The following is a 115,343-nucleotide window of genomic DNA, read 5'->3' as shown; positions in this document are numbered from 1 at the left end:
ATATTCACTTCCTACTTTTGTTAAATTACTTTTTAAACTAATCGCCAAAGCAATTGATATACAATTGATGAAAACACCACAAATAATTAATTTACGGTTATTAAAACCATGACGTCGTTTTGAAAAAAAGTACAAGCATAAACCAGCTATAATCGAAGAAATTATAAAAACGAATGGCACAATTTTTTGAAATAAATTCTGTGCTTCAAAACCACTTTCAAAACTTAATGATAATACTAAGATTATTAGACCAATTAAGCAAATATTACCAATTCCAATAGTAGATGTATCAACAAGACGATTATTAGTCATTCTTTGTAAGAAAAACGCAGAAATACCTATGGACATACCTGAAATTCAAATTTGCAAAATAGTTTCATAACTTAAAATAAAAGTATCTTTAGGATCTCTTAATTTAACAAAATGGCCGTTTTTATCAATATTAACAAAAATTATAATCAGTGAAAAAAAAGCAATAGCTAAAATGGTAAAAATTCATAATATGATATGATTTTTGTTAAAGTTTGAATATTTTTTAAATGACTTCTTTAAATTACCATTATCAATAATAGGATTTTTTAATTTATCTTTTAACTTAAATCTAAATATTTCTTTTTCAATCATATATTCACTATACTTTCGTGTTTGTATAAATGTTAGTTACCACAATTACTGGATTTGAAAACAAAAAACTATTTAGATTATTTGTTTTTAAAATCATCTTTAAAAGCACGAATATGTTGAACATTATCTTTATTAAATTTGGGAATATTTAATTCAATAGGTCTAGCATTTTCCCCGTTCATTCATTTATTAAATGTATTAAAATTGTGAATTGTTCCTAAAAAACCTAAAAATGCATCATAGAACGAACTTTTACGAATAATAAAGAAATTTTTACCAACAACCGGTTTTTCTTTTAACATTTTTGTAGGATTAAAATTATTTTTTGTGTTAATATCTAAACCATTAACATAATTTGTTAAATTCTTTTCAAATTGTTGTACTAAAGCTTCGCCTTCTTCAGTTCCGGGTTTGTAATTTAATAAACCGTATTCGTTATAACAGAAAACTACAACGTCACTTGTACCTTTAAAAGCATCACCTAAAGTTGGGCCAACTTGTTTTGATGCTTCTGGATTACCAGTACCATTTAATACTTTTCCACCAATTTGTCCATAATCATCAATATAATTTTGCACTTGTGAAATATGATTTACTGGAATAGGGAATTTTGCACCTAATCCAGGTAAATATTTATCATTTGGATCACTATATATTGTTGGACAATACATAGGTTCATTAATGCAAACATTACTCAAGAATTCTAAGTCTTCTGGTTTAAAATTAACATCTACCATTTTAGCTGTTGGAGTAAAGTTAGGCATAACCATTAAAACTGTTTTATCTTTTCATTTATCATTTTTTAAAGATCATTGTGAAATTCCACGACGCGTTTCATCAACCATTGCCTTTGCAAAATCTGTGAATGTCTCAAAATGTGTTTTGCCAGCTACATGTGCATTATAAACATTAGAAAACTTTTTAGCATCATAAATACGATCTAAAGTTTTTCCTGTTAAAATAATCCCATCTAGTGGGTCAGAGTAATAATTAGGTAACGCATAATTAGCAGAAGCATATTTTTTTAAATTTGGATTTAAATTAGGATCAAATAAAAATTTTGGTGTTAGAACAGCAGGATAGTGTGATGGCAAACCAGAAACTCGTGATTGCATAATTAATCCACCAACAGTTTTTTTGCTTAAAAAATTATCATTTCATTTACCATAATGGTGATCAGATATTAATAAAACACCGATTCCATTATCATCCAAAGTCTTTGGGTCTAATTTTGAAAAGTTTCTACCTTCAGTTAAATTTTTATTTCAATATGGTTTTAAATATGATGGAGAAACGTCGCCACCATCTTTTGAAACTCATTTATAATGAACATAATCGGGTGCAATTCCAAATGAATAAGCTGCATCATCTTGTACCAATGATCCAGAATCACGTGTTGCCGCTAATTTTTGATGATTCTTAAATCATTCCGTTGCATTTGATGATAATGTATTTATACGGTCAAAATTTTTGCCACTTTTACTTAACCCACCATTAAAATAAACATCTAAATCTTCACTTCATTGTTGTCTTTGTTTTTCCAAATTTTCTACATCTTGTTGAGTTAAATTAATATTTGGATTTGTTTTTAAATCAGACTTATTATTTACTGTATTAGCCTTTTGATTATTGCCATTTGTACAAGCTGTAGCTACTGTGGTAATAGTTGCTAAACTAACTACACCTAATAATCCTGTAATTAAAAATTTCTTAGCTTTCATCTTCATAAAATGATTAGTCCTTACTCTATTTATAATAATTAAATATACAACTACTTTAAACAAAAAATAAACCATGAAAGTTTATGTTTTTTTTATAATAGCCATTAAGATTTTACTACTATAAAAAATTATTTATTGGTTTATATACCTAATTTGTTTTATCAAGAACCAATTTAATATAATTTTTAATTGCAGTGATTAATTCATCTATATTATTAAATTTTAAATTAGGAGCTAAATATTTCAAAAAAACAATCTTAATTCTTTCGTCATAAATATTTTGATTAAAGTCTAAAATATGTGCTTCAATCATTGAAAAAGAGCGAGTATTAATTGTTTTAGGGATTCCTAAATAAACTACACTATCATACTTTTTATTATTAAAAATTACTTGTGCTTTGTAAACACCTTCAGCAATATCAATTAAATTATTATCACATAAAATATTAGCAGTATTAAAACCAATATTACGAGCTATTTGATCGCCACGTACAACATTTCCCACACGATAATATGGTTTAATTAATAATTTATTAGCTATTTCAACTTGTTTATTTATAATTAATTCTTTAATTTTAGTTGTACTAACATCATTAGTAATAATTTTAATTTCAACATTAAAATATTGTTTTAGACTAGATGCATTACAAAAATTATTGCCATAAGTAAAATTAGCACCAACAATAATTTTTTTTGGAGTTAGTGGCTTTAAAATTTGATCAATAAATTCTTCCCCACTTAAATTGTTTTGATCAATATCATAAATAAAAATCCTTTTAAATCCTAAATCTTCTAATTGTTGAATTCGCTCATTAAAATCATATAATTTTTTTATTTTACGTGGGATATTTTTAAAAGTTAAAATAGTTTGGTTATTAGGATCTGATAATAAATTCATATGACCTAAATGAATTCCATCAAAAAAACCAATAACTAACTCATTAATGAAATATTGATCTCTAATTTGTTGAATGTTTGTTGATGTTATTTCAATAATCATATACTTGTTCAATTTCAATTGCATCATTAATGCTAAATTGACCACTTTCTGTTCTTACTAAAGATAATAAATGAGCTAAATTATTAATTCGAGCAGCTAAATCAACAGCAAAAGAGCGTACATAAAAACCTTTAGAAACCTTAATAATAATCTTTAAAATTTGTTTTTCATAATTAAAATCCAAAATATTATATTCAAATATTTTAACCAAGCGTGGTTCAATTTCAAAACTAATATTATTACGTGCTAGTTCGTAAGCCTTTTTACCATTAATTTTCAAAGCACTAAATTTAGGAGGTTTTTGTCAATATTCATTTTTATATAAATTTTCAATAGCACTTTCAATTTCAGTTAATGTTATAAATTTATTTATTTTTGAAATAATTTCACCTGTTGAATCGTAAGTATTAGTGCTTATTCCAAATTGAATTTCAGCAACATAAGTTTTAGAATCTAATGTTAATTTTGTTAATAATTTTGTTCCTTCATTAATTCCTAGTACTAAAATACCAGAAGCGTTCGGATCTAAGGTTCCTGCATGCCCTACTTTTTTAGCTTTAATAATTCTTTTAACTTTTTGAACAACATCATTAGAAGTTCAATTAATTGGTTTATTAATTACAATAATATTTTTGTTAATAGTATACATAATATTAAAATTTTATCAATTATATATAAAAATTATCTATAATAATTTGTTATCATTTATAAATAAATTTTGAATAGATATTGCAAAGGATAATTATTTATTGAAGACAATTCTAATTGTAAATAAATCATTTCAAAAAAAACGCATTTTTGATACTCGTTTTTTACACGATAGTGGGCCAATTTATACTAATGATCGTTTTTTAAAAATTGTACGAGAAAGTTTTGACGCTCACATTAATAAAAAAAGTAAGTTTTTATTTTATTTTATGGAATGATGATTTCAAACTACAAACTATAAGTTAAACCCTGAAATTTCACATACTAAACGCTCATTACGTTCATGATTAATTGAAATATTTTTTTTATTTTGTATTATTGCCTTAATAGTATGTATTTTAGCCGGAGTAGCAAGGCCAATTATTGATTGTGTTATTAAATCAATTACATTAAGTCGTGGTCAATTTAAAGGTGATTTAATTATTGATGGTCAAGTAATTGCTAAAGGTTTAATTCCATCTAGTGCGAGTGGATTAGTAGGAGGATCATCAATTTTAAATGTTGAACAATGAGAATTAATCCCAAAAGTTTGAAAAACTTATTTTTCAAGCCCTAGTGTTGTTGTATTAATTTTACTGGTCTTATTTTTCTTATTCTTTAGTTGTTTATACATCTATATGCTTAAAAAAATTAGACCACGAACAAATAAAATGAGTTTAGAAGATTATTTAGTTTCTCGAATGAACTTAATTAATTCATTTAAATTCATCTTAAAGCGTAAAGTATTGTTTGTGGAAGGGATTAAAGAATATAATCATCGTTTCATTTTCAATATGAGTGCTGATTACAATTTAATGCGATTAATGAATTATATTTATTCAGGTTTAGTTGAATTAAATATCATTATGGTAGTTGATTTTGAAAGTGATGAAAAAATCTTTGAATTACAGAAAATAATCAAACAAGATTTTGATAACTTAGATTTAATTATTTTAGAAAAAGAAGTCGCTGATAAACTTAAATCAATTCATCAAAATGGATGCTTAAATAGTAAAAACCCTTCTTTAATTAATATTAGCAATAAAGAAATTGATCAAAATCAAGAAATTCAAAACATTGAAATATATTAAACATAAAAAGTGATTTTATTCTAAAAATAAGGTCACTTTTTTATTATTTATAAATATAAATGCAGTTTATATTTATCTTTATTTTCTAAAGAAAATTAGAAAAATTTCTACAAAAAAAGTAAATATTTTTTGTACATTTCTGATATTCTTAAACTGAAAAAATATATTTTAATTTAATTATACTTACTTTATTTTTGTTAAAAAGATGGAGGTTTTATGTGTATTAGTAAAGTGGATATGGCTAAAGTGAAAAAGTTTTTCAAACAATATTTATTTGCTAAATTTCAATGTAAAAATTGAGAATTATGTCGCGAACTAAAAGACTATGATCCAAAAGACGATCAAAAATATTTAAAATGGGAGCATTTTGTTGAATACGTTGAGCAGGTTTTAGATGCTTTAGATAAAACTAGTGCTCGAATTATTAAAGAAATTTACATTCAAAACAAACGAATTTGCGAGCTACCTTATAGTTACTCAACATATTATGCGTATCGTAAAAAAGCAATTATTGAATTACTTGCATACCTTGATTTAAAAATTTAAATAAAAAAAGAAAGCTAGGCGGGCCACTAGCTTTCTTTTCTATTAATTCTAATTAAATATAGTTAATTTTTATAATTGATAAAGATTTGTTTAAATTTTCATCATTGCCATAAAATTTAGTTAATTCATCATAAATTACATCTATAAAAATTGATTCAGATAAATGATTCATGTCAATAATGTTTTGATTTTTGGCTTGTGCATCTAATCAATTGTGATATTTTAAATCACTTGTAATTAACATATCTAATTCGTGACGTACAAAAGCATCATCAGCAAATTTATAACCACTTCCACCAATAATACCAATTTTTTTAAGATTTGTTTCTAATCTAAAAATGTTATTGTATTTAACAATAGGTGATAAAAATTTTTGTTTAATAATTCGACTAATATAATCAACACTAACACCTAATTTTAATTCGCCAACGACAAGATATGGATTTTGATCATCTTGTTTGATATTTAATAAACCTAAACGTTTAGCCATTTGCATACTCATCCCATATGGTGATGCGTCAAACGCTGTATGTAAATGGATTACACTAATTTTATTTTTTTTAATTTTTTCGATTAAATCATTATTAACAAAATAATCTAATTCATCATTTAAATCTTGATTTGTAAACAATGGGTGATGACTAATAATTAAATTAGCATTATTTAATATTGCATCATTAACAACATCATCTGTAATATCTAATGCGATTTGTATATTATTAATTATTTGTTGCTCATCAAAAAACAAACCATTTCTATCTCAAGACTCAGCTCTTGATAAATCATATTTTTTAGTTAAAAAATCTAAAATATCTTGTGCTTTAATATCTGTTTTTTTCATGAATAAATTCCTTTATATACTCATATTCTTTAACTATATTTTCACTTACTAGTGAAAGATCCAAAGTTTTTAAGTATTCATAACGTTTTTTTAAAAACTCTAAATATAATTTTAGTGAATCCTTATGTATTTGGCTACTTATATAATAATCTTTTTCTATTAATTTTGGTACATTAATAGTTTTAAAACAAATAATTATTTCATAAAAAATTTTATTTTCAACAAATATATGCTCAATTTTAATTTGATATGAGTGCTCATTTAAATATTTGCGCAATTTATATGATTGAGTGTTTGGTTGTAAAATAAAATTCTTAATTTGATTTTTATTTTGGTCCAAAATTTCTATTATACTTGTTGCTCCCATACCAGCAATAACACAATAATCATAAGTTTTTTCTAAAATTAAATCTTTAAAACCATTATTTAAAATATTAGTTGTTTGTTGTAAAAGATTATTTTTAGCTAGATTATTAATACCATTTTCCAATGGTCCTTGATTAACTTCAATATTAGTAACATGTTGTGCTTTATTATTGAGCAATAAAATCTTAGCTAAATAAGCATGATCGCTACCTACATCAACAATATTTTGAGCATGATTAATTAAATCAGCAATAAAAGCAATTCTAGTTTTCTGATTCACCAATAAATGAACGCAATTTAGCTGTTTTTGATGGATGTTTTAATTTACGAATTGCTTTTGATTCAATTTGTCGAGCACGTTCACGTGTAACACCTAAGTGTTCACCAACTTCTTCAAGTGTATAAGGACGTTCAAATGGTAGTAAGCCGTAACGCATTTTAATAACGCGTTGCTCATTATCATTTAAAACTTTTTCAAACATTTCATTAATTTGATCATTTAAAGCTTTTTTCTCTGTATATTTTTCTGGCGAAATAATTTCATCATCAGAAATAAAATCAGAAAATTGTGATTCTTCATCATGACCAATTTGTTTATCTAATGATACTGGATCAACGTTTAGTTTTTTAATTTCAACAACTTTTTGGGCTGTAATTAATTGTTCTTTTTGATTTTTTGCTTGTGAAGCTTTATTCATAGCTTGCGCAATTTCTTCAGCTGTTGGGTCACGACCTAATTCTTGAATTAAACTACGTTCAGCCTTAGTTAGTTTATTAATTGTTTCAACCATGTGAACAGGAATTCGAATTTGACGAGCTTGATCAGCAATCGCACGTGTAATTGATTGACGAATTCATCATGTTGCATACGTACTAAACTTATGTCCTTTTTCATGATCAAATTTATCAATTGCTTTTAGTAAACCAGATGATCCTTCTTGAATTAAATCTTCTAAATCCAAACCGCGATTTAGATATTTTTTTGCAATTGAAGTAACTAAACGCATATTTGATGTATAAAGTTGGTTTTTACCAATTTTAATTAATGCTGGATCATTACTAATAACCATTTTAGCATATTCAGTTTCTTCATCAGAACGTAACATTTTTGATTCACCAAGTACACCTAAATAAGCTTTAATTCCATCATCAACTTTTTCTGTTGTTGTTGATGAAAAACCAATTTTTGATGTACTAATTTCTAAAGTATCATCAATACCATACTCATCTTTTTTCTTAGCAGTAGATTTAGATTTTGATTGCATAACCAATTCATAATCTGGTACACGAATGCCAATGTTTTCTAATACATCAACAATTTCGCTAAAATGCTCATCACGTAAATTCATATGAATAAAATAATTTTGAAGTTTATTAAATTTGATTTCGTTTCGTGAACGTTTTCTCTTGCTAACATCTAAAACAACATTTAATAAAATTTCTTCAGGATTACTAGCATCTGCGCCTTTTAAATTACGACTTTCAAAAATTCCTGCTTCACGTTCAGATAATGCATATGAAAATGAAAATTCCTCAGTGAATGATAATTTAACTTTTTGTTTTAAATCTTCTAAATTTTCAAATAGTGGTTCATTTTGTTTTGTTGACATCTAAATATCCTCGTCGATTATATCTCAAATTTTAATTATAACATAATTAAAAAATAAACGCTTAAGCGCTTATTCTTTTTATTTATTATTAAGTTTATTTTGTACCAAATACAATGTTATAAACTTCATCATAATGTTTTACTAAATGAATTTTAATATCATCTAGAATGTATTTAGGAACATCTTCTAAATAACGTTCATCATCAATTGGTAAGATGATTTCACGAACACCAGCACGATATGCTGAGATTACTTTTTCTTTAACTCCACCAATAATTCCAACATTACCACGTAACATAATTTCTCCTGTCATTGATAATGTTGTACGTACTGGTCTTTGACTTAATGAACTAATAATTGCTGTTGTGATTGCAATCCCAGCTGATGGACCATCCTTTGGAATTCCCCCACTTGGAACATGGACATGAATATCAATTTCTTTAAAAGAAACTTTTTTAGTATCAATACCATATTTTTCTGCGTTTGCTTTCACAAAACCTAAAGCAACAGATACTGATTCATTCATTGTTTTTTCAAGGTTACCTGTAATTGTGATGTTACCACCTTTACCATTTGTTGAATGGTTAACTTCAATAGGTAATAAATCACCACCAGCAGCTGTATAAGCCATACCATTAACAATTCCAGGAATTGTTGTTTCTTCTTTTTTGTTAAAATCAAATTTAATTTTACCCAAGTATTTAATAATCACTGCTTCATCAACTTCAACACTTGGTTTTGATTTATTGTTTTTATTTTTATAAGTTTCAACAATGTATTTACGTACAATATGACCTAATTGGCGATCTAATTCACGTACGCCTGCTTCTTTAGTGTAATGATTAATAATAAAATCTAAAGCATCATCATTAAAAATAAGTTCATTTTCATTTAGTTTTGCATCAGTGAAAATTCGTTTTAATAAATGTGATTTGGCAATTTCACGTTTTTCAATTGCTGTATAACTTGATAATTCAATTACTTCTAAACGATCAATTAAAGCATAAGGAATTTGTTGATAATAATTAGCTGTAGCCATAAACATTACTTTGCTTAAATCATATTCTTCTTCAATATAGTTATCTGAGAAGTTTTTGTTTTGTTCTGGGTCTAATACTTCAAGCATTGCAGCAGCTGGATCACCGCGTTGATCAGATGTCATTTTATCAATTTCATCTAATAAGAATAATGGGTTAACAACTCCAGCTTTTTTCATTCCTTTAATAATACGTCCTGGCATTGCTCCAACATAAGTTTTACGATGTCCACGAATTTCAGATTCATCTCTTACTCCACCTAGACTTACTTTAACAAATTTCTTGTTTAAAGCTTGTGCAATTGAAGTAACAAGTGATGTTTTACCAACCCCTGGCGGACCAACTAAACAAATAATTGGGCCTTTAAGATTAGGGTTACGCATACGTAATGCTAAATATTCTAAAATTCTTTCTTTTACTTTTTCAATACCATAGTGATTATCATCTAAATGAGTTCGAACAGACATTAAATCAGTATTATCAACACCTTGCTGTGTTCATGGTAAATCCAATAATCAATCAAGATATGATTTAATTACTGATGATTCATTTGATGACATTGCACTTTCAAAACGATTTAATTCTGCTAAAGCACGTTCTCTAACATTTGGTGGTAATTCTAATTGTTCAATCTTAGCACGAATTTTATCAGCATCTTCTTCGCGACTACTTAATTCGCCCAATTGTTCTTTAACAACTTTTAGTTTTTCACGCAAGAAAAATTCACGTTGTTGCTTTTGCAGATTATTATTAATCTTATCTGCAATCATTTTTTCAACTTCTTCTTCAATAACTCGTTTATCCACTAATTGATCAAATAAGAAATGTAAAATTGTTTCATGAACTAGTAATAAATTAGGTTGTAATAAAATGTTAATTCGATCTTTAATAGTTTTTTCTTTAATTTCACCATCATAATCATTAATATAAGTCGCAGCTGCTAGATAAGCAAATTTTTCTTTTTCAAGTGAAATTAAAGCATGCATATTTTCAAAAGTAATATCTTTATGTTTTGTGCGCTTGTTGATTGTATTAAAAATTTCAGAGTTAATTTCATTAATTGCTACTTCATCCTTAGTTGATAAAATAGGATTTGTAATCACATCTTCATATTCATATTCGATAGCATCAATAACTTCGCTATCACTATTAATATAAACTGCTTTAATCCCCTCAACTTCGATTGAATAACCATCATCAAAATTATCTACAATAGATTTAATTTTAACTAATGTTCCTACTTTATATAATTCATCAAAATTAACAACTTCATCAGTATCAATATTTTTTTGTGAAATAACAATAATTTCTTTACTTGAAGATTGCTTTGCTAAATCAATTGCTTGAATTGATTTAGGACGCCCTACTTCAATTGTTGTTGTTTCATAAGGCAAAACAACAATTGCTCGTGATATTAGGATAGGTTTTTTCATTAACAACCTCTTTTCTAATGTTTATAGTATTAAGATATTATAACAAAAAATAAATAAAAATTAGCAAACTATTGTTAAGAGTGCTAATTTTTATCACTTAATTATTTTTTGCTAGCAACTTTTTTAGTATTTGACGTTTTTGCTTTTGCTACTTTTGGTTTATCTTCTTGTTTTGAAAGTGTAGAAGCAGTGTCTTTTGGCTGATTATTTTTATTTAAATCAATTAAGTAGTTAACAACTTTTTTGTGTAGTAAGAACTCTTTAACAGCATCAGGATTTTGTGATAATCGTTCAATAATAGCTTCTTCTTCACCTTGATATAGTTTAGCCATTTCAGCAATACGTTCTTTGACTTCATCATCAGAAACAACAATTTTTTGATTTTCAGCGATATCATCAACTAACAATGCTAAAGCAATTGTTTCTTTAGCTTGTTTTACTAAATCTTCTTGAAATTGTGATTCTGATTTTTTACTAAATTCTAAGTATTGTTTTAAATCAATTTTGTATTGTGATAGTTGTGATATAACTTGTTGTTTTAAAGTTGAAACTTCACGATCAATTAATGATTGAGGAATTGGTGTTACTTTTGCTTTAGCTAATAATTGTTGAGCAATTTCTAATCAAGCACGTTCGCTATTTCTTTCTTGTTTTGCTAAAACAATTTGATTATGGATATAATCTTTTAATTCTTGAACTGTATTAACATTTGGTAAATTAAATGATTTAGCAAATTCATCATTTAATTCTTGTGGCTTAACACTTGTAATTTCTTTGATTAATACTTCAAATACTGCTGATCTACCAGCTAAATCAGTTGCATGATAGTCATCTGGGAATTTAACTTCAAGATTTTTTTGTTCGCCTACCTTTAAACCAATCATTTGGTCTTCAAAACCTGGGATAAATTGATTAGAACCGATTGTTAACAAATGATCTTTAGCACTTCCGCCTTGGAAAGGTACATTATCAATCATTCCTTTAAAATCAAAACGAACTTCATCACCTTTTTCGATTAATTCGTTTTCATCTTTAACACGACGCTGTGATTTAGAACTTAATGCATGTTCAATCTCAGCATTAACTTCATGATCAAAAGCTTCGTTAACGATTGGTGTTAAAACTAAATCATTATAGCTATCAATTGTTGCTACAGGATATAAGTCATAAACAATTTTTAGTGTAAGTTCACCATCTTTAAAATCTAATATATCGATACTTGGAGTATCAACAGTTTCTGAATTATCACTTGTAAATGATTCATCTTGTTCTAAAAAAGTTAAAGCTTGAGGTACTAAATCGTTTGTTGTAGTTTCAAAAACTTCAATTTCATTAACATGTTTTTTTGCTTCTTCAACTGGAACTTTTCCTGGACGAAAGCCTGGAATTTTTAATTTTGAAGCTGTTTTTTTTGCGACTTTTTCAAATGCTTCATTATGCTTTTTTTCTCACTCTGATTTTTCAATTAAAACTTGAAATTCAATCGAATTTTCATTTTTAATCTTATTTAATAATTTCATATATTCCACCAAATAATGTTATTTTACTATTTTATATAGTAATAAAAATTTACGTAATATTTTTATATTTTAGCATTTATCAATAATTTTTTATTAGTTAGTTGTTTCATCAATCGGATTAAATTCTTTAATTTCTTTATTTAATCGTGGTAATTCAGTTAAATTTCTAATTCCAAATAAATCATAAAATTTTTGACTAACAGTGTATAAGATTGGATGCCCAGGTGTATCTTGACGCCCAGCTTCTACAATTAAATTTAATTTTAAAAGCGCATCAATTGATGGTTTGGGATCACGATCACGAATTGCTTGAATTTTAGCACGTGTTGTTGGTTGATTATAAGCAATAATGGCAAGTGTTTCTAAATTTCTTTGACTTAATGGTGTTTTAAAACTTGTAGTTACAAACTTTGATAAAGCATCTTTATTTTTAGATTGTGTTAATAATTTAAACTTATCGCCAAATTGCACCAAAATTAAACCCGAATCGTCAGCATCATAATCTTTTTGTAATTCATTTAAAATTAATTTAATTTGCGAACTTTCTCCCAAGCCTGTTGTTCTTTTTAAATCTTGTAAAGATACGCCTTCTTCACCTGCCAAAAATAATGTTGAATCAATAATAGATTTAATATTTACAATTTGTTTTTGATCTAAATCATTTAAGTTAAACGAATTACGAAATGAAACACTATTTTGTTTTATACTCTTAGGTTTTTTAGTTGAATTATTAAAGTCATTTTTAAATTCAACTTTTTGAGCTTCTGCTTGTTGTTCATCTATATAATCATCTAAACCCTTTGGTTTAAATATTTTATTAAAATCATTTTGTGGTTTTAATTTTTCACGCAATATTTTATTGTTATTTTTAACTAATCGATTTTCTAAAAATTCGTTATCAATTTCATCATAATTGCTTTTTTCTACTTTTTTTTGTATTAATTTAGAATTAACGAATTCTAAAAATTCTTTGCCAGATAATGCTTTGGGTTGATTTATAGTTTCTTTATATAAACCAACTTGTCCATGATTATTTATTTCATTATCTTTTTCTAAAAACAAACGTGTTTTATGATTATTTCGTTTTTTTTGATAGACTTGTTGATTGTTGTCAATGATTTCATCATCAATATCAGCTCAATCCAATTCTAAGTCGTTTTCATCTTCATCATTTTTTACAGATACATTATGTAATGTATATTTGGCTAAATCTAATTCATCATTTAATGAATTCTTTTTATTTTTTTTATCATTACTCATTGTGTTCACCTTTAAAATTAATAATTACATCTTATGTTAAATCGTTTGTTAAATTTTTAGCTTGTTCTATGCTACTAGAATTATAATCATCAATAATTTTTTCATTATTAATTTTTAGTAAATAATCGTTTTCTATTTCTTCAAATAAAATTTCATTACGATTAATTAAAATTAAAATGATTAAAAACATCATGACAAAAAAACGTTTGTTTTTATCAACACTTGCTTGTACATTAAAAAAACTAAACATACTTGCTTGTTGATTGGGAGATTGGTTTAAATAATTTAATAATAATCATTCTAATTGATTAATATCGTATTCTTGAACTTTAATTTCATCAATCTCATAATTTTTTAATTCATTTTCATAAATAATTTTATCCATAATATTTTTTAAAATTATGGGATCTAAACAATTTGGCAAAGGTTTATAAACGACATCTTCTGAATAAAATGGTTCATAATCTTGTTGTGGTAAATCAATCATAGTTGCTCTAAAATCAAGACGTTGTTTTAAATGTTCGGTCAAATTTTTATAACCATTATATTCAATTAAACGATCAATTAAATTTTGACGATCTTCTTCAATATTTAAAATTTGTTTTTCATCGATACTTGGCATTAACATTCTTGTTTTAAGTTCAATTAAATATGAAGCCATTGCTAAGTGATCGCCTAAAACATCAATATCAATTGTTTTGATTAGTTGATTAACAAAATTAAGATATTGTTTTGATAATTCTAAAATATCTAAATTATTAATGTCTAAACGTTTTTGTTTAATTAGAACACATAATGTATCTAATGGACCATTAAAATCAATAAATTTATATTCAAATAAACTATTTTGCATTTGGTTTTGACTCATTTTATTCACCAAAGATTATTATATTAAACTTATAAATAATTTTATAAGATTTACTTTAAAAATGTGCTTTTATATAAATAAAATAACAATAAATTCAATAAACATTTTAATTTGTTTAAAGTTCTTTATTGTTATTAATAAAAATTAATTTGTTTTAATTGTTGATTTTAATAATTCATCATAGTTTTTTTTAATGTTTGTTTGAATCCTACGCATTAAAATATCTTTGTTTACATTAATGTAATTAAATGAATGAATTGGTTCTAAAAAACTAACTTTGATATGTTGCGTTTTAAAGGGATTATTTCTTAATTTTTGTTTTTTATCATCTTTTGATTCAAATGATCCTTGTGAATTAAAAATAACAAAGGGTTGAATTGAAGATAATGTATTATAAGCAGCAGTTAAAGTACCTGATTTAAATTCATTAAACTCATGGCTAAAATTTCGTGTACCTTCTGGAAAAATAACTAATCCTCGATAAGTTTGTTTTAAAGCATTAACTTGTTCATCAATCGTTGAAATTGCTTGTCGTAAATTATTACGGTCAATATAAATTACATCAATTAAATTAAATAAAAACTTTAAAAAAGATTTTTGTAATTCGATTTTAGCAACAAAGCGCACATTATGTGGGCTAATTTGATAAAGCGCTTTTAGTAAAACTAGCGGGTCACCATTTGATTTATGATTACCAATATATAACATACTTTTGATGCTAACATTTTCTTTACCAATTAAATCAACTTTAATATTTTTTAAATATAAGACTGCATCAATAATTGCCATAATCTTTTTATAACGATCATTAACATTAACAGCTTCAGGATCGTTTTTATATTTTTTAGCCATTATTGCTGCTAAAATCATTTGAACAATTATGTATAATGCTACAAAAGGATATGCAACAAATCATAGTAAGTTTTTAAAAAAATTCATTTTATCACCATTAATTATTTTATAAATATATCAACAATTATTTTTTATAATCGTTAATTAATACTTAATTCTAGTTTATTAATATCTTTAAGCATTAATTGCTTACTATTATCATTAGTAATTAAACTTGCTTTTACAATAATTAAATCACCATCATTAAGATTTTTTAGATCAATATGATCATTATTATATAACGTTATGATTTTAGCTTCATCACTAACTGGATCATCACCTAAATAAGTTAATAATTCAATCACTTCTTCATTGTTTTTCTTTAAAACTATGTATCCACTAAAAACATAATCATTTTCATTAATTAAATTAATATCAAAATTCATAAATATATACACCTCATAAATAAATTATGAAATATATAAATAAATGAAAGTTTTAATTTTATTCATTCTTTTTTATTAAAAATTTAGCTTTTTTTGATTTTATTTAAATAAATTTCATACAAATGTGCAACACATTGATCTAAATTCATATTATCATTAAAAATTTCAATAGCATCAATTGCTTTTTTAAGTGGAGCAATGTCACGAGTCATATCACGATAATCACGTTCTTTAATATCGTTATATATTGATTCATAATCTAATTTTTCAATATCTTTATTTTGAGCTAAGCGTCGTTTAGCACGTGTTTGAATACTTGTATTTAAATAAAATTTAAGATCTGCATCAACTAAAACAATACTTCCAATATCCCGCCCATCCATAACAACATTGTTTTCGCTAGCAATTTTGCGTTGTTCATTAGTTGCTAAATCACGAATTTTTGCATTAGCAGCTACAACACTAGCAAGCATAGCAACATCATTACTTCTTAAAATATCACTAACATCTTGATCATCGATTTTAACATCATCACCATTAAAAATAAAACGAGCATTTTTAATAGCTTCAATACATGCTGTTTCATTAGTGTTAATATCTAAGTTATTTTCATTCAAAAAATAAGCATAAGCACGATACATTAAGCCGGTATTAATATATAAAAAACCTAATTTATTAGCCAATCCTTTTGCTGCTGTACTTTTTCCAGAACCTGATGGTCCATCAATAGCGACGTTAATATATTTTTTCATTAATTAAATAACTCCTGCAATTAATAGTGCACATACAATAACGATAATAAATAAACATAATAAACAAAAACCTAAAATAGTGAAAATAATAATTTTCGTATTAAATTTTGATTCAAATGGCATTTGATGATTTAAAGTTTGAATTTTAGGATCATCCATTGTAATTTTAAAATGTTCGTATGCATCATAATTTTTTAAGCTATATTTTTCAAATTCACTACTAATTAAATTTAGTTTATTATTATTTTTAATATAAAATTCACTATCTTTTGCTTGAACTTGAATGTTAACTTGATTTAATTCAAGGATAATTTCGCTAATTTGTTTTGTATTATAAGCACTAACTAAATCTTGAATTTGTGAAATCACATATGGTGTAATATTTTTATAATCAAATTTAGAATCATTAAATAACTTTTGGTCTTTAATTTCTTTAAAGTTAATTCAATCAAGTTTTTTGATTTTATTTTCAAGATCTTCTAAACTTTGCTTTTGGACTTTAATCAAAGCATAAAATTTATTTAATTCATTAATTGTTAATCTTGTTTTAGCATGAATTTGTTGACGATTCATTATTAAATTTCCCAATACTTAATTATTAAAATATTCTATAATAGTGCTTTTATAATTTAAAGAATTTAGCTTTATAAGAAATGACATTACCACTAATCATTTCAAATAAATCAATAATTGAATCTGTTGGATTCTCAACTTTATTTAATTGATTAATTTTTTTATTTAATCCAAAAACATGAATTGTAAACAAACCACTTTCAATATTAGCATCATTGTCTTTTAAAATTAATAACTCATTACCTAAATGTTCATATTTTGAAGGACTAATATCACTAAAAGCGTGGTTTAATTTATAAGAATTATTGAATTTAATTCGTTTATTACTCTTTTTTTCAACAATATGAGCATAGTTGATAATTGGACGACCATATTTTTTAAATGTATGGTTTGAGCTAATAATAACTGCGTATGATAAAGCATCACTAGAATCAATAATTTTAATTTTTGCTTGTTCTAAATCTTGAAAATTATTTAATTGTGTTTCATCATAAACATTTTTTTCAATATCATCAACAATTACATCTTCAATTACATGATATTCATTTTTAGCGTCAGTAAATAAATATGGGTGTTTGTGTTCTAATGAACCAACAACTAATTCATTATTTTCAAAACTAATTTGTGGAGCATAAACATAAGTAGAGCCCATTGCAATAATTTTTGCTTCATTTAGTTTTGCTTCAAAATCATCTAAATATAAAATTTTGTTTCGGTTCGTTGACATTTTGTGATGTACAGCATAAATTTTAATTTCATATTTATGTGCTTTGTTTGGTGGGCAAGGAGGGAAGTAATTATTTGCGACATCAGTTTGATAATTTGCATCCACTGTTGAGTGTGTGAAATGTTTTGAAGTTGAATTTTCACCTTGATATAAATTAGCATAACCTAAATTTGCGACATTTAACTCTAATTGTGGTTCAAAAATATTTAAAGCATATCAATGAACAAATGGTGCACCACCAACTGCTTCATAATCAATAATTGCAACTGCATAGCTTGCTGCTTCAAGTACTGGTGATCAACGCATTTGAGGTGAAATGTTATTTAAACCATAGCTTTGTTCATCAAAATTGTTAAACTCATCTAAACCTTTGATTTCGATTTTAATTTGTTCGCCTTCTTTAATTTGTTTTAAAAATTTATCTTCTACCATATACTTAAATTTTCCTTCATATTTCTTCTTTAAAAGTATAAGTTATACAAACTAACTTATACATTATTATATAACAATAACCAATGGTTAATACGCCATTGGTTATTAAAAATTAATTATTTTTTTGTTGAGTCATCAGTTACAGTTGCTTCTGTGACATCGTCTTTTTGATTATTTGGATCTTGCTGTTGAGTTTGTTGCGCAAATTTTGCTGCATTAGCCAATAAATCTTCAACTTTTTTAACTTCAGCTTCTAGTTTTGTATAATCTTGAGCATCACGAGCATTTGTTAATTCTTCAATTTGTTTATTAAATGCATCTTTTTGTTCTTGAGGTACATTTTCAGTTTTTACAACTTGTTCTAATTGATTAATTAAACTATCAGCACGATTTACTAATTCACGTTCATGTTTTACTTTAGCATCTTTTTCTTTGTTTTCTTCAGCTTCTTTAATCATTTTGTCAATTTCTTCTTGACTTAAACCTTGTGAGTCTTTAATTGTAATTGATGTTTCTTTTTGAGTTTTTAAATCTTTTGCATTAACACTCATGATTCCATTAGCATCAATATTGAATTTAATTTCTATTTGTGGAACACCACGTGGTGCAGGTTCAATTCCACTTAATTCAAAATTCCCTAATAATTTGTTATCTGCAGCTAATGAACGTTCACCTTGAACAATTCTTATATCAACACTTGGTTGATTATCAGCAGCTGTTGAGAAAACTTGTGATTTGCTTACTGGAATTTTTGTATTTCTTGGAATTAAAGGTGTTGCCACACCGCCCATTGTTTCGATTGATAAAGTAAGTGGAGTTACATCAAGTAATAAAATATCATCAATTTCTCCAGCTAATACCCCACCTTGAATAGCTGCACCGATCGCAACAACTTCATCAGGATTTAATGAATGATTTGGTTCTTTGCCCGTTAATTCTTTAACTAAATTTTGTACAGCTGGCATACGTGTTGAACCACCAACCATTAAAACTTGGTCAATATCAGCAAGTGATAGTTTAGATTCTTTCATTGCATCTAAAACAGGTTTTTTTAATCTTTCAATTAAATTTTTAGTTAAATTGTCGAATGTTGCACGATTTAATTCTTTTTCAAAATTAATTGGTTGACCAGAACTATCCATTGCAATAAAAGGTAATGAAATAGTTGTTGTGTTTACGCCCGATAATTCAATTTTAGCTTTTTCAGCAGCATCTTTTAAACGTTGCATAGCCATTTTGTTTTTACTTAAATCAATATTAAATTCATCAGCAATTGATTTTAATAATCAATTAATAATAACTTGATCTCAATCGTCCCCACCTAAATGGTTATCACCACTTGTTGATAATACTTCAAATGTGCCATCTGCCATATCTAAAACTGATACGTCAAATGTACCCCCACCTAAGTCGAATACTAAGATTTTTTGTTCTTTATCTAATTTATCAATACCATAAGCTAAAGCAGCAGCTGTTGGTTCGTTAATAATTCTTTCAACAGTCAATCCTGCAATGATCCCTGCATTTTTTGTAGCTTGACGTTGTGCATCATCAAAGTATGCTGGAACTGTAATAACAGCTTTATTAATTTTTGTTCCTAATTTCTTTTCTGCATAATCTTTAATATAGCTTAAAATTTTTGCTGAAATTTCTTCTGGAGTATATTCTTTATTTAAAATTGTTACTTTTTCTTTTGTCCCCATTAAACGTTTAATAGATGAAACAGTATTTGGATTAGTTATTTGTTTACGTTTTGCAGCATCTCCAACTAATACTTCATCACCATTAAATGAAACTACAGATGGAACTGTACGTTTTCCTTCTGGATTTTCTAAAACAATTGGCTTTTTATTTTCAATCACAGCCACACATGAATTTGTTGTACCTAAATCAATTCCTAAAATAATTTCTTTTGCCATAAATATCATTCTCCTTCTAAACATATACCATATTTGAAAGTATAAGATATTATATATCATTTTTTGGCACTTGTCAATATTGAGTGCTAATTTTATAAAAATAATTTGTTTTATTAAAAAATAAAAACAATCCAATTGAATTTAATTTTCAATATAGATTGCTTTTTTTTATTACATACTTACTTTTCGTAATCAAGTACACAATTCTTGTTCTGTTTGTTCATCTAATTCTATTTTGTTACTAATTGTAATAAAATAACCATCATTATCTACTAAAAAACTAAACTCACTTCGATTTAAATTTGCATTAGTTACAATTGTGTCTAATTCTTTTAAATAAATTTGAAGCATTTTATTTTCTTCTTTTTTTAAATCATCATCACTAAAATCAAGAATGTCATTAATTGATCAATCACTATGATCTTCAAAATTTGATAATAAAAGATTGTCGAATGTACGTAAAAAATACTTTAAACTAATGTCTTTTTCTAATTGTTTTCGTTTTAAAATATATAAACAAATAAAGGGATATTCGTATTCAATATACTCTTGATATGGAACAGGAATAACATGCGTACGTCCATGTGCATAAACTGGCACAGCATCGACACGATCATAAACATGATAGCTTTTAATATTAAATTGTGCTTTATTAATACCAAATCGTATTTGACTATTAACTAATTTTGCAAAAGGAATAACTTTACAATCATTAATAAAAGCAATTTGATTTTTTAAAAAAAGCTTTGTTGAAATTGATGAAGGTGTTAATTCGTTTTGATTGGCATAATAATAGTTTTCATAATCATAATTATCACCAATTTTATAACTATTATTATTTATATATCATTCCCGAGCAATCACGCTTGATAAACTTGTTGTTGTTAAATACAAAATATATTTTTCAAGAATTTTTGTTAATTGATATTTTAAAGTATTTAAGTTTGTTTGTAAATCAGCGTTTATATTTGTATCAATTAAAAAATCACAAGTTTTTGCATAACTTTCATTAGTTAATAAATTTATAAAATATGGTTTTATATTATTAGTTGATAATTCATCATTAATAACAAGTGATGTTGTTGTTTTTGTAAACATAGGTACCATTTTATCTTCTTGTTTTAAATACTTAGCAAAGTTTTCATAATTTTCTTGACTAAATGGTGTAAAAAACTCTAACATCTTTGTATCAAATTGTAAATTTTGTGTCGAAATTCCTAAACCATAGTATTTTGAAAATTCTAAATTAGCAAAAATACTTTTTGATCGTGAATTAACACTTTGGGAATAAGTTGAAAAATTAAATTCTGGAGCATAATTAGTTTTATGAATAAAATTGCTACGAAGATCAACAAATGGTGTTGGTTCTTTATGATGAGCCACAAGAGTTTCACTAATAATTTCATCACCTCTTCGATAAGAAATTTGAATTGTACCACTTGTAATAACATCTTTGATTGAAAATTCTTTATAGTAAACTAAAAAAGTGTCTGTACTTTTAAATTTAACTTCTATTCCTCCAAAAAATCCAACAAATTTTGCATCATGTGAAATAGTTAAATCTGTTGGTTTAATATTTTCATATTGGATTTCTGGCATTAAATATAAACCATTTTTAGCAAAAATTTGTTGTGAGATTTTATAAAGATTAACTTGCATTAAAACATTATAAACATATAGATTTTTATGCTTATTACATGTATTGATTTCATGAACTTTTTCGTTTTCAAAGTTTTTAAAATTTTTAATAATTTTGCGATTTTTTAAATAAAAATGTAAAAAGAACAAACCCACAATAATAACAAAACAAATACCAATCAAAATATTGCAAAAAATTCTTTGGTTAATTTTTTCACTTTTTTTACGTTGTTTAATATTGCCTTGTAATTCTTTAATTTTTTTAGTTAATTCATTAATTTCATTAATATTATCTTCTTGACCTTTTAATTGTTGATTTATTATCTTATCAAGATCATTATTTAAAGTTTTTTTGAATCCATCAAAAAATCCATTTATAGGATTTTGAATTAATTGTTTTGTTTTTTGTTTATCAATCATAATAAATACTATCTCTTATGTAATTACTTATATTTTAATAATACTACAAAAATATTCGCCAATCCTATACGTTATTTAAAATAATTTAAAAATAAAAACAAAGTTGTTAATTTGCCGATTCCACCAGGAACAGGAGTGTATTTAATGTTTCTATTAGATACATCATTTTGATCAATTAAAAAAGATCCACACAGCTTATTATTAACATATTCTGTCGTAACATCAATTAAATAAGAATTGTTACTTAAATCATTAGAACTAAAAATATGCGCTTTATTAACACAACTAATAATAAAGTTAGATTGTTTAATAATTGCTAATGGTTTTTTGGTTTGAGAGTGAATAACTTTAATACTATTGTTTTTAACATTTAATAATTTATATAAATAGTTTCCTAAATAAATAGAACGTCCAATAATACAAATTCTATAATTTACTAAATCAATATCTAATGCTTGAATTAATGCTAAAATGGCATTGATTGTTGCTGGATGATAAATAATTTGATTTCTTTGATGATCTAAAAATAAATGAGAATTAATTCCATCAAGATCATTTTCAAAAGTTAAATATTGAAAATAGTTTTGTTCTAAATGCTTATTTGATAAAGGAAATTCAAAAAATAAAAAATCGGTGTTATCTTGTTTTAGCTTTGCTAAAAATTGGTGATTGTCTTGAATTTTGTACGCATTTAAATCATAAATAATAACGTCAACACAAAATAATTTAGCATATTTTAGTTTTGATTGAATATATGCACTATTAAAATTAACTAAGTCTGAATCATAAAAAACATAAATTTTTTTGTGATTTTTATTTTTTTTATTTAATAATTCATTAAGTATTTTTTCGTATAAAAAATTGATTTTTAATTTCATTTTAAAATAAAAAGGCTTTCATTATTAAAAGCCTTTTTCCATTTCTTTATAAAATTTAGAATGATTATTTAGGAGTAATTTCTTGATCATTAACAAAAACTTTAACACCACTAAATTTATTATCTTTTGAATTAAGTTCTAATTCGTATTTTGGTTCAATAATTGTTTTAATAACTTTTGTTTTATTAACAACTTGATTTTCGTTTGTAGTATTTTCTTCTAAACCATCTAAGATAACATCAGCATTAAAATCATAATTATCATATTTTAAAGCTTCAACTTTAGCTAATAAGTATGTTTGTTTTTCAATTCGATTTAAAACATCAAAATAAACAGCATAACTTGAAAGTGGGTGTTTTAATTCTTGTAATTTTAAACGTAATTCACTTAATGTTTTATAATGTTCAATTAAGAATTTTAAAATTACAATTTCAGAACCTAAACCATACATAAATTTAACACGCAAATCATATAAAGCTTTGAAGTAATTTTTTTCATCTTTGAAATGTCCATTAATACGATAACGATTTAAAGTGGCACGTTTTGTATAATTTTCAGTTCGAATTAATTCTTGATGATTTAATAAATCTTCTAAATCATTAATAATGCCAATTTCACTTGAAATAAATAAAGCTATTTTTTTAAAGTTATCTCAATTACCATTTGAATCTAGTTCAAATAATTCATTGTTTTTTAGTAATGCATCACGTTCTTTTTGAAGAATATCATTACGTTTAGATAAATGATTTTGTGAAGCTTGTGTACGTTGTTTTTCGAATTCTTCAATAATTTTATTTTTAATTTTAACTTGTCGTCTTGTTAAAAAACTATCTTCATTTGTTAATGATTTAGCCTTTAATTTATTTTCTTGCATTTCATCAATTTGTACTAAATCTTGTTCAAATTTAAAATTGATTTCACCTAAAAGTTCGATTTTTCATTCATCAATGATTTGTTCACAAATTTTTTCTACTTCTTTTAAATGAGTATTTAATAATTCTTCATTTTTAGTAACAATTTCATTTGTATTTACATTTTGAATCTTTTGATAATCTTCAATTAATTGATTTGAAACATTAGTATATAAATCATCAACTTTGTTTTCTAATGCTTTAGTATATTCTTCAATTTTGTTAACTTTAATACTATTATTCAAAATAACTAATTGTTTTATCTTTTTTTGCTCGTAATCATTACTTAATAAAGGATTAAAAATATCATTTAAGCTAATATCTGATGCTAAAACTTCTTTAGCTTCTTGTTCGTTTTTAACAAAAACTACTTGGTCACGTCTTTGGATTGAATCATTTTTTTTATTAGTTAATAAATCGACTATTTGATTAGTTTTATTCATGATTAATAATTCCTTTTTCTCTATTTATCTTTTTTTGAACTAAATCATGTTCAAAACTTCTTCTTTTGTTTAGGTTTATTATTATTTAATTCATTCAATAAACGTTCAGTTTCATCGTTAATTTCTTGTGTTTTAATTTCAAAATCAGCCGGTGTTAATTCAATTTGTGATGATAAATCATTATTTTGTTCATAATCGTTAAAATTAACGTTTGATTCTAATGAAGGTGATGAAGAATTTTCATCAACATTTTCAATTTTAGAATCGTCAAGATCATTATTTTCTAAAACAACTTGATTAAATGAATCATCTTGTAATTCATTAACACTTGCTGGTTCAAAATCATTTAATGTATCATTTGTTTGAACTTGTGGTTCATAAGTTTGTTCAACACTTATAGCACCAGTATCTATTTTATTATTTAAATTTTTGTCATCAAGTTCTTCATCAACAATTGCATTTTGTTCATTCGCTACTTCTGCTTCTTGAACTTGTGATTGGTGTACTTGTTCGATATGATTTACATTATTTTCTAAATCATCTTCTAGATTTTTGTCATCAACAATTACGTCATTATCAACTACAACTGAATTTAATCGTGCTTGTAATTTATCATCTTCTTCATGTGAATTAACAATTTCATCTAAACGCATTTGAATTGCTGAAAGATCTTTTTTAGGTTTGTTTTCTTCTTCAACTAATTGTTCTTGATCAACTTTGTTAGTTTCAAGTACCTCTTGAGGTTCTACTACATCTTGAACTTCTTCTACTTCTACTTGTTGTTCTTGTTTTACTTCAATAGGTTGAGTTGGTTCATCAATTTCAATATCAACAACTGTATGATCTTCATTTTCTAGTTTTACATCATCAATTGGTGTTTCATTAATAAAATCATTGATTGATAATTCTTCGTTGATTTGTTCATCACTTTGCGTGCTTTCTACACTTTCTAAAGTATCATCAACTTGTTGTTCAACAACTTCAATTTCTTCTTCAGCTTTTTGTTGTTCTAAAATATTATTTTTTAATGCTTCTTGTTTAATTGCATATGGATCATCATTTTTAACAACTTCATATCCTGCCATTAAAAAATCTACACGATTTTCAACATCAACCATAAATGGAGTTTCGTGGTGACGTGGATAACTACGTGGTTTTAAATATCCTGATTTTTCATCGACTACTACTTGTTCTTCTTTATTGTTGATATTTGTTTGTTGTTCGTTTTCGCAAACTTCATCAAAACAATTAATTGCACCAGCACTATAAAATTCTTTTTCTAAATTAGCTTGTTGTTCATCACTTAATTGTGAACATTCAAATTTTTTAAGTTCAGCAATTTTAATTGGTTCATTAGTTTTTGAAGTTTGTTGACTTGTTTGTTTAGTATGTAAAACATCATATTCAACATCATCAAAATCAATTGACTCATCAACTAGTTGACGTGAATTTTTAATAAAATTACGTCTTGATTCATAATCATAACGTTGGAATGAAAATGGTAGATATTCTAAATCATCAACTAATAATTGACGAATACTTATTTTGTTTTGGTCATCTTTTAAAACATTGTCAAAATCTAATTCAAGTAATGATGATTTTAAATAAATTAAAATTTGAAGAATATCTAAATTTGATTCAAGGGTTGCTTTTTTGTCATAAAATTGGTCATAGTCTAATTCGTTTTGACCATGTTTACTTAAATTATGAATTTGTTTACTAATTCGTGCATTACTAAAATGTAATTCTTGTATTCACAAATCGTATTTAGTTTTTAAATTAACAATCTCTTCATTTGTTAATTGTTTTCTTTTAAAATCATCACCAACAAATGCATCTAGACCATCATTAGTTCAAAATTCTTTATTAATTAAATATTGACGAGTTTTTGTATAAACTAATTGTTCGTACTCATCTAAATTACTAACTGCTACTTTGGCAAATTGATAATGATCTAAAATATCAAGATCTATTGCTTTAAATTGTTGTAAATTATTAAAATAAGCATAACCCTTACTAATAGCTTTATCCAAATAAAACTCATCTCTTATATCATTAATTAAATCAACATTTAATTTTTGATCATCTAAAAAAATCTCTTGTGCTAAAGGGTTATTAATCCCTAGTTTTTGAGCTTGCTTTACATTCAAAAACAAAGTCTTATTGTTTTTTAATTTTTCTATCATTGTTTTCACCCTTAAATTAATATAAAACATTATTTAAAATTATACATTAATAGCATATGTCTAAGGTGAATTATATCTAAAAATAAAAAAAATAACAACCGATAAAGTTGTTATTAGCCTAACTTAATGCCAATCGCAATGGCAATTGTAATAATGATACCAATTACAATAAACATTGTTGTCGTTGTAATAATTAAATTAATTGAAAAGTTTTTACCACTTTTTTTAATTTTTGATTCAGTATATTTAACAACACTTGGAATATTTAAAACTTTTGTTAATTGGTTATTTTTATCATTAAAAAAGTCGTTTGTAGTTGGTTTTTGTTGATTTTCATCAAGATTGTTGGTTTGTTTATCACTATTGTTCATCATAAAAAATTACTTGATTGATAACTTAATACTTCTATAAGTTTTGCAATCACGACAAGCTCTATGAGGTAGTAATGCTTTACCACATTCATTACATGCTACTGTATTAGAAACTGTAAGGTGATCGTGACTACGACGCATTCCTTTTCTTGATTTACTTACTCTTCTTTGTTGTACAGCCATATTATCGCCTCATTTCTAGTTTGTGTATTTCATAAGCTATTGGATTTTATAACATTTATAAATTATATATGATTTTATTGTTTTTTAATATCTTTTTTTTATAAAATTGTTGGAATAATGAAACCAACTCCTACACATAATCTATAATAGTAATATGTTTAAATAATTTAAGGCTTTAAAATATGAATGCTAAATCCCCGATTCTTGTATTAATTGCAGGTGCTTCTGGCTCTGGAAAGACAACTTTTGCCAATGAAATTGTTGCAAGAATTCCTCAAAATACAACAAGCGTTATTATTTGTCAAGACTCTTATTATATTTCTAATTCACAATTAAATAAAAACGAGCGTCGTTTAATTAATTATGATCATCCAAGTAGTTTTGAATGAGATTTAATGCGAGAGCAATTAAGTGACATTAAAAAACGTAAAAAAATTAAAGTACCAATCTATGATTATAAAACTGAGATTCGCTTAGATAAAACAATTGATATTAGTGATGTTGATGTTATAGTTTTTGAAGGTATTTATGCGATTTATGATGATGTCATTAATCAAATAGCTGATTTAAAAATTTTTATTGAAACACCAAAAGATGAATGTTTAATTCGGCGAATCCTTCGAGATGTTAACGAACGTAATCGATCATTTGAATCTGTAATTACTCAATGACGTAGCACTGTTAGCCCTATGTATGATCAATTTGTTGAGCCAAGTAAAAAGAATGCTAATGTTAGTGTGCTATGAAATGAACACAATCGTGTTGCATTACATTTAATTCATAAATGAATCAATAATATACATTAAAATATAGCAATTAATTTAATTTTAAATTATGTCATATTATTATAAAAGTAAATTTAGAATTACAGATCATGCATTAGCTCGTTTTCGAGAACGTGCAGCATCCACTGATGTTAACATTAAAAATCTAAGTGACACATTCATCATCCCAATTATTAATGAGCGGATTTTAGGTATTCGTCCTTTAAATTCTTTAAATGATAATTTTCATATTTATATGGACCCTAAAAATAAAGGTTATTATTTTTTAGTCGACAAATATACAAATACAATTATTTCTTATACTAAACGCACTAATAAAAATGATTTTTATCACATCAAAAAAGTGAAATAAATTTTATTTTTTAATGCTTTCATTTGTGCATATTAATTTGTTTAATATTTAAAAAAACATAATCAAATGCACTAATAATTGAAGATAATAAAATGATATAAATTGGTGTTTTAATACTTTCTTTAATGATACGTGGTAATAAATAATAATTAACACCATATTTTAAATAATTCGTAATTGGAACTTTTATATATTTTAAATACGCTACACTTACATAAGGTCCTAGCGCAAATGAAAATAACATTGTAGAAAAAATCGCTAATAATGAACAATAAATAAAATTAACTAATTGTACTTTCGAACGATTTTTATTACGTAAATAATAAATGATAACAAAAGCTTCGACAAGTAAAACAAATGTAGCTAAAAAAGCAATTGCTAAATATTTAAAAATACTAATTCAATCTTCATTAATTTCTTTATCACGTTTTTTAAGAATGCTAAATAAAGAATTTTTTCCATCATTAACTAAAGTTAAAATCATAAATAATGTCAATATACTAAAAAACAGAATAAAGACTTGATTAACTATTAGATCAATTATTGGTCGTTTAGTTTTTTTTCTTAGTGTAACTACAGATCCTAAAAACCCAGCAATAAATCCAACCGCTGGTTCTTGAATAGCATACATTCAAAACCAAATTCCACCACTAATCAATCATGCTAAAGTATCAACTAAGAACCCAGCAAAAATTCCAATTAATGGTCCAAAATACCAACTTAAAACCATTAATGCCATTCATGTAAAAGAAATAACCATATTAAATCCTGGTATTTTAATATGTAAAAATCCCATTCCTAAACGAATAGCAACTAAAACAGCAAAAACAACAATTAAATTAATTGTTTTAAAAAGTTTTAAAGGGTAAAAGGGGAATAAAAAAAGCAAAAATCTTTTTTTAATTTTTTGCTTTTTGTTAGCAATTAATTCATTTGTAAATGATAACGCTAATTTATTGTCTATATTATAGTTAAATTTAAATTTTGAATTCATCTAAAAACCAAATAAGTCTCTAAAAGGATTTTTTGTTCTTAAATATGTATTAGGATCGATTTTACCAGTTAAGATATCATCATGAATTTCTTGTAGTAATAATTTTATTCTTTGAGTATCACGTTTTGGATTTAAAATGAAAGTAATAATAATTAAAATTGTTCCTAAAATAATAACCAAAAACACTAAAATTTGACTAATGCTAAAGCCATAGAAAACACTTTGTAAACGTGAGTAATCAAAACTAAAGTCATTGTTTCTTGATAAATTAGCTAAAACATCATTGATTTGTGCTTGACGAAACATTTCATCAAAAGAATTGCTTGAAAATCTTAAATTACCAGTAAAAATATTTGCTAGAGCAACAACTAATAAAGCACCAAATAAAATAATCCAAATAAAATTTTTGAAATGGAATTTCTCGTTTTCACTAATCTTTCTTTTAAAAGCATTCAATCCAGCATAAATCATAATAAATAACGATATGACTAATTGGGTTGGAAAGGTTGGTGAAGTTAAACGAACAATATGTGTAATTCCATTTACACTAACAACAGTTAACATATGTGTGCCAAAATCCATTAAGAAAGCATATGTTAGAGCTGTAAATAAAACTAAAGCTAAACTAATGGCAAAGAAAAGATATTTTAAAAAAGGAATAACTTTTGGTTTTGTCTCATATAAATAAATTTCACCATTTAAAACACGAGCACTAAATACCATATTTGTTAAATTGTCAATGTTTGCTGTTGTAAAATCAGAAGCTGATTGATAAGCGTTATTTGAATAATTTTCTTCACTAACAGGTTCTGCTCTAACATTTTCATATGTTGGATTCGAACTATTTTGTTGATCATCAGTTGTATAAAAACCCATTGATGCTTGTGTTTTTTCATCATATTTGAAGTCAATATCAGCAATTTTTTGAGATTCTTGTTCTAAATCTACTTGGAATGTATTTAAAACATAAATCTTTAAACCACTTACAATATCTTTTAAATCATCAAAATCATCAAAGTTATCAACTAATTTTTCATAATGAGCATATGATTTGAAAGCTTGTCAATAACTATGAAAGTTTTTGTTTGCAATTTCATAATTATCTTCATAATATTCAAAAATGTTCATTACTTTATTTAATTGACTTCGATAATCATCATCGTTTTTAATGGCATAATTTAGTTTTTGGTTCAAAAAAATTACATTTAAATATGACTTAATTGAATTATATAAATCTTTTTGTGCACTTGATAATTCTGCATTTAGCATCTAATAACCACCTCTTTAATCTAAAATAAAATACATTGAATTAACACATAACTCAATATCATTTTATTTAATTTGGTCTATTAATTTTAACAAATCTAAATATAGTTTTTTATCTTTATGTTAAATATATCTAAAATTATACTATGTTATTTAAACATTAAAAATTTAAAACTCAGTTCATTAATCCAAAATACTTATCAATTTTGTTTTCTTTAATTTTAATTTCTAAATTTAAAAGTTCGCAAAGCTTTTTATATAAAAATTTTGCAGAATAATTTTTAGTTAGTTTTAAATTTAAACTAACAACGAAAGGTTTTTGATTTAAAGAGTTAGTTATAAAGTTTTTATCATATTTTTTTTCATCTAAATATTTAGTTAAATAATACGTGCTCATCATTGTCGCCATCATATTGATTATTGTAACTTCATCAATTTTATCAATTAACATTTTATTAATTAAATTTATTAATTCTTTTGTTTTTTGTTGGTATAAAAGATTTAGTAAACTAAAAATTTGATAATCGCCATAATCACAAATAAAATTATCAATATCAACTAAATTTACATTTTTTAAAGAATCATTAATTAGCTCTAACTTATTTAATTCATTGTTTAAATAATTAATATTAAAATTTGTTTTTTGAATAATAGTTGCTACTATTAATTTATCTAAATGTAAGTGGCGTTCATTTAATTCATCTTTTAAAAAAGTAGCAGCGTTTTTGTTTGAATATGAAATAAAAGTAATTTGATGTCCAAATTTTGCAATTATTTCTTGGATTTTTTTAGCTGTTGAAATCTTTGTAAGTTCAGTTGTGATAATGATTGGAATATGATTAGAAAAAAAATAATCAATTAAATCTTGAACGTTTTTTAATTGTTCTAAACTTTCAAACCAATTAACATTTTTAAACAAATAAATTTTTTTAGCATTAAATAAATCGCTTTGTTCAACAATACTTTTAAAAGCAAACAATGAAATTTGTTGCTCATCAATTTTTACTAATTCATCAAAAGTGGTTGTAATTTCATCAATTTTTTGTTGAATTTTCAAACGATTATCGCTAATAATCAAAAAAAGGTCTTTATTTATTAAGTTCATATAAAAAAATTGCTGTTGCGACTGCGACGTTTAATGATTCTGTTTGATTCATTTTAATCATTGTTTTAATGCTAGCATAATCAATAAAATTTTGTGATAAACCATGCCCTTCATTCCCTACCATCAAACAATATTTTTGCTTAATTTTTAATTCATTTAAAGAAATTGCATTTTTGTCTAAAATAGTAGCAATTAAATAAAAATTGTTTTTTAATAAAAATTCTAAAGTTAGTTTAGAACTATTAAAACGTAAAAAATTAATTTTAAAAATGGCTCCCATACTAGCTTTGATGGTTTTAGCATTATATAAGTCAACACAATTATTGAAAATAACTTGTTTAACATTAAAAGCAAAGCAAGTTCGCAAAATAGTTCCTAAATTGCCTGGATCTTGGATATTATCTAATAACAAAACATTATCATTAACATCACATGTTTCTTCTTTCATTTTAACAATAGCTAAAATTGGACTTGGGTCAATATTAACAGAAAGTTTTTTAATAACATTTTCACTAACTTTATAAATTTGAACATTATCATATAAAGTATATTTGAAAATCGTTTCAAATTCTTTATCATAAACACGTTCATTAATGATAATTGCAACAATTGTTTGTTGATTTTGTAAGGCTTCATCTAATAATTTAAAGCCTTCAATTATGAATAATTGATTAGCTTCACGATATTTTTTATCATGAATTAAATTATAAAAATGAATAATGTCTTCATTTTTATTAGATGTAATAACTTTTAACATAAATTAAGATTTTTTAGTTGGTTTAATTGTTGATTTATTTTCTTTATCACTTTTTGTTGTTTGTTCTTGTTCATCATCTTTTTGTGATTTATTATATTTTTGGAATTCATTCATCATTGAACTAAAATCAAAACTTGAAGGATCGTTAGCCATATTTCCTATCAAATCTTTTAAATCATTCATTTGTTTAGCAATATTTTCAAATGATTGGTTTGAGAAATTTAAATAATCACGAGCTAAATCCTTAATTAAATCCTTTAAAAAAACATTTAACTCTAAATTGTTATTAGGATCCATTTTCTCTTTGATTTTTTTAATTGATGCTAATTCTTCTTCGTTAAATTCTAATTGAATTATTGTCTTTTCCATACTTGCTCCTTTTATCTATAAAATGCGTTGTGTTGGCGTAAATATTTTCTATATACTAAATATGTCAGAAAAGTTTTTACTATTGTTATATTATATAATTTTAATTAGTTCTTAAAGTTATTTAATTATAAGGAGTAAAAACAAAATTATGGATTTATGAAAAGAACAAGATCCAAGTGGAATTAGTCCAAACGTATCAAATGAACGAAAAATAGCAACTGCTTCAAGTGGTGAAAAAGCATTATATATTTTCATTGTAATTCTTTCAATTATTACAATTATTGGTTGAATTTTTTTATTAATTTGATGATTTAAAACAAAAAACCATTTAATCCAAACTAAAAATAGTGTTAATGAAGCATCATCAAGCATTCAAGTAGCACAAACAAAACGATTTGATTTATTAAATAAAATGATCGAACAAACTAAATCATATTATAAATTTGAACAAAAAGTATTGGATGAAATAACTAAAAATCGTAGCGTTCAAATGTCAAGTGATATTAACAAAAATGAAGAAGTGTTAAGTAAACTTCAAAATTTAGTTAATGTACAATTTGAACGTTATCCAGATTTAAAGTCATCAAATATTTTAATGGAATTAATGAGTACATCAAGTTATTTAGAAAATGAAATTGCTTCATCACGTCGTGCTTATAATTCAAGAGCGACCGATTGAAACATTATGATTTTCCAATTCATGACTGTTATTGTTGCTGCCAAACTAAAACTTGACACTTTCCCAATTTATGCTGCAAGCAAACAAGAACGTGCTGATGTTAGCATGAAATCATTATCTGATTTTTAATATGTAATAACTAAAAACTATGTAACAACTCTTTCTTGGAGTTGTTTTTTTATTTTTATTACTTTAAAATAATTTAAAATATAATAATGTTTTTAAAAAAGTAAAGAGTGGTTATTATATGGACAAAAAGTTCATCCGTAATTTTAGTATCATCGCCCATATTGATCATGGTAAATCAACATTATCAGATCGAATTATTGAATTTACAAATACTTTAAGTAAACGTGAAATGACAAACCAAATTTTAGATTCTATGGACATTGAACGTGAACGTGGAATTACTATCAAATTAAACGCTGTGCAAATTAAATATCATGCTAGAGATAATAACGAATATTTAATTCATTTAATCGATACTCCAGGACACGTTGATTTTACTTATGAAGTTTCGCGAAGTTTAGCTGCTTGTGAGGGTGCAATTTTAGTTGTAGATGCTGCACAAGGAATTGAAGCTCAAACGCTATCTAATGTTTATTTAGCATTAGAAAACAATTTAGAAATTGTGCCAACCATTAATAAAATTGATTTACCATCAGCAGATCCTGATCGTGTTAAAAAAGAAATTGAAGATGTTATTGGTTTAGATACATCAGATATTCCTTTAATTTCAGCAAAAACAGGTTTAAACATTCAAGATGTACTAGAAGCAATTATTAAACATGTACCACCACCATTAGATGCTAATGATGATGCTAAATTACAAGCCTTAATCTTTGATTCTTTCTACGATTCTTACAAAGGTGTTGTTTGTTTAGTTCGTATAAAACAAGGAACAATTAAAGTTGGTGATAAAATTCGTATGATGGCCAACAATAAAGACTATATTGTTAGCGAATTAGGAATTAGAACACCAAAAATTGTTAATAAAACTGAATTAGTAGCTGGAGAAGTTGGGTGAGTAGCTGCTGCTATTAAAACAGTTAAAGATATTAATGTCGGGGATACAATTACCCATGCTAATAACCCTGCTGATAAACCATTACCAGGTTATAAAAAAATCTTACCAATGGTTTATTGTGGTCTATATCCAATTGATACTAGTCAATACGATGATTTAAAAGAAGCAATGGCTAAAATTTCATTATCAGATGCTGCATTAACTTATGAATATGAAACATCACAGGCGCTAGGATTTGGAATTCGTTGTGGATTTTTAGGATTATTACATATGGATGTAATTCGTGAACGAATTGCGCGTGAATTTAATATTGAATTAATCTTAACTGCGCCTTCAGTAATTTATAAAATTGAGTTAACAAATAATCAAGAAATTAGTATTGATAGTCCTGCTAAAATGCCAGAACCAACTAATATTAAAGCAATTAAAGAACCATTTGTTAAATTAGCAATCATTACACCAGATAATTATGTTGGTGCTATTATGGAATTGTGTCAATCACGAAGAGGATCTTACCAAGATTTAGAAGTTATTGATGGTACAAGACGACGATTAATTTATAAAATGCCATTAGCTGAAATTATGTATAGTTTTTTTGATTCACTAAAATCAATTACTAAAGGATATGCAACCATGGATTACGAACTAATTGGCTATCAAGCTGAAAAATTAGTTAAAATTGATATTATGTTAAATGGTAATAAAGTTGATGCTTTAAGTATTATTGCACATCGTGATTTTGCTTATGGTAAATCAAAAATTATTTGCGAAAAATTAAAAGAAGTGATTCCAAAACACCAATTTGAAATTCCTATCCAAGCTTCAATTGGATCAAAAATTATTGCTCGTGAAACTATTAAAGCAGTACGTAAGGACGTAATTGCTAAATGTTATGGTGGAGATGTTTCAAGAAAGAAAAAACTTCTAGAACAACAAAAAGAAGGTAAAAAACGTCTAAAAGCAATTGGAAATGTTGATGTTCCACAAGATGCATTTGTTAAAGTTTTAAGTGAAAACTAATACCAATTATTTATGTTGAATTTTGTCAAAGATCTAAATTTTGAAATTAATCAAAAAAAGATTATTGTTAAAGTTTGTTTACAACCAAAAATTAAATACATTAAAATCAAGATTATTAATCATGAAATTGTTTGTTTGATTAATAATCTAACATTAGTTGATATTACTCAAGATTTTGTTATAAACAATAAACTAAAAATTTTAAAACTATATGAAAATGATTTAAAAAGAATTAAATATGATGAACAACATTTAAATTGAATCATTTTATTAGGAACAAAATTTTCAACTATTAAGTTAGTAAATAATGATTTTCATTGTGAATTTGATCTTCAAAAACAAATTATTTATATTTATGATCAAAACCAAAATTTAGCTAATTCAAAATTAATTTATCAAAAAATTCTAAAATACTTGGCTGAAATCATTTTTTCACAAATCATTAAAAATGCTGAAAATATAACTAATTTAGCTGCAAAAGAATATGAATTTGGTTTTTATAAAAGTCGATGAGGTGTTTATGATAAATTAAAGCATATCATTAAACTTTCATATTTTTTAGTGCATTATGATCAAGAAATTATTCAATATGTTGTTATTCATGAATTAGCACATATAAAATACCAACATCATCAAAACTCTTTTTGAGATTTTGTTTTAAAATATTGCAAAAATGCAAAGATCTATAATAAACAGCTTAAATCCTAATTTTGAAAAATTGAAATAAATTTATGATATATTTTATTGATTCTCATTTGAACTCTTAAAAAATGAAAGGAACTAAAATGTTTAAACAAAAAAATAAAAAAATATACGCCCTATTTGGTTTTGGAATAGTAGGTATATTATCAGTTAGCATTTTATCTTCTTGTCAAAAAACTAATAAAAACAATCACAATTCTAAACAAGAATTAGTACAATCAAATTATAAAAAACAACCTAATAATAAAAACGATGAAAATTTAATAACAAAACCAGAAGATAAAAAAGATAGTGGCAAAGAAAAAAACGATAATCCATCAAGTTCTAAAGTCGTACAAACATCAAAACCTGATTCAAAAAAATCTCCTGAAATTACTAATCACTTAAAAAATGATCAAATTAAAAACAATCACAAATTAACAACGCCTACTAGTACTAAACCTTTTTTATTTAAAATTAAAGATCAAGATGTTGGTGTACCTAAAAATAAACAATTAATTGAATTAGATATTTCTAAAGTAGATTTAAATCACTATGGTTTTGTTAGTTTTGCAAACAATTCTGAAATTAAATTAAAGCTAGAATTTGATGTTAAACTTAAAAATCAAGAAACAAAGCAAGAACCAACAATTTTTGAAATGCCACTTTATGAAGAAGAAGTAAGAGAGAAAAAAATAAATTTAAAACTAGAAGCACTTGAAAAAGATGCAACTTATAAACTTAAAAAAGCTAGTATTATTGATGCTAAAAACCAAGAGCATTTAATAAATGCAAACGAACTTAGCGATTTAGAATTTAGTACAAAAAACGATGAATTATCTTTAAAAAAGATTGAATATTTAATTCAAAGCTTTGGTTATAGCATTAAATTATTTTTTGATAAATTAGATTTATTTGATCGTGATAATAATCCATCAATTGTTATTAAATTAAGAAAAAAGAATGATGCTAAAACAATTATAACTATTTGCTCTAATCATCAAAAAGATAATTTAACAGTTATTCATGGTGAAAAAACAATCGTACTGACTGCAAAGCAATTAGCAAATGATGCTGAATATAAAATTGTATCAATTATGATTAATGACATTGATTTAACAAATCAATTAACTAATAAAAAAATATTAACAAAAGAAATGGGTCCACCAAATGAACCTATAATATAAAATAATTGGCATTAAAAAATGATAGGGTTTAAGCTCCTATCTTTTTTTAGTAATAAATATGTGTTGCAATACTTAAACAAATGGTAATAATTAATAAAATAACACTAATGAAATAAAACGCCCAAATAAATATATGATAATATAGCGATTCATGAACACCATTAATTCCAGTAATCCAACAACCTAATAAGAAGACAATTGGTAAATAAATTAAACCAAAACCTATATAAACTAGTATTTTAGTAACATCAACTAAGTATTTATTTACATTAACAATAAAACTTAGTTGAATACTTAAATTAGTTGAATCAAAAAAATGTAAAATCAAGCCAAAACCAATTGATAATAAAACTAGTATACTAAAAATAATTGATCAAGAAACAATCAAACCCTTTTTTTGACGTAAATGCTTTTCTAATCAGTATTGTTCTTTATTTTTATTTTGTTTTTTTAACATTAGTTATTAATTTTCTTGTTGTTTAATCTTTTTAAATAATTCATCAATATGGTTAGCATAATCAATTGTTTCATCAATTACAAAACGCAATTCTGGTACTTTATAACTAGTTCATTCAGCAGCTAATTTTGAACGTAATAAACCACTAACTTTATTAACATTTTCTAAAACCTTAGGCATACTTTCACGTTTGTGAGCATCTAAGAAAATTTTTGCTACTGATAAATCATTACTTAAACGCACTGCAGTTACACGTGCTAATTTCGCAATTTTATCGTTAATTTCATTTGCTAACGCATTGTTAATAACATCTTTAATTAAAGATTCCAACCTTGCAACTCGAACTTCGTTTGCCATATTTTATTTACTTAACCTCATCATGATTTTTTTCAACTTTAACATAAACTTCAATAATATCATTTTCTTTAACATCATTAAAGTTTGCAATTGTTAGTCCACATTCTTTATCAGCAATGACTTCATTAACACTATCTTTATTGTGTTGTAAAGTAGCGATTTTTGAGTTATAAATGACAATGCCATCTCGTAAAACACGAACTAATGCATTTCTTTTAATTTTACCATTAATTACTCGACATCCACAAATTGTTCCAACTTGACTATGTTTAAATAGTTTAAGAACTTTTGCTTCACCAATAACTTCTTCAACAATAATTGGATCTAAAGTTCCCTTCATTCATGCTTCTAAATCTTCTTTAAATTTATAAATGATGTCATAATTCATAATTTGTACGCCAACTGAATCAGCTAAATCCTTAATAATTCGATTAGCACGAACATTAAAACCAATAATAATCGCATCAGAAGTTTGGGCTAATCGTACATCACTTTCACTAATTGTTCCAATGGCACTACGTACTAGTGTTGTTGTTACACCTTCAATATTAATACTATTAAAAATACCCTTTAGTGCTTCAAGTGATCCTTGAACATCAGCTTTAATAATTAAATTAATATTTTTTAATTCACCATTAGCAATTTTGGCACGAATATCAGAACTTTGCAACATTGAACGTTCTAAACGAATTTTCTTTTGTTTTACATCATTAGCAATCGCTCGCGCTTGTTTTTCATCAGCCAATGCTAAAAATTTATCACCAGCTGTTGGTACTTCTTCAAAACCAGAAACTTTAACTGGTTTTGAAGGCAAGGCCATTTCAATTTCATTGTCATATTCATCGAACATATTACGAATTTTTCCATATGTTGATCCAACAACTAAATAATCACCTTTTCGTAAGGTACCATTTTGAACTAATAAAGTAGCAAGAGGACCATGACCTTTATCTAAATTTGCTTCAATTGTTGTTCCATAAGCTAAACGATTAGGGTTAGCTTTATAATCATTTAGTTCAGCAATTAATAAGATTGAATCTAATAGTTCAAAAATGCCTTCATTTTTTAATGCTGATCCTTTAACAAAAACAATATCTCCACCAAGTTCTTCAGCAACAATTTCTTTAGCGCTTAATTGGTTTAAAACTTTATCAGGGTTTGCTTCATATTTATCCATTTTATTAACAAATACAATAATAGGTACATTAGCAGCTTTAGCATGATCAATCGCTTCTTCAGTTTGCATTTTAATACCATCATCAGCTGCAACAACTAAAATTACAATATCTGTTAAATTTGCACCACGTGCACGCATTTCAGTAAAGGCCTCATGGCCAGGCGTATCAATAAAAGTAATTGGTTTATCGCCTTTTAGAATTTGGTAAGCACCAATGTGTTGAGTAATCCCTCCAGCTTCAGATGCTGTTACTGATGATTTACGAATTGTATCTAAAAGAGTTGTTTTACCATGATCAACGTGTCCCATAATTGTTACAATTGGTGCACGAGCAACTAAATCGGCTTCTAAATCATCAAAAGCAATATTTTCTAAAAGATTTTCTGTATTAACATTTTTTTCAATTTTAAAATCTAAATCATATTCTAAACATAATTCACCAATTTGTTCTTCATCTAAAATGGTGTTTAAATTATAAACAACACCTTTTTTGAAATAACGCATGATAATTTCGTTTGCACTTTTATTTAGTTTTGGTGCTAATTCTGCAATACTAAGAGGTGATGTGAAAACAAACGTACCACCAAAAACCCCAACATCAACTTTTTTAATGTGTTTTTTTACATCAATTGCTATCCGATTATCTTTTTTTTGTTTGATATTTTTTTTCGCCATATTTTTCCCTCTTACTTCTATTATTCTTAGTATATATTTTAAATTAATGATTGAATTAATTGTTTTAAAATCTGATAAACTTGTTCTTCGTTTTTAATCATAAAACGTTTTTTTAAAAATTGATACAATTTTTCAAGATTCATATTTTTTTGAATCTTTAAATAATATCCACGATAATGATTTAAATCGAAGATTAATTCATCATTAATAATGACAAAACGAACCAATTCATTTTTAGGATATTTTTTTTTACTAAAAATGCAAGTTCTTTGATTAACTTTCATTGCCATAATGAATTAAACTAGAATTTAAAATCCTCAAATCCTTCAAGATATTCTAATTGCTCATCATCGTTTTCACTATCATCATTATTTGAAACAATAGTTTGTTTTTCTTGTTGTTTTAATTGATCTTTAACTTGTTCAGTTTTCTCAACTTTTTCATCTTGCATATTATCAATTAAAGCTAGCATTTCATCGTTTGTAACATTCTTTTTATTAATTGATTCAATATTTCATGAACGATAAATTTTTTCATCAAATTTTTCATATACAACATTTTCTTCAAATGCTTGTTCAATTGTTTTAACATCAATATTTCATTCAGTAATTTTAGCAATTAGACGAATGTTAGCACCGCCACGACCAATAACACTTGGTAAATCTTCTTTACTTACAATCGCAATAGCAGAACGTTGACCACTTTCATTTTCTTGTACTAAAAGACCTTTTAGTTTATCTAAACCAATGGCATTAGCAATAAAAATACGTTTATCATCAGCATAACGAATAACATCAATTCGTTCATTATTTAATTGTTTAGAAATAGATGTAATTGTTAAACCTTTGTTTCCAACAACAACAGCTACTGGTTCAATATTTAATAAATTAGTGCTTACTGCTACTTTAGTTTTAAAACCAGCAATTCGAGCAATTTTTTTAATTTCAATATTACCATTTTTAATATCAACAACTTCACGTTTTAAAATTTCTTCAACTAATTCTGGTTCTGTTCTTGATAATAAAACTGGTCATAAACGACTTTGTTCTTTAACTTCTTTGATAATGAAATCATAAGTTTCACCAACTTTAAATTTTTCATCACCAATACGATCTTTACGACTTAAATAACCTAATGTTTTTCATTGGTCATCTAATTCAACTTTTACACCAGTAATTTCATTACGTTGTTTATTGTAATTGATTTCAGCAACTTTTGCACGAATCATTTTCATTAAAGATGGTTTTCAAAAATCAGCCACTCTTTTATTATGAATTTCTGTGATTTTTTGACGTAATAAACTCCCAATTTGACCAACTTCAATACTCTTAAAATCATCAATTAAAATATATTGTTTAATAGTATCACCAATTTGAGCATTAGCATTGATTTTACGAGCATCATCTAATAAAATTTCAACAGCGTCATCTAAGCATGTTTCTAAATCTTCATTATGAGCTTTTTCATTTTCAACAACAACTAAATTTCGAAAACAATTAATTGTTCCTTCTTTTAGATTAATATTTGTTTCAAAATTTTCACCTGGATGAGTACGTAAATAAGTCTTTTCAAAAGCTTCTTTAATAATAGATGATAAAACTTCAAGTTCAATTTCGTTTTGTTTAGCTGTATCTTTAAAATATTCAATGAATTCTTTTGATTTAAATGAATTAGACATTTTCATAACCTTTCGTATAAACAAGAAATGACAACCATTGAAGGTTGTCATTTCACTTACATTTCATTTATCAAAAATATTATAACACAAATATATTAGTATTATCTTTTAATTTTAACCACGCTTACTTGCATCAGCAATATTTGATGTCCTTAAAATGCGAATAGCAATTGCTCACATTATCAATAAAATAATCGCAACAATTAATAAGATAATTAAAAAATGTCATCAAATAAAACCGGTTGTTAATAAAACATTTAAACTATTGAAAATCATTTCACTAAATGCTTGCATTACTAAAACAACTAATGGAATTGAAATAATTGATCCAATAATTAATGGGGGTAAAAAGGCCATTAAGAATAATTGTGCATTTTTTAAATCATTATAACCCATGTTTTTTAATAATTTAGCAACTTTTAATATATCTGATAATGAATTAATTGACATTAAAACAAGAACTAAGATAATGATAAATAAGATTAAAAGGATTACAACAATTTCTACAGTTTGAATTGTTTTTGAAGCAGTTTCTAAAACTGCAAATAAAACATCTACTACTTCAACATTCTTTAAAGTTGATGAGTAAGTATCACGTCCATAAATACTAATTAATTTATCAATTACTCATTCAGCTTGAGCTTGTTCATTTCTTAATCCTAAATAGTTATGGTTTTCATCATAAATATTACGAGCGTCTAATTTAAGTGTGTTAAAATCTTTATAACCTAAAGCTTTTGTTAAAGATAAACGCGAACTTAAAACTAATGATTTAGGGTCTGATTTATTATTTAATTCATACATTGAATATTTATCACTTAAAATATTTTTAATTAAATCAATTGTTGCTGCGTCTTTTTTTCATATTTCTGAAACAGGATATAAACCAGATGGTGAATAAATAGAAATAATCCGTGTTAGCATCGCTGGATCGCTTTTGTTTGTAAAGATTCCATTAAAAGCACCATCATATCCTTCATACAATGATTTATCAGCGTATGGCGAACTATGCATTCCTAAAATTTGTGCCGCATTTTTAATTCCAGTATAAATTTCAATTTCTTGGTAAGTATCAATTATTCCAACAACTTTTAGAGTAATTTGTTTTTTAACATAATCTTTTGTATATCGATTTGTTTGATTATTAGCAACAAAACTAAAATGATCACCTATTTTTAAATTGTAATATTTTGCAGCGACTCGATTAATAATTGCTACTTGTTCATCATTTTCATTAAACAATAAATGATTAATTTGTTTTTTATTAGATAATAAATGGACTAATTTTGAATTTTTAATAATTCCAATGATTTTAGGATTTTTAGCTTCTTCATATTTTTGCTTGTTAATTTTATTAATTTGCGCATCAATTCAAATGTATGGTTCATCAAATTCATTTAATTGTGTCTTATTATTTTTTGTTAAATAATCAAAACCAATCATATTAAATGTAATACCTGATCAAACATCAGTGTAAGATGGATTAATTGATGGATGAGTTAATAATACTAAATTAATAAAATCATTATCTAATTTAACAGATAATCCAGTTTTAATTGCATTAGTAGCTTTGGCTGGATCAATTTTATAAGAACGCTTAATTTGTCTTGGATAATAAATATAAATTTGATTATTAACAACATTTTTAATCTCATAAGTTGCATCATTAATTTTAGTAATAACTAGATCATTATCATTTTTAAAACTAATTTTTTTAGTTATTTTATTTTGTTCATTTTTAAAAATGATTTCGTTATTAATTGCGTTTTGTAACAACTCTTTTCTAACAATTGTTGCATTAAAATATTTTAGTGGTAATAAATAATTGAAATTACCCTCTGGATCATATTTTAAAAAACGTGTTCTAAAATATGAACTAAATGTTTGATAAATTAATTTTTGATAATTTTGTTTTCGATTTCGTTCAAAATAAATTTCATCATAAATTAAATCTACATTTTTAAAAATATGATGATCTAAATCATAATCTTGTTCATTAGATTTTTTATAATAAATTCCACTAATAAAGTTTTGATCACCAATACTAAAATTACTATTTTCAAAATAAATGATTCATTCGTTTTTTCTAAAAACTAATTTGCCATAAATATTTTTATAATTAAATAAGTTGTTGTGTACACGCACTAAAATTTCATATGACACATGTTGATCTAAAAGTGATTTATCAAATTGTTTTAAATGTGTATTAATAATATCTTTAAATTCAAAAGGATTAAAATATTCGTTTGGGTCATAACTATTACGAATATTTAAGTTGTCATAAGCTAATTCATTAACACCTTTTTTAATAAGTTGTTTGGAAAAAATACTATGATCATTAATTAGTTTTGAACCTCATTTTTTATAAGTTTCATTTAAAATTTGTAAATTATTTTCAGGAATTAATGATTTAGTAATGCTTCATGGATTACTTGAACTACCACTATTAATATCTCCAAAACCAAAATTAAAATCTAAAAATTGTTTAACTTGGAAAGCATTGGCAATATAGTTGATGTCATAAGTTCGACGTTGATCATCTTTTGCACCAATTAATTTTAAGTTTTGTAAATTTTTAAATAATGGTGAATTAATAAAATCTTTATAATCACTACTTTCGTATTTTTGGGTTAATTCATGGTTGTTTTCATCACTTAATGTTGAACCAATCTGATTTGTGCTTAAAGAGATATATTGACCACCTTGATCTGTTGGTGTTATTAAATCGATTCCATAACGATATTTTTTTGTTTGCAATGTTGCATCTGTCGTTTGTTTAATTTTTCCTCTTGTTCCAGTTAAGAACATGATTGATCCAAATGATAAAGCAATCATTATTGAAAAAATAATAATTCTTGTGATCGATGAAAATGATAGGGTAATTAAATATTTATTAAAACCACTCATGTATTTAAATGGCAATTTAATAACATGAACAATTTTAGAAATCTTAAATGTTTCTGTACCACGCATTAAATTAATTGGCGGTTTTCTTACTGATCAATATCCTAAAATAGCTATTAAAGCAAAAAATAGTAAAAATGGGAAAACAATAACTGTTATTAAAGCACCAAAATCAAAACCTTCTAAAGCTGTAGGAATTAGTCAGTATTCACTAAAAATACTAACGGCTAAATTTTGCGTAAAATAAGCTACTAAATAACCACACAACCCGCCAACAACACATGGAATTAATCCAATAAAACCAAAACTTAAAATAATTTTTCAACGAGCAACACCATTGGCAATTGAAATTCCAATATTGATTTTGTTTTGAGCTAAGAAACGATTAATAATAATAACGATTACAAAAACAGCTAAAACTAAAATAAATAAAGTTATTAGAATACTAAATGTTTGGATTGTACTTGTAATTTTATCAATAAAAACTAATCTTAGTGGGCTTGGTGTAATATGATTGTTAGTATCATCTTTTAAATATGCTGCATCCAAGCTTGTTGGTCAATTCATAATACTTTCTCTTTTAATTCGATCATTTAAATCTTTAGTAATCTTTTTTAAAGTATTAATATCAACAGCTTCATGCTTTTGATTAGTAATCCGAATTTGCAAATTCTTTTCAGCTGGGTTCGATCTAAAAGCATCATGAATACGAGCATATCCATTTAAATTAGCATATACTAAACCTTCTTTTTTAGGGTTAGGAATAACAGATGTAAATGAAATAATTGGATACATGAAATCAGGTGTAATTCCACTATCTAAAATTAGATAAGGTGTATTATCAATATGAACAATATATTTTTCATCTAAACTATTAAATCATTTTTCAAAACTTTTTTGGTCTTGATGTTCAACTAAAGCTTTTTGTCATAAATCCATTGGATATTTTTGTTTGTTATGACTAGATAAAAACGCACCTAAACCAACTAGTGTATATGCTGATTTAACATCAAAATAAACTGGAATAGGAATACCAGCAGGTTCAAAACTAAAGGTTATTCGATGCCCTTTAACAACAGTATTAACATTACCATTTAAACTTATACCTTTTTTTGATGGATATAGCATTAAAATAAATTGGGTACTAATTTTTTTGGCTTCTAAAGCATCAAAATTAGTTTTATTATTTAGTTTTACATTACCAACTAAAGGATCATAGTTTTTATCTTCTAAGCTATATTCATAAGCTTTTTTAAAACTTGTATATAAACTATTTGTTTTTGATGGTCATGCACCATAAACAATATTTTTTAATAAATAAAGACGTGCTTGTTGGCTATTGCTAACATCATAATTATCAACTTTGTTTAATTTAACTAAATTAATTTTTGGATTATCTTCTAACTCTTTTAAATTATTAACAATAAGGTTAGTATTAAAATTTTTAGTTTTAATTAAATCAATAACGTCAGCTTTAGCATTATTTAAAATACTATATAAATCAACATCAAAAAAACTATTAGCAACTAAACGTTTAATTGTTTGTTCATCAAACGTGTTAATTTGCTTATTTGTTGAATATTCAACAATTTTATAAGTAATATCATCTTTTGTAGAATTAACAATTAATGAATTTGAACGAGTTCAATCAAAATTTAAACCTTGTAGTGCATAAAATAATTTCAATTCACCTAAAAGTTTATTAAATTGTGCTTGCTTAACACTTTTTTGATCTTCAATATAACTTTCATTAACAGTAATATCATGTAATTTTTGCTTATTAACTAAATTAGTGTATGATCGTGTTAGTGTTTTAGAAAGGTTTGTTAACATACTAAAACTAAAAATTGACACAAATAATAAAAGGCAAAGACCTATAAAAGAGGCTTTGCTTTTTAGTAAATAACGATAGACATTCTTAATTAAATTTTTAAACATAGTAATAATTTTAAACAAAAAAGTACTTTTAGCAAGTCTTTTTTTTAATTTTAGTTACGTTAAATTATACTTTTTTAACAAATTATTTTTGTTTATTTTCACACATGGTATTTGTAATGATTTCAACAATCTTTAAAGCACAGATGGAATCATTAGCAGTAATTAAACAACAATCTTGTACTATATTTTTATCACACAAACAATTTTTACCTAGTTTTTTATTAAGAGTATTGTTACATGTAAACTTAAAATCTTTAAGTAAATTTAACTCATTTAAATATAAAGGTGCATCATTAATTGCGATTAAATATTTATTATCTTCTTTCAAATTAAAAAAATCATTTAAAAATTTGTTAAGTTTAGGAATTTTTTGGCTTTGCGTTAAAATAAATGAAGTTTTAATAATTTTTTGTAGTGTTAGATTTTGTGATGAAATTAAAATTAAAAAATTAAATTTTGAAAGATTACATTTTTAAATTAATTCATTACAAACAATTTTATTCATCGATTGCATTTGAATAATCAACTGTTTAGTTAGTGAAATCAATGTCACATAAAATCCAGCCTTTTTTAAAAATAAATTAAAAGTTGCTAATTCATAATCATTAGCGTATTGAGGAACAATGATCCCAACCATCTTATTCATATGTAATCATCTCCTTTGAAATAATTTTTAGTTTATTTCGTGGTTATTGTGTTCTTTATCTTCATTTTCTAATAAATTAGTTAAAAAAATTCGTAAATTTCGATCGTGCGATAAAGTTGGATAAGAACGTCGCTTATTCTTAATTTCAATTGGATGAATAATTTTATAATTTAATCAATAAACACGACGAGTGGGATCAAATTTTGAAATCAAAAACAAGTGTTTGCTATTAATTAAAAAACGTGAAGAAATTGTGTTTCAATTATAATCTGTTAAATTAATAAACTTACAAATACCTTTTTTATAGCTATCAACAAAATCAATTTGAAGTTCATTATTTTTAATTTCACGAACAATCCCTTCAACTACACGTAAGGGACTTTTATGGTTTTTAAAATTATTGTACGTTTTATTTTTTGAAAATTCTTTCACTTTTTAAAACCTCACTCTTTTTATTTAAAGATAACTAACCTACTTTCAAAATATTTCATATTGCTAACGAATTACTTTTATCAAATATAAAATAAATTAAACATAATATAATTATAGAATATTAACAAAGATATTAAACGAATATAAAGAAGAGGTAGTATGAAATTAAATGTAACTATTGAAATTCCAAAAAACTCAAATATTAAATATGAATATGATCGTGCAACTAAAGAAATTACAGTGGATCGAATTTTATATGGTTCAATGGTTTATCCACATAATTATGGTTTTTTAAAAGAAGCATTAGATTATGATGGTGATGAATTAGATGTTTTGGTTTTTGCAGATCAAGCATTTCAACCAGGAATTAAAGTCCCAGCACGTATTTTAGGAGCAATGAAAATGATTGATGGTGGAGAAACTGATACAAAATTATTAGCAGTTATTGATGTTGATCCACGTTATAAACACATTAATACTTTTAAAGATATTCCACTACATTGATTAGCAGAAGTTCAAGATTTCTTTGAAAACTATAAAAACTTACAAAACAAAAAAGTTGAGATTTTAGGTTTTGAAGATGAAGTATGAGCTCAAAAAGAATATGAAGAATGTGTTGCTTTAATGCAAGAGCATGGTCATCTTAAAAAAGATGAATTTGTATCAAAAATGATGAAACAACGTCCAGAAAAGTATAGCCAATAATGTTTGAAAAAATTACAAATTCAAATTTTTATATCACAATTAAAAAATTTAATGAATCACTTAGAAAAATTAATTTTTTTAAAAAAATTATTTTAAAAATAGATAATAAAGGCGTTCGTGATTACTTTTTATCGATAACAACATTAGATGTTATTTTTTATAAAATAATTAATTTTATTATTATTGCTTTAATTGTGTTATTGTCTGGTTTTTTAGTTCGTGAATGAGCTATTAATCTAGTTATTAATACTAAAGAAATCTATCATGGTCCTATTTTTCATTTTACATTAAACAATGGGATTGCTCTTGGAAGAATTAATAACAATAGTGGAATTGTTTATGCTTTACAATCAATTCCTATTATATTAGGATTTTTATCATTTATTTTTTTAAAAAAATCTTATCATTACGCTCCATTGCTTTTCTTATTATTTGGCGGTTTAGGAAATATTATTGATCGTTCAATTCCAGAATTAGAATTATACAAAGCACTACCAGATATTTTTCATAATAGCCTTATTAATCCTAATAGTGTTGGTGGAGGCAATGACGTTATTAATGGTGTTGTTGATTATTGAAAATTTGTCAATAGTATAATTAATCTTTTTGATGTTTATATTGTAGTTGGTGTTTGTGTATTAGTTGTTATTTTAATTATTGGTTTTATTATCAAATGAAAAAGTGATAATGACACTAAAGATACTACAAAAAAAGCGGCTGATGAAAATGATTTAGAAATTAATGAAGTATCTAATAAACCATTTGGATATGATGATTTAGAAAAACCATAAAAATGAAAATATTATATTCTTTAACATCACCGAAACGAATTGATAAATTTTTAGTAGAAGTTACTGATTATTCGCGAACATCAATTAAAAAAATGTTAGAGCAAAATCTAGTATTAGTTAATGACAATATCATTACTAAACAAAGTTATTTATTACAAAAAAATGATAGTGTTGAAATTAAAAATGAACAATGTGTAATTGACTCTCAAAAAGAATTATTACCATTTGCATGTCCATTAGAAATTGTGTTTGAAGATCAAGATTTATTAGTGATTAACAAACCTTCTGGTATGTTAGTTCATCCAACTAGTTTTCAAGAGCAAAATACGTTAGCAAATGCTTTAAAACATTATTTAAAAACTGATGATTTTTATATTACACATCGTTTAGATAAAAATACATCTGGATTAATTGTTATCTGCAAGAACCAAAAAGCACTTTGTTGTTTACAACAACAATTCATGCAAAAAACAGTAAAAAAATCTTATTATGCTATTGTTCATAATCGTTTTGATATGCATCATTTACATTTTATGATTAATGAACCAATTGGTCATAGTTATCAAGATAAATTACGAATGAAAACAGGTGATGCTAAAAATGCTAAAGAAGCAATTAGTATTGTTAAAGTGATTGAACAATATCAAAATACTGCACTTGTTGAAGTAAGTATTATTACTGGTAGAACTCATCAAATTCGTGTCCATATGCGTCATATTAATCATCCTATTTATAATGATCCTTTATATGGAATCAGTAAGCATACAACTCCATATGAACAATATTTACATAGCTTTTATATTAGTTTTATTCATCCATCAACTAATGAAATAGTCGAATTTAAAACACTAATGCCAAATGAATTTATAAATTTAATTAAAGAGTGAAAAACAAATGAATAGTCTATATCAATTATTTATCGATGTTACATCAAAAAAATGCGTTTTAGCAATTTATAAAAATTTTAAAATTTTAGCTAATATTATTGTTGAGACAAATAACAATCTTACAGATATCATTGTCGAACACATTATTGCTTTATTAAAAGCTGTTCACTTAAAATACCAAGATTTAGATGCAATATATTTAGATATTGGTCCTGGTTCATTTACTGGTGTGCGTGTTGGCGCAATTGTTGCTAAAACAATTTGTACAACTCACAATCAAATCAAATTATTTATTAATGATAGTTTAAACATTATTGCTAATAATAAAAACAATGTTTTTGTTCATTTAGACGCAAAGGGTAATAAATCATATACAATAAGTATTATTAATAATATACAAAGCGATTATAGAATCATTACTAATGAACAGTTACAAATAGAATTAAAAAATACATCATTAACAATAATTGATGCTAATCAAGTCGATTATCATAATCTTATATATAACTTAAAATTTGATAATTTTAAATTAACTAATATTTTAGATTTTGATTTAAATTATGTTAAAAAACCTCTTAGTTAAATCTGCTAATCAAAATGATTTAAATGATATCGCTATTTTTGAAAATAAGTTTTTTTTAAATGATGCTTATTCAATAGCAAGTTTGTATCAAATGTTTAATGATGCAAATTATGAAATTGTAATTGTTGAATATGAACAAAAAAACATTGGTTATTTAATTTATATGAAAACCATTGATTTTAATGAAATTTTAAAAATAGGTGTTGATGAAAATTATCGTAATTTAAAAGTAGGTAGTGTTTTAATTGATTTATTAAAACAAAAAAAACAAAACATTTTATTAGAAGTAAGTAGTATTAATGAAAATGCTTTGAATTTTTATTTAAAACGGGGTTTTATAAAACAAAGTATTCGTAAAAAGTATTATGCCGATAACTCTGATGCTATTTTAATGATTTGAAAATATAATACGCAATAAATAAAAAACCACCCCTTGTTTAAGAGGTGGTTTTTGCATGTAAAAATAAGCCGTGTTCTGTTCTACAAAAATGTAGTGCTAATTATTTATCTATAGAATAAAGTTTATTCTATCCTAATTTAATTTCTTAATTTACTAAATTAGATTCCCTTACCAAAATTTAGGTTTCTCACTTGTGGGGTTTACCAACGTTTCATCTCATCAATTTCTTGATTAATCGTCTCTGTGGCACTTTGTGAATTTTTAAACATATAATAGAAAATTACTTAGCTTAAAAAATTCGCCGTCATACGCCTATGCTATGCTTTATTAATTATACATACACAAACACTACTAACATCACAGTTAGTGTGAGCACGGACTTTCCTCTACATTTATTTAAAAATGCAGCAATTAGCTTTTTACATCATTAAAGTATAAACCAAAAGAATTAAAAACTTTATAAAACTAATAAATTAGTATCTTCTACTAAAATAAATGAGAGTTGTTTTATTTTATAATAAAATATTTAAATATCTTTTCGTTTGTTTTTGGTATAATAAACAAGTTATATTCAAGCATAAAAATAAACTTTAGAGTTCAATTATTAGGTAGGAGGCGAGTATATGGCAAATATTGTTTCAAATGAAAAAACATATAGACATACGCAAAAAGTACGTAAAGAAAATCATGCTAAAATGTCTAAATTAAGAACAATTGTTAAAAAAACAAGAAGTTCAAATGAACAAGCTCAACTAAATGAAGCTTACAAAGTAATTGATACAACAGCTTCAAAAGGTGTTATTCACAAAAATAAAGCAAACCGTTTAAAATCAAGAACTGCAAAAGCTTTTAAGGCAAATTTACAAGTTGTTGCATAAAATTATAAATTTAATTAAAATAAAAATACTAGGAAGTGATCCATTGATCTTTTTCCTAGTATTTTTTATAACAAATTTTTTATATACTTCTTTAAAATGGATTTAAAATAATAAGTTTTTGTTGAATTAATTTTTAAAATTTTATTAATCTCATTTGTAGTGTATCCTTTAATAATTAAAATCGTAAAATGATATAGCAATAAATTTTCTTTATAAATTATTTCTAAAAGTTCGTGAATTAAAAATTTATTATTTAATTCAATGCTAACATCATCTAAATTTTCACTAATAGCCTCACGATTTTCAAAGTTATTACTATTTAGTTGATTGACTAAATTTTTATTAGATAAGGCTTTACGCAATAAATAAACTAAATAAAAATAAATTTGACGTTTAACAAAACCTATAAACTGATTTAAATTTTTAATTTTACTTACTTGAAATATTTTTAAAAATATTTCATAAATAACAGTTTTTAAATCATTTGCTTCAATATCCAAAGTATAAAATTTAAAATGTAATTGTTCATTAATGTATTTTAGAAAAATTTTGTGATAACGTTCATATAATCATCTAATGATTTTTTTATCATTAATTGATGCTAAAAAGAATATTTGTTCAAACATTTTATAACCTCTTTTAAAAAAATCATACTAGTTTTTAACTATTGCAATTTGATATTTTTTGTTTTAAATATGTTTATAATTTTTTGGATTTTTTTAGAAATTTTTTATCAGGGTTTATAAATTATAAACATTATTGTGCATAATTTTTTTAGTACTTAAAAACATTGATTTTTAATAATTAAAATCTTTTTAAAGGGTGTGCATAACTCTTATTATGTCAAGATTTTAGTAAATCAAATAAATAAATCATCAACTAAATTTGTTAAAAATATCTACAATAATTACTAAATGAAAAATGACAACAAAAAATTTGAATTTAATTGAAGTTAAAAAGGGATGTAAAGTTTATGGATATAGTAATTAAAAAAAATTGTAATTTTATTAAAAATGAAAATTATTTATATTCTTTTTATACACCTTTAATTGGTATACAAGCAACTGCTATGTATTCTTGATTTGTCAATAGAGAAAACATTTTTAATAAAAAAGGCATAATCAATTTAACGCGCGAATATTTGTTAAATGAGCTTAACATTTCAATTAATACATACAACAATTTAATTACTAAATTAGTTAATGTAGACTTAATTAAAATTTATTGTATTGAAAACAATCAACAACAAATAATTGAAGTTTTTCGCCCATTAAACTTTAATGAATTTTCAAATATTGAAAAATTTAACGAAGAGTTAAAAAATAATGTTTCAAATGATCATTATAAAATTTTAAATTTATTAAACAAAGAAAATAGTATTAACAATAATCGTTTAATCGATTTATCAACTCAATTCAAAACAAATTATTCAAATAGTTTTGAAAATAAATTAGATAAAATTAAAAAAATTATTTTAGATGAATATCAATTATCTCTTCAAATTAATGAATCAGTAAAATTAAGCATTTTAAATTTTTTTAAAAAATATAAATTTAGTGTTAATGAAATGGCCAATTTAATTAAAAATAATTTAATTAATAATATTGATTTTTTAACAATTGATTTAAACAAATTAGAATTATCAATTATTTCTAATCAACAAGTTGAAAATAATAAAACAAAATTACAATATCAAAATATTGAACGTGATTCTAGTATTTTTAATGAAAATGCTGATTTAAACTTATTTAAAAATGTAATTAACCATTATAATTATTTTGAGCCTTCTGATTTTTTAAAACACATCCGTAAGGAAAAATTGAGTGTTGAAGACAAAGAAGCTATTATTTTATTAACATATGATAAAACATTAAATAATGCAATCGTTAATGTCATTTTAGATTTTGTTTTGTTTAAAAATTTAGGCCGTTTAAATATAAAATATTTAAAATGCATTAAAGAAACTGTGCTTGGAATTAATATTAAAAACGAATATGAAATGATTAAATTTTTTCAAAATAAAAAAATGAATCAAAAACAATTAGTTTTTAATAATGATGATAACACTAACACATTTAAAAATACCGATTTTGTTGAGGTTAAATTTGGGGATTTATAAAGATGAATAATAATGAAATTGAAGACGAGTTAGATTTAGAAAATTTTAATTATCAAAAAGCATTAGAAGTTCCTAATCTTAAAGCAATTAACTTAACAGAAAATGAATTTAATTTACATTTTTGAGATATAGTTGGAGTTTATCGCTCTTATTTAAATAATCTAAAAGAACCAAATGATAGTGGTTATATTTATGAGTTAAATCGTAACGAATACAATCATTTGTGTTTAGTAGTGATTAAAAAAGAAAGTAAAGTTGATAAAGTTAAAAAAAATTATATTTTAAATACGATCAAAAATATGGATTATGATATTTCATTAACAGATGATAGTCAAATTTTTTCTAAAAAAAGCGAAATATTAGATAATGATTTGTTAGTAGAGAGAAATAAATTAATTAATTTTTTTTTAGAAGAAGCACGAAAAAATAAAAAACAATCAGCAAACAAAGAAGACAATATCACTACTAATGATCAACAATTAAAATCTGCTTTTATCTATGGCGATTTTGGTGTAGGCAAATCAATAATTACTCAAGCCTATACTAATACAATTTCATTAAAATATAATTTAAAAATTGCCTATATAACTTTGAATGAATTATTTAAAAATGTTATTCAATTTTTTAATTATAAAGATATCTCTGATTCAGTAGTCAACGAATTAATTAATGAACTTTCAAATATTGATGTTTTAGTAATTGATGATTTTTCTAGTGGCAATTTAAATTATTGATCAATTTCAACGATATTAATGCCTATTATTGAAAATAGATTAAAATCAATGAAGCAAACTATTTTTATTTCTAATTTTTCAATCGAACAATTAAATAATTCAACAAAAAATATAGCAAATATCGAAGAACAAAAAGCTAAATTACGTTTATTTAATCGAATTGAATGTCTTACATATGGTAATGTTTTTAAAATAAAAGGACCTAGTATTTTTAAAGTTACAAATAATTTATAAAAAAATATTGTTTTTTTATTAAAAATAGTGTATTATTATATTAATGGCTTGTATGGTTATTCGAGCACTTCTAGTTGTTAGATTCGTCTCCAACAATCTAGTTGTGGCAAAAGTCGTTATGTTACAGCTATTATAAATAACCAAAAAGATCATGAAAAATCGTGATCGCAAAAAGGAGGGCAACCTCCTTTTTGTTTTCTTAAAATTTAAAATAATAAAAAATATATCCATTTCTTTAACTTCTTATTTATTAATAAAAAGGAAAATGGATATATTTTAAATTGTAATTTAAGTAAATAAATTATTTATTGCCAACTAATAATTTGTATTTAATATCAAACCATTTACGATCACGAATCATTTTTATTTCATATTCATATAATGAAATTGATTGGTCGTGAAAATCAAATCAGGGTGTTTCTAGAATTTTGGGAATATTATTTAACAATGGATGATAAATAATATTAATTAAATTGTCAAAGCCAATTGTTCCATAACCTAAATTTTCATGACGGTCTTTATTTGCACCACGAGGATTTTTAGAATCATTAATATGTAATACTTTAATATAGTCAATCCCAATTTGAGCATCAAATTCTTTTAAATATTGATTAAAACTATCATGATCTAAAGCTATACCACTATCACTCATATGACAAGTATCTAAACAAACACCAATATTTTTTTTAGAATCGACATTGTCAATAATGGTTTTTAATTGTTTTAAATTAATTCCAATTTCAGAACCTTTACCAGACATAGTTTCTAAGCAAACAACTACATTAGTGTTAATAGTTGCAAAAATTTCATTTAACATTGTATAAACTTGTTTTAAAGCGATATCCTCATCTTGATCTAAACATGACCCAGGATGTAAAACGATTTTAGTAATTCCCATGAATTGAGTGCGTTCAATTTCTTGAATTAAAAATTCTTTAGCAAGCTCACGAACATATTTTTTAGAAGAACAAGGATTAATGATATATGGGGCATGAACAATTAAATTATTCAAATCTATATTATGTTCTTTTAATAAATTATGAGCTTCATTAATTTTAAATAATTCAATTGGTTGACGTCTTGTATTTTGTGGAGCGCCCGTATAAACCATTAATGTATTAGCGCCATAAGATAGTGCTTCTTTTACACTACCATAAAAAAAATCATTAGCTTTAAGGCTTACATGACTACCAATAATTAAATTATATTTATCCATATTATTTTGCTTCTCCCTCATTACTTTTCTTAAATTTAATTGGTTTATATCATTTTAAAACTTCTTTAGTATATTCATGATTTTGTTTATCTTCATAATGTAAATAAAGATTAGGTTCAAAATGTGTTCCTCAACCAGTTTTATAACGCGCTTCTACTAATACTAAATTTGATTGTTCATAAATCCGAGGATAAATCATTTTAATTCGTTTTGGCTCAAATTGATATTTTCGCATCATTTCCAAAAGATCAACCAAACGTGTTGTAGGAATAACCATTGCTAAATTAGCTTTTTGTTTAATGATTTTAGCACAACCTTGCATAATTTGTTCAAAGTTAAGCGCAATTTCATATAAAGCAAGTGTTTTTAATGGTTTTTTAGTTGATGGAATAATTTTATCTTGTTTATAAAAAGGAGGATTACAAATTATTGCATCATATTTATTGTTTTCAATTTTATCAAAAGTTTTTCAATATTCATTAAAATCTGCATGAATAATATTAATTTGTTTTTCAAGATGGTTTTCTTTAACATTTAATAATGCTAAATCAATTGCTTCTGATTGAATTTCAATGGCATCAATATTCATATCTTCTTTTCGTGACGCTAAAAAAATGCTTAATGCTGCATTGTTTGTTCCTATTTCTAAAACCTTTTTTGTTTTTGAAGATAAACTAATAAAATTAGCTAATAAAACAGTATCAACTGAATAATTAAACATTTGTTTATCTTGATATACAAATAAGTTTGTATCAAAACCCAAAGTATTTTTGATATATTTTTTTTGCATAAGTGTTTTTAAATTAAAGAAAAACTCCACGTTGAAGGTGGAGTTTAGTTAAATATTATTAATGGAGCGGGTGATGGGAATCGAACCCACACTAATAGCTTGGAAGGCTATAGTTCTACCATTGAACTACACCCGCATAAATGGTGCTGGAAGAGGGACTTGAACCCTCACGACCGTGAAGTCACTGGATTTTAAGTCCAGTGCGTCTACCATTCCGCCACTCCAGCAAAAATAAAAAGAGTAATACAACGTATAATTTTTTTAACCATGTATTACTCTATAATAATAAATGGTGCCCCATAAAGGTTTCGAACCTTTGACCCCTTCATTAAAAGTGAAATGCTCTACCACTGAGCTAATGAGGCATAAACACACAATAATTATTATAACATAATAATGAAGTTAATTGTGGTTGAATATAAATAATTTAATGGCTGGCCTGGTAGGGATCGAACCTACGCGTGGAAGAATCAAAATCTTCTGCCTTACCGCTTGGCTACAGGCCAATAAATGGTGGACAGAGTAGGATTCGAACCTACGAACCTCTCGGAGCCGGGTTACAGCCGGATGCGTTTGGCCACTTCGCTATCTGTCCAATTCTATAGTGTGCCTTAATAAAACACTATAAAATTATATAAAAATTGTTATCTAATGTCAAGTATTTTTTTAGCTAAATTAATCAATAATTTTAATAATCTTCACTTTATAAGGTGATGCTAAAGTATGTACAGTAACTTCACTACCTTCTTTTTGTTTTACAACAGCTTTTCCAAGTGGTGTGTCCATTGAAATTTTATTTGCAAAAGGGTCTGAATCCATTGATCCAACCAATGTAATCACTTCTTTATGATCTTTTTGATAATTATAAATTTCAATTGTAGAACCAATAGAAACTTCATCTGTTGAACGCATTACATCTTCAATTAATTCATAATTCTCTAAAATTTCTTCAATTTCATCCTTACGTTTTTTTAATGCTGCTTGTTCATTTTTAGCTGCGTCATAATCAGCATTTTCAGATAAATCACCTTGTTCACGAGCGTCTTGTAATTGTTTTGTAATTGCAGGTCATTTAACATCTAAAATCTCTCTTAATTCTAATTGCAATTCTTCAAGACGATGCTTTGAAATCGTATACTTTGCCATAATATTCCCTCGTATAAATAAAAAATCTATTCATTAATTATATCATTACATAATATATAAATTAATAACAAATAAAAAGAACTAACCTCATTAAATAAGGCTAGTTCTAATTTTGCGTAGCGATGACCTATTTTACTTACGCTATTTTTGGCTCTAGAGTGCTTGACTTCTGTGTTCGGGATGGGAACAGGTATTTCCACTCTGATATGATCACTACACAATTATGATCGATGTCTGAAAACTAAATATTATCAACTATTTTCTAAAAATTAACTAAGAACTTATATAAGTCCTCGAATTATTAGTATCGGTTAGCTAAACACGTCACCGTGCGTACACATCCGACCTATCAACGTTATAGTCTTTAACGATTCTTACTTCATTTAAGAAAGGGAAGATTAATCTTGAAGTTAGTTTCACACTTAGATGCTTTCAGCGTTTCTCTATTCCACACGTTGCTACCCTGCAGTGCCGCTGGCGCGACAACAGGATCACAAGAGGTGTGTCCATTCCGGTCCTCTCGTACTAGGAACAGCTCTTCTCAATCTTCCTACGGGCATGACAGATAGGGACCAACCTGTCTCACGACGGTTTGAACCCAACTCACGTATCTCTTTAATCGGCGAACAGCCGAACCCTTGGAACCTGCTTCAGCTCCAGGATGAGATGAGTCGACATCGAGGTGCCAAACAGTGCCGTCGATATGAACTCTTGGGCACTATCAGCCTGTTATCCCCAGAGTAGCTTTTATCCGTTGAGCGATGGCCATTCCATTCTGAGCCACCGGATCACTATGACCTAGTTTCCTACCTGTTCGACTTGTAAGTCTCACAGTCAAGCACCCTTATACCATTACACTCTATACACGATTTCCAACCGTGCTGAGGGTACCGTTGCGCGCCTCCGTTACCTTTTGGGAGGCGACCGCCCCAGTCAAACTGCCCACCTAACACTGTTCCCCAGCCAGATTCATGGCTGCAGGTTAGAGAAATCTTATCACAAGGGTAGTATTCCAACGATGACTCCATATACCCTAGCGAGTATACTTCAAAGTCTCCTACCTATGCTCTACAAGTAATAAAATTTCCCAATATTAAGCTACAGTAAAGCTTCATGGGGTCTTTCCGTCCAATCACGCCAAGAGGGCGTCTTCACCCTCACCAGGATTTCACCGAGTCTACAGTTGAGACAGTCAAGAGATGGTTACACCATTCAAGCGGGACGGAATTTACCCGACAAGGAATTTCGCTACCTTAGGACCGTTATAGTTACGGCCGCCATTCACTGGGGCTTCAGTCAAAAGCTTCGCTTACGCTAACATTCTTCTTTAACCTTACAGCATTGGGCAGGTGTCACCCCATATACATCGTCTTACGACTTAGCATAGAGCTGTGTTTTTGTTAAACAGTCCCCCCTCGCTATTCACTGCGGCTCACCTTTTACAGCGAGCACCCCTTATTGCTAACGTACGGGGTTAATTTGCAGAGTTCCTTAACTGTAGTTAACTCGCTAACCTTAGGATATTCTCCTTGACCACGTGTGTTCGTTCTCGGTACGGACTACTAATTGTTTAACGCTAGAAGCTTTTCTTGGAAGCATGATATATATGTCTTCGCTACTACCCGAAGGGGTCGCTCGTACTCATAACTTAGTCTTAATAGTAAGCGGATTTGCCAACTTACTAACCTTGCTATTTAAACCGGAATCCAATAACCGGCACATAATAACCTTCTCCGTCACTCCATCACACAATTCGTAGGTACAGGAATATTAACCTGTTTCCCATCGACTACGCTTTTCAGCCTCGCCTTAGGATCCGACTTACCCTGGGAGGACGACCCTTGCCCAGGAACCCTTAGTCAATCGGTTTGAGAGATTCTCACTCTCATTCGTTACTCACGCCAGCATTCTTACTTGTATAAAGTCCAGTAGTCTTCACAGTCTACCTTCGCCCCATATACAACACTCGTCTACCGCTACATATACAATATGTAACCCATAACTTCGGTTATATGCTTAGCCCCGTTACATCTTCCGCGCAGAGTCTCTCGACAAGTGAGCTGTTACGCACTCTTTAAACGGTGGCTGCTTCTAAGCCAACATCCTTGCTGTTTATGAAACTCAACATCGTTTTCCACTTAGCATATATTAGGGACCTTAGTTAATGATCTGGGCTGTTTCCCTCGCGACAATGAAGCTTATCCCCCACTGTCTGACTGCTAGAATAGGTAATATGGTATTCAGAGTTTGATTCTATTCAGTACACCGAGGTGGCGCCATCATAGATTCAGTGCTTTACCCCCATATTTCCAATAATCTAACGCTATTCCTAAAAATATTTCGACGAGAACGAGCTATCACGGAGTTCGATTGGAATTTCACCACTATCCACAGGTCATCCCCTGTCGTTTCAACGAAAGTGGGTTCGGTCCTCCAGTGAATGTTACTTCACCTTCAACCTGCCCATGGATAGATCACCCCGTTTCGCGTCTATTGCAACATACTAAAGCGCCCTATTAAGACTCGGTTTCCCTACGGCTCCATTTCTACAATTTAACCTCGCATGCTACAATAACTCGCTGGCTCATACTTCAAAAGGCACGCTATCACACATTAATGTGCTCTAACACCTTGTAAGCTTATGGTTTCAGGTTCTATTTCACTCCCATCTCTGGGTTCTTTTCACCGTTCCCTCACGGTACTATGCTCTATCGGTGACAAACTAGTATTTAGGCTTACCCAATGGTCTGGGTGGATTCAGGCAGGATTTCACGTGTCCCGCCCTACTCAGGATCCTACTAGGTAAAAAATTAATTTCGTATACGGGATTATCACCCTCTGTGATTTGGCTTCCCAACCAATTCTACTATCAATTTTTAGTCCATATTGTAGTCCTACAACCCCGAATCGAAATTCGGTTTGGCCTCCTCCCCTTTCGCTCGCCGCTACACAGGGAATCACTTCGTTTTCTTTTCCTCTGGCTACTGAGATGTTTCACTTCACCAGGTATCGCTCTGTTAAACTATGAATTCATTTATACAGTAATCTAATTCTCATTAGACTGAGTTTCCTCATTCGGAGATCAACGGATTAAAGCCTCTTATCAGCTACCCGTTGCTTATCGCAGATTAGCACGTCCTTCATCGCCTGTTTGTCCCAAGGCATTCACCATAAGCTCTTAGTAACTTATTATAAATCCTTAAAGTTGTTTGTTTATGATTGTTAACTATATTAATTAATATAGTTTCTGTTCACTGACAACTTAATGTCAATGATTAGAAAGATTTGTTGATAATTATTCAGTTTTCAAAGATCGATCATCCATAATATATAAAATATTATGGGAGAGAATAAACTCTCAAAACTAAATAGAATCCGACCATATGAACTTTTGAAATATTTTTTAAAAAAAGTGGCTAATATTCACATGGATTTTTATAAAAATGTACACTTATTAGTACGTAAATTAAAAATTTACTCCGAAGAAAGGAGGTGATCCATCCCCACGTTCTCGTAGGGATACCTTGTTACGACTTAACTCCAGTCACCGATCCTACCCTAGACGCATGCCTCCAAAAGGTTAGCTTTGCGGTTTTAGATATTACCAGCTCCCATAGTTTGACGGGCGGTGTGTACAAGACCCGAGAACGTATTCACCGCGACATGTCTGATTCGCGATTACTAGTGATTCCAACTTCAAGAGGGCGAATTGCAGCCCTCTATCCGAACTGAGACTAACTTTTTCTGTTTCGCTTCATCTTACGATTTTGCAGCAGTTTGTATTAGCCATTGTAGCACGTTTGCAGCCCTAGATATAAGGGGCATGATGATTTGACGTCATCCCCACCTTCCTCTACCTTGCGGTAGCAGTATCGCTAGAAAAGCAACTAACGAAAGGGGTTGCGCTCGTTGCGGGACTTAACCCAACATCTCACGACACGAGCTGACGACAACCATGCACCACCTGTCATATTGTTAACCTCAACTATATTTCTATAGCGTCGCAATAGATGTCAAACCTAGGTAAGGTTCTACGTGTATTGTCAAATTAAGCAACATGCTCCACCACTTGTGCGGGTCCCCGTCAATTCCGTTTGAGTTTCATTCTTGCGAATGTACTACCCAGGCACATCATTTAATGCGTTAGCTACAACACCGACTCGTTCGAGCCGACATTTAATGATGATCGTTTACGGTGTGGACTACTAGGGTATCTAATCCTATTTGCTCCCCACACTTTCGAGCCTAAGCGTCAGTGATAGTCCAAGTTGGCGCCTTCGCCACCGGTGTTCTTCCATATATCTACGCATTTTACCGCTCCACATGGAGTTCCCCAACTCCCTACTACACTCTAGGTTTACAGTTTTTGATACAGCTAGACGTTAAGCATCTAGATTTAATACCAAACTTACAAACCCGCCTGCGCTCGTTTTACGCCCAGTAAATCCGGATAACGCTTGCATCCTATGTATTACCGCGGCTGCTGGCACATAGTTAGCCGATACTTATTCAAATGGTACAGTCAAACTAAAATCATTTCCTATCTTAGCGTTTCTTCCCATATAAAAGAACTTTACAATCTATAAGACCTTCATCGTTCACGCGGCATTGCTTCATAAGGCTTGCGCCCATTGTGAAAAATTCCCTACTGCTGCCTCCCGTAGGAGTATGGGCCGTGTCTCAGTCCCATTGTGGCTGTTCTACCTCTCAGTACAGCTACGCGTCATTGACTTGGTGAGCCATTACCTCACCAACTATCTGATACGTCGCACCCCCATCCAAAAGCGTCGCAAACGCGACTTTCTACATCTTCTCATGCGATATTGATGTTATTATTCGGTATTAGCTAATCTTTCGACTAGTTATCCCCAACTTAAGGGTAGGTTGGATACGTGTTACTCACCCGTTCACCACTAAGCCTAAAAGGCTTCGTTCGATTTGCATGTATTAGGCATGCCGCCAGCGTTAATCCTGAGCCAGGATCAAACTCTTTAAAATTGACGGATTCTATTTAGTTTTCAAAGATCATTCTTATTGTATTCAATACATTAAAAACGTTTAAACACAATACATTAAAGTATAAACAAATTTATTTAAAATGTCAAGAAATATTTTATTTTTTTAAAATTGTTTAACTTGCTACTTAAAAGCAACTAGAATATTATAATCAAAAAATTAAGAAAAATCAATCTTTTTTATTTAAATTTAAACAAAAAAAGTGGGGGACCCACTTTTGACTTAATACTATATTATATTATATTTTAATTTTAGAAATTTCCAGAAGTAGCTAAGTGATCATCATGATGGCTATCTTGTTTTTCAAAAACAATTCGAGTTGCTTGTTCACGATATTTAACTTTTTGTTCAATACTTAAAGAACTAATTACAACTTGATCTTGTTGCATTAAAATTTGTTCTTGATCATTAATTGCTAAGAAAATAGCACTTGATAAATTGTTTTTTTGATATAAAACTAATTTATCATAATCATTCAATAAATTTAAATCTTGATCAAAATATGTACCATTTGATAATTGATTTTTTTGCTCTTCTTCTTGTTTTTGAACAGCTAAAGTGGCTTTTTGTGTTTGTTCTAAAGCAATCTTTAAAGAGAAATAATTAACAAAACCAATAATGCTAACAGCAAAAGCGATCGTAATAACTAAAAACGCAATATAAACACTTTTTTTAGCATCAAAACTTTGTTTTAATTCTTTTCAATAAGTTAAAAAAGGTTCTGAACTTAAACTAGCGTAGTCATTATCATTTAGTGTAACACTAAAATTGTTTGGTCGAAAATTAATTCCAATGGCAATATAACTAAGAATTCAACTAACAACAATTAATGATCCTACTAAATAAAGAGTTGTGATTGAAGTATGATAATAAAACTTTTCACTAATAGGAAAATCTGCTTTTGCACGTGATTTTTTATTTAGATAATAATATAAAAACAACAAACCAAATGATAAAATAGCAAAAATGATAGGAACTACATAACCTGCAATGTTGTGTTTACTAAACCCTTGTAGTTGTTCTAAAAAAATACCGTCATTAGGGTTATAAATTTTTTTAGCACTCAAACCATCAAGGCCAGTTGTATTAACTGATGTTAGTGAATAAAAATTTTTATTAGGACTAAATCAAACAGCAAAACCAACGACAAGACTAACAATACATAAAATACCAATTAAAACAATAATGTAATTTATTAATCGTTGTTTCATATATATCCTTTCTTAAACAAAATTATATAAGTTTATTAATAAGATTTGCAAGTAAATAAAGGCTTGCAGTTTCTGATCTTAAAATGGTTTTTGTTAAACTAATACAAACAACATTATTAATTTTTTTTAATAATGCAATTTCTTCTTGTTCAAAACCACCCTCTGGACCAATTACTAAAGCAATTTTTTGATAGGTTGAATTTTCTTTAAAAATATCATTTAAAAAAATTTGCTTTTCATTTTCATAAGCTACTAAGATTAAATCATAATTTAGCAATACTTTTAATAATTCACTAAAACTAAATTGTTCATAATAATTAACTAAATAATTGCGTCGCGCTTGTTCACAAGCTTCTTTAATAATAGTTGAAATGCGATTATTTTTAATTAGTGTACTATTATAAGTTCTTTTAAAAATTGTTTGATAGATACTATTAATTCCTAATTCACATGCTTTTTGAACAATTCATTCAAAATTATTAGGTTTAATACTAGCTTGAAATAAATCAATTTTAGTACTTAATTCACAATCATTAAAATAAGGTTTAATAATTGTTGCATGTAATGGTTCAAGATTAATAATTTCAGCAATAAAAGCTTGTGTTTCATTAATAACAATAATCTCATCATGCAAACGCATACGCATAACATTTTTAATATGGTGCACATCAGAATCATAAAAATAAACTTTTTTATCTTTAATTTTAGAAACAAAATAACGTTGCATAACTTTTTTAATTTAATAACTGATCTAAAATCGCATTAATAAATTTATATGATTCATCATTTGAATAATTATGAGTTGTAATTAAAGTTTGATCAATAATAATTTTTTTTGGTGTTTTTAAAACTAAATATTCACCATAGGCACTTAATAATAAAGCTTGTTCAACATATGATAAACGTTCAAATGTTCAATCTTTATTAATAAATGGTTTTATCATTTTAATTAATTGTTCGCAATTATCTAAAATATACTCACTAACACTTAATCAACTAACATCTAATTCAAAATCAACTAAAGCACTTTTTAAAGCAATTGTTTTATTTTTTTTTGTGATTAATCAATGGTAAACAAATTGAAATAACTTTACACGTTTGGCTCATTGAGTTTTCATTTTTATAAATCAATCCCTATATTCACACTTTTAGTATCAACACCTAAATTTGAATAAATAAAAGAAGCTAAATGGTTTTGGACATCTCTTACTTCATCAAGATCAACTTTTCGGTGCTCATCAAATAATGCAATGATAATAGAAATATCAACAAGCGATTCATCATATTGAGTGATATCGATACTTTTGATTACAAATTTTTTGTTAACAATTAAATTAAATTTTTGTTCAATAAATTTTTTAATATTTGGTTTAGAAATTAAAATTTTTCCAGTTTTTGCATTATTAATGGTAATGTATTGCATTATTATTTAGCTCTTCCTACATATTGACCATTTGATGGATTAATAATTACTTTTTCACCAGATTTAATAAATTGTGGAACTTGAAATTCTCATTTTGATGCTAATCATGCTCGTTTAGTAGCGTTTTGAACTGAGTTACCTTGAACTGCTTCTTCTGCTTCAACAATTGTTACTACTAACTGATCTGGTAAACTTACACCCATTAATTCACCATCATAACGCATAACACTTACTTCAGTACCTTCTTCAATAAAGTTTTTTTCTCAACTTAATTGATTATAAGGAATTGAGATTTGTTCATATGTTTCATTGTCCATAAATACATATCCGCTACCATCATCATAACTAAATGTCATTTTTGATTTTTCAATTATTGCTTGTTCAACTTTTTCACCAGTTAAAACTTCAACAGTAATTGCACCAGTGCGCAAATTTTTAACTTTACATTTTACAATTCCTTCACGCATAGCTGTTTTATTAAATGAGTTTTCAATTACTTGATAAATACTACCCTTATACAAAAAAGTATGCCCAGCACGCAAATCTTTTGCTTGAATAATTGTTGCCATTATTATTACCTCGTATTTTTGCAAAAATAATATAAAATTATAACCTAATTATTAGTGTTATTATGCATTTAAAACAGATTGTACTTTATATTCTTTAAAATATTTCGTTTTTTTCTAACTATATTTATAAAGAGGTTTAAAAATGACTAATAAAAACAATGGCATGCATCTTGAAGTTCTAATTAATAAATCGATTGCTTTATTTAATTTACAATATCAAGCGTTTTTTAAAAAACGTTATGTTGATATCGTAATTAAAAATGTTGATCATTGTTTTGTACAAGGAAAAATTAAACAAAAAAGCGAAACGGATTATTATGGATTTTATCAAGGTAATTATTTTGATTTTGAAGCCAAGCAAACTAATAAAAACGCTTTTTTAATCAAACAAATCCAACCACATCAATTAGCTCATTTATATTTAATCCACAAAAACTGTGGTTTTGCTTTTTTAATTATTAGTTTTATTAATCATAACTTATATTTCATTATCACTTTTCAACAATTAGTTAACTACTATCAAAAAACAAAACGAAAATCAATTCCTCTTCATTGATTTAAAGAACATTGTGTTGCATTAGAAATAATTTTTCCTGGAGTTATTAATTTTAAAAAAATGATTGATGATTTAAAACTAAAATACTACAACAACTAAACAGGCTTGTTGTTTTTTTGAACATAGTTCTTATACAAGAATAGGTCTTTAGCAGTTTTAAGTCCATAAATTCGAACTTGTTCACGCTTTATATTATATTTTTTACTAACACTAAAAAATTTAACCTCTGTTTTAGTATTACCTAAAGCTGAATTTGTATAAAAATTTTCATTATTAAATTCTTCATTAAAAATTGTTTTAGTATTTAAAAATGGTAAAGACAAATTGTTATGATCATAAGTTAAAATCGAAGTTAAAAAATATTTTGAATCTAATGAATTGTATGAAACATATAATAAATCATTATTTTTAAAAAAGTTTTCATCATACTTTTTTAATAGTTCGTTTTTTATTTCTTCATGAATTAATGCACTACTATATTTATCAAAATTTAAATCATCAATCATTAACTGTTGAAAATCTTTAAAATTAGTTATTAAATTATAGTTGTACAAACCATTACTTGCACTTGATTTTTGTGAAATATAAAAATTTGAATAAGATGATACAAGATTATTATCAATCGCTTTTAATTCGCGTACGCTTTGACTAATAAATTCGTATTGCTTATTGTATGATACTTTATAAATGATTGGTGTTAGTATGATAGTTAATAAACTAGAATAACCAAGTACTCGAAATAAAATCTTTTTATTTTTTTTGTTTAACTTTCAAAAATTAGTTTTTGAATCAATATTTGACATTATAATTCTTCTTCATAGTTTGTGATTACTCATGAAATATCATCATCATTTTCACAAGCATTTACAAAACGCACTAAACGTTCACGAGCATGATCATCTAAACTAATAAAATCAGTTGGAATAAGTTTAATTTCAGCACTTTGGATATTGGCATTATTATTTTCAAGAATTAATTTTGTAGCACTAAAATCTTTTGGTTGAACTAAAATTTCGATAATTTCATCATCTTCATTAATATCAACAATATCTTGATCAACAAGAAGTTCAAACCATTCATCTAATGTTTTTGTTTTTTTATCAATTAATAATTGACCATATTCATTAAATAACATGCTTACAGAGTTTGGCTTAGCAATTTGCCCTTGTAACTTTGAAAAATAACCACGAACAGCTGAAATTGTTCGTTGTTCATTATCAGTTAAAGCGCGTACAATAATTGCTAACCCATTTGGACCATATCCTTCATATGTTAATTCTTTTAAATTATCAGCATCTTTACTAGCGCCATTAATATTTCTTTCAATTGAATCACGACTTAAATTGTTATTTAAAGCACGTTCAATAGCAACTTTTAAACGTGGATTAGCTTCGGGATTTGGACCACCCATTTTTGCAGCTGCTTTAATTTCTTTTGCGCACTTCATTCAAATCTTAGCTTGTTGTTGTTGTTTTTTATTAATTCCGCTGGCAATCAAATGTTTTCTTGGCATATTCTTTTAACTCCTATTTTAATGTTTCTTTCAATAAAAAATGGCTTAAAAAATCAATATCAATTTTTATACCTTCGTTATAACGTTGATGAATAAATATATTAATCACATTTTCATGATATTTTTTTCAATCATTATTTACTAGCAATGATTCATATTCGCTATGATTAATATTTAACGATTCATTTTTAACGATCATATCATACAAAATCTTTAAACGTGTATCAATTTTATTCTCAAGTTTTTTATAATCAATAAAATTTTTTGTCATAAAATCTGTTGGTTTAATATGAGTCTTTGTTTGATCTTTATAAATAATTGTTCATGTTAAACCCATATCTAATAAGTTTTCCATAGTAATGGTTTGAATAGGCTTTTTAGAAATGAAGTAATCATTTTTATTGGTATTTACAATTTTAGGATCTCGAAAATAAAATGTTTTTGTATAAATAGTTAAATTATTATCATTAAAATCATACAAACTACTAATATCGGCGTCAGTAATTGTTTTAATAATTTCATTCGTTGAAACTTTTCACTTTTCAATTTCATTTTTTAATTTTTGAATAAAACGTAATCGTCCAACATATTCAGCATAAAATTTTGCTTTTTGAATCATTTCATTTGTTAAATTAATTTTTTTATTTTTATCAACACTTTCAATAATTTCGTGTTGGTTATCAATATAGTTATTAGCTAATTTAGAAATATCGTTAGTGATTAATGAAACATTAGATTTTAATGGAATCGAATCAGGAATAATAATTGAACAAGAGCTTACAAAAATAGGAATCGTTCCTAATCCTAAAAATAGACCTAATTTTATTAACAATTTCTTCTTATTAATTTGCATGGTTTACATTTACCCAAATTAAAATTCCTATTAACTAATATTAATATATTTTAACAAATTAAACTATTAGATACAATAACATCAAAACTTATTAACTTAATATAAATAAAAAATATTAAAGACTATAGCGCAATCTTTAATATTTTCTTAATTTTATTTCATTGTTTTAACTTTTTGACCATAGCCACGTTTTAAAGCTTTAAACACAAATGTGGCTTTATTTTTTTCTTTCGGATCATTAAAACGTGAATTTGTTCTTCATTTTCAATATGTAATCATGTATAAAAAATCATTTTTACCATAATTTCATTCTTTTGGCGTATTTCAAAGCATTGCGCCACGGTTTCCCATAATCATTGAACGAACACGTTTTTCACTTTCAGCACCCATGTCAGCTTTTAGCAATAAATAAACACGACCTTCACCTGATAATGAATCAGAACCTGTTCATCATAACCCGCCAGAAACATTTCTAAAATATGTTTCATGAACATATCATTGCATTACAATTCCTAAATGAACTAATGCACGCATGTATGGATTATCTTGTTCATATTCTAAATTAGGATGTTTTTTAGCATATTCTGCACGTGCTGTTCATAATTTGTTAACTAAGTGTTGGATGGCATCTAACATGTTAATTTCACTAACTTTAGCTGCTTCACCAGTTTTTTTCTTACCACTAGCAAATAATACACCACTTAAACTATCTTCTTTAAGATTTTTTAAACCATAATATAATGGGTTTTTCTCTTGTGTAATACTTTCAAAATCTTCAGCTAGTGGTGATTTTTCAAACACTAAGTTAATTAAATCACCGATTGTTTCAGCTCTAATTTTGTTTGGTTCAACAAGTTTAGCAATCTTTAGTAAATTTGTTGTTTCTGTTAATCCAAACGTTTTCATTGCTTCATTAACTTTTTTAATACCCTCTTCGTTAGTAAATAAATCAAGACCATTTTCTTTTAATAAAGTAAATATCTTATCAATGAATAAATTTACAAAGTCTAATTGATCTACTTGGCTAACTAATTCTTTTACAAATGTCTGAATTACTTTAATATCTTGAGCATTAGTATTTTCTAATTTTAGTGTTCTAAAAATATATTGAGCCATAAATTGTGTTGAAGAATCAATAGTTAATAAACGTTTGATGAAAGGTACAAAATCACCTTTTTGCTTATCAACATTGCGCTTAATCAACATATTTAAAATGATATTAATTGATGGTTGATTATTAGTTTCGATTTGTTTTAAATATTCATCTTTATGATCAACTAAATCATTAACTACTTCGTCAATGATTTTAATTAATTTTTCATCACCAATAATGAATTGATATGATCCTTTTAAGAATGCTTCACTATATTGTTTATCAACATTAGTAAAATCAGAGAGTTTTTGAGCAAAACTATTACTAATTAGTTGGCCAATATAATTATTTAATTGTGATGACTTAGAAATTGTTGTTAATAATTCTTTGAAAATATGTTTAATCTTAGCAATTGTTGTTTGTTCTTTTAAATAAGAAGAATTCAAGATTGCTTTTATATAATCAAGTACATTATGTTGTGGCGTTGTACTCTTATTAGTGTTTTGGTTCGAAGAAGCATTTGAGCTAATATTAATTTTATTACCAAATAAATTAGCATATGCATCTTGAGGTAAATGATTAAATATTACTTTTAAGAAATTTAAAATAGCATCATTTGTATCTAATTTAACAATTTCAAATAATTTTGCAATTTGCTGTGGTGATGTTAAGTATGAAACAACATCGCTTTGCATAATAGTTGCAAAATCAGCATTTTCATCAATAATCTTAACTGCATTTGTACTTAATGCTGTAATTAGTTTGTTTAAACCATCATTAACATATTCAAGATTGAAAATATTCTTAATAACAAAATCAACAAAACCTTTTAGTTTATTAGTATCATCTGTTGATAAATTTTCTAATTTGAAATATGTTTTAATTGTATTAGCAAATGATGTTGCAATATCATCAATCAATGAAGAAGATCCACTAATTACTTTATTAATTGCATCTTTTAATTTACTGATAATTTCAGTTTGGTTTTTATTAATATATGCTGATAATAATTGGCCAAAAGTTTCATGATTCTTATATTCATCTTTATGATCAACTAAGCTATTAATTGCATAAATAATTAAATTTTGAATTTGTTCAAATAAGTTTTGGTTAGTAAATACTTTTTGAACTAAAGTTTTATATTCTTGTTTTAAACTAGTTAAACCTGGAATTCCATTAATAATTAAATTACTTAGTTTTTGACCCAATCCAGTACCTAAGTTATTTAATAAACCTTGATTTGTATTTTGAACAATTTGTTTTGTTAGTTCATTAATAATTGTTTTTAATTTTTCTTTTGTTGTAGAATCCATTTCATGAGCAAATAAAGTTTTTACATAAATATAATATTTATTTATATCTAACTTACTACTATTACTATTTTGTTGAAAATTTGATGGATTTGAAGAATTGTTTTCAACAGTTTGATTAAAGAAATGATTAAAATCAATTTCATCTAAAATTAATTTAATAACGTCAATATAATCATTACTTGTAATTTCACTAACTTTTAGTACATCAATTAATGAAACAATTTGTTTTGGATCACTAAAATCAAAAATTGTTTTAATAAAACTAATCAAACTATCTTGTTGTTCGCTTAATAATTTTGTTAAGTTTTCGTGTTTTGTAATTGAGTTAAATAAGTTATCAAATAATTTATTGTATAAATCAAATTTTGTTAAATTATTAGCAATTTTTTTAATGAAAGCAATTAATTTATCTTTATGCGCTTTTTGGATTTGATCGTATGTTTTTTGTGGTGAAACTTGTTTGAAGATCACACGTGCGAATAATTCATCAACTTTTTCATTTTCAAATAATTTTTGAACAAAATTCTTTAAATTATTTTTTAAATTTGCTTGTTCAAGACTAATAAGTTTAGCAATTAATTCTTCAAATGAATTTGTATTCGCTAAATCAGAAGCATGTGAGACAAAGCTATTTGTTATAGATTTTAAAATATCTTTTAATTCGTTACTATTAGCAATAAATTCAATTATTGGTTTGATTAAACTATCTTTTTGGTTACTATCAATATTTAAAGTATTTGCTAGATTTGAGCTAAAGATTCAATTTGATAATTTATTAGTAATTAAAATTTGAATTTCTTCATTAGCAAATAAACGATCAATTAATGTTTTAATAACTTCATTAATTTTAACAACACTAGTATTAGCATGATTTTTATTTAAAGCTTGTGATTGAAGCACTTTTTTAATAAGTGTATAAATTTTATCAATTTGTACTTTAATACTTTGTTTTTGTACTTTATTACTAATTGTTGAACTTGATGCTAAACTTGTAATAATTTGTTCAATTTTACTAATTGGTGCATGATCAACTAAAATTGTAATTAATTGATTTCATTCACTACTTGTAATTTCATTAGTTTTAAAAATTTCTAATAAATTACTTAATGCACTAATGTCTGTCACGTTCTTGTTAATAAAATCATTTCATACATCATCTTTAAGTGATTGGTTATTAATTAATGCTTGAATATTTGTTTTTAAGAAATCAACTGATTGATCAACAATATTTTGCAAGTATGATAAATTAGGAACTTGTTTTAAAATTTTGTCAAAAATGTTAATTAAAGTATTTTTGTTTTCTTCTGATAAATTTTTAATTTCAAAATAGTTTAAATATGAATTAATAATTGCAGTTGATGTTGCTTTTGTTAAATTTACATTTTTTACAATTGCATTTAAAAGTTGTTTTAGTTGATTTTTAATTCAACTATCATCTATATTAATAATTTTTTGAATTAAATCACCAAAATCTTGCGCATTCTTTAATTGTTCTTGATGATTAATTATTTTTGCAAATCCTTCAATAACTAAATTTTGAACAACTTGTTTAAAATCATTTCCACTCAATAAATTATTAATTAGTTGTCGATATTCATTTTTTTGTGTGCTTAATGCTTGAACTTTTTTAATTAATAAATCACTTAATTTTTCGCTAACAAATGATGAAGTTGTTTTTCAAAAATGATCTTCATGATTATCATTCATTACATCTGTAACAAATAATTTAACAATTTCTTTAAGTTTTGTTTTTGCTGACTCACTAAAATTATGTTCAACTAAAGCTTTTAAATAGTTAAAGTACACATTAATATCATTTTTTTGATTTTGGTTATTGTTTGTAGTTGGTTGATTATTAAAACCAATATCATTAACAATAACATTTAAAACATCAACATAATCTTGTGCAGAAATAGCTTCAATATTAAATATATCAATAACTTTTATTAATTCTGATGGTTGATTTAAATTTAAAACTTCTTTTAAAATATTTAAAATTGATGATAAATCACCCGTTAATAACTTATCAACACTTGTTTTATCGCCTAATTTTGTAAATAAGTTGTCTAAAACATTGTTGTAGATGCTAAATTGATTTAGATTATTTGCTAATTTTGTAATTAGATTTTTAATTTTATTAATTGATGATTCACTAATATTATCATATGTTTTTGTTGCATTAATTTGTGGAATAGCATAACACAATAGTAATGTTTGTATTTCATCATCTACTAATAAGTTTTGAATAATCTTAGTAATAGCTGGTTTAATTTTTTCTTTGCTTGTATTAACAATTTGGTTAATAATCTCAGATAAAGTTGTAGTATTATCGAAATTATTACTATTTGATAAAATAGATTCAATTAAGGCATTGAAAATTGTTTGTAATTGCTTATCTTTTAAAAGAGCATTAATTATATGTTCAATAACTTCCGGTTGTTTTTCATCTTGTATATTAAGTGAATTTAAGAAAGATTTGATTGGAGCCAAATCTAATAATAAATTTTTAGCAAAACTTCTAATATTATTTGAAGTTAAAAGTTTATCAAAAGTAAATTCAATAATATTTTTTGTTTTAGTTGCAACATTACTATCAAATGTTTTAGCTTTTTGAGCTAATGCTTTAATTAAATCAAAAATAATATTTTTAATTTTATTTGAATTTACTTCTGAATTTGAAACAGAAGCATTTCTAGTAAGTGCTAAAGAATTAGTTGATGATGATTTAGAATTAATTAAACTATTTAATGGTAAATAATCAATAAAGAAAGTAATAGCATCTCTTCATTCTTGTTCACTAATTTCATTATATTTAAATAAATCTAAAAGTGAAGCAAAATCATTCATTTTAGGTATAATTGCATTAAATAAACTATCTTTAAATTTATTAAAATCAAATGGCTTTTTATCAAAAGTATTTGTATTTTGAGTAAAGAAATTAAAGAAATTATCCACTAAATTGTTATAAATTGGTAATTCTGTAATATGTGCAAATATTTTATTAATAAATGAAATTGTGTTTTGTTCAAGATTTTCATCTAAAACATCAATTTTATTTTCTAATTTAAATGATTCAATTATTACTTGACCAATATTAGTAATTAGTGTTTGATTTTTTAAAACTGTATTTAATAAATCTTTTAATTGTGCTTTTAAATCACTTGCTTTATTTGTAATAAATGTAGTAATTAATTGACCAAATGAATCAACATTTTTATATTTATCTTTGTGTTCAATTATTTCATTTAAAACGCTTGATAATAAAACCTTAGCTTTTTGTAAGAAATCTTGATTATTTAAAATCGATGAGAAAATTTCTTCATATCAATGTTTAATGGATACTGATTGTGGTAAAGATGTTGTGATTTTATCAACTAAAATGTGAGCTAATTGATTTAGTTGAATTCTTAAAAAACTGCTTGAATCATGAATCTTAACAATATCATCTAATAAATAGTTAATAACATCTTTAATTTTTTGTAATTGACTATCGCTAATACCATTATTTAAAGCCTTTTTGAAAATTTGGAAAACAAAATTATTTGATTTATTATTTGGATTTGATTCTTGAGAATTATTAGATTCATTAGTTTGTACATTTGTATTAGTATTAATACCAATTTCAACTAAAATAATTTCAATAATATCAGCATAATCACGTGCACTAATTTCTTTAATGTCTAATAAGCTACTAATTTTTAAAACTTTATCTGGTGTATTAATATTAAATGCTTCTAATAATATTTCATTTATTGCACTTTGATCATTAGATAATAATTGTTGCATTTTAGATTTATCAGCAAAAACTATAAAAATTGAATTCTTTAATTGTTGATAAAAATCTAATTGTCCAATTCCTGTAGCGAAATTTGTTATAAATGATTTTAGTTTACTAATTGATGCAGTACTAATTGAGTCATATGTTTTGTTTGGATTAATTAATTTAACAAGTATGCGTAAAATTAGATCTTGAAGATCTTCATTTTTTAAAATGTTTGTTAATAATTTATCAAACGCATCCTTTAATTCAATTTCATTATATTTAACTATTAATGATAAAATTTCTGCTAAACTTGTTGCTTGTGCGTATTCGTTAGTATGATCAATTAAATTAGTAATCAATTTATTAATTAAATTTGATAATAATTTTTCTTTGTTTAATATTTCAACAATAGCTTTGCCAAATTTTGAACGTTGTTGAACTGATAAATTTAAGTCTTTAAAGAAATCAATTGAACTAAACAATTGTGATAATTGATCATTAAACAAATTAATAATATTTGAATTTTCAAAAATATTTGTAACACTTGTTGTTAAAATTGACTTAATTTTAGCTTTATTAGATTCTATTTTAGCTTTGTTGTCTTGATTTTCATTTACTTTTAAAACTGGTGAATTTAATAAGTTTTTAATTAAATCAAAAATTAATTTTTTAGGTTCTAAATTTAAATTGATCTTAAAGGTTGATTGATTTGTAGTGTTGTTTTTAAATAATTTATTAAAGTCTAAATTATCAATAAAGATTTTAATTACATCAATAAAATCTTGATCTTGAATTTTATCATTATCAACTAATTCAACAATTGTTAATAATTTTGGTAATACATTTGATAGTAATTGATTAACACCATCATTTAAAATTGATAAACTATTTTTAGGATTTACTAAAATCTTAGCTACATTATTTGTTAAAAACTCAAAAATTTGTTGACGAACTTCTTTATATAATGTTAGATTAGGAATTGTTGGCAAAATATTGGTAATAAAATTACTAATTTTTTGATTGTATTCAACACTTAATTGTTTGCTAAAAAGATTGTTTACAATTAAATTTGATGTTAATGTTCCAATTAAACTAGTTGTTTTTTGGTTATCAACAAGTTTTTTAAATAATGCATCAATTTTACTTTGAAGTTCTTTATTTGTAGATTTTAAAATTAATGGTAATAAATCGTTAATGCTATTTAATTTAGTATAGTTTTCTGGTTGATCAATAAAATTGTTAATAATTGTAAATACTAAATCATATGATTGAAAACTATGAATTAAATCATGAACAACTTCTTTGATTAATTTTCAAATATCGCTCATGTTGTTTTTAAGTAATTCACTATCCATACCAAGTAGTAAATCACCTAATTTATTAGCAATAAAGTCTTCAATTGAATTAATGAAATTTTGCGTATGTGAGTTAGTCAATAGTTCATCAACACTTGCTCGTAAAATGCTCTTTAATTTTGTTTTTTGTTCAACTGTTCAATGTTTTTCTGCTAAAACACTTATTAAATTTTTTAATAAGACATTAAAATCAAAATTGTTTGTTGTTAATGATGTTGTATTAGAAGAAATTAATCCAACAATACCATAGTTTAGTATATTTGTAATTGTTGAAGAATCTAAAATTCCTTTAATGAATTCTTTTCATTCATTTAAATTAATACTATCTGATGTTAGTAAATCTAAAAGATCGCTAATAAATGATTTTGAACTAAAATCAATTGATTTTTGTACAAGACTAATAATTGATGCCTTTGAAGGATCAAATATTCCTGCATAAGTTTCTGAATTAGTTAATAAGTTAACTATATTTAATTTTAAAGTGTTAATTAATTTTAAGTCTGTACCTTTTGATAATATTTTTTTAATTAATTTAGATGCTTGTGGTGTTTTAATAAAATCAGGAACTTTTTGATCTAAAACTTGCATTAAAATATCATAAGTAGCATCTAACATTGTTTGATCTTTAAATAAATCATTAAACAAACTATCAATTCTTGTTGTTAACAATGTTTTATTAGCGCTAACAATTTTTGCTAAAACATTTGACAATGGTCCTTGAGATAAGTATTGATTATCATTATCAAATAAAGCATCAACAAAAACATTAATGATATTATCTAGTGATTTTGTTTGTACTAATTTGTTTTGAATTGTTAATAAATTCTTTAAAAATTCATTGTTATTTTTTAAATTGTCATTAGCAAATTCACCAAAAATAATTTCCAATAATTTATGTGAACTAACTAAATCGCTTAATAAGGCTTTAACTAATCCTTTAATTTGAGATTTATTTTCACTAAATAATTGTGAATTAAACATGCCTTTAATTAATTCATATAAATTTTTATCATTTACAATATTTTTTCTAAAAACATCATATAAAATTTTTTTAGAAATGTTTTGTGTACCAATTATATTGTTGTGATCAAAATCTAAATTATCTAAATCATTTTGAATGCCTGAAACAACCATATCAATATAAGGTGTTGATGCTAGTGTTGAAGCTAGTTTATATAAATTATTAGTATCATTTTCATCTTTTTTTGATAAAAATTGACTAATTGCTCCATTTTTATCTAATCCTAATGATGTTAAATTAGTAGTGATTAAATTAACAAAACTACCAAAACGACGTTTATTTGAAGTTAATCAATCTCTAACAAGTGATGAAGTGTTTTTAAAATTAGAAAAAGCTTTACGTAATTCTTGATCATTTTCAAGGGCGGTTTTAGCTCAAAATGCTGCACCTTTTGATGATCCTAAAATTTTTCCTACTAAATCTTGGTTGGTGTTATTAGCGAAACCAATTTGTTGTTTAAAACTATCTTTATCTTTATTAAAGTATTCACTATCCCAAGCATCATAAATAGCATTAGCAATTGACGCTGTTTTTTGTTGAGCATAATTTTGACCTAAAGACATTTTTAGAAAAATATCTTGAGCCATTCTTTTATAACCGAGTTCGGTTGGATGAATATCAAAAATTGCTTTTGCAAAAGTAAAACTATTTTCTTTTCAATCGTTTTCATCAAATGTATCAATATAGTTAACATTATTATTTAAATCATGAGCATCCTTAATTGCATTATTTAAAATACTCATAATTTCATCACTTAAACTACGTTTATTTGATAACTTAAAAGAACTATCAATTACATCCTGTAATCGAAGTAATGGAAGTGGATAGCTAATTAATGTAATTGATACGTTAGGATTTAAATTACGAATTAAACTAATTAATTTTTTTAAATCATTTGTAATTTCTGACGCTAATTTTTTTAAAGTATTTTCTAATTCTTTAACTTTAGTTTCTAACTCTTTGCCTTTTAAATTTGTTAAATTTACAAGCTTAGTAATATCTAAGTATCTTAAAAAGTCATTAGCACCTAATGATATCGTCATTAAATTAGCTTTTTTAATTTGTTCTTTTAAAGCATTAAAATCACTAGCATTAACTTCTTGATTATTTTTTGGTAATAATTGTGAATTGTAACCAAAATCTTTAAAAAATTTTGATAAACGATTTTTGAATGGATTTTTATTTTGTTGATCCATTTGTTTAGAAAAATCAAAGAATTTATATTCTTGATCTTTAAAATATGCATCGCTTCCTGCACCTAGCATATATAGTCAATCTGTAATACGTGAGCCTGTGATCCCTAAATTTTCATAAGATGCTAAACGATTTGGTTCAACTTTATTAATGTATTGGGCAATAAATGAAGGAAAGCTTAATCCACTAATTTTATTAGTTACTGGATCATAACGACCAGGTGCTTCTCAACCTAGTTCTGAATTAAAACCAGCTGTGATTGAATCACCAATTGCTAAATAATTAATTTTTGTTTGTGGTTTAATACTTACTTTACTAAAATCAAGTTTTAAACCTGCATTTTGTTCATTATTATTCAAGTCTTCAACCTTAATAATATCTTTACCTTCACCAGGTATGCGACGCGTAATATTATCTAAATTGATATCTTTTTTATTTTCTTCTTGCTTTTGTAGACCAAAATAAGTCGCAGGGGCAATAATTGCAATTGCTGCAATTATTGAAGCAACACTTAATCCTAGAATTTTTTTACTTTTCTTATCCATAATTAACACTTCCTCACGTAACTTGTTTCAAGATGGACATTTATAAAAACAATAGTAATATACTAAAAATTAAGATAAATAAAGATTTAGTAACCATATATTAAACCTTTAAATATCTTTTTATTTTCAATTCTTACTTATATATTTTAACAAATTAACATTAAAACTATTTTTTTAAATATTTATATTTACACAAAAGAAAAACACTCATTATGAACTAATACGAGCGTTTTTCTTAAAACTTATATATGTTAAAAATTATTTCTTTATAGCAATTTGTTGACCATAACCGCGTTTTAATGATTCAAAGATATCATCAACCATTGGTTTTTTAGTGTGTCTTGATGTTTTATGTTTTTTTCAATATGTAATCATAAATAAGAAGTCATTTTTTGTATATGATCAATAACTTGGAGCGCTTCAAAGTCATGGACTACGATTTCCCATAATCATTTGATTAACCTTTACTTCACTGAAATTTTTATCAGCTTTTAATAACAAGAAGACTTCTCCTTCACCAGATCAAGAATTAGAAGCAGCTCCCCATCATCAGAATCCGCCGGTTGTATTTCTAAAATAAGTTTCATGCACATATCATTGTAAAACAATTCCTAAGTGGATTAGTGAACGCATATATGGATTATCTTGTTCATATGTCATTGAATTTTTATGTTGATCAGAATATTTCTTTTGTGCATCTCATAATTGGTTGATTAAATGTTGGATTGCATCTAATTCATTAATTCTTTCAATTCCTTTATACTCTTTTTTATTACCATTACCAAAAATTACACTTGTCAAACTTTCTTCTTTTAGATTTTTTAATCCATAGTATAAAGGATGATCATTTGCATTTAATTTATCATATGAAGTAAGTGGTGATTTTTCAAACATTAGATTAATTAAATCGCCAATTGTTTCACCTTTAATCTGGTTATTATTAACTTGTTTTGCAATCTTTAATAAATTCATAGGATCTGTTAAACCAAATGTTTCCATTGATTTTTTAAATTCAGCAATTTCATTTGGTTTAATGAAGATATCTAATCCTTTTTTACTCATTAAATTAAACATACTATCAATAAAGACGTTTAAGAAATCTAAATTATGCATATTATCAACTAATTCATTAATAAATTTCTTAATTGTATTAATGTCATTATTATTAGTATTTTCTAATTTAAGAGTACCAATAATAAATTGGGCAATAAATTCTGATGTTGAATCTGTTTTTAAAAATCTTTTAATGAATGGTACAAACTCATTTTTTTGAGTTGCAATATTTGTTTTAATTAATTCATTTATAACATCAAGTGGAGATGATATCAATTTGTCAAGATATTGACTTTTTTGAGTTAATAAATTGTCAATTAAATTATTAATAATTTCTACAAATTTTGTGTCATTAACAATAAATTTATATGAACCAACTAAGAATTTTTTTGAATTTTCTAAATTAATTTTTGTTACATCACTTAATTTTTGAGCAAAACTATTAGCAATTAATTCGCTTAAATATGAAGTTAGTTCAGTTGATTTACTAAATGATGTTAATAGATCTTTAATAATGGTTTTTGTTTTTGTTAAAACAGCATTATCGTTTAAATAAGATGAATTTAAAATAGCTTTAATGTATTCAATTGCTTGGTGTTCTTGTTTGTTAGTTGTTACTGTTGCAGTCTGATCTTGTAACACAATCTTAGTACCAAACATTTTTTGATAAGCAGTAGTTGGTAGTTTTTCAAGAATAACTTTTAAGAAATTTAAAATCGTATTATTTGTATCTAATTTAATAATTTGAAATAATTTAGCGACTTCAGTAGGTGAACTAATAAATGAAACAACATTTGTTTGCATGATTGTATTGATATCACTATTGTTATCAACTAGATTTTTTACATTATCTTTTAGTGTTGTAATTAGTTTATTAACACTATTTTTAACGTATTCTAATTCAAAAATATTATTAAAGACAAATTTAATAAATTGTTTGATTTTATCATTATCTCCGTTTGTTAGATTAGTAATATTAAAGTATGTTTTAACTGAATCTATAAATGTTGTTGAAATTTCATCAATTAAATTGTTTTTTTTACTAAAAATCTTTTTAAAAGTAGCAATTAATTTATTTTGAATTTCTTGCTCGTGAGTTTGAATGAATTTTTCAAATAATGCACCAAAAGTTTTGATTGATTTATATGTATTTTTTTGATCAATAAAATCATTAAAAACTCACACTATTAATTCTTTAACTTCATTAAATAATGTTTGATTCGTAAAGATTTTTTTAACTAAATTTTTATAAGCATCTTGGTGTGATTGTAATTGAGGAATTGCTTTAGTAATTAAATTACTTATTTTCTCACTTAATGCATTTGCTAAATTATTAATGAATCCTGTTCCTTGATCACTTAAAACTTTTGTTGTTAATTCTTTAATAATGTTTTTTAATTTTATTTTTGAAGTTTCATCTAATTCATGATTAAATAATGCTTTAACATACTTATAGTAATCATTAATATTTAATTTATTTTGGCTATTAGCATTAGATTCATTTGTTTGATGTTTTTTATTAATAAAGTAACTAAAATCAACTTCATCTAAAAGAGTTTTAAAGGCTTGAATATAATCAGTATCATTGATTGAAGTGATTTTTAAAACATCAATTAAATTAATAATTTTTTGTGGGTTTGTATAATCAAAAATTGTTTTAGCAAAAGCAATTAAATCATTATTATTGTTACTAAATAGTTTTGTTCAATTATCTTTATTTGATAAAGAAGTAAATAAATTATTAACAATTTCATTATATGAACTAAATTCTTCCAAACGGTTCGCAAACTTACTAATTAAAGATTTTAAATTATGCTTACTTTCTTCTTTAATACTTACATAAATTTTATTTGGTGTAATTTGTTTAAAGATGACACGAACTAATAGTTCTTGAACGTTGTCTTGTTTTAGCGTGTTTTGAATAATCTTTTTAAGATTTGGTTTTAATTTTTCGGTATTTAAACTAATTAATTTAGTAAAAAACTCATTTGATGAATCTAGTGTTTTTAGTTGATCTTTTTGTTCAAAAATTGATGTAATTAAAGTTTGAATAATATTAGATAATTCTTCACTTGAAATTAATTGATTAATAATTGGATCAATTAAAGTTGTTTTTGTATCAACAATGCCTAAAGTATTTATCAAATTAGTATTACTAAATAAAGTGTTTGTTAATTGAGTTGCAATAAAATTCTTAAAATTATTGTTTTTTAATAAATTACTAATTGCATTTTTAATAACATCATCAAATTTATTTTTAACATTATTTAAATGTGTTGAATTTAATAATTTTTTAATGAAAACAAACACATTGGTAATTTGTTGATTTACACTTAATGCAGTTTGATTATTTTGTTGATTAATACGTTTAGTAATATCTAAAATTTTATTTAATGGTAAATAATCAATTAAAATTTGTGTGAATTCATTTCATTCTTCAACACTTATATTAGTATTATCAAAAATTTCTAATAAGTTAATTAAAGCATCTTCATTTGCAATATTTTCATTAATAAATTTATTTAATGCTTGTTGATTATTTAGTGGATTATCAATTAATGCCTTAGCATTTTCTTTTAAGAATTTAATTAATTGAGTAGTTAAGTTATCAACAAATTTTAAATCAGAAACATTTGTTATAACTTTTGTTAAAACATTTTTTAATTTACTTTGTTGTTCTTCGCCTAAATTAGTAATTTCAAAATAACTTGTATATGAATTAATTAAAACTTGTGCTAATTCGTTTGTTAAATTAGCTTCTTTTAAAATTACACTTAAAACTTTTTTTATTTCACTTTTAAGTCAAGTATCATTTGTTGTTATTAATTTTTGAACAAGATCGCCAAAACTAGTTGCATCTTTTAGTTGATCTAAATTATCAATAATTTTAGATGATCCTTCAACAATGAAATTTTTAATTGCATTTTTAAAATTAGCATTATTTAGTAAGTTTTTAATTAAAGTTTCATAACTTGTTTTTTGACTACTTAAATTACTAATTTTTTCAACAATTATATTTGATACTTTAGTACCAATTGTTTGTACTAGTTTAGTTCAAAAACTCTCTTGATTACTATTTAAATTTTGTTCAATAAATAATGAAATAATTGATTTGAATTTTGTTTTTGCTTTTGATGATCAGTTATGTTTAATTAAAGCACTAGCGTATTTTCAATAGCGATTAATTGATTCACTATTAGTATTTGTTGTTGTTTGATTTTTTTCAAAACTAATTTCAATCTGATTAACGAAAGCATTAATAACATCAACAAACTCTTGAGCACTAATATCATCAATTTCTAAAATATCAATTACTTTTGCTAATGTATTTTCATTTAAGTTAAATAATTCTTTAACTAAATTTAGCATTGCATCTAAATTTGTTGTTAACAATTGATTAATGCTATTTTGGTGTTTTAATTTTGTAAATAAATTAGTTAATAAATCATTAAAGACACTAACATTATCTAAATGATTTGCTAATTTAGTTAATAAATTTTTAAAACTACTAATTGCTTGTTGTGAAAGATCGTTGTATGTTTTGTTTTGATTGATTTTTGGAATAACAACTTGTAAAACAAATTCTTGAATTTCATTATTTTTTAGCAAGTTCTTAATAATACTAATAACAGCAGGTTTAAGGTTTGATTCACTTTCTTGAATTAGTTTAGCAATTAATTCAGCTAAATTAGTTGTATTAGCAAATTTTTGTGGTTGAAGTACTAATGGTTCAATTAATGCGTTAAAAATCGTTTGTAAATTTTTATCTTCACCAATCGCATTAATAATTGCGTGTGAAATTTTAATTGCTTTTTGTTCATCAATATTAATTGATTTTAAAAAACTACTAATAGCATCTTGTTTAATAACTAAATTAATAATAAAGTTCTTTGTATTATTTGATGTTAATAATTTATCAAATAAAAATTCAATTACATCTTTAAATTTATTTGCATTTGTTTGAGCTTTAGTAGTATTAGTTGAATCATTAATCACTTTTGAACTAACAAATGCTTTAATAAATTCAAAAACTTCAGTTGTTATTTTTGATGAATCAAAAGATGTATTTGTTGATGATGATTGAAAAGGTGTAGTAGGTTTTGAATTAAATAGTTGATTAAAAGGCGTGTAATCTATTATAAATCCTATGAAGGCTTTTCATTCATCAGCACTAATTTCTTCAATACCAAATAATTCTATTAGAGTTGCATAATCTTTTGCTTTCGGTGAAGTGAAATTAATTAATTCATTACTAACCTTTGATGAATCAAAAGGTTTAGCATCAATTAAATTTTTGATATTTGATTTTACAAAAACAAAAAAGTTATCTACTAGTTTATTATAAATTGATAAATTCGTTAGATTTTTTAATAATTTTGCAATGAAACTAATACTATTTTGTTCATTTTGATCATTTGTAATTGGTACATTTAATTCTAATTTAAATGATTTAATTAACAATGAACCAAATTTATTAACGATCGTTTCATTTTTTAAAACAGATTCTAATAAAACTTTAAATTTAGTTTTTAAATCACTTTCTTTATTTTGAGCAAATAATTGTACTAGTTCGCCAAGTGAATTAGCGTTTTTGTATTGGTCTTTATGATCAATAACTTTATTAATAATAATTGATAATAAATCCTTAACACTATTTAAAAAAATACGATCATTTAAAATTGTTGTGAAAAATTCATTGTATTCATTTTCTAATGATTGTGTCTTTGGCAATAATTTAATGATTGAATTAACTAGTGAATTAGCAAATTTATTTAGTTGAGTGCGAATAAAATTATCACTTTCATAAATTTTTTCAATGTCATTTAAAACAAAATTAATAATTTCTTTTAGCTTTGTTAAATGTTTTTGATCAATACCATCGTTTAAAGCTAATTTAATGACTTGGAAAATGAAATCATTGTTATGTGATTGATTATTTGATGAAGTTGTATTGTTATTTTTGATATTTGTTTGAATACCAATTTCAAATAAAATAATTTCAATAACATCAGCATAATCTCTTGAACTAATTGAATCAATATCAAAAATCTTAATTAATTTTAAAGCGTTTTGTGGCGTATTAATATTGAATGCTTCTAAAATAATTGATTTTAATTCTTGTTGATCATTAGATAATAATTTTTTAGTTTTTTGAGGATCACTTAAAACATTAAATAAAGCGTCTTTAATTTGTTTATAAATATCTAATTTGCTAAATCCATCAGCAAATTTTGTCATAAATGTTTTTAATTTATTAATTGAACTAGAACTAATGTCTTCATAATTTTTAGATGGATTAATAACTTTGACTAAAAGACGTAAAATTAAATCTTGTCATTGTTCGTCTTTTAAAACTACTAATAAAATTTCATCAAATACTTTTTTTAGTTGTTGTTGATTTTGTTTAATTACTAAACTAATAATACTTTCTAAATCATTAGCGTTTACATATTCATCTACGTTATCAACTAAATTTTTAGTGATTGAAATTAATAATGTTTTAAATGTACTATTTTCTTTAAATGTTTTAATAATTGTTTTTGCAAAATTATTTCTTTGTTCATCTGTTAAATTTAATTGTGCAAAAATATCTAAAGAACTTAGCAGTTTGGCTAAACCATCATTAAAGAATTCATTTAAATTAGTATTACTAAAAACATTATTAATACTTGTTTCTAAAATCGTTTTTAGTTTTGTTTTATAAACTTCAAGTTTTGGATTTTCAACTTTAAAAATACGTGAATTAGCAAAATTCTTAATTAATTTAAAGATTAAGTATTTAGCATCAATTTCAAGTGTTGTTGATTGATTATTTGAATTAGTCAATAACTTATTAAAGTCTAAATTATCAATTAATATTTTAATTACATCTATAACATCTTGATCTTTAATTTGATCATTTTCAATTAATTCAACAATTGTTAATAATTGAGGTAAACTATCAACTAAAATTTTGTTAATTCCTTTATTAACAAACGTTTGTCATTTATTAGGATCATTAATAATTGTTACTAAATTCTCTTTTAAAAATGTAAATAATGATCTTCGTACTTGCTTATATAATGTTAAATCAGCAATTGATGGTAAAACATTTTTAATAAAAGTTGTTAGTTTTTGTGAATCATTAGCACTAACATTATTTTTAAATAAATATTGTTGCATTAAATCAACAATCAATTCACTAATTAAACTATTAGTTGATTCATCAGCAAACACTGATTTAACTATAGCATCAATACTTGTTTGAATTTGTTGATCATTTGTTTTTAAAATTACACTTAATAGCTCAGTAAATGTATTAAAGTCTTGATATTGTTTTGGTTGATCAATAAAATTATTAATAAAAGTGATTAATAAATTCTTAATTTGTTCACCATTAATTGTTTTATTAATTAATGTTTTAATAACCTTTCAAATTTGTTCACCTTTAGTACTAATAATTTGAGATTTTGACGAAATTAGTAAATCCCCTATTTTATTAGCTAAAAAGTCTTCAAAACTATCTAATAAATTTTTTAAATTTGGATTTTCAAATAATTCATCAACAATGGTTTTTAATGTATTTTTAATTTGTTGTTTATGAGTATCATCTAGATTTTTTTCATCTAAAACAAAAGCTAAGTTTTTAATTAATTTAATAAAATCTACTTTTGAACTAATTTTTTGATTTAAATCACTTATTCCAGCTAGTCCATTATTTAAAATATTAGTAATTGATGGTGAATTTAAAATGGCTTGCATTAATAATTTTCAATCATCAATATTAATTTTATTTGATGTTAATAAATCAATAACATTATTTAAAAATGGTTTTGAATTAACATCAATACTTTGTTGCATAATACTTAGAATTGATGGTTTATTTTGATCAAAAATTCCTAAAAAAGTCTTTGGATTAGTTAATAAATCAATTGTATTATTTTTTATTAAATTAATTAGACTAACATTTGATCCATAACTAATGATTTTTTTAATTATTTGCGCACCATTTTCAGTTTTGGCAAAATCTGGAATTTGTTCATTTAAAATTTGTGTAGTTAAACTATAAACTGCACTTAATGTTGTTTCATCTTTTAATAAATCATCAAATAAAGTTGTTAATCTTTCACTTAATACATTCTTATTAGCACTTACAATTTTTGCTAAAACATTTGACAATGGACCTTGTGATAAATAATTTTGATTACTATCAAATAAAGCATCAACAAAAACATCAATAATTTTTTCTAATGATTTTGTTTTTACTAATTTTTGTTGAATTATTAAAATATTTTTTAAAAACTCTGTATCACCATTTAAATTATTGCTAGCATTATTACCAAAAACCATATCTAATAATTTTTGTGAACCAATTAAATCACTCAATAGGGCCTTAACTATTTTTTTAATTTCTAATTGATTATCTACAAAAAAATCAGATTTAAACAATCCATTAAGTAACTCAAATAGATTTTGGTCATTAATAACATGTTTTTTAAAAACATCTAACAATAAAGTAGTACTAATTTTTTGTGTACCTTTAATGTTATTTTTATCTAAATCTAAATTGTCAAAATCATTTTGAATTCCACTAATTACACGATCTAAATAAGTAGTTTGTACAAAAGCTTGTGCTAATTTATATAAGTTATTTAAACCATTCTCATCAATATTTGCTAAAAATTGAGCAATTGCTCCATTTTTATCTAAACCTAAATTAACTAAATTTTGACTAATAAAATTGACAAAACTATTAAATGAACGTTTATTTGCAAATAATCAATCCTTAACAATTGTTGAAGTATTTTTGAAGTTTAAAAATTGATCTCGTAATTGTTTATCATTTTCAAGAGTAGTTTTTACTCAAAATAAAGCACCTTTAGAAGTACCTAAAACTTTATTAACTAAATCTTGGTTTGTGTTGTTAGCAAAACCAATTTGTTGTTTAAAACTATCACTATCTTTATTAAAATAATCTTCATCTCATGCTTCATAAATAGCATTAGCGATCAAAGGCGTTTTGTTTTGAGCATAGTTTTGACCTAAAGACATTTTTAAAAAAATATCTTGAGCCATTCTTTTATAACCAAGTTCAGTTGGATGAATATCAAAAATTGCTCTAGTGAATTTATCACTATTTGCTTTTCAATCATTTTCATCAAAAGGGTCAATATAATTAACATTGTTTTTTAAATCAGCAACGTTTTTAATTGCATTATTTAAAATGTCCATAACATCATTTACCAAACTTTGATTATTTGGTAATTTAAAAAGTTGATTTAGTACATCATTTAAACGTAAAAGAGGTGTTGGATAACCAATTAATGAAATCGAAATGTTAGGATTAACTTTTTTGATTGCACTAATTAATTTTTTTAAGTCATTTTGAATTTTTTGAGCAATTGTTTTTAAATAATTTTTATATTCATTTGCTTTATTAACTAAATCATTTTGTGTAGAATTAGCTAAATCAATCAACTTATTAATATCTAAATACGCTAAAAAATCATTGGCCCCTAATGAAATAGTCATTAAATTAGCACTTCTTAAACTATTGTAAAATTCAGTAAAATCGCTTTTTAATACTTGTTCATTATTAGTTAATTTTTTATCATTACGATATCCAAAATCATTAAAAAATTTCTTTAATCGATGTTTAAATGGATTGTTTTCCTGATTATCCATTTTTTTAGAAAAATCAAAAAATTTGTATTGCTGATCCTTAAAATAATTAGCATCTGCAACACCTAATAAATATAATCAATCAATTGCTCTTGATCCTGTTAAACCTAGATTTTCATAAGATGCTAAACGATTAGGTTCAACTTTATTAATGTATTGTGCAATAAATGAAGGAAAGCTTAATCCACTAATTTTATTAGTGGCTAGATCATAACGACCAGGCGCTTCTCAACCTAATTCTGAATTAAAACCAGCTGTAATTGAATCACCAATCGCTAAATAATTAATTTTTGTTTGTGGTTTAATACATACTTTACTAAAATCAAGTGGAGGTAAATAATTTTCATTATTACTTGGGTTTGGGTCAACGATAATATTATCATCTAAACCCTTAAGCTTAGCTTGATTATAATCTAATTTTGGATCTTTTTTAAGTTGGTCACTTTTTTGTAAACCAAAATAAGTAGCTGGCGCAATAATTGCAATTGTTGCAATAATTGAAGCCATACTAATACCTAAAATTTTTTTATTTTTCTTATCCATATTATTTTTTCCTTTTTACATTTTGAATGTTGAAGGTGGACATTTATAAAAACAGAAACAATACAACCATTTTTATACTAGTTGGTTTATTGTTTATATATTGTAGCAAATAATACAAATATCATAAAAAATTATTATTTAATCTCAATAATATGTAATATTATTGGTTTTAATATCTAAAAATCTAATTAATAATTTAGAGTATAATTTTAATGCTTTAACATTAAAAAAGCATAGAGAGGTTGAATATGAAATTAAGTGATTATCCAGTATTAGATATCGACAAAAAACTATTTGATTGATCAAAAATTAAAAACAAACTAGTCTTAATTGTTAACGTAGCAAGTAAATGTGGGTATGCTAAACAATATGAACAATTAGAGTATTTATACCAAAAATATAAAAACAAAGGTTTTGTTATCATCGCTTTTCCTTGTCGTCAATTTATGTTTCAAGAGTTTGATGATAATAATAAAATAAAAGAATTTTGTACAACAAAATATAATGTAAGTTTTCCAATAATGTATTTAACCAATGTTATTGGTTCAAACATTTCTCCTTTGTATAAACAATTAATTACTGAATATCCATGAAGTCCAAAAGCAAAAGCAGTGAAATGAAATTTTGAAAAATTTTTCGTTAAAAACGATGAGGTTATTGGTCGTTTTGAATCAAAATGCGAACCAAATGATTTAGAAGAATTCATCAAAAATAACTTATAAAAAATTAATGTCTACACGAACGCTTAAAATTTCTAAAGTTAAATTAAAAATTGTTGATGCTTTGTTTAATTTACTAAAAACTAATGCTTTTGATAAGATTAAAATTTCAGAAATTATTGAAGTAGCAAATATCTCGCGTCCATCATACTATCGTAATTTTGATAACAAAATATCTATTATTACTTACTTTATTAAAAACATTTATAATTGAAATGTTAAAAATAAGTTAATAAATGCTAAAGTTAATAAAAAATTTGATGAACATGGCTTTATTAAGTTTTATGAAGCTTCATTACAAACTAGTTTAGAATTCAAAGATTATTTTTTAATTTTAGATAAAAACAACTTTAGTGGTTTAATTGTTGATTTAACAACTGAAAATGGTTTTTATGCGATTGGTAATATGTCAAATAATTCGATTGATAAATATATAATTAATCATTTAACAGGATTTTTTTGTAATATTCGAATGCAATGACTAAAAAATGGTGCTAAAGAATCTGTTCATGATATGGCAATGTTTTTAGTAAGCATTCTAAAAGATAATGTTATTGAAAAATTAAAAAAATATAATTGTCATCATGATAATGATGATGAAGAGTGATAAAAAACTAGATGCTTTCCATCTAGTTTTTTAATTGAATCGTTTTTTGCTTAATGATAAATTAACATGGCAATAACCATTAGGGTTTTTATCTAAATATTTTTGATGATATTCTTCAGCAATATTGAAATTATGTAGTTTATGCACTTCAATCATAATTTTTTTTGATGTTTGATTTTGTTTTTGTAACAAGAAATTTTTGATGATTAATGCATCTTCATGGTCAACATAATAGATACCACTACGATATTGATTTCCAATATCTTCGCCTTGTTTATTTAAACTAAAAGGATCAATAATTTGATAAAGATGTTCTAAAATACTTGTTAAACTAACAAAACGATCATCATAATCAACTTGTACAGTTTCTGTATGATTAGTTGTTTGAGTGCAAACTTGTTCATAGCTTGGATTGATAACATTACCTTGACTATAACCTACAATTGTATGTCTAACACCTTTAATACTATCAAAGTATTTTTGAATTCCTCAAAAACAACCACCAGCAACTCAAATACTTTTAACCATAAATTTACCTTTCTATTAACAGTTTAACTTTATAACTTTTATTTTACTATAACTACTCCTCATAAGGAATAATTTTTTTAATTCATTGATCACGTTTGTTTAAACCATAATCTACAATTAATTCATCAAGATGATCAATAAATTTTTGGGTTGCTAAAAAAACGTTTTGAGGATTGTTAATATCTAAATTATGATATGCAACAGCCATAACATAATTAATTAAAAATTCTTTTCAATTACTAAAATATTTAATTACTTGTAAGCCAAAAACTGGAATAAGGTTACTAAAATGTTCGTTTTCTAAAAAACGTAAATCGTGCCCTGTTCGTAATAATAAAATTGTTTCGCAAATATCATAAGCATAAGCAAAATTAATTGAGATTTTGGCACGTAAAAAATTGATAAATGCAAATTCTAAATCAATATTTTCTAAATCAGTATCTGTTGTATTTTTTAAAATATTTTCGTGTTTTTTTAAATCATAAATTAAACTTAAGCGTGCAATATTTTTAGCATTTTCTAAACGAATTTGATTATCCATAAACGCATAAAATTCTTCGATATTATATAAATTAAAATAATTGTGTAAAACTTTGATTTTAAAACGATGGGCTAATTCATCATCACTTGTTAAATAAAGTGAAGATGATTTGTGATTTAAACCAAGTGTTTTAGATAAAAGTCCAGATAAACATAAACTAAAATCTAAAGTTTGTTTATCAGTTTGTTGATAAATACTTTTATTATTTTTATCAACAATAATTTTATCGGTTAACAAAATTAATTTATCATATAAATCATTTCAAACTACTAAATGTTCTTGATAATTAGGAATGTTTTGTTCAAAATATGCAATATTTGGATTAATTATTTTTTTCTTGTTAATCATTTTTTATTATTAAACCTAATTCTTTTAAATCTTCATCATTCATGCTAGCCGGGGCATCTAACATCATATCAACGCCATTATTATTTTTAGGGAACGCAACAACATCACGAATATATTCGCTATTTATTAAAATCATTATTAAACGATCTAATCCCAAAGCAATACCACAATGAGGAGGTACACCATATTCAAAAGCGTTTAATAAAAAACCAAATTTTAAATTAGCTTCCTCATCGCTCATGTTGATTGATTTAAACATACGTCGTTGAATTTGTTGATTAATAATTCTTACTGATCCACCACCTACTTCATAACCATTTAGCACAATATCATAACTACGTCCTTTAGCATTTTTTTGATCAATATCAAAAGTATCTAACGTTTCTAGTGTTGGCATTGTAAATGGGTGGTGAGCAGCAACAAATCGTTGATTTTCATCATCATATTCATACAATGGTCAATCAATTATTCAAACAAATTTAAAATCATTTGGTTTTTTTAAATTAAGCATTGAAGCTAAATTAACACGAACTAAACCTAATGATTGTGATGCAATATCAAATTCATCAGCAATTAACAAAATTGTACCTGTTGATAAATGATAATCTTTAAAAATTGTTTGATAAATAACATGATCTTCTTTTATTGATGATAATGATCCATCAATAACTTTTTCATTTTCAATACTTATTCAAGCTAAGCCTTTTGCACCTTTATCTTTGGCAAATTTTTCAAGACTTTGAATTTGCTTTTTATTTAAATTAACATTAGGTACTAAAATTGCACGAATGCTTTGGTTGTTTGAAAGAGCTTTTTGAAATATTTGCGATTTTGATGTTTTAAAATATGTATCTAATGTTTTAAGTTTTAAATCAAAACGTAAATCTGGTTTATCACTACCATAATCATTTATTGCTTGCTCATAGCTCATACGCACAAAAGGAGTAGTTAAATCAACATTAATAGTTTGTTTGAAAACATGTTTAAATAAATTTTCTATTAATGTTTGAATTTCTAATTCATCTGCAAATGATAATTCTATATCAACTTGAGTAAATTCTGGTTGACGATCACTTCTTAAGTCTTCATCACGAAAACATTTTGCAATTTGGAAATATTTTTGAAAACCAGCTACCATTAATAATTGTTTAAAAGTTTGGGGTGACTGAGGTAAAGCGTAAAATTTTTTAGTTCTTGTTGGTACATAAAAATCTCGAGCTCCCTCCGGAGTTGGCTTGGCTAAAATTGGTGTTTCTGTTTCAATAAATTCTTCTGAATGTAAATAGTTTCTAAAAGTTTGATAAACTTTACTTCGTAATTCAAAAGTTCTTAAATTAACATCACGTCGTAAATCTAAATAACGATATTTAAAACGAATTTCTTCGTTTGCATCTGTTTCATCTTCAATAATTAAAGGCGGTGTTTTTGCTTTTGAATAAATAAGTAATTTTTGCGCATGAACTTCAAATTCACCAGTTTTTAACTCATGATTAGGACTTTTTCTTAATAAAACTAAGCCTTCAACATTAATAACATCTTCACGTGAAAGCTGCGTTAATTCATCAAAAACTTCATCTTGTTTTGTTGCAAAAATTTGCACAATTCCAAATCGATCTTTCAAATCAACAAAAACCAAGTTCCCCATTTTACGAACCTTTTTTACTCAACCATTTAGAATAACATTTTTTTCTAAATGTTCTTTTCCAATGCGACCACAATAGACTCTCATTGTTTACTCCTTTATTTTTTTAATTTCATCTAAATTAAGTGTTTTTTGTTCAAAACTAAGTAAATCTTTTAAAATTACTTGTTTATTTAATCATTCTTTTTTAGCTAATATTATAAGCTTTTTAGCATTTAAACGTTGTGCTAACCTAAAAATTTTATCTGCTTTAATTGTATCTAATATGATATCAACATTTAATTGATTATTAATGCGTAAAGATTGAGTTAGTTTTATTGCTTCATTTTCTAATTCTTTATCAAAATATGCAATTAAATATTTATCTTCAAAATTATTTAAAATTTGTTTATTACTATCTAATAAAGCTATTAATAAACGTTCGATCCCAATTCCAAAGCCAATACCTTCATAATCAGGGCCACCAGTTTGTTTGATTAATTGGCCATATCGTCCACCACCAATAATAGTTGACTGACCTAATAATCTTGGTGAAGTTGAAATGAATTCAAAAACCAATCCACTATAATAATCTAAACCTCTCACTAATCCTTCATTAACACGATATTTAATATCATGTTCATCAAGCATTTTTTTAATTAAAGCAAATTCTTCTTTTTCTTCATTTGATAAAAAATTAGTAATTTTAGGAGCTTGTTGAACAACTAATTTTTGTGATTCTAATTTATCATCTAAAATTCGTAAAGGATTTGTTGTAATCCGTTCTTGGCTTAATGGCGTTAGTTCATCACGATATAAGTTAAAATATTCTTGTAAACTTTTAACTCACAATGACCGATTGTGTGCTGTTGAAATGTAATTAATTTCTAAAACATAATCAGATATAGCTAATTTTTTTAAAATATTATTAGCTAAAGCAATTAATTCAAAATCATAATAAATGTTTTTTGTTCCTAAAACTTCAACACCAAATTGGTGAAATTGACGTTGACGTCCAGCTTGAGGACGCTCATAGCGAAAGCAAGGTTCAAAATACATTAATTTTAATGGCAATGGATTATTTAATAATAATTTATTTTCAACAACAGCACGAATAACACCAGCAGTTCCTTCTGGTCTTAACGCTAATCAACGATCAGATTTATCTTTAAATAAATACATTTCTTTTGAAACTAAATCAGAACTTTCACCAGCTGATTTCATAAAAAGTTCAGCAAACTCAAAAATAGGAGTCTTAATTTGTTGAAAACCATATTTTTTAGTAGTTGTTAATAAAAAGTTTTCAAGCGATTTAAACTCATTCATTGCTTCGTTATATAAATCTACAGTACCACGTGGTTTAGTGTAATTACTCATATTTTAACTTTCTTTTATTTTTAAACTTGTTTTTAATAAATTAATAAAATAAGGGTTAGGTTTTGATGGTTTTGATGTATATTCAGCATTAAAAATTGTTAAAACATAAAAATGATTTTTTGTATATTCTAAAACATCAATATAATCATTATTTGTAGAAATTGCTCCAATTTTTCAACCATGTTTTAAAAAATGATCGTTAATATACTCACTATTAAATTCAAAATGATGACGATGGCGCTCATTTAATTGTTTTTGTTCGCAATAAATTTTACTTGTTATGGTATTGACTTGAATATTTGAACAATACTCTCCAATTCGATAATTTTCAATTTCATTTTTAATAAAAGCATATTTTAAAAAACTAAAATCGCCATTTCCTAAATTAATAAATTCGATTGGAAGTTGTAATTGGTTTTTAACAAATTCACCAACACCAATATTAACACCAGTTCCTATAGCTAAAAATGGAATGTTATTTTTTCGTGCATACGTAGCAGCTAATAAAGCGCCTGGTCAACCTTTTATTGAACCAGCAATACTTGGAATAACAATGCCATTTAAAGTTTTTAATTCATCATCAACATTGTTTTCGTTTAAATTGATTGGTTGAATATATTTAATTTTTAAATCAATATTTAATTCAATAGCTGCTAATTCTAAGCTTGCTAATACTGATTTATAAGCATCTGGTAATTCTACATATTTACCAACTAAACCAATTATTAATTCATGTTTTTTAGGTATTATTATTTTATTAGTAAAACTTATTCAAGAATTAATATTGTCATTTTTTAAAGGTAAATCAAAAAATTCTAAGATTGCTTTATGAATCCCTTGTTCAAATAAAATATTTGGTAGTAAATAAACAGATTCAACATCATAAGCAGCAAAAATCATATCAACATCTAGGCCACAAGATCAAGCTAATTTTTTAATAGTAACTTCATCTAATTTTTGATCAGTTCGCAATAGTAATAAATCTAAACTAATTCCCAATGAACGTAATATTTTAACGCTATGTTGTGTTGGTTTAGTTTTTAATTCGCCAACTTTTTCAATATAAATAAGTGGCGAGCAATGAATAAACATTACATTATTTGCCCCATAAATTGTTTTAAATTGGCTAATTGCTTCAATAAAAGGAAGAGATTCAATATCCCCAATTGTTCCCCCAATTTCAACAATAACAAAATCTGTTTTTAAACTATCTTTAATTTTTTCAATATAATCAATAACCGCTGATGTAATGTGAGGGATAGTCTGAACAGTCTTTCCACCAAAACCATTTTCACGTTCTTTTGTTAAGATTTCATAATAAATTTTTCCAGAAGTTACTGATGAATATTTATTTAAATCAGCATTAATAAAACGTTCATAAGTTCCTAAATCCAAGTCAGCTTCTTTACCATCTTTTGTAACAAAGACCTCGCCATGTTGTAAAGGTGATAAATAAGTTGGATCAATATTTAAGTATGGATCAAGTTTTTGCATTGCTACACTATATCCTAATTCAACAAGGATCCGTCCAATACTACTCGCACTAACTCCTTTACCTAATGATGAATAAACACCACCTGTTACAAAAATAAATTTGGTTTTTTGCTTATGTTTCATTACATCAATCTCCATTCATTAATAACATTTTTTGCTTGAAGTTCTAAAATAATTTTTTGTAAATGATCTAAATTTTTTACATAAATTTTTAAAAAAGTGTCATGAGTGCGTGCAGCTTTATTTTTGGCAATATCAACTTTAGAAATATTGGCTTTCATGCGAATTAATGTATTGCATAAAACATTTCCAACAGATTCACTTCAATTACCTTTTAGTATTAAATTAACTTTAAAATAACGTGGTCGATTTTCTAATTTTTCTTTTGATCATTCAATTACAATAGTTTTTGAACGTGAGTTTTTAACTTTAGGACAATCGCTACGATGAATTTCAACTTTATTGCGAACAACTTTAGCAACACAATTAATTCCTGGGATTTTAGAACAACATGGTGAAATTTCAAAATCAGTGAAATATAAATTTTCTAAACCACTAAAATAAGATGAATCTGCTAATCATTTTCATGCTTGGTTTTTAATTGTATTAATTGCTTCACGTGAAACTTGTTTGTTTTCTGAAAAAACTTTGTATTTTGTTTGTAAATCAATATCGGTATTAGCAATGTTATCTAAAAAAGTGTTGATACTATTAACTTGAAATTCTTTTTCTAATCTTTTAATAGCATGCTCTTCACTCATAATTTTACCTTCTAAAAAGAATTCAGCATTTGCCAAGAATTGTTCTTTTGTAATTTGCTTATTTAATTCATATTTTTTTAAATGGTTGCTAATATGTAATTTAACAACATCATTATTTGCTAATGTAATTCAATTAGGACGAATTGTTTCAATTCCATTAGAATAACTAATTTTAATTGTGTCGCCAGTTTCAACATGTGTGTCAAAATGTGAACGTTCTCCATTTCGATAAATGGCTAAAATATTAAAAAAGTTATTAATGTCATATTTATAAGCAACATCTAATAACGTTGAACCATTAGAAACAGTAATTCATTTGTTTGAATTAAGAATTAATACATCAAAAATTGTTCCTGTTGTAACATCTTTAATTGTTTTAATACCCTTTTCTGTGCTTGATAAAAAATCACGTAATAAAACATTATTAACTGTTAATAAAATTTCAGTCTTATTATCTTTTTGTTCTTTATATTTTCAATGCGCTGCTAAACCATTATTAGCAAATAAATTCATTTTTGTAGTTCTAATTTGAATTTCTACTAAAGTTCCTTCATATGAAATTGTTGTATGAATAGATTGGTATAAATTCCATTTTGGGGTAGAAATATAGTCTTTAAAGGTATTAATAATATATGTGTAGTTCATATGTACTAACCCTAATGTTTGATAACATAAATACACATCATCTAAAATGACTCGAATAGCATAAATATCATGAATATCTTTAACTTCATATCCACTAGTCATCTTTTTATATGTTGAATAAATTCCTTTAAGGCGTCATTCAAATTCGGCTTTAATATTATTTGCTAATAAAATGTTTTTTAAACGAGCTAGAATTTCATTTCATTTTTTTTGATTGCTTTCAACTAATTTATTAATTGAATCATTTACTAATTGATAGTTTTGAGGATCTAAAATTTTAAAAGACATGTCTAATAATTCTGTCTTAACACGATACATTCCTAAACGACCAGAAATATTAGCATAAATTTCTAATGTTTCTGTCGCAATACGTTTTGCTTTTTCTAAACGTAAATATTGAATCGTTTGCATATTGTGATAACGATCAGCAATTTTAATAATCATGGCACGAATATCTTGTGTCATTGACATAAATACTTGAATTGAGTATTTTTCTTCAAGGTTTGTATGTGAAACCTTATTACGACGATTTTTTGAATAAAGTGACACTTTTGTTACAAAACAAACAAGTTGTGTTACTTCTTTACCAAAAGTTTTTTCCATAACTTCTTCTGGACAATTTGTATCTTCTAAAACATCGTGTAACATCCCAGCTACTAATGTGCTTTCATCCATATCTCATGAAGCTAAAATTCGCACAGTAGCGATTGGATGAATAATATATGGTTCTCCCGATTTTCTTGTTTGATCTCCATGGTAATAATTAGCAAAATCAAATGATTTTTGCACTAATTCTATGGTTTGAGTCGAATATTTTTTTTGTCTAAGAAAATCGTATAAATCATCTAATTTTTGTTTAACTAATTCACTCATGATTACTCCATTATTGTAAGTAAACTATAATCATTTAATTATATTTGATTTGTAATACTAAAAAATGCTTTTCGTGCATTTTTAGTACGTAATCAATAAAAAACACGAGTCCTAAAAACTCGTGTTTCCAATCATTTAATTAATTGCTCTCTGGTGCGATGTATTCCTCTACAAATTCATCGCCATCATCTTCATAATCATTATCATCAAGGAACACTGTTTCATCTTCAACTGAAATTCCAGCATTAATGATTTCTTTGATTCCTTTAGTAAAAGTAAATTTAGGGATTGTTTTTTCAGGAATAATTACAGTTTCGCCTGTTTTAGGATTAATTCCCTTACGTTCTGCACGTACAGTAACTTTAAATTTACCAATGTTACCAAAACGAACTTCTTTAGCTCGTGATAATTCAAGAATTAAAAAAGCTTCGTAAGTGTCCATAAATGTTTTAGTTTGTTTTTTATCAATGTTTAGCATCTTTGATAGCTCATCTATCATTTGCACACGAGTTTTAGCTTTAATTTTTTCACTCATAAATCTTTGATCTTTCTTTAAAAATGTAATAAATATTATTGTTTTAATTAATTTTAGCTAATGCAAATCATTCAAAGTTAATAATATTTATTTTATTTGATTTTTTTAAATTAAAGTAATTTTATTGCACTTTCTAAAGCTAATGTTACCATTTTTTTAAAAGTATTAGCACGTTCTGTAGGTGATAGAGCATCACCTGTAATTAGTGAGTCACTAACTGTTAATAAAGTTGCTGCATTCTTATTTAAAATTTGTGCATTTGCGAATAATCCAAATGATTCCATATCTACACAATCAGATTTTGTTCGATCAATAATTTCATCTAAGCTTTCAAAATCATTATTGTAGAATACATCAGAAGCATGACATGTTGCTAATGATAATTTTAAATTTAAGTCTTTTGCAGTTTGTTCAATTAATTCATTAACTTCTTTTGTTGGTAATAAAACTTTATCATCACAAACTTTAGCACCTATTAATGATGCAAATGTTGAATCACTATAAGATTTTTGAACTAGAACAACATCGTTAACATTTAATTCTTTTTTATAAGATCCAGTTGAACCAATTCGAATAATAGTTTGAACTTCGTAGAATTTATATAGTTCATAAGAGTAAATTCCAATTGATGGAATTCCCATACCATGTCCCATGATTGAGATTTTTTTACCTTTGTATGTTCCTGTATAACATAACATACCACGAACTTCATTAACTAAAATTGCGTTTTCTAAAAATGTTTCAGCAATCCATTTAGCACGCATTGGATCCCCTGGCATTAACACTACTTTTGCAATTTCGCCTAATTTAGCTTGATTATGTGCAGTCATATTTTATTCTCCTAAAAATAAATTTGTTATGATATTTAATTTTATATTAAAAGGTTTTTATTTGGAATAAAAAATTATTTAAATTTAACTTTTTCAAATTCATTTTCATCAAATACTTCTAAGAATTCACGCACTAAATCAAAGGCTGCTTTCATATCTTTAACTGTTGCTACACCAATTGGAGCATGTAAATAACGTTGTGGAATTGATAATCCAATTGTTAATACACCACCATCTGGTCCATATTGTAATTCTTCAGCATCAGTTCCGCCACCTCTTGCAACGTATTTGTATAATGGAATATTATGTTTTTTTGCTAATGCTTCAAAATATTTTACTAATGCTGGATTAACTAATGTTCCACCATCTTTCATTCTGATACATACACCATCATTTAGTTTTGTATCACCTTCTGGGCATTTGTATGTATCATGTGATGTTGTTGTATCAATAACAATACCAATATCTGGTTTAACTTTTGAAACAACTGTTTTTGCACCACGCAAACCAACTTCTTCTTGTACTGTAGCAGCAAAATAAGTTTGGTTAGGAATAACTTTATCTTTTAAGCTATGTACTAATAAATCTAAAACAGCAACGCTAACACGATTATCAACAGCTTTACCAACAATATAGTTTTCGTCATGGAAATTTAAAGATGGACCTTCCATGTAAACTTCTGTTCCGATTTCAACTCCTAAATCAAGCGCTTGTTGTTTTGAACTAAAACCACAATCAACAAACAATTCTTTAACTGGTACAGCTTTACTACGTGCTTCTGGTTCTAAAATGTGAATTGAAGTATGGCCAAATACACCTGTATATTGACGTTGTTCATCAACATAAACTTTAGCCACTGATCCAATAACAATATTTGGTCATACACCACCAACCATTGATAATAATAATTGACCATTATCAAGAATTTGTTGAACAACAAAACCTACTTCATCCATATGTGTAGCAATTAAGATTTTAGGACCTTTGTTTGAATTTGTTTTTTTAAAGATAATTGATCCTAGATTATCACGTTCATAACTAACACCAACATCTTTTAATGATGTTTTTAGTTTTGTAGCAACACGTTCTTCATGACGTGACATACCGTATATTTCCATATATTCAATTGCTTTTTGTCTAATTTCTTTTTCACTAAATTTACTCATAAATTACTCCTTCTTTAAAACATTTAAAGGAACATTATCAATGGTTTCAAGGCCATCAAGAACTCCTTCTTCAATATATGATAAGCTAGCACCCCCTCCAGTGGATATAAAATTCATATACTTATCCAATCCTAGGTATTCAGCATGACTTGAAGTGTCAATATCACATATAATTGTATAAGCGCCACGTGTTGTTTGTTTTGCCATTGATTTACATATTTCAGTTGTACCTTGAGCATAATACTTAATATTTTCAATAACACCAAACGGACCATTTAATAAAATGGTTTTAGAACGATAAATTTCATGTTTAATAAATTTTAAACTGCGTTTACCAATATCTAAGCCATATAGTCCTTCAAGACCTTCATCAATTTTACGATAAATAGGTCTTGTATCACTAAAATCATTATTACACAAAAAATCAAAACAAATTAAAATTTTTTTACCATATTTTTCTAAAATGTTGTTACAATCATCAATCATATTGCGTTCAACTAAATTTAAACCAACATTATAGCCTTGAGCATACAAGAATGTATAAACTAAACCACCACCAATAATAACTTGATCAGCACGCTCGCACAACACTTCAATTGCTTCAATTTTATCAGCAACATGGTTCCCACCTATTAAAGCTAAATAAGGACGCTTAGGAACTTCTAAAGCAATATCTAAATGATTAACTTCATTAACAATTAAAAATCCTAATGCACTTTTTTTAGCAAATTTCGCGGTTTGGTAATTTGATGATAGTTGACGATGAGCAACACCATATGCATCATCAATAAAAATATCACCTAACATCCCTCAAAATTGGCCTAAAATTTCAGAACCATCTCATTCTAAACCAACATATTCACCTTCATCGCTAATATCGCAATAACGTGTGTTTTCTAAAATTAGAATGTCACGTTCTTCAAGATCATTAACCATTTGCACAACTGTTTCTCCATAATTTAGTGGTGAAAAAACAACACGATTAACATTTTTAGAAACACGCTCTCGAAGTTCATCAACAATAATTTCTAAACTATATTTACCACTTTGTTTATCTGCTAAGGTTTTAATACGACCTAAATGACTTAAAATAACAATTTTAGCATTGTGATTAATTAAGTAATTAATGGTTGGAAGTGATGCTCGTAATTTACGATCATTCAAGATTCGTTTATTTTCATAATCTAAAACTACATTTAAATCTAAATGTAAAACAACTGTTTTGCCATTTACATCAAGGTCTTTTATACTTTTTTTATTTAAACTATTCATCTTTAATACATCTGATCATATGGAGTAATTTTCATAATTGCTAAACCATTAGCTAAAACTTGTTTAACACATCAAACTAATGTATAACGTTGTGCTGATAAAGCTTTATTGTTTTCATCATTAATTTTAATATTCGCATAATAATTATGAAAAATTTGCGCTAAATCATATAAATAATTACTAATTCGATGTGGTTCACGATTATTTGCAGCATTAGCAATTGTTTGTTTATAAAAATGAAGTTGATTTAATAATTCACGTTCACGAGTTTCAATTAATAAATCAGTTTTAAAATCAAATTCATAAACTTGTTTATTTAATACTTGGTTAGCACGAGCATGAGCGTACTGAACATAGTATAAGGGATTGTTGTTGTTTTTTGATAAAGCAATATCAACATCAATAACAACGTGTGAATTCATAGATGAAGAACCTAAGAATCAACGCAAGGCATCTTTACCAATAATTTCAACTAAATCTTTAATAGTTAATGATTGACCACTTCTTTTTGAAAGTTTAAATTCTTCATTATTTTTAACTAATTTCATCACTTGAGCACAAACAATTTCTAAATTATTAGGATCATATCCTAATGCGCTCATTGCTGCTTTTAAACGAGCGATATAACCTAAATGATCTGTTCCTCATACATCAATTAATTTAGTCGTATTATCTTTACTAAATTTATAATCATGATAAGCAATATCTGGAGTAAAGTATGTGTATGAACCATCAGATTTGATTAAAACACGATCTTTATCATCGCCAAATGCTGTTGTTCTTAATCACAATGCGCCATCTAAAGTGTAAGTGTGTTGTTTTATTTTTGATAAAACTTCTAAAATACGTCCTGAACTTCGAATTCAATTTTCTGATGTATATGTGTCAATATATGTGTTAATTGATGCTAGATCTTTTTTGATTTCATCTAATAAATAACTAACAGCAAATTTTTTAATTTGTTCATTAACGATGACATCATCAATCTCTTCTTTTTCATTCAAACGCACATTAATGAATTGATCTTTATAAATTTCATATAAAGCTTGCGCTACTAAGTAAATTTCTTGACCATGATAAGCATCAGTTGGTAATTCAATATTAATATTTTGTAATTGTAAATAACGAACTAATACTGACATTGCTAATTTATCAATTTGGTTTCCAGCATCATTAATTCAATATTCAGTTTTTACATCATAACCATAAATTTTTAATAAATTAGCTAAAATATCGCCATAAATAGCATTAGCTGCATGAGCAATATGTAAATAACCAGTAGGGTTAGCTGAAACATATTCAACATTATAAGTAATATTTTTTTTAGCAAATTGACCAAACAAATCTTTTTGATCGTAAATTTGCGTTAATAAATCTTCATGATCCTTGGCTTTTAATGTAAAGTTTAAAAACCCAGGAGGTTGTAAATTAACTTTAAAAAATAAATCTTGATCTAAATTATTAATTATTTCTTTAGCAACTACTAATGGACTTTGGTTCACGCGCTTACTTAATGTCATTGCAACATTAGTGTAAAAATCCCCAAATTTAATGTTTTTTGTTTTATCAACAAGAACTTTAGTCTCAAAAATGCCCATTTTTTCTAAAGCTTTACTTAATTGCTCACTTATTTTTTGCGTAATCATCATCTAGTGTTATCCCTCAAATATAAACTACTTATAAATTTTATCACTTCTAAAAAATCTTAATATTAAAGAAAAAACCAACCAAAACATTTAAGTAATGGTTGGATTCATATACGTTTTAATTAAAAACTACGGTATTTATTAGCCTCTTTAATTTTTTCTTTACGACGAATTCTTGGACTTAAGTAATATTCGTGACGTTTAGAATCTTTTTTTGTTTCATTAGAAATACGTTTAAATTTCTTAAGAGCTTTTTCTAAATCGCCTTCAACGTTTACACCTCTTGACATAAATTCACCCACATTTCTGTTAAAAATAGATTACTTAAAATTATAATCCTTTTAAGGCATGAAATTTTAAAAACTTTAATATAAAGTCATTTCAGCAAAATTCTTAGCAATTTTACGTCCAACTTTAGCACCATAAACATTATCTAAACAAACTAAATCTGCAGTAATATGAATTGATAAATGTGTTAAATATGTTCCTATACCATAAAAATCAATTGCAGAATTATGTTTATTAAAATTTTTGATGCTATTTAAATCAATTGCACTTGAAGCAATTATTTTAATATGTTCACCACCATTGTTATCTAAATACTCACGTACTAAATCAATAAGATAAGGATTACACCCATGTAAATCATGGTTACGAACATTATCAAAAGTTGATAGTAAACTGTTGTCAATTAAATCTTTAGCAGTATCAATACGAACAGCATATAAACGATCAAACATATATCTTAGTTGTTCAAGATCATTTAAAACATTGTTGTTATAGTCAATAACAGCTATTAGTGGATCATTGGGAAAAGTTTGAGCAAACATTTCGCAAGCTAAATCAACTCGCCCATTATTTTGTTGAATTAACGCATGTGGCATTGATCCCATTACTTTACATTCATAATTAATATCTTTTAAAAATTCAACTTGTTTTTGGGTTACAAAATATTGCATTCCCCCAACAGCTGCTGCATACCCATCATATGGTTGTAAACTATAATCATCAGAACGATCTGACATATAGATAACTTTTTGTTCATCATTAATAACATTTAAAACGTTATAACAATTTGTCGCTACAGAACTACGACGAGCAAGAATTGAATCAATAATGTTTTCTAATCAACCAAAAATCTCATATGGTCCCTCAATTGCAAATAACGCTTCTTTGGGTTTAATAACATGACCATCTGGAACATAATAAATTTTTAATTGTTTTAATTCTTTTCTAGATAAACAAAATTCTAATAATGCTAAAACTTCGCTTGTTCCACACACCATAATAGGTGTTTTGCTAAAATGAGTAAATTGCATAATTACTGAATGGCTTGGAGCGTGTAATTCAATTATTTTACATGTTTTAATAAAATAGTGAGAAGTATAGGCTTTGTTTAACAAGTCACGATCAAATTTAAAATCAATTAAACGTGTATTTGGAATAACTGGTCCCATAGATTATTTTGGACTTTTTTCTTTCATAAACATATTATGGAAAGTATTAGTAAAAATATAAACGCAACTTGTAACAACTCAAGCTCAAAGACCGCCTTTTAAAGCAGTGCCAAATTGATCAGTTGTTGCTTGTGTTAAAACAATAAAACTAGCACGTTGGTCTTTTTGTTTTAATAATTGAAAGTATTCTTTTAATGCTGAATATTGCACACTAGTTGTTGCTGTTGCTCATATTCAAAAAATAATTGATAACACTAATATAGCGCCCATAACTGACTGCCAAATGATTTCGCTTTTATTTCATTCTTTTCCTAAATGAATCATTAAAACTCTTCAAATGCTAAAACCGATGGTAATAAATAATGAAAGTCCAGAACCAATACCAATGGCATATTTTGATGCAATAGCGTCAAAACTACCGATAATAGCTAAAGCAAAAGTTAAAAAAGCAAAAGCAATAATTAAATAGTTGGCAATTTTACGTTTTTTAATTGTGCCAAATAAGAATTGAATAGTTGAACGATTTTTTTTTGTTTTGTTTGATCCCATAATCTTAATTCTTTAATAATCTCCTTAAATGTTCATTATAAGTAAACTTATTTATCGTAAATAATATAATCATTTAATTATAACAAGTTTCACGTTTTAAATTATATTGACTAAATAACTTTTAATGTTTAATCACTTTTTTTATATAATACAATAATTAAAAAGGATTTAACAAAATGAGCACAAAAGCATTTAACCCAAAAGAACGTGTTACTAAAACCGTTGTTCTAAGTGATCTTGATCAGCATCAAAATTATTCAAAAAAACATAAAAAAATGGATTTTAAAAAACGTGTTGTTTTATCAATTTTTTTAATTTTATTGACTTGTGGTGCCATTATTTTATTAGTTTTTGTGATCACTGAATTATTTAGATTAAGTGCATAAAAAATTAATCTTATGATTTTTAGTCAAAATACTAAACATTTATATATTCACATTCCATTTTGCAACCATATTTGCACATATTCTGATTTTAAGCGAATTTTAAAAACTGTACAATCAAAAGATATTTTTAAAGATTTTTTAAAAGATGTGCAAATGCGAATTAAAAATTTTAAAACAAAGCAATTTGAAACAATTTATTTAGGTGGTGGTGTACCTAATTGTTTGAGTAATTGTGAACTCAAACAATTATTGCAAACCATTTTTCCTTATGTAAGTAATAATTGTGAATATACTATTGAATGTAATCCTGAACTCATAAACCAAACTCAAATTAATCTTTTTAAAAAATATAAAATCAATCGTATTAGTCTTAACGCACAATCATTAAACAATAATATCTTAAAGAAAATGAATTATATTCATACTAATCAAGATATTAAAAATGCGATTGATTTATTCTATAAAAACAAAATATTCAATATTTCATGCGATTTCTTATATTGTTTAACAATGTTAACATTAAAGGATTTAGATGATATTTTTGATTTTATTGTTCAGAATAAAATTAATCATGTTTCTTTTTATGGTTTAGAAATTAAAGATGAATCAATTTTAAAAAAACTTAACATTAGTATTAATGAAGATCAAGATGCTGAACAAATGAGTTATGTAAATAATAAATTTGCATCCTTAAATTTTAAACATTATGAAGTATCTAATTGAGTAAGTGATTTAAAATATGTTGCAAAACATAATTTAGCTTATTGGCAAACCAAAGATTGAGCTGCAATAGGATGAGGCGCTCATGGTTTTGAAAATAACATTGAATATTTCTTTGATGCTCCAGTCCAAAAGCCTGTATTAATTAAAAAAATGTTGACAAAGTATGATATTTATCAACAAATTTTAATGATGGGTTTAAGATTAAAAGAAGGTTTAAATCTTAATGAAAAAATTAATAATGATGCTTATCTATATTTTAAAGATAAGCTTAAATATATTAGCATCAATAAAAAAAATCATCTAGTTGTTGATGATTTAAATTTATTAAATTCAAGTATTTTAGACATTTTTTAATATAAATTAATTAGATTTAATAATAATTGTGTTGTGCTTGATGATGAAGAATTAGTTAAGCCAAAATATAAACCTAATATTAAAACTAATAATATAATGAAAATGATTGGGATTCAAGCAAAATACATTAAAAAACGAATCATTTCAATGTATTTAACTTCTTCTTTAGTTCAATATACTAAAATAAAATTATTAAATAATTTAACAAAACGATTATGTTGTGCTTCACGTTGCTCACAACTAAATAAATTAATCACTTTTTTTTGATCTTCAATTAAATTTGTTTTTAATTTGACAATCTCAAGCGTTTGACGTTCAATTAAATCTCATTCTTTAAATAATCCTAAATTATTTTTAATAATAAATTTTGCCATTGCTTTATAAGCTGGTTTATTAGCATCATAAGATTGATAAAGAATTTGAATTAAATAAGGTATTAAAATAAAATAAGATGAGCTTTGATAATAATAATCAACTAAGGGTTGTTCTAAGTTAATTTCTTTTTTTAAAATATCATTAGCGATTTTTTTTACTTCATTTAATGGAAGTTTAGATATAACATTTTGGTTTTGGTTTAAAAAAGTTTTTAGAGTTGTATAAATTTCTAAAATAATTTGTTTATTTTGTTGGTGGATTTCACCATTATTATCAATTCCATTAATAAACGTTTTTGATCATATATCATAAAACGTTTTTTGAATTGGTTTTAGTTTAATTTGTAAATTAATTAAATTTTTAATTTGTTCCATATCTTTAAATCAATTACACCATATAATGTTTACTTAAACGTGACTTTTTTAATTTTTGTGTTTTAGTAGCAATTTTTTTATAAATTTCATCAATATCGCTAATGTCGCCTTCTTCTTTTATTGCTTTAAAAACAAAGCCACGATCATTGTTTTGTTTTGGAATAATATGCATGTGGGTGTGCATTACTACTTGACCAGCACCAGAATTTGAATTCATTAAATAATTAAAACCTAAAACATTTGGGAAAACTTCTTCTAAAACAAAAGTCATGTTTTTTGCTAAACGCATCATTCCATCTAAGTAAATTGGATCAGTTAATGAGAAATTACGATAATGTTTTTTAGGAATAATTAAAATATGTCCATCGCTTGCTGGTTGAATATCTAAAATTGCTATTGCAAATTCATTTTCATCAATAATTTTTGAAATAATTTCACCTTTTAAAATTTTACAAAAAATACAATCTTGCATTAATATGCCTCTTCTCTTTCGCCATCATCATTATCTTGAACTATAGCTTTTAATTTATTATAATCCACAACTAGAATAATTAATACGATAAAATTGATTACAAATAAAACTACAAAGAAAAAGAATTGCAATAATAATGAAAATACAAGATATGCTTTTTTTAGTTTCGCTTCTTTAAAAATTTTATTGAAATTCTTGATTTGTTTTAACATTGAAACATGGGCAATAAAAGATGCAAACATAAAAATCATATAAAGGATTATAAATAATGCTGAACCAATTAATGACACAATGTTTAAAATATTAGCAAGTTCTCGATTATCTTTAAAAAACTTTAAAAAAACTTTTTCATTAAACTTTTGAATTTGAGGGTGTGGTTTGTATTCAATTATTTTAATTAGTGCACGAACTAAATCCTTTTTTTGTACCAAAACATCAAAGTCAAAGTTCTTAAAATTATCAATTAAATCAGGATTTTGTTGAATAGTGTTAATAATATTTTGGTTATCGTTAAGATTTTTTATATAATCTGGATTTTTTAAAAAAACTTCAAATATTTCATAATTATTTTTAATAATATCAATTAATTTATCATCTACTTGAAGTTTGTTTAAATCAACTGTTTTATAAAACTCGATCGCATGTTTTATTTCTTGTAAATTTAAGTTTTTAGTAAAACTATTAATTAATGTTACATTTTTAACAGCTAACGCTAAAATATTATTTTCTTTTTCATTTTCTAAACTAGTTTTAATGATGTTAAATAAATAATCATCAATATGATAAAGATCTTTTAGCATTTGTGGATTTTGTTTGATAATATCCATATATTTTTCATTAGCTTTTAAATGATCAATTAAATTTGAATGGTTTTTAATTAAATCTAATAATTCTGGTTTGGCTTGAATTTGTTTGATTAATTCTTTATTATTTTGGGCAAATTTTAAAATCTCAGGTTGTTTACCAGCTACTTCAATAAATGCCTTATACTCACTAATTTGTTTTAAGATTTCTTGATTATCACTAATTGTTTTTAAAATTTGGGGATTGTTTTTAATAGCATCTAAAATTTCTGGTTGGTTTTGTAATTCTTTAATTAAAGTTTTATTTTTAATAATAAAATCCAAGACTTCTTCTAAATTGTTAAAAGGTTCAATTTTTACACTTGTTAAATATTTTAGTTGTGGACTAGCATCATAAATTTTTGTTTTAATAAAATCAGTAATTGTTTGAATATTTCCAGAAATAATTCATAAAGCTAAAAAAGCAATTAGAAATAAAATAAAGAAGAAAATAAAAATTTCAAAATTTAAATGTCGTTTTCTTCTTTTTAAAATTTGATTAAACATGAACAACTCCTGATTTTATATAAAAATATTAAGATATTTTATAATTTTAAATTAATTTTGTAGAATACTTATTTTTTAAAGCAGCAATCACTGGAATAGCAATTATATATAGTCCAAAATTAATTGCCATTGAGCCAAAAGTTACTAAAGAATTATAAATCATTGAAGGAGCAAAAGGCGTATTATAGAAAAGTGTTCCTTGAATACTATAACCCATCCAAACAATAAAATATCCAATAATTGAAAAACTAAAAACTAATAAATAAGTTCAAAATATTTGTTTTTTAATTGTTTGATTTCATTTTTTAGTAATAATTAAAATTACATCTATAAATAAGATCAAACCAAATCCATAATGTGGCATTAAATATCCAAAAAAGGGCTCAGCACTAAAACCAATCGCAAGCATAACCAGTGGAGCAATAATATAATACATTAATTTATAATAAAAATTAGGAATGCAAACAATTGCTAAAACAAAAATTCCCATTTGTAATTGTCAACTAAAACCATTTAAGAAATCTAAATTTTTAGTTAAGAATCGCCCTATTAAAAATAAGGCAAGAAAAAAAGCAGCTAAAACTAAATTATAAATAATTGACTTTACACTTTGATTTTTAAAATCAAAATATTTTTTTAATGATTCTTTAATAGAAATTGGTTGATTGCTTTGTTTTTTAAAATATTGAAAACAAAATCTTTTATTTTGATTGATCATAATAATAAACTAAAAAATAATAAAACATATTTAAAATTTTACTAGATTATCTTATATTTTGAAATTATCATTATTTATTCAAATAAATATTAAAAATATAATTTTTAATAAAAAAAGCTTAATGTCATAAAACATTAAGCTTAATTAAAATTAAAATGGGGCGATTAACGGGACTCGAACCCGCGAAAATACCTGAGCCACAATCAGGCGTGTTAACCAACTTCACCATAACCGCCATATAACCATATTATTATAGCATTTTGGTTATATTTTTAGTCATTCTTTTTAAGAAAACGAAAACTAACTTTTTTAATCCGTTGCCCTTGCATGACAAACTTCTTCTCATATTCTGTGGGAATATTTTTTAATAATTCAACATTGTTTACAAGAGCATACAAATTGTAAGTTAAAAATAAAATTTCATATTTAGTTAAATCATTTAATAAAACATCATAAATTGTGTAGTGAAATAAACTTTCATTATCTGTTTTAAATTCAATAAGACCGTCATCTTTTAAAAGAGCTGCAAACTTTTCTAAAAAATATGGATTTGTTAAACGTTTTTTAGCATGACGTTTTTTTGGTCAAGGATCAGAAAAATTTAAATATATTTTATCAATGCTTTTTGAATTTAATAAATCTAAAATTGCATTAGCATCAAAACAAATCATTGCTAAATTATCTAATTTATGTTTTAAAGCTTTTTTATGGGCTTTAACAATTACTGTTGGAAACTTTTCAATGCCTAAATAATTAATTTGGGGATTGCGTAAAGCATTTTCAACAATAAAGTCACCTTTTCCCATTCCAATTTCAATATGAAGTGGTAAATGAGGGTTTTTAAAAACTTTTGCTAAATCATTTTTAAGAAGTTGTTGATCATTAACAATGTATTGTTCTTGTGATTTTAAATAAAGTGGTGCATTAGCATTATTTCGTAAACGCATAAAAATTACTCAAACTTCTTATGGGGTTCATATTTAAGTAAATCACTAAAATCATTTTGACGCAACACTTCATAAATCCCCATAGCAACACTGTTAGCAATGTTTAAACTTCTTAAATTAATACTTGTAGGAATGCGAATTCAATTTTGAGGATATTTTCTTAAAATATCATGATCAATTCCTGTTGATTCTTTGCCAAAAACTAAATAAACATCTTCTTTATTCAAATTAGCATACTTATAATCGCATGGTGCTTTTGTTCCATATCTAGTAAAAAAATAAATTTGATTTTCAATAATATTATTCTTTGCAATAAATTCATAGAAATCATCATATTCAAATAACTTTAGTTCATCTAAATGATTAGCAGAAGCACGAACAAAATCTTTATCAAAACGTGCTTTATCTAAAATAAATCCATAAGGTCTTATAAGATGTAAATTTGCATTAAAACCAACGCACATTCGAGCAATATTACCCGTATTTAAAATGATTTCTGGTTCAAATAAAACAATATGTAACATTTTTTAATTCACCTTTTGTTTTAAATCAGCAAAAATTTTTAATAAATTTGCTTGTTCTTTCTCTAAATTATTTAACTTATCTTTTTCTTTAGCAATTAGTTCTGTTGGAGCTTTATTGACAAAACCTTGATTGTTTAATAAATTAGTTGCGCGTTTAATTTCGTTTTCTAAATATTTTAATTGTTCGCTAACCTTTTTAATTTGTGTATCATAATCAATAGATTTTTCATATCAAGTTTTAAGAATAAAATCATCAATAACAAGTTCATAAGTGCAACTATTTACACTACTTTTTTTAATTTCACTTACTTTAGCGTTTACTAAAACTAATAGTAAGTTAATTAATTTTATATTCGAATTATAAAATTCATCATTAGCTGATACTAATTCAAAACAAAGATTTGTTTTATTATTAATATTTTCTTGTAAACGTAATTTTCTAATTTCTAAAATAATTTTTGCAATTTTATTAATAATGATTGATTCAAATTCGAAATTAACCATTGGATATTTTTGTAATAAAATTGATTCATTTGTTTGATTTAGATTTAATCAAATCTCTTCACTAATATTAGGAGCAAAAGGATGTAACATAATTAAAATTTGATTAAATACATAACGAATTGTTTTAATGGTTTCATTCTTAAATGTTGTATCTTGTAATAAAACTTTTGTATATTCTAAATAGTTGCTTGCGAAAGTATTTCAAATAAAATCATATAAATCTTTTGTAGCAACAACTAGATTATATTTATCCATATTTTTATTCATTTCAACACTTAATTTTGATAATTCAGCAATTATCCATTTATTAACATCACAAAACTCATGAACATCTTGAATACTAAAACTTTCATTAATTTCATCTAAATTTTCAATATATTTAGCAATGTTTCAAATTTTATTTAAATAATTTCAATTAGCACCCAAACGTTCTGTTGAAAAGTTTAAATCTTCACCAACTGTTGTAGATGATGCAAAAAATAAACGCATAGTATCTAAACCATATTCGTTAATAATATCAAAAGGATCAATACCATTTCCTAATGATTTTGACATTTTTTTACCTTGTGCATCTCTAATTAAACCATGAATTAAAACATCTTTAAATGGTCTTTTTTGAACTAGATATTGGCTAAAATTCATCATTCTTGAAACTCAAAAAAATAAAATATCCATACCAGTAACCATTAAAGCTGTAGGGAAATAGCGCTTAAAGAATTGATCATTACTATTTCATTTTGTTGTTAGTAATGGTCACATTCCACTTGAAAATCAAGTGTCTAAAACATCTTCATCTTGAATTCAATTTTCTAAATCTTTTGGTGGTGTTGTATTGCAATATATTTCATTAGTTTTTTTATGATATCAAACAGGAATTTGGTGTCCTCATCATAATTGTCTTGAAATACATCAATCTTCAGTATTTTCTAATCATGTTAGTAAAGTTTTATTAAAACGATTTGGATAAAAATCTACTTTATCATTAAAATCATTTTGCATTTTAATTGTGTTTTTTACTAAATTATCCATTTTAATAAATCATTGATATGATAAATATGGTTCAACAATTTCATTAGTTCTTTCACTAAAACCAACGTTAGATTGATAATTTTCAATTTTAACTAAATGATTACTTTTTTGTAATTTATCAACAATTAAAGCACGAGCTTGTAAACGATCTAAACCTTTAAATTCAGCACATTTTTCATTTAAAGTACCATCTTCATTCATAATATTGATTAATTCTAAATTATGTTTTTTAGCTAATTCATAATCATTAAAATCGTGTGCAGGTGTACATTTCATTACCCCTGTACCAAATTCAATATCAATATAGTCATCTAAAATAACTGACATTTTTGCATTATTAATTGGGTTAATAAAAATTTTATTATGCAAATGAACGTAACGTTGATCATTAGGATTCATAATTAGATGTTTATCACCAAACATTGTTTCTGGTCGTGAAGTTGCTACAATAACAAAATCTTTTTGGTCTTCACTAGAATATTTAATATAATATAGTTTTTGTTCGATTTCTTTGTGAATTACTTCAATATTACTAATTGCAGTTTTTAGTTGAATATCTCAGTTAACTAATTTTTTAGCTCGATAAATAATGTTTTCATTAAACATTTTTACAAAAACTTCACGCACAGTTTGAACAACAGGTTCATCTAATGT

The 115,343-nt window shown here is 25.4% G+C and carries 93 protein-coding genes, 6 tRNA genes, 3 rRNA genes and 1 other RNA gene (2 of these 103 running past the window's edge); 21 read left to right on the top strand and 82 right to left on the bottom strand.

Annotated elements, in window-relative coordinates; genetic code table 4:
* The 4 genes from UUR8_RS01820 to truB all read right to left on the bottom strand — a co-directional run.
* Positions 1-624, bottom strand: the 5' portion of a protein-coding gene (locus UUR8_RS01820) for an iron ABC transporter permease (RefSeq protein ID WP_004025886.1). 477 nt of this gene lie to the left of the window's left edge; only the first 624 of its 1,101 coding nucleotides appear in the window; its start codon is at positions 622-624; its stop codon lies off the left edge, out of view.
* Between the two features lie 77 nt (positions 625-701).
* A complete protein-coding gene (locus UUR8_RS01815) occupies positions 702-2,351 on the bottom strand; it encodes a Vmc-like lipoprotein signal peptide domain-containing protein (protein WP_004026042.1) in 1,650 nt (549 codons plus the stop codon).
* A 142-nt stretch (positions 2,352-2,493) separates the two neighbouring features.
* Positions 2,494-3,345 (bottom strand): riboflavin biosynthesis protein RibF, encoded by an 852-nt coding sequence (gene ribF / locus UUR8_RS01810; RefSeq protein WP_004025844.1) that lies wholly within the window; start codon positions 3,343-3,345, stop codon positions 2,494-2,496.
* Positions 3,305-3,994 carry a tRNA pseudouridine(55) synthase TruB gene (gene truB / locus UUR8_RS01805; RefSeq protein ID WP_004026154.1) on the bottom strand — a complete coding sequence of 230 codons (690 nt, stop codon included), beginning with the start codon at positions 3,992-3,994 and terminating at the stop codon, positions 3,305-3,307. The genes ribF and truB overlap by 41 nt, the downstream gene beginning before the upstream one ends.
* Before the next feature lie 100 nt (positions 3,995-4,094).
* Between truB and UUR8_RS01800 the strand changes: the two genes are divergently transcribed.
* Together UUR8_RS01800 and UUR8_RS01795 are read left to right on the top strand one after the other, a co-directional pair.
* Positions 4,095-5,123: a hypothetical protein gene (locus UUR8_RS01800; protein ID WP_004025848.1), complete on the top strand. Its 1,029-nt coding sequence runs from the start codon at positions 4,095-4,097 to the stop codon at positions 5,121-5,123.
* 216 nt (positions 5,124-5,339) lie between these two features.
* Complete coding sequence (locus UUR8_RS01795) at positions 5,340-5,669, top strand: MG284/MPN403 family protein (protein WP_004025980.1); 330 nt, start codon at positions 5,340-5,342, stop codon at positions 5,667-5,669.
* 52 nt (positions 5,670-5,721) lie between these two features.
* Here UUR8_RS01795 and UUR8_RS01790 read toward each other — a convergent pair whose 3' ends face one another.
* The 19 genes from UUR8_RS01790 to rpmF all read right to left on the bottom strand — a co-directional run bounded on the left by UUR8_RS01790 (position 5,722) and on the right by rpmF (position 27,314).
* Entirely contained in the window at positions 5,722-6,510 is a 789-nt protein-coding gene (locus tag UUR8_RS01790; protein WP_004025628.1) for a Nif3-like dinuclear metal center hexameric protein, read from the bottom strand.
* Positions 6,491-7,156: a tRNA (adenine(22)-N(1))-methyltransferase TrmK gene (locus UUR8_RS01785; protein WP_004025787.1), complete on the bottom strand. Its 666-nt coding sequence runs from the start codon at positions 7,154-7,156 to the stop codon at positions 6,491-6,493. The genes UUR8_RS01790 and UUR8_RS01785 overlap by 20 nt, the downstream gene beginning before the upstream one ends.
* Positions 7,140-8,486 carry an RNA polymerase sigma factor gene (locus UUR8_RS01780; RefSeq protein WP_004025598.1) on the bottom strand — a complete coding sequence of 449 codons (1,347 nt, stop codon included), beginning with the start codon at positions 8,484-8,486 and terminating at the stop codon, positions 7,140-7,142. Before UUR8_RS01780 ends, UUR8_RS01785 begins: the two co-directional genes overlap by 17 nt.
* 94 nt (positions 8,487-8,580) lie before the next feature.
* Positions 8,581-10,956: an endopeptidase La gene (gene lon / locus UUR8_RS01775; protein ID WP_004025527.1), complete on the bottom strand. Its 2,376-nt coding sequence runs from the start codon at positions 10,954-10,956 to the stop codon at positions 8,581-8,583.
* 101 nt (positions 10,957-11,057) lie between these two features.
* Positions 11,058-12,476, bottom strand: coding sequence for a trigger factor (gene tig / locus UUR8_RS01770; protein ID WP_004026229.1), 1,419 nt, complete (start codon positions 12,474-12,476; stop codon positions 11,058-11,060).
* Between the two features lie 93 nt (positions 12,477-12,569).
* Positions 12,570-13,736 (bottom strand): SMC-Scp complex subunit ScpB, long form, encoded by a 1,167-nt coding sequence (locus tag UUR8_RS01765; RefSeq protein WP_004025867.1) that lies wholly within the window; start codon positions 13,734-13,736, stop codon positions 12,570-12,572.
* A 31-nt stretch (positions 13,737-13,767) separates the two neighbouring features.
* A complete protein-coding gene (locus UUR8_RS01760; RefSeq protein ID WP_004025979.1) occupies positions 13,768-14,604 on the bottom strand; it encodes a segregation and condensation protein A in 837 nt (278 codons plus the stop codon).
* A gap of 144 nt (positions 14,605-14,748) precedes the next feature.
* Positions 14,749-15,543: a lysophospholipid acyltransferase family protein gene (locus UUR8_RS01755; protein WP_004025659.1), complete on the bottom strand. Its 795-nt coding sequence runs from the start codon at positions 15,541-15,543 to the stop codon at positions 14,749-14,751.
* 53 nt (positions 15,544-15,596) lie between these two features.
* Positions 15,597-15,881, bottom strand: a complete 285-nt coding sequence (locus tag UUR8_RS01750; RefSeq protein ID WP_004025533.1) for a hypothetical protein — start codon at positions 15,879-15,881, stop codon at positions 15,597-15,599.
* Positions 15,882-15,964: 83 nt separating this feature from the next.
* Complete coding sequence (gene cmk, locus UUR8_RS01745; RefSeq protein WP_004025605.1) at positions 15,965-16,633, bottom strand: (d)CMP kinase; 669 nt, start codon at positions 16,631-16,633, stop codon at positions 15,965-15,967.
* 3 nt (positions 16,634-16,636) lie between these two features.
* The gene (locus tag UUR8_RS01740) at positions 16,637-17,206 is read right to left on the bottom strand and encodes a hypothetical protein (protein ID WP_004026024.1); all 570 of its coding nucleotides are present in this window, start codon (positions 17,204-17,206) and stop codon (positions 16,637-16,639) included.
* A gap of 49 nt (positions 17,207-17,255) precedes the next feature.
* Positions 17,256-18,365, bottom strand: a complete 1,110-nt coding sequence (locus UUR8_RS01735) for a YbhB/YbcL family Raf kinase inhibitor-like protein (protein WP_004026106.1) — start codon at positions 18,363-18,365, stop codon at positions 17,256-17,258.
* A 116-nt stretch (positions 18,366-18,481) separates the two neighbouring features.
* Positions 18,482-20,284 carry a molecular chaperone DnaK gene (dnaK, locus tag UUR8_RS01730; RefSeq protein WP_004025837.1) on the bottom strand — a complete coding sequence of 601 codons (1,803 nt, stop codon included), beginning with the start codon at positions 20,282-20,284 and terminating at the stop codon, positions 18,482-18,484.
* A 171-nt stretch (positions 20,285-20,455) separates the two neighbouring features.
* Entirely contained in the window at positions 20,456-22,342 is a 1,887-nt protein-coding gene (locus UUR8_RS01725; RefSeq protein WP_004025937.1) for a hypothetical protein, read from the bottom strand.
* A 71-nt stretch (positions 22,343-22,413) separates the two neighbouring features.
* Positions 22,414-23,220, bottom strand: a complete 807-nt coding sequence (locus UUR8_RS01720) for a bifunctional 5,10-methylenetetrahydrofolate dehydrogenase/5,10-methenyltetrahydrofolate cyclohydrolase (protein ID WP_004025975.1) — start codon at positions 23,218-23,220, stop codon at positions 22,414-22,416.
* A gap of 64 nt (positions 23,221-23,284) precedes the next feature.
* Positions 23,285-24,574 (bottom strand): hypothetical protein, encoded by a 1,290-nt coding sequence (locus UUR8_RS01715; RefSeq protein ID WP_004025913.1) that lies wholly within the window; start codon positions 24,572-24,574, stop codon positions 23,285-23,287.
* A 20-nt stretch (positions 24,575-24,594) separates the two neighbouring features.
* Positions 24,595-26,760: a hypothetical protein gene (locus tag UUR8_RS01710; RefSeq protein WP_004026199.1), complete on the bottom strand. Its 2,166-nt coding sequence runs from the start codon at positions 26,758-26,760 to the stop codon at positions 24,595-24,597.
* 113 nt (positions 26,761-26,873) lie between these two features.
* Positions 26,874-27,131, bottom strand: a complete 258-nt coding sequence (locus UUR8_RS01705) for a hypothetical protein (RefSeq protein ID WP_004026057.1) — start codon at positions 27,129-27,131, stop codon at positions 26,874-26,876.
* 9 nt (positions 27,132-27,140) lie between these two features.
* Complete coding sequence (gene rpmF / locus UUR8_RS01700; RefSeq protein ID WP_004026178.1) at positions 27,141-27,314, bottom strand: 50S ribosomal protein L32; 174 nt, start codon at positions 27,312-27,314, stop codon at positions 27,141-27,143.
* Between the two features lie 182 nt (positions 27,315-27,496).
* Here rpmF and udk point away from each other — a divergent pair, with 182 nt between their 5' ends.
* The gene (gene udk / locus UUR8_RS01695; protein WP_004026048.1) at positions 27,497-28,120 is read left to right on the top strand and encodes a uridine kinase; all 624 of its coding nucleotides are present in this window, start codon (positions 27,497-27,499) and stop codon (positions 28,118-28,120) included.
* A 28-nt stretch (positions 28,121-28,148) separates the two neighbouring features.
* Complete coding sequence (locus tag UUR8_RS01690) at positions 28,149-28,451, top strand: hypothetical protein (RefSeq protein WP_004025933.1); 303 nt, start codon at positions 28,149-28,151, stop codon at positions 28,449-28,451.
* Between the two features lie 10 nt (positions 28,452-28,461).
* Here UUR8_RS01690 and UUR8_RS01685 read toward each other — a convergent pair whose 3' ends face one another.
* The 5 genes from UUR8_RS01685 to UUR8_RS01665 all read right to left on the bottom strand — a co-directional run bounded on the left by UUR8_RS01685 (position 28,462) and on the right by UUR8_RS01665 (position 32,942).
* Positions 28,462-29,445 (bottom strand): ECF transporter S component, encoded by a 984-nt coding sequence (locus UUR8_RS01685; protein ID WP_004026545.1) that lies wholly within the window; start codon positions 29,443-29,445, stop codon positions 28,462-28,464.
* Positions 29,446-30,714, bottom strand: a complete 1,269-nt coding sequence (locus UUR8_RS01680) for a hypothetical protein (RefSeq protein WP_004025814.1) — start codon at positions 30,712-30,714, stop codon at positions 29,446-29,448. It lies immediately after the preceding gene.
* A gap of 157 nt (positions 30,715-30,871) precedes the next feature.
* Positions 30,872-31,816: a DNA polymerase III subunit delta gene (gene holA / locus UUR8_RS01675; protein ID WP_016829173.1), complete on the bottom strand. Its 945-nt coding sequence runs from the start codon at positions 31,814-31,816 to the stop codon at positions 30,872-30,874.
* Complete coding sequence (locus UUR8_RS01670) at positions 31,800-32,573, bottom strand: TrmH family RNA methyltransferase (RefSeq protein ID WP_004025621.1); 774 nt, start codon at positions 32,571-32,573, stop codon at positions 31,800-31,802. Before UUR8_RS01670 ends, holA begins: the two co-directional genes overlap by 17 nt.
* Positions 32,574-32,576: 3 nt before the next feature.
* Complete coding sequence (locus UUR8_RS01665; protein WP_004025872.1) at positions 32,577-32,942, bottom strand: hypothetical protein; 366 nt, start codon at positions 32,940-32,942, stop codon at positions 32,577-32,579.
* A gap of 148 nt (positions 32,943-33,090) precedes the next feature.
* Here UUR8_RS01665 and UUR8_RS01660 point away from each other — a divergent pair, with 148 nt between their 5' ends.
* The 4 genes from UUR8_RS01660 to UUR8_RS01645 all read left to right on the top strand — a co-directional run bounded on the left by UUR8_RS01660 (position 33,091) and on the right by UUR8_RS01645 (position 37,536).
* Entirely contained in the window at positions 33,091-33,750 is a 660-nt protein-coding gene (locus tag UUR8_RS01660; protein WP_004026075.1) for a LemA family protein, read from the top strand.
* 118 nt (positions 33,751-33,868) lie between these two features.
* On the top strand, positions 33,869-35,668 hold the full coding sequence (gene lepA / locus UUR8_RS01655) for a translation elongation factor 4 (protein WP_004026092.1): 1,800 nt from the start codon (positions 33,869-33,871) through the stop codon (positions 35,666-35,668).
* 12 nt (positions 35,669-35,680) lie between these two features.
* Positions 35,681-36,376, top strand: coding sequence for a M48 family metallopeptidase (locus tag UUR8_RS01650; RefSeq protein ID WP_004026151.1), 696 nt, complete (start codon positions 35,681-35,683; stop codon positions 36,374-36,376).
* A 77-nt stretch (positions 36,377-36,453) separates the two neighbouring features.
* A complete protein-coding gene (locus tag UUR8_RS01645) occupies positions 36,454-37,536 on the top strand; it encodes a hypothetical protein (RefSeq protein WP_004026036.1) in 1,083 nt (360 codons plus the stop codon).
* A 46-nt stretch (positions 37,537-37,582) separates the two neighbouring features.
* On the opposite strand, the gene UUR8_RS01640 is transcribed toward UUR8_RS01645, so the two are convergent.
* The 9 genes from UUR8_RS01640 to UUR8_RS01605 form a co-directional block, all read right to left on the bottom strand.
* Entirely contained in the window at positions 37,583-37,993 is a 411-nt protein-coding gene (locus UUR8_RS01640; RefSeq protein ID WP_004025774.1) for a hypothetical protein, read from the bottom strand.
* A 6-nt stretch (positions 37,994-37,999) separates the two neighbouring features.
* Entirely contained in the window at positions 38,000-38,350 is a 351-nt protein-coding gene (gene rbfA, locus UUR8_RS01635; RefSeq protein WP_004025839.1) for a 30S ribosome-binding factor RbfA, read from the bottom strand.
* A gap of 7 nt (positions 38,351-38,357) precedes the next feature.
* Positions 38,358-40,202 (bottom strand): translation initiation factor IF-2, encoded by a 1,845-nt coding sequence (gene infB, locus UUR8_RS01630; protein WP_004025555.1) that lies wholly within the window; start codon positions 40,200-40,202, stop codon positions 38,358-38,360.
* Positions 40,203-40,240: 38 nt separating this feature from the next.
* On the bottom strand, positions 40,241-40,492 hold the full coding sequence (locus tag UUR8_RS01625) for a YlxR family protein (RefSeq protein WP_004026061.1): 252 nt from the start codon (positions 40,490-40,492) through the stop codon (positions 40,241-40,243).
* An 11-nt stretch (positions 40,493-40,503) separates the two neighbouring features.
* Complete coding sequence (gene nusA, locus UUR8_RS01620) at positions 40,504-41,880, bottom strand: transcription termination factor NusA (RefSeq protein WP_004026168.1); 1,377 nt, start codon at positions 41,878-41,880, stop codon at positions 40,504-40,506.
* 114 nt (positions 41,881-41,994) lie between these two features.
* Entirely contained in the window at positions 41,995-46,722 is a 4,728-nt protein-coding gene (locus tag UUR8_RS01615) for an FtsX-like permease family protein (RefSeq protein WP_038100165.1), read from the bottom strand.
* An 82-nt stretch (positions 46,723-46,804) separates the two neighbouring features.
* Positions 46,805-47,050: a type 1 glutamine amidotransferase family protein gene (locus UUR8_RS03570; RefSeq protein WP_004026010.1), complete on the bottom strand. Its 246-nt coding sequence runs from the start codon at positions 47,048-47,050 to the stop codon at positions 46,805-46,807.
* A gap of 144 nt (positions 47,051-47,194) precedes the next feature.
* Positions 47,195-47,368 (bottom strand): type 1 glutamine amidotransferase family protein, encoded by a 174-nt coding sequence (locus tag UUR8_RS03695; protein WP_004025996.1) that lies wholly within the window; start codon positions 47,366-47,368, stop codon positions 47,195-47,197.
* Between the two features lie 27 nt (positions 47,369-47,395).
* Complete coding sequence (locus tag UUR8_RS01605) at positions 47,396-47,800, bottom strand: hypothetical protein (RefSeq protein WP_004026089.1); 405 nt, start codon at positions 47,798-47,800, stop codon at positions 47,396-47,398.
* A 159-nt stretch (positions 47,801-47,959) separates the two neighbouring features.
* Here UUR8_RS01605 and UUR8_RS01600 point away from each other — a divergent pair, with 159 nt between their 5' ends.
* The 5 genes from UUR8_RS01600 to UUR8_RS01580 are packed head-to-tail and all read left to right on the top strand — an operon-like array spanning position 47,960 to position 51,184.
* Positions 47,960-48,505 carry an inorganic diphosphatase gene (locus tag UUR8_RS01600; RefSeq protein WP_004026197.1) on the top strand — a complete coding sequence of 182 codons (546 nt, stop codon included), beginning with the start codon at positions 47,960-47,962 and terminating at the stop codon, positions 48,503-48,505.
* Positions 48,505-49,296, top strand: coding sequence for a lipoprotein signal peptidase (locus UUR8_RS01595; RefSeq protein WP_004025594.1), 792 nt, complete (start codon positions 48,505-48,507; stop codon positions 49,294-49,296). Before UUR8_RS01600 ends, UUR8_RS01595 begins: the two co-directional genes overlap by 1 nt.
* Positions 49,297-49,298: 2 nt before the next feature.
* Positions 49,299-50,198 (top strand): RluA family pseudouridine synthase, encoded by a 900-nt coding sequence (locus tag UUR8_RS01590; protein WP_004025639.1) that lies wholly within the window; start codon positions 49,299-49,301, stop codon positions 50,196-50,198.
* Entirely contained in the window at positions 50,191-50,766 is a 576-nt protein-coding gene (gene tsaB, locus UUR8_RS01585; RefSeq protein ID WP_004025752.1) for a tRNA (adenosine(37)-N6)-threonylcarbamoyltransferase complex dimerization subunit type 1 TsaB, read from the top strand. Before UUR8_RS01590 ends, tsaB begins: the two co-directional genes overlap by 8 nt.
* Positions 50,744-51,184 carry a GNAT family N-acetyltransferase gene (locus tag UUR8_RS01580; RefSeq protein ID WP_004025793.1) on the top strand — a complete coding sequence of 147 codons (441 nt, stop codon included), beginning with the start codon at positions 50,744-50,746 and terminating at the stop codon, positions 51,182-51,184. Before tsaB ends, UUR8_RS01580 begins: the two co-directional genes overlap by 23 nt.
* A 41-nt stretch (positions 51,185-51,225) precedes the next feature.
* On the opposite strand, the gene rnpB is transcribed toward UUR8_RS01580, so the two are convergent.
* Positions 51,226-51,589, bottom strand: an RNA gene (rnpB, locus tag UUR8_RS03565) — RNase P RNA component class B.
* Positions 51,590-51,789: 200 nt separating this feature from the next.
* On the opposite strand from rnpB, the gene rpsT reads away from it, so the two are divergent.
* Entirely contained in the window at positions 51,790-52,044 is a 255-nt protein-coding gene (gene rpsT, locus UUR8_RS01575; protein ID WP_004025931.1) for a 30S ribosomal protein S20, read from the top strand.
* A gap of 65 nt (positions 52,045-52,109) precedes the next feature.
* Here the strand turns inward: rpsT and UUR8_RS01570 are convergent, their stop codons facing one another.
* Positions 52,110-52,670 (bottom strand): hypothetical protein, encoded by a 561-nt coding sequence (locus UUR8_RS01570; RefSeq protein ID WP_004025929.1) that lies wholly within the window; start codon positions 52,668-52,670, stop codon positions 52,110-52,112.
* Between the two features lie 347 nt (positions 52,671-53,017).
* Here UUR8_RS01570 and UUR8_RS01565 point away from each other — a divergent pair, with 347 nt between their 5' ends.
* Both UUR8_RS01565 and UUR8_RS01560 read left to right on the top strand, forming a co-directional pair.
* Positions 53,018-54,163, top strand: a complete 1,146-nt coding sequence (locus tag UUR8_RS01565) for a replication initiation and membrane attachment family protein (RefSeq protein WP_004025743.1) — start codon at positions 53,018-53,020, stop codon at positions 54,161-54,163.
* Between the two features lie 2 nt (positions 54,164-54,165).
* Positions 54,166-55,131 carry a DnaA ATPase domain-containing protein gene (locus UUR8_RS01560; protein ID WP_004026088.1) on the top strand — a complete coding sequence of 322 codons (966 nt, stop codon included), beginning with the start codon at positions 54,166-54,168 and terminating at the stop codon, positions 55,129-55,131.
* 301 nt (positions 55,132-55,432) lie between these two features.
* On the opposite strand, the gene UUR8_RS01555 is transcribed toward UUR8_RS01560, so the two are convergent.
* The 16 genes from UUR8_RS01555 to efp form a co-directional block, all read right to left on the bottom strand.
* Positions 55,433-56,347, bottom strand: coding sequence for a deoxyribonuclease IV (locus UUR8_RS01555; protein WP_004025571.1), 915 nt, complete (start codon positions 56,345-56,347; stop codon positions 55,433-55,435).
* A 1-nt stretch (position 56,348) separates the two neighbouring features.
* Positions 56,349-57,137: a tRNA1(Val) (adenine(37)-N6)-methyltransferase gene (locus UUR8_RS01550; RefSeq protein WP_004025882.1), complete on the bottom strand. Its 789-nt coding sequence runs from the start codon at positions 57,135-57,137 to the stop codon at positions 56,349-56,351.
* Positions 57,138-57,199: 62 nt separating this feature from the next.
* Positions 57,200-57,273: transfer RNA gene (locus tag UUR8_RS01545), tRNA-Gly, on the bottom strand.
* A gap of 5 nt (positions 57,274-57,278) precedes the next feature.
* Positions 57,279-57,364, bottom strand: a tRNA-Leu gene (locus UUR8_RS01540).
* 63 nt (positions 57,365-57,427) lie between these two features.
* Positions 57,428-57,502 (bottom strand) — tRNA-Lys (locus UUR8_RS01535).
* A gap of 66 nt (positions 57,503-57,568) precedes the next feature.
* Positions 57,569-57,643, bottom strand: a tRNA-Gln gene (locus UUR8_RS01530).
* Between the two features lie 5 nt (positions 57,644-57,648).
* Positions 57,649-57,732, bottom strand: a tRNA-Tyr gene (locus UUR8_RS01525).
* Positions 57,733-57,812: 80 nt separating this feature from the next.
* Positions 57,813-58,283: a transcription elongation factor GreA gene (greA, locus tag UUR8_RS01520; RefSeq protein WP_004026131.1), complete on the bottom strand. Its 471-nt coding sequence runs from the start codon at positions 58,281-58,283 to the stop codon at positions 57,813-57,815.
* Positions 58,284-58,397: 114 nt separating this feature from the next.
* Positions 58,398-58,501, bottom strand: a 5S ribosomal RNA gene (rrf, locus tag UUR8_RS01515).
* Between the two features lie 63 nt (positions 58,502-58,564).
* Positions 58,565-61,475 (bottom strand): 23S ribosomal RNA (locus UUR8_RS01510).
* A gap of 293 nt (positions 61,476-61,768) precedes the next feature.
* Positions 61,769-63,281, bottom strand: a 16S ribosomal RNA gene (locus tag UUR8_RS01505).
* The 16S, 23S and 5S rRNA genes sit together here, the layout of an rRNA operon.
* 269 nt (positions 63,282-63,550) lie before the next feature.
* Positions 63,551-64,510, bottom strand: a complete 960-nt coding sequence (locus tag UUR8_RS01500) for a hypothetical protein (protein WP_004025665.1) — start codon at positions 64,508-64,510, stop codon at positions 63,551-63,553.
* A 22-nt stretch (positions 64,511-64,532) separates the two neighbouring features.
* Positions 64,533-65,237, bottom strand: coding sequence for an RsmE family RNA methyltransferase (locus tag UUR8_RS01495; RefSeq protein ID WP_004025940.1), 705 nt, complete (start codon positions 65,235-65,237; stop codon positions 64,533-64,535).
* 7 nt (positions 65,238-65,244) lie between these two features.
* Entirely contained in the window at positions 65,245-65,628 is a 384-nt protein-coding gene (locus tag UUR8_RS01490) for a transcription antitermination protein NusB (RefSeq protein ID WP_004025536.1), read from the bottom strand.
* Between the two features lie 2 nt (positions 65,629-65,630).
* Positions 65,631-65,933: a hypothetical protein gene (locus tag UUR8_RS01485; RefSeq protein WP_004025618.1), complete on the bottom strand. Its 303-nt coding sequence runs from the start codon at positions 65,931-65,933 to the stop codon at positions 65,631-65,633.
* A 2-nt stretch (positions 65,934-65,935) separates the two neighbouring features.
* A complete protein-coding gene (gene efp / locus UUR8_RS01480; protein ID WP_004025677.1) occupies positions 65,936-66,502 on the bottom strand; it encodes an elongation factor P in 567 nt (188 codons plus the stop codon).
* Positions 66,503-66,644: 142 nt separating this feature from the next.
* Here efp and UUR8_RS01475 point away from each other — a divergent pair, with 142 nt between their 5' ends.
* Positions 66,645-67,157, top strand: a complete 513-nt coding sequence (locus UUR8_RS01475; protein WP_004026016.1) for a Holliday junction resolvase RecU — start codon at positions 66,645-66,647, stop codon at positions 67,155-67,157.
* On the opposite strand, the gene UUR8_RS01470 is transcribed toward UUR8_RS01475, so the two are convergent.
* The 5 genes from UUR8_RS01470 to UUR8_RS01450 form a co-directional block, all read right to left on the bottom strand.
* Entirely contained in the window at positions 67,154-67,861 is a 708-nt protein-coding gene (locus UUR8_RS01470) for a hypothetical protein (RefSeq protein WP_004026101.1), read from the bottom strand. The two genes, UUR8_RS01475 and UUR8_RS01470, sit on opposite strands and share 4 nt — an antisense overlap.
* Positions 67,861-68,571, bottom strand: a complete 711-nt coding sequence (locus UUR8_RS01465) for a YebC/PmpR family DNA-binding transcriptional regulator (protein WP_004025952.1) — start codon at positions 68,569-68,571, stop codon at positions 67,861-67,863. The genes UUR8_RS01470 and UUR8_RS01465 overlap by 1 nt, the downstream gene beginning before the upstream one ends.
* A gap of 13 nt (positions 68,572-68,584) precedes the next feature.
* A complete protein-coding gene (locus UUR8_RS01460) occupies positions 68,585-69,424 on the bottom strand; it encodes a hypothetical protein (RefSeq protein WP_004025759.1) in 840 nt (279 codons plus the stop codon).
* Between the two features lie 153 nt (positions 69,425-69,577).
* A complete protein-coding gene (locus UUR8_RS01455; protein ID WP_004025827.1) occupies positions 69,578-79,708 on the bottom strand; it encodes an SGNH/GDSL hydrolase family protein in 10,131 nt (3,376 codons plus the stop codon).
* Positions 79,709-79,966: 258 nt separating this feature from the next.
* The gene (locus tag UUR8_RS01450) at positions 79,967-89,965 is read right to left on the bottom strand and encodes a GDSL-type esterase/lipase family protein (protein WP_004025700.1); all 9,999 of its coding nucleotides are present in this window, start codon (positions 89,963-89,965) and stop codon (positions 79,967-79,969) included.
* A gap of 248 nt (positions 89,966-90,213) precedes the next feature.
* Between UUR8_RS01450 and UUR8_RS01445 the strand changes: the two genes are divergently transcribed.
* Positions 90,214-90,687 carry a glutathione peroxidase gene (locus tag UUR8_RS01445; protein WP_004025630.1) on the top strand — a complete coding sequence of 158 codons (474 nt, stop codon included), beginning with the start codon at positions 90,214-90,216 and terminating at the stop codon, positions 90,685-90,687.
* A 7-nt stretch (positions 90,688-90,694) separates the two neighbouring features.
* On the top strand, positions 90,695-91,294 hold the full coding sequence (locus tag UUR8_RS01440; RefSeq protein WP_004025820.1) for a TetR/AcrR family transcriptional regulator: 600 nt from the start codon (positions 90,695-90,697) through the stop codon (positions 91,292-91,294).
* Between the two features lie 27 nt (positions 91,295-91,321).
* Here UUR8_RS01440 and msrA read toward each other — a convergent pair whose 3' ends face one another.
* From msrA to UUR8_RS01370, 14 genes are all read right to left on the bottom strand, one after another.
* Positions 91,322-91,819: a peptide-methionine (S)-S-oxide reductase MsrA gene (gene msrA, locus UUR8_RS01435; protein WP_004025686.1), complete on the bottom strand. Its 498-nt coding sequence runs from the start codon at positions 91,817-91,819 to the stop codon at positions 91,322-91,324.
* A gap of 52 nt (positions 91,820-91,871) precedes the next feature.
* Positions 91,872-92,708: a DUF1266 domain-containing protein gene (locus UUR8_RS01430; protein WP_004026125.1), complete on the bottom strand. Its 837-nt coding sequence runs from the start codon at positions 92,706-92,708 to the stop codon at positions 91,872-91,874.
* The gene (aspS, locus tag UUR8_RS01425) at positions 92,701-94,437 is read right to left on the bottom strand and encodes an aspartate--tRNA ligase (RefSeq protein WP_004025780.1); all 1,737 of its coding nucleotides are present in this window, start codon (positions 94,435-94,437) and stop codon (positions 92,701-92,703) included. The genes UUR8_RS01430 and aspS overlap by 8 nt, the downstream gene beginning before the upstream one ends.
* A 3-nt stretch (positions 94,438-94,440) precedes the next feature.
* On the bottom strand, positions 94,441-95,706 hold the full coding sequence (gene hisS, locus UUR8_RS01420) for a histidine--tRNA ligase (protein ID WP_004025545.1): 1,266 nt from the start codon (positions 95,704-95,706) through the stop codon (positions 94,441-94,443).
* A gap of 3 nt (positions 95,707-95,709) precedes the next feature.
* Positions 95,710-97,323, bottom strand: a complete 1,614-nt coding sequence (locus tag UUR8_RS01415; RefSeq protein ID WP_004025711.1) for a CTP synthase — start codon at positions 97,321-97,323, stop codon at positions 95,710-95,712.
* Positions 97,323-99,479 (bottom strand): RelA/SpoT family protein, encoded by a 2,157-nt coding sequence (locus UUR8_RS01410; RefSeq protein ID WP_004026144.1) that lies wholly within the window; start codon positions 99,477-99,479, stop codon positions 97,323-97,325. Before UUR8_RS01410 ends, UUR8_RS01415 begins: the two co-directional genes overlap by 1 nt.
* 139 nt (positions 99,480-99,618) lie before the next feature.
* Entirely contained in the window at positions 99,619-100,014 is a 396-nt protein-coding gene (locus UUR8_RS01405) for an HU family DNA-binding protein (protein ID WP_004026158.1), read from the bottom strand.
* A gap of 110 nt (positions 100,015-100,124) precedes the next feature.
* The gene (deoD, locus tag UUR8_RS01400; RefSeq protein ID WP_004026174.1) at positions 100,125-100,844 is read right to left on the bottom strand and encodes a purine-nucleoside phosphorylase; all 720 of its coding nucleotides are present in this window, start codon (positions 100,842-100,844) and stop codon (positions 100,125-100,127) included.
* Between the two features lie 74 nt (positions 100,845-100,918).
* On the bottom strand, positions 100,919-102,010 hold the full coding sequence (locus tag UUR8_RS01395; RefSeq protein ID WP_004026122.1) for a M42 family metallopeptidase: 1,092 nt from the start codon (positions 102,008-102,010) through the stop codon (positions 100,919-100,921).
* Between the two features lie 3 nt (positions 102,011-102,013).
* Positions 102,014-103,282, bottom strand: coding sequence for a phosphoglycerate kinase (locus tag UUR8_RS01390; protein WP_004025993.1), 1,269 nt, complete (start codon positions 103,280-103,282; stop codon positions 102,014-102,016).
* Positions 103,283-103,284: 2 nt separating this feature from the next.
* Positions 103,285-104,928, bottom strand: coding sequence for an arginine--tRNA ligase (gene argS, locus UUR8_RS01385; RefSeq protein ID WP_004026827.1), 1,644 nt, complete (start codon positions 104,926-104,928; stop codon positions 103,285-103,287).
* A gap of 122 nt (positions 104,929-105,050) precedes the next feature.
* Positions 105,051-105,218, bottom strand: a complete 168-nt coding sequence (gene rpsU, locus UUR8_RS01380) for a 30S ribosomal protein S21 (RefSeq protein ID WP_004025786.1) — start codon at positions 105,216-105,218, stop codon at positions 105,051-105,053.
* Positions 105,219-105,293: 75 nt separating this feature from the next.
* Positions 105,294-106,385: a nicotinate phosphoribosyltransferase gene (locus tag UUR8_RS01375; RefSeq protein WP_004025729.1), complete on the bottom strand. Its 1,092-nt coding sequence runs from the start codon at positions 106,383-106,385 to the stop codon at positions 105,294-105,296.
* Positions 106,386-106,388: 3 nt separating this feature from the next.
* Entirely contained in the window at positions 106,389-106,934 is a 546-nt protein-coding gene (locus UUR8_RS01370; protein WP_004025623.1) for a hypothetical protein, read from the bottom strand.
* Positions 106,935-107,110: 176 nt separating this feature from the next.
* Here UUR8_RS01370 and UUR8_RS01365 point away from each other — a divergent pair, with 176 nt between their 5' ends.
* Positions 107,111-107,320, top strand: a complete 210-nt coding sequence (locus UUR8_RS01365) for a hypothetical protein (RefSeq protein WP_004025583.1) — start codon at positions 107,111-107,113, stop codon at positions 107,318-107,320.
* A 12-nt stretch (positions 107,321-107,332) separates the two neighbouring features.
* Entirely contained in the window at positions 107,333-108,397 is a 1,065-nt protein-coding gene (locus UUR8_RS01360) for a coproporphyrinogen III oxidase family protein (protein WP_004025864.1), read from the top strand.
* On the opposite strand, the gene UUR8_RS01355 is transcribed toward UUR8_RS01360, so the two are convergent.
* The 8 genes from UUR8_RS01355 to UUR8_RS01320 all read right to left on the bottom strand — a co-directional run.
* On the bottom strand, positions 108,394-109,146 hold the full coding sequence (locus tag UUR8_RS01355; RefSeq protein WP_004025672.1) for a hypothetical protein: 753 nt from the start codon (positions 109,144-109,146) through the stop codon (positions 108,394-108,396). The two genes, UUR8_RS01360 and UUR8_RS01355, sit on opposite strands and share 4 nt — an antisense overlap.
* 13 nt (positions 109,147-109,159) lie before the next feature.
* Positions 109,160-109,618: an HIT family protein gene (locus UUR8_RS01350; RefSeq protein WP_004025939.1), complete on the bottom strand. Its 459-nt coding sequence runs from the start codon at positions 109,616-109,618 to the stop codon at positions 109,160-109,162.
* Positions 109,618-110,967: a hypothetical protein gene (locus tag UUR8_RS01345; RefSeq protein WP_004026032.1), complete on the bottom strand. Its 1,350-nt coding sequence runs from the start codon at positions 110,965-110,967 to the stop codon at positions 109,618-109,620. Before UUR8_RS01345 ends, UUR8_RS01350 begins: the two co-directional genes overlap by 1 nt.
* A 46-nt stretch (positions 110,968-111,013) precedes the next feature.
* A complete protein-coding gene (locus UUR8_RS01340) occupies positions 111,014-111,685 on the bottom strand; it encodes a hypothetical protein (protein WP_004025990.1) in 672 nt (223 codons plus the stop codon).
* Positions 111,686-111,841: 156 nt separating this feature from the next.
* Positions 111,842-111,920 (bottom strand) — tRNA-His (locus UUR8_RS01335).
* Positions 111,921-111,957: 37 nt separating this feature from the next.
* Positions 111,958-112,632 carry a tRNA (guanosine(46)-N7)-methyltransferase TrmB gene (gene trmB, locus UUR8_RS01330; protein ID WP_004026055.1) on the bottom strand — a complete coding sequence of 225 codons (675 nt, stop codon included), beginning with the start codon at positions 112,630-112,632 and terminating at the stop codon, positions 111,958-111,960.
* 5 nt (positions 112,633-112,637) lie between these two features.
* Positions 112,638-113,156 carry a tRNA (cytidine(34)-2'-O)-methyltransferase gene (locus UUR8_RS01325; RefSeq protein ID WP_004025546.1) on the bottom strand — a complete coding sequence of 173 codons (519 nt, stop codon included), beginning with the start codon at positions 113,154-113,156 and terminating at the stop codon, positions 112,638-112,640.
* Between the two features lie 3 nt (positions 113,157-113,159).
* Positions 113,160-115,343, bottom strand: the 3' portion of a protein-coding gene (locus UUR8_RS01320) for a valine--tRNA ligase (RefSeq protein WP_004025784.1). The gene runs 441 nt beyond the window's last position; only the last 2,184 of its 2,625 coding nucleotides appear in the window; its start codon lies beyond the right edge, outside the window; it ends in the stop codon at positions 113,160-113,162.

This window comes from Ureaplasma urealyticum serovar 8 str. ATCC 27618 (assembly GCF_000169535.1).
Lineage (GTDB): Bacteria > Bacillota_I > Bacilli_A > Mycoplasmatales > Mycoplasmoidaceae > Ureaplasma > Ureaplasma urealyticum.
The sequence above is the reverse complement of the archived record's forward strand: the minus strand, read 5'-3'. Positions and strand labels throughout refer to the sequence as shown.